Consider the following 102536-nt stretch of genomic DNA (forward strand, 5'->3'; position numbering starts at 1 on the left):
GATCGCGGCTCAGGTCAGCAAACCTGATGACGATTTCGTCAAAGTCTTTGCCTCCCGGGTTTACGACGGTGTGATTACACAAAAAGTCCGGGAGCAGTTTCAGGAACTGACGAGAAAGGCCGTCGTGCAGTTTCTCAACGACCAGATCAATGATCGTCTCAAATCAGCCATGAGCGGGGCCGTCCAGCCCAGTCTGTCCTCACTGCCGGCGACAGGTACAAATACCTCTGAACCGAGTGAGCGTAATGATTCGGATGACAAGGTGTTGACCACGCTCGAAGAGCTGGAGGGTTATCACATTGTCCGTGCGGTGGTGCGTTCGGTCGTCGATGCAAAGCGCATCGTACAGCGGGACACGCAGAGCTATTTCGGTATCTTGCTTGATGATAACAACCGCAAACCGATCTGCCGTCTGCATTTCAATCGGTCACAGAAATACATCGGTATCTTCGACGAAGAGAAGAACGAAACCCGCCATCCGATCAATTCGGTCGATGATATTTACGAATATTCGGATCGGTTGAAAAAGACCGTTGGGTATTACGACTGATCGCAGCAGGCAAAACTGAAAACCGGCTATTGAAGCCGGTTTTTTGTTCAGCTCGACAGCTTCACCCCAACCGTCCAGCTGAAATACCCCAGCGCCTCACAACTGCTGTTCACCAGCATGAAACTCAGCTCGCACTGCTCGACACCGGCGCTCAGTTGCTGGCAGTGCCAGTAGTGGTCATCGGCTTTCACTGCGAGCGGTTCGGTGGGGGTTTCGGGGTTGGGGGCGGGCAAGGTCTGGCCGTTGTGCACCACCAGTTGCGGTTTTGATAACACACCGGCGTTGCTCACGGACAGGGCATAAAACACCACACTGTGTTCGGCCTGCAGGCCGACGGTTCGGCCACGCAAGTGGAAGGTTTTTGCGGAGTTCGCGGCCAGTTCAATGCAGGTGCCCTTGGCCTCTGGCGTTGTCCCTTGGGTTATGCCAAAGGTAAAAATGAAACCGTCTTCGATCACGGTCGGGTTCTGGGGATCGAGGCTCGGTTTTGGGTAGCGAGTGAGCAGGGATTCGGCGTCGACAATAAGCAACACATTAGTTGCCTGCTCAGTGGTGGGTGACGGGCTTGCACTGGTATCTGTGGACATCACGGCTTCCTTTCATGATGTGGGTGGATCGCGGCGCACCGCTGCGGCTTACGCAAGACATCCAGTTCCAGTCGGGGCGCGAGACAGGGGGAGAAAGCCCCTTGTCGCCAAGGGGCCGTCCAGATCAGTTACGGATGGTGATGAACGGATCCCACGAGCAGCAACCTACAATCTGGCAGTCCCGGTTCACAATCAGGAAGTTGAAGTGATAGGTCACGCTGCCGGTAGAAAGGGTTTCCGAAGACCAGTAATGGTTATCGACTTTCTGGCAGCTAGGCACTGACGGGTTGCTGGTGTTTGGCACGGCAACACACGCGGTGGCCTTGCGCGGAGTCGGTGTCGAGATCAGCTCATTACCAGCATTGCCGATGAACTTGTAGAAAATCACTGCCGTTTCGAAGCTCTGCGACAGGCTGGTTTCGCGCCAGCGAATCAAGTCACCGACCGAGGCTTTCAAATTCAGTTCGCCACCGGCCTGGCCATTGATCACGTTGTCCCGGTTGGTGACCATGTACACATGACTGACATCGATAAGCGTTGGCGCGTTAGGGTTTTTGCTGATGTTCGGGTAGTTTTTCAGAATGGATTCGGTGTCGATCGAAACAAGCACATCCGTGACTCGAGACATAGTAAAGCTCCTTGATCATAGTGAGCGCCTGGCATCTACCAGACGCAACAACGCTTGATTGCCTTGCGGCTGTTGTAAGCGCGCTACTACGGGGAACCCACCGATCACAGGGTACGAGCTGGCCTGGCTCCTTGCCTATAAAAGTGACCGGCCAGGGTTCCTTCCAACGGGCCGCGTCTGCACTATAGATGCCGATATGAGGCTGTCAAAACAGAGGGCGCTTCACTCGACGAGCGGTCGTTTTGCTTCTAACTTCCGATGATTTGGCGATAAGGAAACAGCAATCCAGAACGTTTCCCAGGTGTTGATTTCCCTCTAAATCGTGTGCCATTGAGCAACGATTACCGACCCCGGCAGCTTCACTTCCAGGGTGTCGTCGAATTGACCGTCGATGGCTTTGAGCAGGCCTTGCGCAGGTGTACGACCCAAGCTGATGGCCTTGAGTCCGGAGCTTGCAACCATCAGCGCCTTGAGGTCTTTCAAAGGGCCTTTGATGGCTTTGGCACTGGACAGATCCTTGGTGTGCAGCAAATCGGGCGAGGCGAAAAACTCCGCATTCTCCAGTCCCGCCGCCGTCATCTGCTCCAGGTTGTCCGGGTCAATCTCCGCGTAATGTGTTGCGCCCCCGAGGAACTTTCGGTTCGCTACCTCGCCGTCGATCGCCAACAGAAAGAAGGTAAACGCCGTGTTGCCCAAGCGCACCCAATCATCCTGATTGGTGTTGCTGCCCTGGGTTCTTTGCAGGGTTTTGATCTTGCGGTGCACCAATTCAAAGTTTGATGAAATGGTGTTGAACGGCGGGGGGCCTTCCTTTGACGTGGTGTAGTGCCGGAGGGTGAATTTCTTGTCCGCGACTTTGGCGAGCTCAGCGTCGGTCGCTTTCTTGTTGCTGAATTTCAGACTGTCGTCCGTGACCGATTGCATGATCTCGAACGGCTGAGTCCGGTTCTGTGGCTGGTAGTTCGTCTGGTGCTGTTCATACATGTCCAGCGCTGAAGCCGGCTTTTGCGAAGAAGTCGAGGCAGCGCTGGGTGGTTGAGTCAGGCAGGGGCCTTGGTGATTGGATTTGCACACGGCACATAGCTTGGGGACTAAAAACGCTGTGGGTTTGGGGGCGATGGCGGGCGCTGCTCGAGGGGGTGGTGCGGATGCGTTTGATGAAGAGGCCTGGGGACTTTCGACTCGGGGAAAGACGCTGCTGCTCCTGGGCTTTTGACCCGCAGGCGGCGTGTTTGGCGTTGCCGGAGACGGCACGATGGGCATGGGGCCCTTGCCCGCATTCGATCCAGAGGTTCTCGGCACAGTAGTCACTCTCTTGTTGTAGTAGACGGAGCTCCATTACAGCTTGAAGCGATCGCCCACGTTTATAACCGAGGTCTGTGTGAGGGTTGCCGGGGGAATTGTTAGATGAAATTTCCTACGTGGGGTGATGCATGTTTCTTACGCTGATCACAGCAACTGCAATGCATCCGGACGCGCTCCTGGAAATACGTTCTGCAACTGCGAAGCGGACAAGCCCCATGTCCTGCCAAGCAAACCACCGAGCAGGTTCCGGTAATTGTTGAGCACCGGGTAATCGCGGTTTTGCAGCAGGCTTTGCGGATTGACCACCACCTGTTCGCCAACGATGCGCCCGCCGCGAACATTGCCGCCGAGTACCCAATAGACCGTGCCATGCCCGTGGTCGGTGCCCCTGGCGCCGTTTTCACGAAAGGTGCGGCCGAACTCCGAAACCACTACCACGGTGGTGTTGTTCCATTCATCACCCAGAGCCTGGGCATAGGCGACCAGACCTTCACCGAGGTTCGCCAGGTTATTGGCCAATTGGCCGCTGGTGCTGCCCTGGTTGACGTGGGTATCCCAGCCGCCGACATCGACGAAACCCAGTCGGTACTGGTCGCGCATCAGTGTTGCCATGCGCCGGGTCTGGGCAGCAAAGTTCTGCGCATTCGGCGCACCACGATTGGCCTTGATCATCTCGTCCTGCAGATCCCTTGACACCTGCTGGCGCAGTTCAAGGCCATCGGCTGCGGAGGCGGCGTAGGGTGTGTTTTTGTACATCGACGAGAGAATCGCCGATTGCCGAGCATCGAAGGCCGGTTTCGAGGCACCGCGCAACGAGATGTTGGGGATGGCGTTGCCGCCCTGAAAACTCAGGGGCAAGGCATCGGTGAAGGCAATGGGCGCACTGTTCGGCAGCTGACGCGACAAGCGTGCGAGAAAGCCCGAGTCGTAACGGTTGCGCTGTTGGGTCGGTTCGCCAGACTCGATGTTGTCCTGCGTTTCGAAGTGGCTGCGGGACAGATCATCGGTCCCGGCGAACGGCACGAAGGCGATCTGTTTGCGTTGCCACAACGGGTAGATCGAATCACGTAAAACCGGGTTCAGGCCCCAGTGGCTGTCCAGTGCAATGGCGCTGTTGGGGTTATGTGAGTCCGGCCGGGCAATGGCGAGAGTCGGACGCGACTCGTAGTAAAAATCGCTGGAACAGGGCACCAGCAGGTTGTTGCAGTCGTAGCCGCCGCGAAGAAAAACGATCAGAAAACGTGGCGCCGAAACGGGGGCGGCGAACAGCTTTGCACTAAACGACAAGGACGGCAGAGTCGCGGCTGCCGCAGCGGCAATCAGCAGTTCTCGACGATTCATGGCAGCACCTCATTACGCTACTTAGCGGTTATTGAAGTCAGGTGAGGCGAGCAAAAAGGTGTTCCACTCCTGAGGCGACACGGCCTTGTTCAGCGCACCAAGGGTCGCTGCTGAAAGGTGTGGAGAGATGACCTCGTAGAACAACGGTGTGGTAATCAGCGGAAATCCGGGGCCGGGCAGGTTGCTACCTTCCGGAGTAAACAATCGGTTATCCCCACGCCCGATTGCCCGGGCGATTTCGAAGCGTTTGGACATCTGCCCCGAGCTCGACCAACCGCTGGATGCAAGCGGCCAACCATCCGGTGTCACGCGACCGAACACCGGTTGCCCCAACTGATTGAGCCAATTGATCATCGGCCTGGCGTTGGCCAGCGGTTTACCGTCATAGGCCAGCCGCACCGCCGACACCACAAACTGCATTGGGTCCTTGAACTTGGTGCCGGCACTTTGCAGTAATTCCCTGGACTCGAACAACGTGCGCATCACTTGGGCGATATCGCCGTCGCTGTCCTGGAAGGTCTTGGTCATCCGGTCCACCAGCGCCGGCGGCGGCTGATCGGCCACGAAGTATTCAGCCAGCTGTTGCGAGACAAAATGCGCACAGGCTTTCTGCCGGGTGATCAGCTCTACGGCCTGACGAATCTCGTCAAAGCCGCTGCCTCTGATCGGTTGGCCGAGTAGCACCTTGTCGCTGAAATCGTGACGACGCGGATTGAATTCGAATACCCCTTCGCGCACCACCAAGGCCTGTAACCGAGGCGCAAACTTCTGCGTACGGCCATCGAGCGGCATCAGCCCGGCGCCGGTCAGAATCAACGCCAGTTGCTGGACGTCTTGCTGGGTATAGCCGGAGCCGACGCCCAAGGTGTGCAGTTCCATCAGTTCGCGGGCGTAGTTTTCGTTGAGTTTGCCCCGAGCGTTTTGCGCGTTGTCGAGGTACTCAAGCATCGCCGGACTCTTGAGGGTGGCCATCACCAGATCCTTGAACTTGCCCAAGGTATGTGGACGGATCGTGTGTTCGGCGTAGTCCGCCGTCAGCACCCGTACCCGAGCTTTGCCCTGAAATACGCTGAAGTGGTTGAGCCAGAAACCCACCAGCTGCTCCTTGAGCTGATTGGGCCCATACACCGCACGCAACAGCACGGCTTCACGCGCTTGCTCTGCGAGTTCGTTGGCTTGTTGTTGCAGGTCTTTTTTCGTGGCGTTTTTGGCGTCGCCTTCGGGCATGGCCTTGAGCTGTTCCTGCTGGCTCTTGAACGCCAGCAACAAGGATTCGGGCGGCGTGCTCAATACCGGATAGCTGTGCAGCAGCGCGTTGATCGCGGGTGGCAGCGGGTCGTTGATACGGTCGGCCAATTGGGCTTGAAGCAGCCCCTCGCGGCCCATGCTGCGCAAACGCGCCAGGTTGGCGGCATCCAGATCGAAGCCATCGCGGCGTAGCCAGGCAATATCGCTCGGGTTGAGCGCGGCGGGTGTACCGGCCGAGGCCAGTGTGGGAAACAACAAGCAGGCCGACAGGCTCAACGGGCGCAAAACGGTAGATGGCACGTGCATGTAGGAGGTTCCCGAGTATCAAGAGAGACGTCGACAGCAGCCAGTGTAGTTTCCACTCGTGTAGCTGACGCGATGCTGAAGAACGTGCATTTAAAACGGCTGGCAACCGGCGCGTTCCGCGATCGTGCGAAGGCTCTACGCTGCTGGTCGGTCAACTTTTCTTTACATACTTCCTATGGGTGGGTTCAGGTATTAGACAGATATCTGCTGGTACAAATATTCATACGCCAAGCAGGAGCGCGGCGGTGAAGGGGGCATGGTTTTACGGGGTTACTCTATTGGCCGATGAGCCTCAGGAGGCAGCATCATGTTGTTACGTTACGCGGCATTGGTAGCAGTGGTCATCGCGGCGTCCGGTTGCGTACAGGAGCGGGTGGTTCATGACCGGCGCCCACCGCCACGAGAGTACGTCGAAGTGATCGCACCGCAGCCGCCACCGGCGCGGGTCATTGAGGTGGAGCCAGAGGGTCGGCCGGGTTATGTCTGGTCGCGCGGTTACTGGCGCTGGGAAGGGGGACGTTATGTCGCCGTTCGCGGGCACTGGGAGCCGGAACACCGAGGCTATCGTTACGTGCACCCGCATTGGGAACAGCGCAACGATGGCTGGCATTGGCAAGGCGGCGGCTGGGTCCACTAGATCCAGCGTTTTGCCGATTCAATAAGAGCGACCTGTGCAGGTTAATGCCTGTCAGTTAAGGCACAAACCTGTGGGAGCGAGCTTGCTCGCGATAGCGGTGGGTCAGTCAACATTGATGTTGAATGTAATGCCGTCATCGCGAGCAAGCTCGCTCCCACATGGATTGCGCTTAACTGACAGGCATTGCCTGCACCGGTCGCTCTTTTTTTGTGCCGGTCTTTTGATATGAACCTGCGGGCTTGTCTTTCGATCGCGCTTGCCCGACATCGGCGTAAGCACCTTCACCACATCATCCACCCGAGTCTTGACGAACTTGGCAGTGCCGTCGCTTACTGGCGCCCCACGAGCGAAACGCAGAGTCTAGCGCGTCGCTCACATCCTGACCCGTCACAGGAGTACGCGATGAGCTGGTCTGCCAAACAGTATGTAGCTTTCGAAGATGAGCGCACGCGGCCGGCGCGCGACTTGCTGGCTGCGATCCCCAACGCCGATGCGCGTTCGGTGATCGATGTCGGTTGCGGTCCCGGTAACTCCACCGAATTGCTGGTGCAGCGCTTTGCCAACGCCACGGTGCGTGGGCTCGACAGCTCGGTCGACATGATCGACGCTGCCCGCAAACGCTTGCCGGACGTACGTTTCGACACCGCCGATATTGCCACCTGGAGCGAGCCTGGCCCGTTCGATGTGATCTTTGCCAACGCGGTGTTCCAGTGGCTACCCGACCACGCCACGCTGTTGCCGTCGCTGGTAGCCAAACTCGCGCCGGGTGGCAGCCTGGCAATTCAAATGCCCGACAACCTCGATCAACCGTCGCATCGGATGATGCGTGAAGTCGCCAACAGTGGTCCTTGGGCCAGCAAGCTTGCGGACGTCGCCGGGCAACGGACGACCCTGGACGATGCCAACGGTTACTACCAGATACTGCGCGCCTGCTGCTCGCGGGTCGATGTGTGGCGCACTACCTACCACCACCCGCTGGCAGGTGGTCCTGCGGCCGTGGTCGAGTGGTTCAAGGGCAGCGGCTTGCGGCCGTTTCTTGAACCGCTCGACGAGGCGGAAAAAGCGCAGTACCTCGCGCACTATCTGGAAGCACTTGAACCGTTCTTCCCGGTACTGGCCGATGGTTCGGTGCTGCTGCCGTTCCCGCGTTTATTCATTGTCGCGACTCGCTAAGCGCCGCTAACCTCAGCCCTGTTGCAACACTTTCAACGCCGCCGAGGCCAGAAAGCCGGAGCGGCTTTTCTCTTCCGGGTGGTGCAGCACGTATTCGTCAATCCGTGTCAGCAAATAGCCGGGTAGGGTGATGTTGAGTTTCTGTGCCTTGCCCAGGTACTTGGTGACGTCGATGTCCACCAATGCCCAGGTGACGCCGGCGTACTGCGGATTGGCCGCGTGCACGGTGACTTTGTTGGCGGGCGGAATCGCCGAGCCGTCTTCGGCGAGTATCTCGAAGTGGCCTTCGATGGCTTCGCGCGCCATGGCGATTGCATCGTCCAGGTCATCGCCAGCCGAGAAGCAACCCGGAATGTCCGGCACTTCCACGCCCCAGGCGTGTTCGTTATTGCCCATTGAAATCGCAATTGGGTAAAGCATGTTCGTTGTCCTCTGGGTGCTGTGCGCCGATTCAATACAGCAGGGCTTGTTGCAAGATGCTGACGGCAGTCTTCGTCAGTAAATCCTTTTTCGGATGTGGGACAGTGACCAGGCCGGGCTTCGTGGGATGCTTGAAGTGGTGGTGACTGCCCCTGACCCGTACCAGATACCAGCCGTCTGCGACGATTTGGGTTATCAAATATCGGCTATTCACATCACTTCCCTGTGCTGTGTAGGTGGTTACTATACCTACTGAAATTTAGTTATCAACACTATAACCACCACTGTCGGCGGCAGAGCGGATGAATGGTAGGGAACAGTGTAGGAACCACAGCAAGGCGTGGCGTTCGGGAGCAGTACTGGAGTGTTTCTGATTCCTTCAACGCCAGCGCAACGCGTGTTTTTGCTGAACGGCGGGCATAAAAAAACCGGTCACTGAGGACCGGTTTTTCTTGTCTCTGCATCCCCCACAGAGAAAAACCGATGCCGAGAATCACGTAGTCGCTACTCAAGCAGCTGATCAATCAACACCGCATTGGTGTAGATCAAGCTTCCATCGCTCGCTCGATGCCCGACCAGATGGAACTGACCGCGCGAGTGTTGCAGATAGACGCGCATTTGGCAGTCGGACAAAGGGCCGTATCCCTCTGGAATGACCAAATCCATTGAACTCATGTCCACATCGACCATGGCTTCAGGTTCATGGGTCGTCTGCAGGCGTTCTTCAGCTTCCTCCAGGCGCAGATGGAGGGGGCCGTCGACGTCAAAATGGATCTCCCCCACCGGTATGGACTTTTGGTTGCCGCTGATTTTGCACCAGCCTTCGATCGTCAAGGCGCTCATGACGAAACCTCCGTAGTGGACTGCTGGACTCTGTAGCTCGGGCCGCTTCTGGTCGATCTCTACCGTCCGTAATCAGAAATTAAGTATAGCTGGCAACCGGGACTCGCTTGGGGGAGGTCGGGCTCGACCCTAATCATTTTGACTGATTGGAAACAAGTCGCTACGCCTGATTTAGTCCCGGGAGACGTTAGGCTGAATACCGACAGTCATAGATAGCGAACAGGTTTAAACAATTAACTTGATGTTGAAGTTGGAATATCCGGGTGTCAGGTTCTTCAGGAAAAGCGCTCGTTCCGTTCCTGAACTATACTTCTTGCTGACTTTGCCATCGGGAGTGGTGGTACTTGTCGATCCTGCTGGAACGTCAGATTGATATTAATTTGACGATGCTGTTGAGTGGCGATGCTTATGCGTAACCAGCGAGTAACAGGAACAGGATGAAGAGAAAATGGCAACAGCAATTATCTTGATTCTAATCGTTGTTGCATCAGTGTTGTTCAATATACTGGCGCCTTGGCATGCGACCCCGGCAGCTTCCAACTGGGGGTCAATAGACACCACCCAGTTCATCACCCTGATCATGAGTGGAATATTTTTCATCGCCGTCACGGTATTCATGGCGGTAGCCGTGATGCGTTATCGTCACAAGGAGGGTGCCAAGGCGGCCTACCAGCCGGGAAATAAAAAGTTGGAAGTATGGTTAATTATCGTTACGTCGGTTGGTATTGCCTTGATGTTGGCGCCAGGCCTGGTTGTTTACAGTGATTTCGTCCGGGTGCCGAAAAAAGCTTATGAACTTGAAGTGGTCGCCCAGCAGTGGCAGTGGGCTTTTCGTTTTCCCGGCCAGGACGGGAAACTGGGCAGATCGGATATCAAGTTTGTTGATTCCACCAACCCCTTCGGTCTTGATCCCAAGGACCCTGCCGGGCAGGACGATGTGCTTGTACTAAATAGTGAAGTTCACCTTCCACTCAATCAACCGGTAAAAGTTTTACTGCGTTCTAAAGATGTACTGCACGATTTCGATGTACCGCAAATGCGCGGCAAGATGGACATGGTGCCAGGGATGGTGTCGTACTTTTGGTTTACGCCAACTAAAACCGGGACATATGAAATTATCTGTGCTGAATATTGTGGCGTGGGGCATTACAACATGCGCGGCCATATGATCGTGGACGAACAGGAGGCTTTCGATCAGTGGCTGAGCAGCCAACCGACTTTTGCGCAGACATTAGCGACAGCTGCCAAGCCCAGTCGGGACAGCGTGCTGGAAAAAGGCCGCCTGTTGGTCGAAAAGCTCGGCTGCGGTGCCTGCCATAGCCAGGATGGCAGTCCCAGTCTCGGCCCGGGATGGAAGGGGCTGTACGGCCGCACCGAACAGCTTGCCGATGGCTCCAGTGTGCTGGTCGATGAGGCCTACCTGAAAGCGGCGATCCTCGATCCGAAGGCCCGACGGGTGCAGGGCTACCCGCCAGTCATGGTGGCCTATACTCTCAATGAAGATGAACTGGGTGCTCTCGTCGCCCTGATCAAATCGCTGGGTACTGCGCGCCAAGGCGATGAACTTTCTACCGGCGAAGCGTCGGGCTCAGGTGACGACCTGGTAGCGCAGGGACAGCGGCTGGCCAAGTCGTTCGGCTGTCTGGCCTGCCACAGTGTCGATGGCAGTAAGGGCGTCGGTCCCAGCTGGCAGGGCCTGTATGGCAAGACAGAAACCTTTGCCGACGGTACGACGATAAAGGTCGATGAGGGCTATATCAAAGAAACGGTTCTTAAGCCCAATACCAGAATCATCAAGGGCTATGCACCCGTCATGCCGACCTTTGCGCCGAGTGATCAGGAGTTGAACGCACTGATCGCTTTTATCAAATCCAAAGCGAATGCCGGCGCTGATGCAAGCAAGGCGGAGCCAGGGAAGTAGCCGTAAAGAAGCCAGTAATACACCGAAACTTCAGTTGGAGGATGACGTGATGGCCTATGCGGAGCAAGCCGAAACAGAAGCACTGCACGAACCCAAAAGTTTCCTGACCAAATATATCTGGAGTCAGGACCACAAGGTCATCGCCATTCAGTATTCCCTGACGGCTATATTCGTGGGCATCATCGCCGTGGTGTTGTCCGATTTGATGCGCTTGCAGATAGGCTTCCCCGGTAGTTTGGGGTTCATGGACGCCAGTACGTACTATCAGGCGATGACCATGCACGGCATGATCATGGTCATTTACTTGCTGACGGCCTTGTTTCTGGGTGGCTTCGGCAACTATCTGATCCCACTGATGGTGGGGGCCCGCGACATGGTCTTCCCCTATGTCAACATGCTGAGTTACTGGACCTACCTGCTAGCGGTACTGGTGTTGCTCGCCGCTTTCTTTGTCCCTGGCGGCCCCACGGGGGCGGGCTGGACGCTCTATCCACCGCAGTCCATTACCAAGGGGACACCGGGGACCGAGTGGGGCATCGTGCTGATGCTCGTCTCACTGGCGATTTTTATTGTCGCAACCACCATGGGCGGGTTGAACTACGTCACCACGGTGTTGCAGGCGCGCACGCACGGCATGACGTTGTTTCGCATGCCGCTCTCCGTATGGGGAATCTTCATGGCCTCGATCATGGCCTTGCTGGCTTTCCCGGCGTTGTTTGTCAGTGCGATCATGACGCTGTTCGACAAACTGTTGGGCACCAGCTTCTTTATGCCGGCGATCATCTCGCTGGGGCAGCAGCTCGATCACCAGGGTGGCAGCCCAATATTATTCCAGCATCTGTTCTGGTTCTTCGGCCACCCGGAAGTCTATATCGTTGCTCTCCCCGCGTTTGGTCTGGTCTCCGACTTGATCAGCACACATGCGCGTAAAAGTATCTTCGGCTACCGAATGATGGTGTGGGCCATTATTGCAATTGGCGTACTCAGCTTTGTGGTCTGGGCACACCATATGTATGTCAGCGGAATGAACCCCTACTTTGGCTTTTTCTTCGCCACCACCACCTTGATCATCGCGGTGCCGACCGCACTGAAAGTCTACAACTGGGTGCTGACCCTGTGGCGGGGCGACATCCATCTGACCGTGCCGATGCTGTTTGCCCTGGCCTTTATCGTCACCTTCTTGGTCGGTGGTCTGACCGGGTTGTTTCTCGGCAATGTGATCGTGGATATTCCGCTCTCGGACACCTATTTCGTCGTCGCCCATTTTCACATGGTCATGGGGGTCGCACCGGTACTGGTGGTGTTCGGCGGCATTTATCATTGGTTCCCGAAAGTAACCGGGCGGATGACGAACGACACCCTGGGCAAGCTGCATTTCTGGATTACCTTTCTGGGCACCTACGCCATCTTCTTTCCCATGCACTACCTGGGTTTTCAGGGCATGCCACGCCGCTATTACGCCTATGACAACTACGCGTTCATCCCGCAGTCGGCGCAAGAATTGAATGCCTTCATTACGGTGGTCGCATTGACCGTCGGCGTTTCCCAACTGCTGTTCCTGTTCAACCTGGCCTGGAGCGTATTTAAAGGCAAGCCCGCAGGCAGTAATCCCTGGGGCGCGGCCAGTCTGGAATGGCAAACGCCGGACACCCCGCCGATACACGGTAACTGGGGAGCGAAGCTGCCGGTCGTGCATCGCTGGGCCTATGACTACAGCGTGCCGGGGATAGAACAGGATTTCGTTCCGCAAACGGTCTCCGACGAGGAGCTGGAGCAGATGCGGCAACTCAGTGCCGGAACCAAAATAGCGGACGTTAAAACATGAACAGACTGCTATTGAGAAACGCCGACAGCGCTGAACCCGGCGGCAGTTGGAGTGGCGATCCTGAGGGTATTCAGGCCGCCGAGGGTGCCGATAGAGTCCAAAATGCAAGAATAGGCCTGCGCTTGTTTCTGGCCGTGGTGAGCTCGTTATTCTTTCTCTTCCTGGTCGCCTTTATCGAGCGCTCACAGATGGCCGACTGGCTACCCCTGACAGAGCCCTTGGCGCCGTTAGCCAATCTATGGCAGCTATGGCTGAATTCGGCTTTTCTGGTACTCAGTTGCATCGCATTGCAGTGGTCGCGTATGGCCGCCCGACAGGCTCGACTGGACGCAACTGTCATTGGCTTTGCAGTGGGGGGCGTATTTGCAGTTGCCTTTCTGACGGGACAACTCTGGGTCTGGCAGCAGTTTGTCGCCTGGGGCTACTTTGTCGCCAGCAATCCGGCCAACAGTTTCTTCTACCTGTTGACCGGCCTGCATGGGTTCCACCTGCTGGGCGGGCTGATCGCCTGGAGCAGAACCGTCGCTAAATTCCTGCACCACGTGCCGTTGCCGCAACTCAGCGCCAGCGTAGAGCTCTGTGCCATCTATTGGCATTACCTACTGGGTCTTTGGTTCGTGCTATTCGCTCTGTTGACCAGCACGCCGGCAACCTATGAAGCCATCGCCAGATTCTGCGGCCTGAGGTGAAAAGCCATGGCATCGCACCCACCAGCCCCAGTCGAGTCCGGTTCATCCAATCCACCCAGCTCGCCGCCTGCACCGGGATGGCAGGGCATCGCCAGCGACTGGTCCTCGGATAAGGAGGCTTTCAGGCAGGTCCCCTGGGGCAAGGCGATGATGTGGATATTCCTGCTCAGCGATACGTTTGTATTTACCTGCTTTTTAACCGGCTACATGTCGGTACGCATGACCATCACCAGCGCCTGGCCGAACCCCAGTGAAGTGTTCGCATTGACGATCGGTGGTAGAGAAATCCCACTTATTCTGATCGCCATCATGACCTTTGTGCTGATCAGTAGCAGCGGCACCATGGCCATGGCAGTCAATTACGCCTATCGCCGTGATCGCGCGAAAACTACAGCCCTGATGCTGGCGACCGCAGCCTTTGGTGTGACCTTCGTCAGCATGCAGGCATTTGAATGGAGCAAGCTCATCGCAGAAGGGGTGCGTCCCTGGGGGAACCCTATGGGGGCGGCACAATTTGGTGCCAGCTTTTTCATGATTACCGGTTTTCACGGACTGCATGTGTCAGTCGGCGTCATCTACCTCAGTATTGTGGCGCTGAAAGTATTGCGCGGAGATTATGAGCGCTCCGGAAACTATCAGATCGTCGAGATAGCCGGGCTTTACTGGCACTTCGTGGACTTGGTGTGGGTGTTTATTTTTGCTTTCTTCTATTTATGGTAGATCGTGAACAGGTTCTGAAGAGGAGCACTGATGATGGCGCATGCTCAGGGTCAGCAACATCCAATCAGTTTGTACCTTAAAATCTGGGGACTGTTATTCGTCCTTAGCACGCTGTCGTATCTTGTCGACTATTTTCACTTTCAGGGCTACGTCAGGTGGTCCCTGATTATCACGCTCATGTTGTTGAAGGCAGGTTTAATTGTCTCCATCTTCATGCATATGGCCTGGGAACGGTTGGCCATGGTCTACGCCATATTAGTGCCACCTTTGTGTTTACTGGTGCTCGTCGGACTGATGGCCACCGAGGCGGACTATGTTTTCCTCAGCCGGGTCATTTTCTTCGGCCAATAAGCGACTTCCGGATAGCCTTAAGCGTCTAGGGGCTAACCCGATATTACTCGCTTGAACTGATGCCATTTGTGCTGCCAGGCTACTGTCCAGTGAGGGGCTGCCGTTCCCGTGCCAGCAGTCTTCAGCCTTGGATGATGTTTGATTACCCGGTCCAATACCGATTCCTGATCCGGCTCAACATCCACGAAGAAGATATGTTTGCCCTCATCTACCACTTGTTTAAAATTGCGGAAGTGAGTGTTTGGCACCTGGATACCAAAAAAACCGCCTTCCCAGATGCAGAAGCCCACTATAACAATGGCAAGGAAGATAAAAGGCATCCAGCCTGCGACGGAGTTGGTCCAGCCCATCCAATAGGCGCCGCCAAGGACCAGCGCCGCGAGTGGCACGCCGACCACCGCACCAATCTCGCCAGAGTGAACAGTATCTTGTTTCATTAACGAGTTAACTTCATGGAGGTGATGTTCTTCAACATCAGCAACTTTTTCACTGAGCACATGAATTTGTTCGGTATTGATGCCGTTGGCTTCCAATTCATTTTCAACGGTTTCAAGATCGTCGAGATTATCACTGATGTAATAGTGGCGATTCATACCACACCTCCCATCTCGTGTTTGCTGTAGACATCCTCTGTTCAGCAGCCGTTAACTGAGATTTGCAGTCGGTATCTGTACCCGTGGGGGACGTTGCAGACGTCATGCAATTCGAAAGAAGTATAGCACTCGCTAGCATGCGTGATTTTCGGTGTCAAGATCTAGAGGTGGTGTTGGGGCCTGGAGCGCGCCGACGAATTCTGCATTGCGGCGGCGGCAGCAGGTTCGCCCAGCGAGGCCGAAAACAGGTCCTGAAATCGGCCAAACTCCAGTTTAGAACTGTCGGAAAACCGGGAGGGCTCAGCACGCGGCATGACATCGGCTTGAACACAAGGGGCGCCGAAACAGCGCCCCCTTGTGACGTCAGGACGGTTCTGCATCCATACGTCGCGCAATGACATCCAGCACATCGCAACCGTCGCGCAAAGGTATGCAGCAGAGCAATGCGAAGTCGCTGAGAATGACCGAGTCGGTGGTGATGTCACCCCGCATCGCGAGGTTTTCAAGAATCTGCGTCACGGCTCGGATTCTGTAGCTGGCCGTGCTGAGCAGTGAATGCAGCGGTTGAGTGGTGTTGACGAACAGGGAGGGTAGGTCGTCGGCGTTGCTGGTTAAGGCCATGTATTCATTCATGAGTGATCACCATGTAGTTGGAAGACCCCACCACTCAATGTCGCCAAACAAAAGGTGGCAGCTGTACGCGGGTTGGCGAACCGGACATGGTATAACCGGCAGATCCGAAGATCTCCCACGCACAGCTACCAAAAAACAGGTAGCCAAGTGCGTTCAAAAGCGCTCCGAACCTACTCGAAAGCTTCTGTACCATGTCGCCGAGTCGCCAAACCCGACACGCCATTTGGGCGTCGGCCGACTATAAGCCTCGTGACAAAAGCACAGCAATGCGCAAGTGTACGGACAATTCCCGGAGTAGTGTAGGACATTGCTTTTTTGAAAATAGGCCTCGTTCGTGAACCCAGAGAATGGGCAATCCGCACTTGATTTGACAAGCGTTGACTGGCTATTCATGGAGGAAGAATCAGCGTTTCACCAAATCCCGCCACAAAAAAAACGGCCACTTGGACCGGTTTTTTCTGTCTCTACATCCCCCGTCAAAACCACCTTAACGTGAGACCAAATTCGATTGGAGCGGGTGAAGGGAATCGAACCGTTATAGGACAGGAAATCCCAAAACTGTGTATGTGTGTAGGCGCGCGCCCGAGGCAGATACTGTGAAAGCGTGCAGGTGTATATCCTGAGGTAGCTGATTTTGCTGGGGCTCATCTCCGGGGCTTGGAGATGCACCACTAATTCCCGACTCACTCACATGTGAGCGAGGGTGTGAAATCCGGACACCTCTGTTTTCTACCCAACTCCCCAGCCCCGGCGTCCCTGATCCCCGCGATATCAGCCATCGCTTACCCCTTCGCCAGCCTCATCGGGACGCGGGTCATAGCGGCGAACAGCGGGGCTAAAAAAACCGCTGGCGTAGGAGGTCAGAGCACACTATGCCTCCCCGGTATCACACCTCTGCGTAAAGAGATATTATCGTGCCATCACTCAAGGACGCTCGGGTGCCCAGTTAACATCCCGGTAGGGAGAAGGGCCCTGGCTGGAGCTCAGCATGGATCGGCTGCACCAACTCGCAATTGTTAATACAAACATCGAACATATCCCGAGGTTTTCAAATCGGGCTTTTTTGTCGTGCCTGAAAATTAATAAATAACACTCTAATTGCATCCAGGGGGGGGCATATAAATGAATGAACCTGACCAAAGCTATATATTCAATCCTGCAGATCTCGTCGAATATGCGATGGATAAGCCGATTGGCGCTGCACGGGCAGCATTGGCACTGGCCTTGGAAAAGGCTGATGTTCATGTTGATATCGTTATCGAAGAGCTTTCAGAAAACATGGAGTTGAATCAAGGTTTTCTAAAAGAGCTTTCTGGCGCTTTGCGGAAAAACCCTAGTAAGGTACTCGGTGATATGCCAAACCGCATCAAGGGCCGCCAGTTTGAGCGCGATATCGGACTATGATTAATCTTGATCTGTTTCTGACGCATAAGGCACTTACGTGGAGCAGGGTAGCCAATGTCTATCGGTGAGAATGCCATAAAAGCCCCTCCAGCCCCGGAGCTTATGCTCACGGCACTTGATGTGCAAAAAGGAGAGCCGGTTCATCCCTTGGATCGCCTGATGATAATGTCGGCTGATGAGTGGGAAATATTTACCCTAGAACTGGTTTTTTACTTTGATAAGCATTACGAGAAGGTCACGCGTTGTGCGGGTGCTGGAGACAAAGGGCGCGACGTCATCGCTCGGTTCTCATCGGGGTGGGATAACTACCAGTGTAAGCACTATGGTAGGAAATTAAATGTTGCAGATGTTGTGGCTGAACTCGGTAAGCTGGTTTTCTACACGTGGAGAGGGGACTATACCCTTCCGCGAGATTATCGTTTCGTTACGCCAAAAGGTTGTAGCTCTGATTGCATTGACATGCTGGTCAAAAAATCTCGCATCAAAACGGAGATCATAGCTCGATGGGATGTCGAGTGTCGTGACAAAATCACGAAGACAGAGTCAATCCTGCTTGAAGGTGAATTGTTGGATTACTTGAACTCTATTGATTTTTCATTCGTTGACGAAATGTCGTCTCTGGAACTCGTAGACAAACATCAGCAGACCCCGTACCACTCATCGCGTTTTGGTAGTTATCATCTAAAACGCCCGCAGTTGAAGAAAGATGTCCCTGTGTCTGTCGGGGATAATGAGAAGATTTATATCGAAGCTCTTTTGCATGCATTTTCCGATGTTGATGGAAAAGAGTATTCGCATGCAGACGCTTTGACGGGTGACTATGCAGAGGATCTTGAACGGGCCAGGATCAACTTCTTCAGTGCCGAATCTTTAGAGGTGTTTTCGCGGGACGCATTTCCCGAAGGTTGTTATCGGGAGCTTAAAGAGGATTGCTATGAAGGTTTGCACAGCGTCGTGCGCCAGGCGCACAAAAATGGATACGAGCGATTTCTGAAAGTAAGCACCCAGGCAGTTAATGTTCCATATGACTCCCACCCACTTGTTCACTATATCCGGCCTTCTGATCGAAAAGGGCTGTGTCATCAACTGGTGAATGATAAAAAAATTAGGTGGGTAAGGAGATAGGCCATGAGTTCCAGGGATGTGTTTAATAGCTCTGTAGAAGTCGGAGCGAGGATCGTTCTTTTGCTCGCTGGACTTGGTCGGAAACTTGATTTGGATGAGCTTGTATTTTTTGACTATGCATCGACTTATAGCGGCGATTTTCAGGGTGAGCCAAGCCTGCATCCAGTATTGCTGAATCGTCTTGCTGAGCTTGTTCGAAGGCGTGAAATTTTCCCGGCTGCCATAAAGCTCTTCACTTCAAAAGGGCTTGTTAGCTCCCAAGTGGATGATCTTGGTGTTCGATATTATACAACCAGGGAAGGTGTTGAGTTTGCTGGGAAACTCTCTTCTGAATATCACGCCGATTTTTGGCGTCGGGTTTCGTGGGGCAAGGTGAACTTTGACCATCTCACGGCTCAGCGCAGCACCATTTATAAAATTGACAGGGTGGTCTGATGTTTATTGAAAGTGTTGTTGTCAGTGGCCCTGATCTCCCGGATGTCTCTGTGTACTTTACGAAGGGTGCTAACGTCGTTCAGGGTGGATCCGATACGGGCAAATCTTATATTGTTTCCTGCATCAAGTTTGCATTGGGTGCGACGGAACCTCCCAAGCCAATTTCTCTTTCAAGGGGCTACACCTCTGTCAGGATCAAATTTGAAAACGACGATGGAAGCTTCTTCACCTTAGAGCGGCCATTTGTATTAAACGCGAAAGCAACTCTAATCGATGAGAAAGGGGTAGTTTCGACCCTTGGCGCAAAACATAGTGCGAAAAGAACAGATACTATATCCAGCCATTTTTTGCAGAGGATGGGACTCGATGGGAAGTTACTGCTCTCAGGCGCCGAATCACTGAATAGCAGCTCTTTTTCATTTCGGGACTTTGAAAAGACCCTGCTGATTGATGAGTCTAGGATCGTTGCTGAGTATTCACCCGTGGGTACTGGCCAGAACTCGGAGAAAACCAAAGAGAAGTCGATATTGAAACTTCTGCTCACAGGGCAGGACGATTCTGCGGTCAAAGGCGCGAAAAAAGATTTGGCGTCAAAAGCTTTGTTAAAACACAAGGTAGATGCCGTTGAAGAAGTTGTAACTAAGTTCTATCCATATGATGACGGAGCTCAGCTTCAGGAGCTTCAAAGGCTAAACTCGTTCAAAACCCAAGTGACGGTTCGACTGGGCTTGGCTGAAGCGGAATTGAAAAGTGCTTTCGAATCCAGTGATGGTCTTTTTGAACAGAAAGCACGCCATATCTCCGAGCTAGAGGTGGCCGAGGTCAAAGTATCTGAGGATAGGGCGCTCCTAAGCCGATTTACCATGCTTGGCCAAAAATATGAGTCAGACCGTCAGCGACTTGTTGGAATTGAGCAAGCGGCAACTCTGCTTGATGCTGCCGATACGGTGCTTTGCCCCACCTGTGGGAACAATTTCGACTCTGACACCTGTACATCCGATGTAGATGATATCCGGAAGGGTGTTTCCTTCGAACTCGATCGCATCTCCAAGAATATCCTTGAGCTTTCGGAGGCCCAGGGCTCTCTTTCTGCGGCGATTGAACGAAACACCTCCAGCGCGCAGTCCTCGAAAGCCGCTATTGCTGCATTGGAGAAGCAGATAGCCTCAGAGCTCCAGGAATCAGTGCAGGCCGTGAGTGACCTCAAAGAGCTTTCCTCATGCATCAGGCATGATTTGGCTGCTCTGGATGAACGAGTGGCCGCTAAGGCCAAATTAACCGAAGAGTTGAAACGGCTGGGCCTTCTCCTGCTTGAGGAGCAAGACGGATACACCGCTGATAGCTTCGAGGACGCCGTGAAACCGCTGGTTTCTGAGATTCAGTCGATCCTTGGCCGCTGGGGATTCCCGAATTACCTTCCAGTGGAGTTCGATTTCAAAACAAGGGACATCACCATCGGTGGCAGTGCCAGAGGCCATTTTGGTAAGGGGTATCGTGCTGTTGCGTTCTCCGCATTTGTCCTGGGATTGATGAACCTGTTGAAGCTCTCTGGTCGACATCCTGGCTTCGTTGTACTGGACTCGCCACTGACTACTTACAAGGAGGGGGACGAATTGCCAGATGACGAGCGCGACGAAGTCTCCAGTGACCTCATCTACGCCTTCTATCGAGATATTGCGGACAGCTTTAAAGACTCTCAAATCATAATTTTCGAGAACCAAGAGCCTAGTATGTCCGTAATCCCCGCGCTGAATTATCAGCATTTCACGAAAAACCGGGGCCATGGCCGATATGGCTTCTTCCCCTTGAGAGACTAGCTTTCCTGTGTCCCCCGTATCGATCGCCCGCTCTGGGGCGTGGTGATCGATACGGTCGCAAGTTGAAGCCGGTTCTTGATCAATTATTACTGCGGCAGCGCGAAGGTCATACGCTCAAGAGTTGTGAGCGACGGTTAGACCGCCTGTTCTTCCTCCGACTAAGCCTGGAACACCTCAATCAGCTTTTGGTTGTAATCGTCCAAGTAGGTCTGCAAGCCCTCACGGTCAACCAGTCGCTCACCCGCAGTAGTGGCTACTTAAAAAGGTGACGGATTTATTTATCAGTGAATAGCCAGGTCGATCATGACTCGACCAAATCCCAGGCATAAATAAAAAGCCATCAAGGCGGTTTTTTCCCAATCCCCCTGCGCCTTATCCTGATCCACCGAAAATCACTCTTCGCCGTCCCCCATCTCACGATCCTCAAACGCAGAACGCACGGCCTCCACTACGCGTTCTGCCATGCGCTCATCTTCAAGCTGCGGGTACCCTTTCTTTAGCTTGCCGGACACCACCCAGCCGTTCTCTTTGATGGAGCGGATGATGCGGTTCGCATCCTGGTCTGGCATCTCCAGTACTTCTTTCAGCCGGTCCTGAGCTCGCTGAAAGATCACCAGTACTCTGGCTTCATCCGCCATTTCCTTTCGAATCGTGTGCTCGACGACACGTGCGGTGTACAGGACGTGTTCGGTCAGATCGAGATAGCGCCAGGCAAAGCACGCGTCCTCGTATTCATCGAAGATGAAGTTGCTGCGAGTCCCGTCCTCATAGGTCACGAGTTCGCCGAACCGATAGGCCGCTGCGTAACGTCGCATGAACGGTCGCGAGAACACTTCGAGCGTACGGTCGTAGCCGGCCCTGAAGTCGATCGAACTTGTGATTGTGGCTGACACCGGCAGTATCACGCCGTCGGGCACGGCCTTATCCCGAATAAGGGTGTCGTTGATCAGGAAGCGATGAATCCGGCCATTGCCATCGCGCATGGGATGGATGTACACAAAGCCAAATGCCAACACAGCGGCACGTGCCACAGACTCCGCACCTCGAGTTGCGACTTCAAACTCCTTGAGTCCTGCCAATAGCTGAGCGAGATCCGCGAAATGTGGGGCAATGTAATGCACGATGTCCTCGTGCATCGTGGCTTGTCCCACAAACACAGGAGAGCGCCGCAAGCCCAGTCCGATAGCATCCCGCCCCAGAATGCCAGCTTGCAGGGACTGCAGGCTGTCGTTGCTCAACGGGTCTTCGATATGACCGCAGTACTGGCCAATGACATGGGCAAACCGCCGGATGCGATCGGCCTGGTCGGCTTCCTTTTCGATGAGAAAGCTCGCGCGTGATTCCTTGAACGTCAGCCAACTTGCCGTACGCATCAGGATGTCGGCACCAAAGGCCTGATCCAACTCATCCAATGCCTTGCGTAGATCGAATCGCAGAGCGTCCTGCACTGCTGCTGTACGACGAACCAAGGGGCAGAACTCAGCCGTCCCCGGCAGATTGTTATTGACTCGCCAACGCCGTGTTCGCAGTGCCTTGTGACGAGTCAGGTAATCTTGTGGCGAAAGTGCATCAACATAACCGCCATTGGTCACGTCTGGCACATCCAGACGTTGCCCTGTCAGCCATTCGTAGAGGAATCCCGTGCGGCGGGCATACTGGCCGAATGGCTCCCGTCGACACCAGTCTTCGATAGGCTGCGGACCTATGGCGGCAAACAGGCGGGCGAAGAACTCGAGATGGATCTCTTCGTACTTGAGGCCGAATTCGAAATGTCCTGCGAAATCGTCTGCGGGCCGATAGCTTGCCGGATACCGGTTCTCCACATTTCCGTCACTTTCGCGACTGACACGTACAGTGCCGATCATCGAGTCGACTCGTAGGGGCTGTGCCAGTGCGATGTCGTAACGGTTTGCGAGGGTCTTGAAACCGACTTGCATTGACGAAATCCTTTACTGGGGCAATAAAAACGCTAACAGAACATCGATCATATGCGAAAACGCTAATTTTCGCGGATATGAAAATGTTAACGCTTGATGAAATTTGATAATAAATCCGTGTTTTTAGAAAAAAACGCTAACAGACTTCAGGGTAGTCGCTAACGCCCGAGAGCACTTACTCATCGATCAGCGGACAACGGACGAAAGTGTGGGGATGCCTCAGAGCCCGATTCCACCAAACCCCAGACATAAAAAAACCGGCCATCAAGGCCGGTTTTTTCTTTACCTGCATCCCCCGTCTAAAAATGACGTGAGACTGAAATCTGATTGGAGCGGGTGAAGGGAATCGAACCCTCGTTATCAGCTTGGGAAGCTGGAGTAATGCCATTATACGACACCCGCTCAGAGCGGCTGACTTTGTACCAGATGTGGCCGGAGATTTGAAGTTTTTCTTTGGCGGATCTGTGTTTACGTGGGTTTTTTCAGGTTCGGACGGGCAGGGGCATGCCTCGTCGGTAGCTGGGTTCAGCGCTGGCGATGGCGGCGGTACACAGGGTTTGAAACCGTGTTGCGGTCTGTCGCGGGCAAGCCTCGTTCCTGCAGGTAATGCGTGTAGTCAGGCAGACGAGGTTGCTCGCGAGGACGCAGTTTCAAATGGCCAATGCATGGTGGTCCTGGGTGAAGTGGGAACGCGTTCGGCCTTCATGGTGGGCCGGTTTCAGGAACCCCATCAGCGCATGGCGGCTGTCTCGGCAGGCGGCTTTGTGCTCCATGTCGAGAAAGTGCCCGGTGGCCCGGATGGTGCTGAACGTGCTGTGTTGCACATGACTGGCGAACAGGTGGGCATCGCTGGCGGCGGTGTATTCGTCCCATTCACCGTTCATGAACAGCACCGGCACGTCGATTTGCTTGGCGGCCTTGAGGTAGCACAGGCGGTCGCTGTTGAGCACGCTGCTGATGTGAAAGTGCATTTGCCCGTATTCGTGTTCGGCCAAGGTGCTGACGTGGCGATAGTTGAAGCGTTTGAACAACGATGGCAGGTGTTTGCCGATGGTGTTGTTGACCAGGTGGCCGACGCGGTCGCCATCGAGCTTGCCGAGGTAGTCGACACCGCGCTCCAGATAATCGCGCATGTGCTCGTTGACTACCGGCGAGAACGAGCTGATCACAGCTTTCTCGATCCGGCGCGGGCGCTGCGCCAGAGCGATCATCGTGGCTGCGCCACCCCACGAGAATGACATCACGTGTTCCGCGGCGAAATGGTCGATCAGCTCAAGGAGGATCTGCCCTTCGACTTCCTTGGTGAGCATTTTCTCGTGCCGATTGTGGGCTTTTGACTTGCCCGCGTAGGGCTGGTCGTACAGCACAACGTTGAATTGCGGGTGCAGGTTTTTCACGGTTTGTGCAAACGATGCAGTGGTGGCCATCGAGCCGTTGACCAGAATAATGGTCTTCTCTGCGGCGTCTGCGCGATAGAACTCCGTGTAAACCCGGTACTGACCTTGTATATCCAGCACAGCGATTTCTGGCCTCATGTCATAAGACTCCTGGCAAGCGGGTATGCGCGCAATGAGATTGCACGAGCTTTGTGACAGGTAGGCATACGCCTGGAATTTTTTGAGCCCATGTCGATCCGGTGAAGGCTGGTCGACGGGTATTGTTATTGGCGGGCAGTCTGTCGGGAGAGGTGAAATCTGCGAGGCTCTCTGCCGACAAAAAGTTTCTTAGAAGTATGTTATGACTTGCCGGTCACATTTGGGCCGACGTCCTGATTCAAGCAGGGGAGGGGCGATCGCGCAAGTGCTGTTAGTAAATTGTTCGACAACTTCTGCTCAGCGGTCGCTTGCTTCAGATCAGCTGGATTTCTTTGTCGCTGAGTGGGCGGTATTCGCCCGGTCTCAATGCTTCATCGAGTTCCAGTGACCCCATTCGCTCACGGTGCAGGCGCAAGACCTTGTTATCGAAGTGGCCGAACATCCGTTTCACTTGATGATAACGGCCCTCGATGATGCTCAACCGCGCACATTTTTCGCCCAGCACAACCAGTTCGGCGGGCTGGGTAGTGAGGTCTTCAAAGGCGAAGTACAGGCCTTGGGCGAAGGTCTGTGCGTATTCATCGGTGATGGGTTGTTCGGTTTCGACGTAGTAGACCTTCGGCAGTTTGGTCTGCGGTTGGGTCAGGCGCCGCGACCAGGAACCATCGTTGGTGATCAGCATCAGCCCGGTGGTGTTGAAGTCCAGTCGCCCGGCGATGTGCAGGTCGTCCTTGTCGGGTTCAAGGATCAGGTCGAGGACGGTCGGGTGCTCCGGGTCGCGAGTGGCGCTGACGCAGCCTGGTGGTTTGTGCAGCATGAAGTAGCGCGGTGGTTTGCCGGCTTGCAGCACTTCATCGTCGCACTCGACACGGCTGAACTCGCGCACTTCGAAGTGCGGGTCACTGACGATCTGCCCGTCGACCTTGATCCGCCGTTCGACCAACAGCAGACGCACCTGTTTACGGTTGTAGCGGGGCAGGTTGCTGAGGAAACGGTCAACGCGCATGACGGTCGGCAGAGTGGGAAAGGGCGCGCATCTTACTCGATAGGCTAGCAGGCTGCTTGCAGCTGCGACTCGACCTGAGCACAGCGCGGGCACAGGCACGACTGGTCGCGCAGTTCGGCGGGCAGCGCCAGAAGCACCGCCGGGTCGATGCTTACGCCATAGCACCAGCAGGCCTGGTCGGCGGTTCGCGGGTCGGCCAGGCTGCAATCGTTGCGGGTGCCGCAGGCCGGGCAGAGGTCAGGTTTATTCATGGCTGGAGTGAGGCATTTCTGTGCAGGTCCGGTGACGGTCGGTTTGTTTGGCACGGTACATCACATGGTCGGCGCGCGACAGCAGGTTTGGGCAGCTACGAGTGCGGTATGCGTTTAATCAGTGGTTTTTCAGATATTCCCGCCACCCGCCTAAATCACTGATATCCGTTGCCCCCTCCAACCCATACGGCTCGCAGATAAACCCGCTCTCCCAACGTCCGTCCGCCAGTTGCACCTTGCCCAGACCCAATGGGGCAGGTATCCCGGTCAGGAACGAGCCCAGCTCGCTGCTCGGCAACTCCCAGACTTCCACCGCAATCGCCACGCCGCCTTCGCTCACCCGCAGCATGCCGGGGCGAAACGGTGGGCCACCGGCCAGCGCGTAGAGTCGGTAATCCGCCGAACTGTGGGTGGTTTCAATCAGCCGTCCACCGCGCTGCTTGAGTTGCCCGTTCAACGCCAGACCATCCAGGTGCGCGCCACATACCACCAGCCGCGCCCGATCATTTCGCGCCGGGTTGATCGGGGCTGTCGAGGTCGAACCCTGTTGCCGTTGCAACCCATCCGCCAGACTCAGCAGATATTGATCGGTGAATACCCGGCCGAACAACGTCACGCCCCACGGCAAACCATTGCCCATGAAGCCGCTGGGCACCGCGACTGCCGCGTAATCGAGCAGGTTCATGAAGTTGGTGTAGTAGCCGAGTTCGGAGTTGCGCAGCACGGGTTCAGCGTACAGTTCAGCGAGGGTCATCGGACGGCCGATGGTCGGTGTGAGCACGCAATCGACGTCGGCCATGGCTTTGTCGCAAAGTGCTTTCAAGGTTTGCAGGCGGTAGTGCGCGCGGAAGGTTTGCACCCCATCCACCGCGGGTGCTTTGGCCAGCACCGCACGAATCACCGGCAACACGGCTTCGGGATGTTGCTCCATCAATTCACCGGCGACGCTGTAGCGCTCGGCGACCCACGGCCCTTCGTAGAGCAAGCGCGCCGCGTCGAGGAATGGCGATAGATCGAACTCCACCGCTTCGCCGCCCAACGCCATGAGCTGATCGATGGCGTCGCCGAACAGCAGCGGACCTTCGGCACAGCCAAAAAACTCCAGGTCCCGAGCGCGTGGTACGCCGAAGCGAAACGGCCGCACAGCACCGAACGCGGAGCCGTCGTTCCACAATGGATTACTACGGCTGTACTCGTCACGCGGATCGAGTTTTGCAGTCAGCGCCAGTAGTTGGCTGGCTTCACCGGCGGTGGCGGTGAAAGTCGTGACGCAGTCCAGCGTGCGACAGGCCGGAACCACACCTGCCGTGGAAATAAGGCCTTTGCTGGCCTTCAAGCCGACCAGGTTGTTCAACGCAGCCGGTACGCGCCCGGAACCGGCGGTGTCGGTGCCCAGAGCAAAGCTCGCTACACCCAATGCCACGGCCAGGGACGAGCCTGCGCTGGAACCACCTGACGGGTACTTCGGCAACACGCTGTTGGGGCAAGCGCCATAGGGCGAGCGACTGCCGTTGAGGCCGGTGGCGAATTGGTCGAGGTTGGTCTTGCCCAATGGAATGGCGCCGAGGGCCAGCAACTGCTCGACGATGGTCGCCGAACGCCCGGGCACATAGGCAAACGCCGGGCACGCCGCCGTGGTGGGAATGCCCGCCAGGTCGATGTTGTCCTTGATCGCGAACGGCACGCCGTACAGCGGCAGGCTGTCGATGTCGCGGCCGTCCAGTGCGGCGAGGTAGGGTTCCAGTTCCGCGACGCTGAGCAGATGAATGAACAGGTGATAGTCGGGGTTCAGCGCGGCGGCTTTTTCCCGCAGGCCCAGCAGCAGTTGCCGAGGTGTGGTGCTGCCGGCACGGTAAGTGGCGCGCAGAGCGTCGAGTTGCAGAGTGATGTTCATGGCTCAAATCCTTGTTTGAATGAATTCAGTCGAGTTCCAGCACCACGACCCGCTGCCCGGCGCGCACCGCCGAACCGGGTTGCACACGGATTTCCCGGACCACACCGGCGATGGGCGCGAGCAGCGGAATTTCCATCTTCATCGACTCCAGAATCACCAGCACATCACCGGCGGCGACACGGCTGCCGGTCTGCACCTGAACCTGCCAGAGGTTGCCGGCGATGTGGCTGTCGACGCTCTGTTGGCCGTCTTCCAGGAACGCGTTTTCGGCCGGTTCAGAAACGACTTCTTCGCTGTCGAAGTGTGCCTGGCCGCTGGCGATCCAGCGTTCGCGTTCGGCGTTGAAAGCGCCTTGTTGCTGTTTGCGGAATGCCGTGATGTTCTCGGCTTCTTGAGCAAGGAAGGCCTGGTAGTCGGCGAGGTTCAGTTGGCTGTGTTCGATGTTCAGTTCGAAGCGACCCAGCGGGAAGTCGCGGCGAATGCGCAGCAACTCATCGGCGCTGACCGGGTAGAAACGGATCTGGTCGAAGAAGCGCAACAGCCAGGGTTTGCCGTCGAACGCCGCGATGTCGCGATAGCGGTTCCACATCTGCAACGTGCGCCCGACGAACTGGTAACCGCCAGGGCCTTCCATGCCGTACACGCACAGGTAGGCGCCACCGATGCCCACCGAGTTTTCGGCGGTCCAGGTCCGCGCCGGGTTGTACTTGGTGGTCACCAGGCGATGTCGTGGGTCGAGCGGGGTGGCGACCGGCGCACCGAGGTAAACGTCACCCAGCCCCATCACCAGATAGCTGGCATCGAACACTGTGCGCTGCACTTGATCGAGGTTGGGCAGGTCGTTGATGCGCCGGATGAACTCCAGATTGCTCGGGCACCATGGTGCATCCTTGCGCACGGTGGTCATGTATTTTTCAATCGCCAACTGGCACGCCGGGTCGTCCCAGGACAGCGGCAAGTGGACGATGCGCGAGGGCACTTGCAGGTCTTTGGTGGCGCACACGGCGTCCCATTCTCCGGCGACGATACCCAGCAGATCGGCCAGCGGCAGTTGCTCGGGCTGGTAATGCACTTGCAAGGAACGGATGCCCGGCGTCAGGTCGATCACCCCGTGCAAGGCTTTGGCTTCGAGCGCTTGCATCAAGGCGTGGGCGCGAAAGCGCAGCACCAGATCCAACTCAGGGGCGCCGATTTCCAGCAGCAAATGTGTGTCGCCAGACAGTCTCGCGACTAGCCGAGTGTCGTCCTGACCAATATCCAACACCACTGGCGACACACCCCCCTGTGGGAGCGGGCTTGCCTGCGATGAAGTTGATGCGGTGCCTGATCTGGCCTCATCGCGAGCAAGCTCGCTCCCACATTGATCCCATTTCAAGGCCAGCAAGCGAGCGGTGCTCAGGTCGACCGGGCTGAACTGCACCTTGTCGCCAGCCTTGAGCTGACCGAGTTGCCACAGGTCGGCTTCGATCACCGTCACCGGGCAGACGAAGCCACCCAGGCTTGGACCGTCAGGGCCGAGGATCACCGGCATGTCGCCGGTAAAGTCCACCGCGCCAATGGCATAAGGGTTGTCGTGAATGTTCGATGGGTGCAAACCCGCCTCACCGCCGTCTGCTCGAACCCACTCTGGTTTCGGGCCGATCAGCCGCACACCGGTCCGGCTGGAATTGAAGTGGACCTCCCATTGAGTGGCGAAGAAGGTCTCGATGTAGCGTTCGGTGAAATATTCCGGTGCGCCATGAGGGCCGTAGATCACCCGAATCTGCCGCACGTTCGGCAACTGCAACACCTGCTCGGCGGGCAGAGTTTGCCCGGCGCTGTCGTCCCTCAACGGGGCCAGGTGCAACACGTCGCCGGCACGCAAGGCGCGACCGCCATGACCACCAAACTGGCCGAGGGTGAAGGTGCTTTTGCTGCCCAGATAGTCCGGCACTTGCAGACCGCCGCGCAGGCATAAGTAGCTGCGCGCACCGACGCCGGCTATCGTGCCGAGGCTCAGGGTTGCACCGGCCGGGATCAACAACGCGGTGTTCATCGGCACCGATTGACCGTTCAACGTCAATGGAATCACCGCTCCGGTTACCGCCACCACCGCCGCGCAATTGAATCGCAGCAGCGGCCCGCTCATGGTGATCTCCAGCGCCGCTGCACCTTGGTTATTGCCCAGCAGGCGATTGCCCAAACGCAACGCACGACTGTCCATCGGCCCCGACGGTGGCACACCGACCGCCCAGTAACCGAGGCGGCCAGGGTAATCCTGAACACTGGTTTGTGTGCCGGCACTGAGCACTTCAAAGGTGTTGGTTTGATAGACCAATCCTTCCAGGCAACGGGTCCACGGCTGGCCGCTGGCGAAGGGTGCATCGAGTAAAATTTGCCGCAGGTAATCGCGGTTGGTTTCGACGCCATACAGCAGACTGTTGCCGAGTGCTTGATGCAGATCGGTGCAGGCCTCTTCGCGGCCAGGCGCCCAACTGATGAGCTTGGCGATCATTGGGTCGAAGTACGGCGGGATCTCGCAACCGGCCTCGACCCAGGTGTCGATGCGCAGCTGTTTACCGTCGGCGGCGGGGAAGTTCACCGCAGTCAAAAGCCCGGGGCTCGGCTGAAAGTCCCGACCCGGATCCTCAGCATACAACCGTGCCTGAATCGCGTGACCGCAAGGTTTCAGACCTTGAATCAACTCGCTCAAGGGCGGTAGATCACCGGCCGCCAGTTGTACCATCCAGCGCACCAGATCGACGCCCCAGACTTGCTCGGTAACACCGTGCTCCACTTGCAAACGGGTGTTCACTTCAAGGAAGTAGAAGCGCTGGGCTTCGCTGTCGAAGACGAATTCCACGGTGCCGGCGCTGCGGTAATTCACCGCTTTCGCCAGTTTGATCGCCGCCACGCACAGCTCATCGGCCATGCCGTCGGGCAGATTCGGTGCGGGGGTTTCTTCGAGGACTTTCTGATTGCGCCGCTGCACCGAGCAGTCGCGTACACCGAGGGCGATCACCTCGCCCTGGCCATCGCCGAACACCTGCACTTCGAGGTGGCGAGCGCGCTGGATATACTTCTCGATGAACACCCCGGCGTCGCTGAAGTTGTTCTGCCCCAGGCGTTTTACCGCCTCGAAGGATTCGCTCAACTCATCGGCGCTGCGGCATACGCGCATGCCGATACCGCCCCCGCCGGCGGTACTTTTGAGCATCACCGGGTAGCCGACCTGTTCACCGGCGACGAGCGCAGCGTCGAGGCTGTCGAGCAGTCCGGTGCCTTCGAGCATCGGCACGCCGTGCTGTTTGGCCAGGGCTCGGGCGGTGTGTTTGAGGCCGAACACTCGCAGCTGCTCGGGTGTCGGGCCGACGAAAGCAATCCCGGCGGCTTCGCAGGCTTCGGCGAACGCAGCGTTCTCCGAGAGAAACCCGTAGCCAGGATGGATCGCCGTGGCGCCGCTGGTTTTGGCGATAGCGAGGATTTTTTCCACGGCCAGATACGTGCCGGATGCCGCACCTTCGCCCAGGCTATGGGCCTCATCAGCATGCAGAATATGCAAGCTTGCGGCGTCGGCTTCGGAGTACACGGCAACGCCCTTGACCTGCAATTCGCGCAGGGTCCGCAGAATGCGACAGGCAATGGCGCCACGGTTGGCGATCAAGAGTTTTTCGAACATGGCATAACCCCTGCGGGCCGAGCTCGCTCAGCCCCGACCTGGGATGCGGGCCGTCCCGCAGTTTTTCGAAATGCACCAGGGCCGTCCCGGGTGACAGAAGTTGATGCTGCCCCCGTAGAAGCTGGCGCAGCCTGCGATCTCTTGATCTTGCTCTTGAGGGCTTAGTGCCCCCCTAAAAGATCGCAGCCTTCGGCAGCTCCTACGGACGGTGTTTCAGGCACTGGCTCGATCGGCTCTGGCACAGGACAAACAACCAGCGGCGCAGGCGAGCGAGTTTCAGTTCCATATCAGAAGCTCCGCAGGGGTCGGGTTGTAGGCGTTGCACGGGTTGTTCAGTTGGGGGCAGTTGGAGATCAGCACGATCACATCCATCTCCGCGCGCAGGTCGACGTACTTGCCGGGCGCCGAGATACCGTCTTCGAAGGTCAGGCCGCCGTCGGCGGTAACCGGCACGTTCATGAAGAAGTTGATGTTCGGTCCGATGTCGCCCTTGCCCAACCGTCCGTCGTGAGCGCAGGCGCGCAGGTAGTTGTCACGGCAGCTGTGCATGTAGCGCTTTTCCAACGCGTAACGCACGGTGTTGCTCTCTTGGGCGCAGGCGCCGCCGAGGGTGTCGTGGCGTCTGCAGGTGTCGGCGATGATGGTCAACATTGGCTGGCCCAGGTTGGAATAGAGCACGCTGCCGGTGCTCAGGTAGACGCTGTTTTGCCGGCGCAGAGTGCGCTGCACGTCGTAGCGTTCCTTGGGGTTTTTCAGGCTGTAGAACAAAGTGTCGACTGCCTGATTGCCTTCAAGATCGAGGATGCGCAGGGTCTGGCCGGCCTTGACCTCCATCAGCCAGGGTTCACCGGACGGGATGGTGGCGCGGTAGACCGCTGTTTCAGGCAGTTGTTGAGCGGTAGCGATGGCGAGTGACATGGCAGGAGTCCTCAGGCGAACAAACGGTCGGTGTTGATGAAGCCGCGCTCGTTCTCCGGGCGCGAGGTACGGCAGTGTTCGGCGACACTGGCGTCGGCGTTCATCCAGCTGAGCTTGAGCGGTTTGGGCGCGTACTCGGGCGATGGGTCCATCGGGTGTTGCAGGGCAGTGAGCACTACCAGTGTGTCCATCGGCGCATAGAGTTCGATGTAGTCGCCGGCCTTGGAGTTGCCTTCGATAAAGTACAAACGCCCGGCGTCATCGACGTTGACCCGACTGAACAGGTTGAGGGTCATCAACAAGTCGCAGATCCCCAATCCCCATTTGCCCAGTTCCACCAGCAGGTTATCGGTGCCGTTACGGTAGAAGCCGTTGCGCAATTCCTGAAAACGTCCTTGGCCGTATTTTTCTGCCACCTCCGCAGCGCAGAGCACACCGCCGATGCTGTCGCTCCAGCCACAGGTGTCGGCGGTGATTGCCGCAAGCACCCGGCCCATATCCGAGTACAGGCAATGGCCGGCGGTGAGCTTGGCGGTGTGTTGGCATTTGAGGCTGTCGGGCAGGTTCAGGCGCTCAGTTCTTTCATTGGCGTTGAGCAGCGTAAGGCTGACGTTGGCACCGCCGCGCAGGTCGGTCAGGCGCAGCAATTGGCCGCGTTTCAGAACGAATGACCTATGGCCGCCTCCGGGGAGCATTTCTTCGGCGAAGGGCGGGAACAGTTGGGTCGAATCTGTCATGTGCAAAATCCTCTAAGCGATACGAAGCGTGCCCGCCAGCGCTGCCGGCAGGGCGTCGACGGCGGCACGAGTGGCGCGGCGGTCGCTGTTCAAAGGGATGTCGTAAGTGATGCGCGCGCCATAGGCGCCGGGGGCGTGCGGGTCGTGGCGGACCTTGTCGAACACCAGCAGGCGCGTGCCGAGGCTGAAACCTTCGGACAGGTCGTGGGTGACCATGAACACCGTCAGTTGCGTTTCGCGCCACAGTTCCAGCAGCAGGCTGTGCATGTCCTTGCGAATGCCTGGGTCGAGGGCGCCGAACGGTTCGTCGAGCAGCAATACTCGGGGCTTCATGATCAGTGCCTGGGCGATGGCCAACCGTTGCTGCATGCCGCCGGAAAGCTGCGCCGGGTACTTGTCCAGCGCGTGGCCGAGGCCGACTTTTTTCAGCAGCACCGAGGCCTGTTCGCGAGCCTCGCGCCTGGCACCGCCGAACAACCGTCCGAGCAGCGGCGAGCGCGGCAGTTCGAGACCGAGGACGACGTTGTCCAACACTGTCAGGTGCGGGAATACCGAGTAGCGTTGGAACACCACGCCACGGCTGGCATCCGGTTCGCTGGCCAGCGGCTGGCCGTCGAGCAGGATCTCGCCACGACTGGCTTTTTCCTGGCCCAGCAGCAGCCGCAAAAAGGTCGATTTGCCGCAACCCGAGGCGCCCACCAGCGTGCAGAACTCACCCTCGTTGACGTGCAGGTTGAGCCCTTCGAGCACCACCTGATCGGCATATTGCTGCCAGACGTTTTTCACCGTGATAAAGCTCATGCCCGCGCCCCCTCATACCAAGGGAAAGCCCGGTGGGTGAGACGCTTGAGACCCCAGTCCATCAGCCAGGCCAGCAGGGTGATCCAGACCACGTAAGGCAGGATCACGTCCATCGCCAGGTAGCGGCGCACCAGGAAGATCCGGTAACCCAGGCCGTCGGTGGAGGCGATGGCTTCGGCGGCGATCAGAAACAGCCACGCCGAACCGAGCATCAGCCGCAGGGAAATCAACAGGCGCGGCAGCAATTGCGGCAGTACCACCCGCAGGATTACGGTCCAGGTCGAGGCACCGAGGGTCTGCGCCTTGATCAGCAACTCGACGGGAATTTCCCGAGCGCGCTGTTCCAGATCACGAGCCAGAGCCGGTGTGATGCCGATCACGATCAGCATCACCTTGGACAATTCGCCCAAGCCAAAAACGATGAACAGAATCGGCAGGATCGCCAGCGGTGGCACCATCGACAACACCGTCAGCAGCGGTGACAACGGCGTACCGAACAATGGCAGCGAGCCGGCGGCAATCCCCAGGCAGAGCCCGGCCAGTGCGCTGATGCCGAGGCCGATGGCCAGCCGCTGAAGACTGGCACTGGTGTCCTGCCAGAGCAGGTATTCGCCGGTGCGTGGGTCGGCGGTGAACGCCAGGCGCTTGACCGCGTCGCTCATTTGCACGGCGCTGGGCAGCAGCTTGTCGTTGGGGTTGTCCGTCAGTCGTTCGGCCGAGCCCATGAAGTAGGCAAACAGCACCAACGCGAAGGGCAGGAGCACCAGCAACAGGCGACTCGGGCGATCAGGGTGGCGATTGATCAGGCGCATGGCCGTGTCCTCTTACAGCTTGGCGTCGGCGGCCATCTGCACGTAGCTCGGGTCGAAGTGCAGCTTGAGGTTGGCCTTGTCGCCGCTGGTCACGCCATTGGCGAAGGCCATGCCGACGGCGCTGGTGTCCTTGGCACCTTCACCGAGCAGCCCGTGCTGGAAGGAGAACTCCGCGACCTTGCGCATGGTTTTCGGCAGTTGCTCGCTGGTGGCGAATGCCAGTGCTTCCTTGGGCGTGGCGAACAATTTGGTGGTGTCCAGTTGCGACTGAAAACCCGCCAGATCGGTGCCCGAGGTTTTGGCCATGTGTTCCAGCGCAGCGGTGCTGGCGGCGGACTTGGCGTTCATCAACGCCACTACTTCGAACCAGGCGCCGGTCAACGCCTTGCCCAGTGCCGGGTTGTCTTTGAGCGTCTGGGTGTTGACCACCATCATGTCCATGATTTCGCCGGGGACCTTGCTGGAGTCGAACACCTGGGTCACGCCGGGTTTGGCCTTGATGTCCGAGAGCATCGGGTTCCAGGTGGTCACGGCTTTGACGACGTCAGTGTTGAAGGCGGCCGAGATGTCGGCGTCGGAAGTGTTGACCACTTTCAGGTCTTTCTCGGTGAGGTCCGCCGTGTCCAGCGCGCGTGCCAGCAGGTAGTGGGACACCGAGAGCTCCACCAGATTGACGTTCATGCCTTTGAGGTCAGCGACGGTTTTGCCTTCGCCCTTGATGACGATGCCGTCGTTGCCATTGGAAAAGTCGCTGACGATGAGTGCGGTGCTGTCGACGCCGCCCGCTGCCGGAATGGTCAGCGCATCCATGTTGGTCATGGTGCAGCCGTCGAATTGGCCGGCGGTGTACTGGTTGATCGATTCGACGTAGTCGTTGAGCTGTACCACATCAATGCTGATGCCGTACTTCTTCGCCCATTTGTCGATGATGCCCTGGCTGCCTGCGTACTCCCAAGGCATCCAGCCGGCGTAGATGGTCCAGCAGACGTGGAAGTGGTCTTTTTGTGCGGCCTGGGTCGAGAAGCTGACGAGTGCTGCGAACGCAGCGGCGAGCAGAGCAGGGATGCGAAGCTGGGACATGGGTGGTTCTCCAGTTGAACAAGGGGGCGGACAGGAGCAACGCGGCACCGCGAACGGTGGCTTGTCTCCCGGGCTTTTGTCCCGCCGTGTAACCTCAACTGGAGGTCGCCAACTCTCGGACCAGTCACTCGCTTTCGCGAGCCGGAACCCTAGTCAGCCATTGCAAATTGTGGTGCCGCGAACCTGTGATGACTCCTGCACAGGCTTGCTAAAGCGAGAGCCGTGCCAAGTCTGGTCAAGGGCTCTGCCTCGGGCATTCTGGAAAATTGTTGGGTGGCTGAGCGCAGGTTTTGCCTTGTCATGGTGCGTAAGTGCACCGCGTTGGGACGTGTTTTTTTGAGCGTCGGGCGTACCGGCCACTGATCTGAAGTAGTGCGCGGCGAGGCACTTGGCGGTTGTTTCAGAGTCTTAATAGGTGTCAGCCACTCAGTGTTCCGACTGACGCCGACCAGCGTTGCTGGTCTGTGCTGCCTGCGGTCCAGGAGGCCGCCATGTATCGTCGAATCTTGCTTGGTGCGTTGCTGGGTTTGAGTCTTTCTGCCTGTTACTACTACGTGGAACCTGGCTATTACGGTTCTGCGGTGTACACCGCGCCAGCACCTTATTACTACGGTGGTTACTACTCGCCTTATTACTACGGCGGTTATTACTACTACGGCCCTCGCTTTTATGGCGGCTTCTGGCCTTATTACTACGGCGGCTACTACCCCTATTACTACGGTGGTCATGGGGGGCGTTATCACGGTGGCTACTATCACGGGCACCATTAAAGCGTGGTGAGACGAACCGGATTGATCGCTTTTCAGTTTCTCCGTTGGCGGCGCTTTCTGATGAAGGACGCGCCGTTTTTTATGCTGGCTGATCGGTGGTCGAGAAGCGTTATCTGTTACTTGTTTCAATGTGTTTCAAAATCGCACCAGATTCCGATTTTGCTGTCAGATGTTTCGTCAGTCAGATGAATTGGCTGCCGCCGACCAGCGTCGCTGGTATGGCTCATTCGCGGTCCAGGAGGCCGCCATGTATCGTCGACTTCTTCTCATCGCTTCATTGGGTTTGACGCTTTCTGCCTGTGTACCCTATTACGACGAAGGTCCCGGTAATTACCGCTCTGAGGTCTATACCTCGCCGGCGCCAGCTTATTACTACGGAGGTGGACCTTATTACTCCCCGCCTGCGCGTTACTATTCGTCGCCGCGCTACTACGAGCCAGCGCCGCGTTATTACCAAGCCCAGCCGCGTTATTACCAGGCAGCACCGCGAGTCGAGTACCGCGTTTACCAGAACCGTGGCTGGGATGACCGCGACCGCCATGGCTGGGGGCATCGCGAAGAGGTTGGCCATGGCCGTCGGGAATGGGATGATCGGGGGCATCGTGACGGGCGTGATCACGACAGACATGGTGACCGTGATGGTCGCGATGGCCGCCGCAGTTGGGACGGCCACCGTTAAGCCCTGCAACGAACAAGCGGCGCATTCAGCGCCGCTTTTTTTACGCCTGACATGTCAGTAACCCGACAAATCCGCCAGTGGATGTCGACCTTCCCAGACCTTATGAAAATGCGCCTGGATCACCGCCTCAGGGATCGTATTGATGTCCGGCCAATGCCAGCGCGGCTTGTTGTCCTTGTCGATCAAGCGGGCACGAACACCTTCGCTGAATTCCGGGTGACGGCAGCAGTTCAGGCTCATGGTGTATTCCATCTGGAATACCTCGGCCAATGACAGGTGCCGAGCACGCTGGATCTGCTCCCAGACCAGATGGGCGGTCAGCGGGCAGCCTTCGTGCAGGGTTTTCGCCGCGCGGGCCAGCAGCAAGTCATGGTGATCGCGCAACAGACTGATGGCTCGCCAGGCACAGAGCACATCGCTGACATCCAGCCACTCATCAATCTGCTGGCGTCGCGGCAACCATTGGGCCTCGGGCATTTGCCCGACGGCCTCTTGCTGCAAGGCCTTGAGCAGGCTGTTGAGCTGCATCGGCGTTTGTTCTTGCCAGTTCAGTTGCAGCAGACCTTCGATGAGTTCTTCCTGCTGTTCATCGAGCAAGAAGCGGTCAGCCAGGTCCAGATCAATGGCGTCGCGTGCGTTCATCTGCGCGCCGGTCAAACCGAGAAACAAACCAAGCTTGCCGGGCAATCGCGAGAGAAACCAACTGGCGCCAACATCCGGGTACAGGCCGATACTGATTTCGGGCATGGCCAGGCGGCTGCTCGGAGTGACGATGCGGATGCTCGCGCCTTGCAGCAACCCCAGGCCGCCACCGAGGACGTAACCGTGGCCCCAGCAGATCAGCGGTTTAGGGTAGGTGTGCAAGCGAAAATCAAGGTGATATTCCGCCGAGAAAAATTGCGCAGCCAAGGGCGGCACTTCACCGGGATGGGCTCGACAGGCGTCTACCAGGCTGCGCACCTCACCACCGGCACAAAATGCCTTGGCGCCGTTACCGCGCAACAGCACGCAGACAATCTGCGGCTCTTTGGCCCAGGCTTCCAGTTGATCGCTCAAGGCTCTGATCATTGGCAGCGAGAGGGCGTTCAGGGATTTTTCGGCATCCAGGCTGGCGATGCCGATGCGTGCGCCGTCCGTGCCGGTGAGTTCTTCGAAGTGCAGATTCATTTTGACCTCGATGACTGAATTGAACGTTCAGTATGATCGCTGTATGAGAAAGTGCTGGATCTGTGTCAGATCAATTGACAAGCGCGGTGGGCTTTCCTAGGGTTCGCCCCATTGAAATCTCGGGTGTAACCATGACTGCTGAAGACCGTATCAAACTCGAACCGAGCTGGAAGGAAGCACTGCGTGCCGAATTCGACCAGCCTTACATGGCTGAGTTACGCGAGTTTCTGCGGCAGGAAAACGCTGCCGGCAAGGAAATCTATCCGCCGGGGCCGATGATCTTCAACGCCCTCAACTCGACGCCGCTGGACAAGGTCAAAGTGGTGATTCTCGGCCAGGACCCCTACCACGGCCCGGGTCAGGCCCATGGCTTGTGCTTCTCGGTGCAACCGGGTGTACCGGCGCCACCGTCGCTGGTGAACATCTATAAAGAGTTGAAGCGCGACCTGAACATCGACATCCCGAACCACGGTTACCTGCAAAGCTGGGCCGACCAGGGCGTGTTGATGCTCAACACCACCATGACCGTGGAGCGGGCCAATGCCAACGCCCATGCGGGCAAGGGCTGGCAGTATTTTACCGATCGGATTATCGAGGTGGTCAGCGAACATCAGCCCCATCTGGTGTTTTTGCTGTGGGGCGCTCATGCGCAGAGCAAACAGAAACTGATTGACGCCACCAAGCACCTGGTGCTGACCTCGGTGCACCCATCGCCGCTGTCCGCCTATCGCGGATTTCTCGGTTGCGGGCACTTCAGCCGCGCCAACAAGTTTCTTGAACAGAATGGCGAGACGCCGATCGAGTGGCGGTTACCGCCAGTCTGAAAAGCATCGCGAGCAAGCTCGCTCCCACATTTGATCTTCAGTGTTCACAAAATCATTGTGGGAGCGAGCCTGCTCGCGATTGAGGGCCACTCGGTCTATCAGGTCGACTCCGGCAACCGGTTCCAATACCTGAACAACGGCTCCGCCAGAAACAGCACAAACAGCAACCGCATCACCTGCATCGCTGTGACCAAAGGCACCGACAGTTGCAAGGTTTCAGCGGTCAGGCTCATTTCCGCGATGCCGCCGGGCATCATGCCCAGGGTCAGTGAACGCAGGTCCAGTTGGGTCAGCGCACTCAACCCCAGCGCCGCCAGCGTAGCGATCAGCATGGTCAGCGCCGTGCCGATCAGAGTCCGGCCCATGAACGACGGTGCGCGACGAAAGAACTGCCGATTGAAGTGGCAGCCCAGGCCGCTACCGATCAACCATTGACCGATCTGACTGCCGCCATGGGGCAGGCCGATATGCAAATCCCAGCCAATGCTCACCGCAGCACTCACCAGCAAAGGGCCGAACAGCCAAGGGTTGGGTTGCCGCAAACGTTGCCAGATCCAGGCGAGCAGGGCGCCCGCCGGGAACAGCAGCGCCAGCCAACGCCAATCGACGCTCGCAGGATGCTGTAAAGGAACACCTTCGCCGAGAAGGTATTTGAACGCTGCCGGCACACACAGCACTACCGCCAGCACCCGAAGACTTTGCCCTGCCGCGACGCGACTGAGCACGGCGCCATTGCGTGCGCCAAGGTTGACCATTTCACCGGAACCGCCCGGCATGCTGGAGAAAAATGCGGTGGCGCGATCTTCGCCGGTGCGCCGCAGCAACCAGACTCCGACCACCGCCGACAGGCTGGTGACCAGCGCCCCGAAGAAGATCAGGCCAAAGTGGCTCATGACCTGCTCGATCACCACTGGGGTGAAGTGCAGGCCGATGCCGATTCCGACAATCCACTGGCCGCATTTACGCCCGCCAGGGATTTCCGCCAATTGCCAGGGTGTCAGGCAGCGCACCAGGATGATCGCCAGCAACGAGCCGACCATCCATGGCAGCGGCCAGCCGATCTGGCTGGCGAGATACCCGCCAAGCAGCCCGACCAGCGGTGTTCCCCACCAGCTTTTGAAGGGCCGATCAGACATCGGCGATAGCACGCCGCGCCGCGGAGCGTTTGCGCCAGATGCGCAGGATCGGCATCAGCAACATGATTGCAGTCAGTACCCAGCAACCGAAGGTGATGGGGCTCGACCAGAGGATCTCCAGTGCGCCATTGGAAATCGACAGTGCGCGACGCAGGTTCTGTTCCATCAAGCCGCCGAGGATGAAACCCAGCAGGACCGGTGACAACGGGAAGTCCAGCTTGCGCAGGATGTAGCCGAAGATACCGATGCCGATCATCAGGAACAGGTCGAAGGTCGTCGCGTGTACGGCGTAAACACCGATCCCGGTAATGATCGCGATCACCGGCACCAGTGCCCAGTTCGGCACCGCGAGAATGCGGGTGAAGATGCGGATCATCGGGATATTGAGGATCACCAGCATGACGTTGGCGACGAACAACGAAGCGATCAGGCCCCAGACGATGTCCGGTTGTTGCTGGAACAACAGTGGCCCTGGGGTGATGTTGTACAGCGACAGTGCGCCGATCATCACCGCGGTGGTACCCGAACCCGGTACGCCGAGGGTCAGCATAGGTACCAATGCGCCGCAAGCTGCACCGCCGATGGCGGTTTCCGGTGCCGCGAGGCCGCGTTTATCGCCCTGGCCGAAGGTGCCGCTGGCGCCAGCAATACGCTTTTCGGTCATGTAGGCAACGGCACTGGCCAGCGTCGCGCCGGCACCCGGCAACACGCCCATGATGAACCCCAGAACGCCGCAACGGATGTTCACCACGAACACCGAGGCGGCTTCCTTGAAGTTGAACATCATCCGCCCGGTGGCTTTCACGGCTTCCTGGCCATGATGGGTTTTTTCCAGCAGCAACAGGATTTCGCTGATGGAGAACAGACCCAGCACCAACACCACGAACTGAATACCGTCAGTGAGGTGGATGTTGTCTCCGGTGAAACGGTAGACACCGCTGTTGGCATCGATCCCGACGCACGACAGAAACAGCCCGATCAGCGCGGCAATAAAGGTTTTCAACGGTCGATCACCGGCCATGCCACCCAGGCAGACAATGGCGAAGACCATCAGCACGAAGTATTCCGCCGGGCCGAAGGCGATGGCCCATTTCGCCAGCAGCGGGGCGAACAGCACCATGCCGCAGGTGGCGATGAAGGCGCCGATGAACGAACTCCAGGCCGACAACGACAGCGCCACCCCGGCCATGCCCTGACGCGCCATCGGGTAGCCGTCGAGGGTGGTCATGACGGTGGATGCTTCGCCCGGAATGTTCAGCAGAATCGAGCTGATCCGTCCGCCGTATTCGCAACCCAGGTAAACCGCCGCCAGCAGGATCAATGCAGACTCCGGTGGCAGGCCGAGAGCGAAAGCGATCGGGATCAACAACGCCACGCCGTTGATCGGCCCCAGGCCCGGCAACAAGCCGACCACGGTGCCGATCAGGGTGCCGCACAATGCGGTGACCAGGTTGTAAGGGGTCAGTGCGACGCCGAAACCCTGGCCGAGGTAGTTAAGGGTATCCATATCAGTTCTCCAGAACGTCGAGCAGACCCAACGGCAGTGGCACGTCCATCAATCGGTCGAACAGCATGTACAGGCCGACGCTCATCAAGCTGATGATCACCACGCTGGGCAGCCAGCGGCCACCATACAAACGGGCCATCGGTACGCCGATGAGGATGCTGGAAACAATGAACCCGAGTGGTTCGAAGGTTCCGGCGAACACCAGCAGCAGAACGACACAGATACCAATCTTGGTCAGGGTTTCACGGTCCAGTGGCGGCTCGTCTTCGCTGTGTTTGATCGGCGCAGGGCGAAATACCATGTACAGCAGCGCCGCGCCCATCAAACCGAGCATCAACAACGGGAAGGCTCTAGGGCCGACGGGTTCATAGGAAAAAGCCGCTTGATACGGCCAGGCCATCAGTGCCAGACCAATGCAGGCCAGCAACAGTGCGGAGGCAAAAATACGTTGTAAGAGCATGACAAACTCCTGGGCCCGCCCCTTGATGCGCAAGGGGTTGGCCGCGAGACAGAGGCGATTACTGAATCAGGCCGAACTCTTTGGCCAGCAGTTTGTAGTCCGCTACCTGCTTCTTCACGTAGGTGTCTAGCTCTGGCCCGGTCATGGCGAACGGGAACAGTTCACGCTGATCGCGCAGCTTGGCGAAGTCTTCCGAGGCCAGCAGTTTGTCGAAGGCGTTTTTCCACCAGGCGTATTCCGCATCGCTGACTTTTGGCCCGAGGTAGAAACCACGAACCACTGGCCAGACGATGTCGTAGCCTTGCTCTTTGGCGGTCGGAATGTCCTTCATTTCCGGCTCGTCCAGACGCTCGTTGGCGAACACGGCCAGCAGGCGCATGTCACCGCTCTGGATGTGCGGCATGGAGTCGGAGATGTCGGTGCTGCCGACCTGGATGTGACCACCGAGCAACGCCGTGGCAATTTCGCCGCCACCTTCGAGGGCGACGTAGCGCAGGTCGCGCGGGTTGATCCCGGCGGCCTTGGCGATCAGCGCGGTTTGCATCCAGTCCTGGCTGCCCACCGTGCCGCCGGAACCGATCACCACTTTGCTCGGGTCTTTCTTCAACGCCTGAACCAGATCGTCGAGGTTCTTGTAGGGCGAATCGCTTTTCACCGCGATGGCACCGTAGCTGGTGCCAACGGCGGCCAGCCAACGTACGGCGCTTTCATCGAAGCGACCGAACTTGCCTTGGGCCAGGTTCAGCAGCGAGCCGCTGGACCACGCCACCAGCGTGCCGGCATCGGCTGGGCGCTGGGCGACCACGGCGTTATAGGCCACCGCGCCGACACCGCCGGGCATGTAGGTCACGCGCATCGGTTTGGTCAGGATTTTCTCGTTCACCAGCGCGCTTTGCGCCAGCTTGCAGGTGAGGTCGAAGCCTCCACCAGGGGATGCCGGGGCGATGCATTCCGGACGCTTGGGTTCGCCGGCGACGTCGGCAAACAGTGGGCCGGCGAACAGCAGGCAGCTGGCGGCTAATGCAACTTTACGCAGTGATAAGTCCATTTTTCGTCTCCACAGGAGTTGTTGTTGTATGTAGGAGCTGCCGAAGGCTCGGGCCGCGTTCGGACGATCTTTTGATCATTGTGCTTGCCCCTGAAAAGGGGCAAGCAGAGCGGATCGCAGGCTTCGCTGACAATCAATTACCAAAGGGCAACGCTGTAGCTCACCAGCAAACGCACTTCATCAGCGTCACGGGCGGAATAGTTGGAGCGGTAGGTGGCATTGCGCAGACGTACGGCGACGTCCTTGAGGGCGCCACTTTGCACCACGTATTTGATCTCGGTGTTGCGTTCCCACTCTTCGCCGGTAGCGCCGTTTTTCAGCTTGATGTTGTCACCGCTGATGTAACGGGTCATGAAGCTCAGGCCCGGAATCCCGAGTTTGGCGAAGTCGTAATCGTAACGCGCCTGCCAGGAGCGCTCTTCGGCGCCGGCAAAGTCGTTGATCTGCACGAAGTTGACCAGATACGGGTCGGCACCGTCGACATACGGGAAGGCACTGTCACCGGACATGTGCTGATAGCCGGCGGTGAGTTTATGCCCGCTCAAGGCATAACTCACCAGTCCGTTGAGGGATTTGTTGTCGATCTTTCCGCCGCGCGCCTGGCCCTGGTCATTGCTGATGGCCAGCCGCAGGTCGGTGGCGAAAGTGCCCGGGCCGAACGGCTGCGAAGCGACCAGTCCGAGAAAATGCTGGTTGTAAACCTCGCCAAGCTGGGCGAAGTGGTAGCTGCCGGTGATCTTGTCGGTGAACTTGTAGTCGACACCGCCGAAGTCGAAATGCGTGCCGGGAACGGTACCCGCGAAACGGCTGTTTTTGTTGTTGAGGGCGATGTCCTCGAAATCGGTGCTGTCGCGGTCCTTGGCTTTATCCAGGCGTCCGCCGGTGAAGGTCAGGTTCTTGATTTCCTTTGAGGTCACCAGGCCGCCTTCAAAGGTCTGCGGCAGAATGCGCCCGTCGTTGGGCTTGAGGGTCGGCAGTTCGGGGATCAGGCTGCCGACTTTGAGCTCGGTGGCAGAGATCTTCATTTTGCCGGTCAGGCCGAGTTTGGAGTACTCATTGGCGGCACGCCCGTCATCGTGGGTCGGCAGCAGACCGGTGCCGGTACGATCGGGGCTGGAGTCGAGCTTGACCCCGAGCATGCCAAGCGCGTCGACACCAAAACCCACGGTGCCGTCGGTATAACCTGACTGCACGTTGAGCATGAAGCCCTGGGCCCATTCGTCACGTTTGGATTGCTGGGCGCTGGTGCCGCTGCGAAAGTCGCGGTTGAAGTACATGTTGCGGGTTTCGAGGGTCGCGCTACTGTCTTCGAAGAAGGCAGCCTGGCTGACGGGCGAAAAGCCGGCGAGGGCGGCGGCACTGGCGAGGGCGGTGGAGCCGAGACGGGAAAAACGCGCAGACAGGCAAGCCTGTGGCTGTGTAGACAGCATCGTGAAGTACTCCGTTATTGTTCTTATTTAGCGAAAACGCTTCGAGGCGTTTTTCGGTTACAACTCTTCATGGTCACGGCAGCCGAAACGGTCCGTGGCTGGACTCTAACGGGCTAACCTTTCTCCAACCTTTCAGCAGACTTTCACGGTTTTCGGGCTTCACAGCGGCGGATGCGGCTGTAAACTCCGCGCCAAAGAATGGCGTCGACCATCCCCAAATGAGGTAAAAAACCATGCGTGTTCTTCTCGTCGAAGACCATCTGCAGCTGGCCGAAAGTGTCGCCCAAGCGCTCAAGAGCACCGGTCTGACCGTCGATGTGCTGCACGATGGGGTGGCCGCCGACCTGGCCTTGAACAGCGAGGAGTACGCGGTGGCAATCCTCGATGTCGGACTGCCGCGCATGGACGGTTTCGAGGTGCTGGCGCGGTTGCGCAGTCGCGGCAAGAATTTGCCGGTGCTGATGCTGACCGCTCGCAGCGACGTCAAGGATCGGGTTCACGGGCTCAACCTTGGCGCTGACGACTACCTGGCCAAACCCTTTGAGCTGACCGAGCTGGAAGCACGGGTCAAGGCCCTGTTGCGCCGCAGCGTACTCGGCGGCGAACGCCAGCAACGCTGCGGCGTGTTGGTGTATGACCTGGACACTCGGCGCTTCACCCTTGGCGATGATTTGCTGACCCTGACCTCCCGCGAACAAGCGGTGCTTGAAGCGTTGATCGCACGCCCGGGGCGAGTGATGAGCAAGGAGCAACTCGCCTCCCAGGTGTTCGGCCTGGACGAAGAGGCCAGCCCGGACGCCATCGAAATCTATGTCCACCGCTTGCGCAAAAAACTCGACGGCCACGCGGTGGCGATCGTGACCTTCAGGGGGCTCGGTTACCTGCTGGAAGCCCGCGATGCATAAGCCCGGCAGTCTGCGCTGGCGGCTACTGTGGAACCTCGCGTTGTTGCTGGTGGTGTTGATGGTCGCCAGCGGTTTGAGTGCCTACTGGAACGGTCGCGAAGCGGCCGATACGGCGTATGACCGAACCTTGCTGGCCTCGGCGCGAACCATCGCCGCCGGCCTTTCCCAGCGAGATGGTAGCCTCAGCGCCGATGTGCCTTACGTGGCGCTGGACACGTTCGCCTACGACAGCGCGGGGCGGATTTACTACCAGGTCAACGACATCCACCAGCAGCTGATTTCCGGTTACGAAAATCTCCCCGGGCCACCGCCAGGCACACCGCGAACCGACGACTACCCAGCGCTGGCGCGGTTCTATAACGCCATTTACCAAGGGCAGAACGTGAGGGTCGTGAGCCTGCTCAAACCGGTGATCGAGCCGAATATGAACGGTATGGCGGAAATCCGTGTGGCGGAAACCGACGAGGCGCGCGTGCGCATGGCCCGTAGCCTGATGACCGATACCCTTCTGCGTCTGGGCATGCTGGCGGTGGGGGCGTTGCTGTTGGTGTGGTTTGCGGTGAGCGCGGCATTGCGCCCGCTGGAGCGTTTGCGCACGGTGGTGGAAGAGCGGCAATCGGATGACCTTCGGCCTCTGCCGTTGGTGGAAGTGCAGCGCGAATTGTGGCCGCTGGTGCGCGCCCTTAACCACTTTACCGAACGTTTGCGTGGGCAGTTCGAGCGTCAGGCGCAGTTCATCGCCGATGCGGCCCATGAGCTGCGAACGCCGTTGGCGGCACTCAAGGCAAGGCTGGAATTGGGGTTGCGGGCGAGCGAGCCAGAAACCTGGCGAAACACGTTGGAGAGCGCTGCTCAAGGCACTGATCGGCTGACTCATCTGGCTAATCAATTGCTGTCGCTCGCACGTGTCGAGAACGGTGCGCGGGCGATTGCCGAGGGTGGGGCGCAGCTGCTCGATCTGAGTCAATTGGCGCGCGAGTTGGGCATGGCCATGGCGCCGTTGGCCCACGCACGGGGCGTCGCTCTGGCGTTGGAGGCTGACGAGCCTGTGTGGCTGCGCGGCGAGCCAACGCTGTTGAATGAACTGTTGAGCAACCTGGTGGATAACGCTTTGGCCCATACGCCCCCCGGCGGCAACGTGATCTTGCGCGTCAGTGCGCCAGCCGTGCTTGAGGTCGAGGATGATGGGCCGGGAATTCCTCTTGAGGAGCGCGACCGGGTGTTCGAGCGCTTCTACCGGCGTAATCAGCAGGTGGCGGGTTCAGGTCTGGGCCTGGCGATTGTCGGTGAAATCTGTCGCGCCCATCTGGCCCAGATCAGCCTGCATGACGGTGCGCAGCGCGGGCTGAAGGTTCGGGTGAGTTTTATCGCAGGGTAATTTTGTCGTGCCTGTTCTGGCGCTATCGCGAGCAAGCTCGCTCCCACATTGGATCCCCTGTGTGTCGGAAATCCTGTGGGAGCGAGCCTGCTCGCGATGGGGGCGACGCGGTTTTTTGATCAATAAAACATCGATCGTGACTCTTCCAGGTCGCTGCACATCGCCGTGTTCTCTGGATCGATCCCCAGTTTTTTGAACGCCGGCACGCCGAGTACATCGATTCTGGACAGCGGATGATCGGTGTCCTTGTGGCAATACAGGCTGGCAATCTGCACCAGGTCAACATAGTCGACCTGCTCGGACTGACGCTTGAAGTCCAGATACAGCCCCGGCAGTTTCACCAGCATTTCCGGAAACTCCCAGACCTGCAGCAGCTTGTCGCCAAGCAATGGATGGATCTGCTCGATCACATGGTTGAGGCTGACCGGGTCTGACAGCAGCTCGTAGTGGTCTTCGGCGTAGGTCAGAATCGGCAGCACGCCGATCTGATGTACCAACCCGCCAAGGGCCGCCTGATCCGGTTTCAATTGGGTATGGCTGCGACACAGTGCATAGCTCACGCCAGCGATTTCCAGACTCTTGCGCCAGACCTCGCGCATCTTCTGTTCCACCACTTCGGAACGGGCATGGAAAATCTGTTCCATGACCAGGCCGATAGCCAGGTTGCTGCTGTAATTGATGCCCAGTCGAGTGATTGCCGTGTGCAGGTCGGTCACTTCCTGAGCGGCACGCAGCAACGGACTGTTGACCACCTTGATCAATCGCGCCGACAGCGCCGTGTCGCGGCCAATGACTTTGCTCAGGGTCGCGACGCTGATTTCCGGGTCTTCGGCGGCCTTGCGAATCTGCAGGGCCACTTCCGGTAACGTTGGCAGAACCAGGTCATCGTTATCGATGGCCTCAACCAAATCCTGTTGGACCTTATCCGCCAGCTCGCTCATTTAGTTTCTCTAGGGTATTGCAAAAAAATGCTGCAATTAACGCTGGATCTCGCGATCACGATCCAGTTGGTAAGGCAGGTCGAGCAGGTGCAGGGACGGGCCCTCAAGGCTGCCAAGGTGCACGTCGCCACTGTCCGCGGCTTCGGCCTGCAGCACCGCCAGCAGCTCGATGTTCTGCTCGGCGCGAGCGGCGATCACCACTTCACCAATGGAGCTGCCGTGGGTCGGGGAAAACAGTGCGGTGCCGGGCTCGGGCAGTTCGCTGGCATCGAGTTGCAGGCGATACTGCCGACGTTTGAGTTTGCCCAGGTACTGCATGCGCGCGACGATTTCCTGGCCGGTGTAGCAACCTTTCTTGAAGCTGACGCCGCCTACCGCTTGCAGATTGAGCATCTGCGGGATGAACAGCTCGCGGGTCTGCGGCATGACCTGGCCGATGCCGGCGCGGATCTGCCCGAGCAGCCACTGGTTCAGATCACCTTCAGGCAGCAGTGCGGCCAGCGTGTTGCGCAAGGTGTCGGCCTGACCGGCCGCCGCCCAGAGTTCGACGCGATCAGGTGAAACACGAATGGCAATCAGACCACCCGCGCGGGCAACTGCGCCGTCTTCCCGGGGAAGCGTCAGGCCCAGGCCGGACAGGACGGCTTCTGAGTGCTGCAGGCCAAAGCGAACCCAGGCGGCGCTTTCGTCGGTCAACCTGGACTTGGAGAACACCGCGTATTTTTTCAGGTCCGCCAGTTGTGGCTCCAGCAACTCGCTGGCCATCGCCAACAGAACCCCGTCACCTTCAAGCAGGATGCGAAAGCTCGACTGCATGCGGCCTTTTTGGGTGCAGCGCGCACCGAGGCTGGCCTGGGTGTCGCTCAGGTAATTGAGGTTGCAGGTCAATTGTCCCTGAAGGAACTTGCTGGCATCGGAGCCGCGGACGGCGAGCACGCCTTCATGGGACAAGGTGCAGAAAAAAGCAGAATCAGCCATGGGTCATCGCAGGGTAAAGAGTCTGGAGGACATCATAAGGGGGCGCCCTTGAAATGGGTAGTTCACAAAGGATTGATGGTGCCCGACCAAAGCCGACTGTTCGACAGGGATCGGGGCTGTATACTTGCGCTCTATTTGAGGAGCGCTCCATGGTCGAAGATGTTGAACTGAACCGCCTCTACTGGCACAGCCGTCGCGGCATGCTCGAGCTTGACGTGTTGCTCGTGCCGTTTGTCAAAGAGGTCTATCCGCACCTCAACGATGTCGATCGCGACTGCTACCGCAAGCTGCTTGAATGCGAAGATCAGGACATGTTCGGCTGGTTCATGGAACGCGCCGAATCGGAAGACCCTGAGCTGCAGCGCATGGTTCGCATGATTCTGGACCGTGTCCAACCCAAGTGAGACAGGACACCCAGTTTGAGTGCCGCTGGCATGCCTCACGGCAATTGCTGGCGGCCTATCTTCTCGCCCAGCTGTTCGCGCTGGGTTCGCTGTTTCTGCTCTCTATACCGGTATGGGCCAGTGTGCTCGGCGTTGCGCTGTGCGTGGCTCACGGTATCTGGATGCTGCCGCGACAGATTCTGCTGACACACCCGCAGGCATTCCGCGGCTTGCGTCGGGACGCCGATGGTTGGCAGTTGTGGAATCAGCTGTCGGGTTGGCAAACAGTGCAATTACGTCCGGACAGCCTGGCGCTACCGTTGGTCGTCGTGTTGCGTTTTCGTTTGCGCGGCGAGCGGCGGGTACGGGCAATCTGCGTGCCGCGCGATGCGCAGGCGGCGGAGGTTCACCGACGCCTGCGGGTCCGGCTCAAGTTCAGTCGGCGTAGGTGGGCGGCACCAGAATAGTGTCCAGCGCCTCTGGCAGCATGTTCGGGTAATCGAGTGTGTAATGCAGGCCGCGGCTTTCCTTGCGCTCCATGGCTGAGCGAATCATCAGCTCGGCCACCTGAGCCAGGTTACGCAGTTCGATCAAATCCCGGCTGACCTTGTAGTTGCTGTAGAACTCGTCGATCTCGTCCAGCAGCAGGCGCACACGATGCTGAGCGCGTTGCAGGCGCTTGTTGGTGCGCACGATGCCCACGTAGTCCCACATGAACCGCCGAAGTTCATCCCAGTTGTGCGCAATGATCACGTCTTCATCGGAATCGGTAACCTGGCTGGCGTCCCAGGCGGGCAGGGCGCTCGGAATCGCGACGTGCGGCAGTTGTTCAAGAATGTCTGCCGCCGCCGAGCGGGCATAGACGAAACACTCCAGCAGCGAGTTGCTGGCCATGCGGTTGGCACCATGCAGGCCGGTGAAACTGGTTTCGCCAATCGCATACAGGCCTGGCACATCGGTGCGACCGTGTTGGTCGACCATCACGCCACCGCAGGTGTAATGCGCGGCCGGAACCACCGGGATCGGCTGCTTGGTGATGTCGATGGAGAATTCCAGGCAGCGTTCGTACATCGTCGGGAAGTGCGACTTGATGAAGGCTGCAGGCTTGTGGCTGATGTCCAGGTACACGCAGTCGATACCCAGGCGCTTCATTTCATGGTCGATGGCCCGGGCGACGATGTCTCGTGGCGCCAGCTCGGCACGCGGGTCAAAGCGCTGCATGAAGCGTTCGCCGTTCGGCAGCTTCAAATGTGCGCCTTCACCGCGCAGGGCTTCGGTAATCAGGAAGCTTTTGGCTTGCGGGTGGTAGAGGCACGTAGGGTGGAACTGGTTGAACTCCAGATTCGCCACCCGGCAGCCCGAACGCCAGGCCATGGCAATGCCATCGCCGCAAGCGCCGTCGGGGTTGCTGGTGTAGAGATAAACTTTCGCGGCACCGCCGGAGGCGAGGATCACGAAGCGCGCGCCGTAGGTATCGACTTCGCCGGTGCCGCGATTGAGCACGTAGGCGCCAAGGCAGCGATCACCTTCCAGGCCCAGGCGCTTTTCGGTAATCAGATCAACGGCGACCCGTTGCTCCAGCAACTCGATGTTCGGCCGTTGCCGCGCTTGATCAAGCAAAGTATTGAAAATCGCAGCGCCGGTGGCATCAGCGGCATGAATAATGCGCCGATGGCTGTGACCGCCTTCGCGGGTCAGGTGAAACTCGAAGCCGCCGTCTTCAGTGCCGGACTGTTCGTCACGGGTGAACGGCACGCCCTGATCGATCAGCCATTGAATGGCTTCGCGGCTGTGCTCGACGGTAAAGCGCACGGCGTCTTCGTGGCACAGGCCACCACCAGCGTTGAGGGTGTCATCGACATGGGATTCAACGGTATCGGTGTCATCCAGCACGGCTGCGACACCGCCCTGAGCCCAGTAGGTCGAACCGTTGGCGAGATTGCCTTTGCTCAGTACGGCAATGCGCAAATGATCGGGCAGGGTCAGTGCCAGACTCAAACCGGCAGCGCCGCTGCCAATCACCAGAACATCGTGTTGAAACTGTTGGCTCATTTCAGGATTCCGCTCAAAGCGACCCGGGTCGGGGTTGGCGCAAGACACCTGAATCGGCGAGTCGAGACAGCCACACAGCGCACTAGTATATAGAGGGGTGGATCGGCACAATAGTCGGGCCTACGTGGCAATGTGAAACTACTGTGACGAAAAAGGTATGGGGCTATGTCGGACAATTTACCCATTGGGTCGACGATAAGGCAACCTGATCGCCGATGAAGCCCCGTTTTTCGCCGCGCGGTCATACATTATTCGTTTTGCACGGCTATAAAGATTGGGAACTTTGCCAAGCGCCAAGGCTCAATAGAAGGTTGCCTGGAACAAGGGACAGCGTCGGCTTCACGCAGGATTTGTGTTTTGGTCATTGCGGGTGGATTCGACGAAAAGATTATTCGCGTAGCCGGCCCAGCCCGTGCTGCGTCTTTCGTGTGTGCCAAATCAGAGCACGCAGGAAACTTGCTTGGAGGGGGAGAACTTTTGCGAAAAGCCCGAGTCTATGTTTGCAAGCCTGATCGATTAGTTATGCAAGCCTCCTCCGAGCTCATCGAGGAGTGTTCATGCTAACCCAGGAAGAGGATCAGCAACTGGTCGAGCGCGTTCAACGCGGCGACAAGCGTGCTTTCGATCTGCTAGTGCTGAAATACCAGCACAAAATTCTCGGGTTGATCGTGCGTTTTGTGCACGACACCCATGAAGCCCAGGATGTCGCACAAGAAGCCTTTATCAAGGCCTACCGTGCACTTGGAAATTTTCGCGGCGACAGCGCGTTTTATACGTGGCTTTACCGCATCGCCATTAATACGGCGAAAAACTATCTGGTTTCACGCGGCCGCCGGCCGCCGGATAGCGATGTGAGTTCTGAAGATGCGGAGTTCTATGATGGCGATCATGGCCTCAAGGATCTCGAGTCACCGGAGCGTGCATTGCTGCGTGATGAGATCGAAGGCACCGTCCATCGAACCATCCAGCAACTGCCAGAAGATTTGCGTACGGCTTTAACTTTACGTGAATTCGATGGTCTGAGTTACGAGGACATTGCGAGCGTCATGCAGTGTCCGGTGGGTACCGTGCGCTCCCGGATTTTCCGCGCTCGGGAAGCCATCGATAAAGCCCTGCAGCCGTTGTTGCAGGAAAGCTGAGACAGCGGCGACAGCCAAGAGAGGAACCGCCATGAGTCGTGAAGCCCTGCAGGAATCGCTGTCCGCAGTGATGGATAACGAAGCGGACGAACTGGAGTTGCGTCGGGTATTAAATGCCTTTGACGATGTTGAAACCCGCGAGACCTGGGCCCGTTACCAAGTCGCTCGGGCAGTCATGCACAAGGACCTGCTGATCCCGCGTCTGGATATTGCTTCGGCCGTTTCTGCCGCCCTGGCTGACGAAGCCGTACCGGCAAAGGCCACTCGTGGTCCATGGCGTAGCGTGGGTCGTCTGGCGGTGGCCGCATCGGTGACCCTTGCTGTTCTGGCTGGCGTGCGTCTGTACAACCAGGATGAGATCGCCGGTGTCGAATTGGCCCAGCATTCCACTCAACCGGGTCTGGCCGTTCCTCAAGTAAAAGGTCCAGCCGTTTTGGCAGGCTACAATGAGAGTTCGCAAGCCACTGGTCCTATGGCCAACGGCGTATTGCAAGGTCAGCCAGGCTGGCACGATCAGCGTTTGCCAGGCTACTTGCGCCAACATGCTCAACAAGCTGCACTGAAAGGCACTGAAAGCGCTCTGCCTTATGCTCGTGCGGCAAGCTTGGAAAACCGTTAAGGAGGATCATGCGCGCCATACCTCTACTTACGCTGCTGCTCACTGGCTGGTTTGTTGTACCAGCCTATGCCGATGAGGCTCAGGACTGGTTGATCCGTCTGAGTCAGGCCGAACAACAGCAAAGCTTCCAAGGTACTTTCGTCTACGAGCGTAACGGTAGTTTTTCTACCCACAACATCTGGCATCGCGTCCAGGATGGCAAAGTCCGCGAGCGTTTGCTTCAGCTCGACGGTTCTGCTCAGGAAGTCGTGCGCATTGATGGGCATACTCAATGCGTCAGCGGCAACCTGGTGGCGGGGCTGGGGGATACTCCCGACTCTTCTGCTCGTGCACTGGATCCACAAAAGCTCAAGAATTGGTACGACCTTGCCGTCATCGGCAAGTCGCGCGTGGCTGGACGCCCGGCGGTGATAGTTTCACTGACGCCGCGTGATCAGCATCGTTATGGTTTTGAATTGCACCTGGACCGCGAAACCGGTCTGCCGTTGAAGTCATTGCTGTTGAATGACAAGGGGCAGTTGCTGGAGCGCTTCCAGTTTACCCGGTTGGATACTGACGCACCGGCTGAGCGTGATCTGCAAGCGAGTTCCGAATGCAAGGCTGTGGCGCTCGACAGCGACAAGGCATCAGCGGTGAAAGCCGCTCAGGTATGGCATTCCGACTGGTTGCCACCGGGCTTTGAGCTCAGCAGCAGTGGTGCGCACAAGGATCCGAATACCAAAGTCCAGGTCAGCAGTCTGATGTATGACGATGGTCTGGCGCGTTTTTCGGTATTCCTGGAGCCGCTCAATGGCGCAGTGGTTACCGATACACGTACTCAGTTAGGCCCGACCGTCGCGGTCTCACGGCGTTTGACGACGCCGGATGGCGAGATGATGGTCACCGTAGTCGGTGAAATTCCGATTGGTACCGCTGAGCGGATTGCGCTCTCTATGCGTACCGATGCCACCGCGGCCAAACAGTGAGTTGATTCAGTGATGCTCATCGAGCGGCGAGTAGATTGTGAAAGAGGTCAGCAATTGCCCATCCCACAATTGAGATCTCGAAATGTTTGGTGAGCATTTCTATTTGCAAAATCCCCAAAAATTTTCTATAGGTCAGAGCCCCACGGCTCTGGCCTTGTTTGTTGTTCCCGGAACAAAAGTACCGGTGTATGTTCCCCGGTATTCCTTGCTCCATATCGCTTAACCATGCTCGTCGTAACGGGAGCCGTATGTCGATACCACGTTTGAAATCCTACCTCTCCATTTTTGCCGCTGTATTAGTGTTCGGTCAGGCGGCCAGTGTCCTGGCGGCCGATCTGCCTGACTTCACGCAACTGGTCGAGCAAGCCTCGCCTGCGGTAGTGAACATCAGTACCACGCAGAAATTGCCGGACCGCAAGGTCTCCAGTCAGGACATGCCGGACCTGGAAGGCTTGCCGCCGGCGTTGCGTGAGTTTCTCGAGCGTGGCATGCCACCACAGCAGCGAGCACCTCGTGGTCGCCAGCGTGAAGCGCAATCCCTGGGTTCAGGTTTCATCATCTCGCCTGATGGCTACATCCTGACCAACAACCATGTGATCGCCGATGCCGATGAAATCATCGTGCGTCTTGCTGATCGCAGTGAGCTGAAAGCCAAGTTGGTTGGCACTGACCCACGTTCCGATGTGGCGTTGCTGAAGGTCGAGGGCAAAGATCTGCCCGTGCTCAAACTGGGCAAATCCCAGGACCTGAAAGCCGGACAATGGGTTGTCGCCATCGGTTCGCCATTTGGTTTTGACCATACTGTGACCCAAGGCATTGTCAGCGCCATTGGTCGTAGCCTGCCGAACGAAAACTATGTGCCGTTCATCCAGACCGACGTGCCGATCAACCCGGGTAACTCCGGTGGTCCGCTGTTCAACCTGGCGGGTGAAGTGGTGGGGATCAACTCACAGATCTACACTCGTTCCGGTGGTTTCATGGGTGTGTCGTTCGCGATCCCGATCGATGTCGCCATGGATGTTTCCAATCAGCTGAAAAGCGGTGGCAAAGTCAGCCGTGGCTGGTTGGGCGTGGTCATTCAGGAAGTGAGCAAGGATCTGGCTGAGTCCTTCGGTCTGGAAAAACCGGCCGGTGCGCTGGTGGCTCAGATTCAGGACGGTGGCCCGGCCGCGAAAGGTGGTTTGCAGGTCGGTGACGTGATCCTGAACATGAACGGTCAACCGATCATCATGTCAGCGGATCTGCCGCATCTGGTTGGCGCGCTCAAGGCCGGTGCCAAGGCCAATCTTGAAGTGATTCGTGACGGCAAGCATAAAAACGTCGAGTTGACGGTTGGCGCGATTCCGGAAGAAGGCAAGGAGCTCGATACCCTGGCCAAGTCCGGTGTCGAGCGCAGCAGCAATCGGCTGGGTGTAGCCGTGGCCGAGCTGAGCGATGAGCAGAAGAAAGCCTTCGACCTCAAGGGTGGTGTGGTGATCAAGGAAGTGCAGGACGGTCCTGCTGCCCTGATCGGTCTGCAGCCAGGCGACGTGATTACTCACTTGAACAATCAAGCGATTGGTTCGACCAAGGAATTCACGGAAATCGCCAAGGCACTGCCGAAGAATCGCTCGGTGTCGATGCGGGTCTTGCGTCAAGGCCGTGCCAGCTTCATTACCTTCAAACTGGCCGAGTAAACCGGTTAGTCGCCGAATAAAAAAACGCCTCGAAAGAGGCGTTTTTTTATGGGGCAAAGAAATGTCAGCCCATCATGTCCTTGATCAAGCGCTCTTGCTCCATCAGCTCCCGTTGACGCGCGTCGATGCGTGACGACAGTGGGAAGTTGGTGCCGGCGCGGCGTTTGGCGAAGTCCAGCTGCTGGATCGCCTGACGATAGTCGCCGATCAGCGCGAAGTACTCGGCGCGGGCCTGATGCAGGCCAATGATGTTGCCGGACAGGCCGCGAGTCTCGGCCACCATGTACCAGACGTCCGGATCGTTCGGACGGCTCTTGAGCAAGGCTTCAAGGGCTTTCTCGGCGTCAGCCGGGCGGTTCTGCTTGATCAGCAAGTCGACCCGCACCTGATTCAGCGGATAGTTGCGCGGGTACTGCACGAGCATCCGGTCGACCCGCGTCTGTGCATCCGGCAGGCGATTGTTGGCGATGTCCAGATCGACTTGCGCCAGGTTGTAGATGATTTCGTCAGGCGACTTGGCCAGCAACGGCTTGAGGTTCTCGCGGGCGTCGTTGAACAGGCTGCCCTTGATCTGGGCGATTGCCAGACCATAACGAGCTACGTCGTTTTTCGGGTTTTCATCGAGTTGGATGCGAAAGCGCTTAGCGGCAAGACCTGGACTGTCTTCGTAGAACAACTGGACGCGCGCGCGAATCAATTGATACGTCAGGCTGTCTTCCTTGCCGCCCGGCTTGAACTGCTCGGCACGGTTGCGGGTGTCGGCGATCCGCGATTCGGTGACCGGGTGAGTCAGCAGGAATTCCGGCGGTTTGGAGGCGAAGCGGTACTGGCGCATCAGACGTTCGAACATGGTCGGCATCGAGCGCGGGTCGTAACCGGCTTTCTCGAGGTTGAGCATACCGATACGGTCGGCCTCCTGCTCCTTCTCCCGGGAGAATCGTAATTGCTCCTGAATGGCCGCTGCCTGGGTACTGGCGATGGCGGCGATACCGGCGTCTCCGGCGCCAGCCGCTGCCACGATGATCCCGCCGAGCAGAGCGGCCATCATCGGGATTTGCATGCGTTTCGAAGCTTCGATGCCGCGAGCAAAGTGGCGTTGCGACACGTGAGCCAGTTCGTGGGCGAGTACCGAGGCGTATTCGCCTTCGGTCTGGGCATTCAGAAACAGGCCGCCGTTGACCCCGACAATCCCGCCAGGTGCGGCGAAGGCGTTGAGTTGCGGGCTGTTGATCAGAATGAACTCCAGGCGCCGGTCGTTGAGCTGGCTGGTTTCCACCAGTTTGTAGACACTGGTTTCGACGTAATCCTTGAGCTGTGGGTCGTTGAGCTGTAACACCTGGCTGCGCAGCATCGCCAGCCATGCGCGACCCAACTGGTATTCCTGCTGTGGCGATACGATGGCAGAACTGGCATCGCCAAGTGACGGCAGGTCGTCGGCGAAGCCCGGTGAGGCTAGCAGGCAAGCAAGCGTCAGCAGGGTGGGGCGCAGAAAAGTCATGCACAAAGCCTTAGTCGACAAAGACCTTACTGTAGCCGGACACATGCGTTGCGACCAGATATTCTAGACCACTCAACCACCTATCCGGAGCGAAACAATGACCGACGCTGTAGAGCATGACGCCGAACTGGACGCCAGCGGGTTGAACTGTCCGTTGCCGTTGCTCAAGGCCAAGCTGGAACTCAATCGCCTGGCCAGCGGCGCGGTACTCAAGGTCATCGCCACTGATGCGGGTTCGCAGCGCGATTTCCGCACCTTTGCCCGTTTGGCCGGTCATACGCTGCTGCGTGAAGAAGACGAGGCTGGCGTTTATCGCTACTGGCTGAAAAAAGCCTGAATTTTGCGGCGTCCACTGTTAAGGAGTATTGATGTTCAAAGTGTTACGCGACTGGATTCAGCGCTACTTCTCCGATGAGGAGGCCGTGGTGCTGGCCGTCCTGCTCTTCCTGGCCTTCACCGCGGTCCTGACGCTGGGCGGAATGCTCGCGCCGGTGCTGGCGGGGATGGTGCTGGCGTATTTGATGCAGGGCCTGGTCATCACCCTGGAACGCCTGCACCTGCCGGGTGGTGCGGCGGTCGGACTGGTGTTCGCGTTGTTCATGGGCGTGTTGCTGGTGTTTTTGGTCGTGGTGCTGCCGTTGCTTTGGCATCAACTGATTACCTTGTTCAACGAACTGCCGGGCATGCTCGCCAAATGGCAGTCGTTGCTGTTGTTGCTGCCGGAGCGTTACCCGCATCTGGTGTCTGATGAGCAGGTGCTGCAAGCCATTGAAGTGGCGCGCGGCGAGATCGGCAAGTTTGGTCAATGGGCGTTGACGTTCTCGCTGTCCAGCCTGCCGCTGCTGGTGAACATCATGATCTATCTGGTGCTGGTGCCGATCCTGGTGTTCTTCTTCCTCAAGGACCGGGCGATGATCGGGCAGTGGGTCCGAGGGTATCTCCCGCGTGAGCGTGCACTGATCACCCGCGTTGCCGAAGAAATGAACCGGCAGATCGCCAATTACATTCGCGGCAAGGTCATGGAAATGGTCATTTGCGGTGGAGTGACCTACATCGGCTTCGTTGCCTTGGGGCTCAACTACGCCGCACTGCTGGCGTTGTTGGTCGGCGTTTCGGTGGTGGTGCCGTATGTCGGGGCGGTGGTGGTGACCGTGCCGGTGCTGCTGATCGCCTTGTTTCAATGGGGCTGGAGCGACCAATTCATCTACCTGATGACAGTCTACGGAATCATTCAGGTGCTGGATGGCAACGTACTGGTGCCACTGCTGTTTTCGGGGGCGGTCAATCTGCACCCGGTAGCGATCATCTGCGCAGTGTTGCTGTTTGGCGGGCTCTGGGGGTTCTGGGGCGTGTTTTTCGCGATTCCGTTGGCCACCCTGTTCAAGGCGGTGCTGGATGCCTGGCCGCGCAAGGAACCGATTGTCGCGCCACTGTTGTAGCGATCGAATTTTAGATGTGTGTTGGCGGACCGGCCTCATCGCGAGCAGGCTCGCTCCCACAGGATTTGCGCAAACTTTGTGGGAGCGAGCCTGCTCGCGATGAGGTCCGGACAGGCGCCGAAATAATCAGGCCTTGTTCAGCGTTTGGGCAGCAGCCAATACCGCATCAACGTGCCCTGGCACTTTCACACCACGCCATTCCTGACGCAGCACGCCATTCTTGTCGATCAGGAAGGTGCTGCGATCAACGCCCATGTATTCCTTGCCATAGAGTTTTTTCAGCTTGATCACGTCGAACAGCTGGCAGATGGCTTCGTCCTTGTCGCTGATCAGCTCGAACGGAAACTCTTGTTTGCACTTGAAGTTCTCGTGGGACTTCAGGCTGTCGCGCGACACGCCGAACACTTCGGTGTTGGCCGCCGTGAACTGCGCATATTGATCGCGAAAGCCCTGGCCTTCGGTGGTGCAACCCGGCGTGCTGTCCTTTGGATAGAAATAGATCACCACTTGCTTGCCCTTGAGGGCGGCGAGGCTGACGGTCTGCCCGCTGGTGGCAGGCGCTTCGAAGTCGGCGACAGGTTGGTCGATAGCAACGGCCATGGGAGTTTCCTTACATTGGGTTCTGTGGGCGCCACGGCTCGATCAGCGCATCCAGGTTCAGTGCATCGGCGAAATCCAGGAACTGATCGCGTAACCAGCTGATTTGCACGCCGGCCGGCAAGGTCACGGTAAAGGTGGCGTTGAGCATGGTGCCGCCGGTCTGTGGGGCCTGATAGGTGTCGCAGGTCAGGTTTTCCAGCTCAACGTTGTGGTCGATGAAGAACTGGCACAGCTCATTGACGATGTCAGAGCGGTAGGCCGAGCTGACGTAGGCCACATACGGCAAGGCTTGCGGACGGTTCTCCAGCGCGGCACTGCGTACCACATTGACCGTAAAAGCGTGCTTTTTGGCCAAGGTCGGCAAGCCCGCTTCCAGGCGCGCCAGGGCGTCCCAGGTACCGGAGATCTGCAGCACCAGCGCACTGCATTCGCCGTGGCGAGTCAGGCGGGAGGTGACCACGGCGCAGCGATTTTCATGGCTGGCGCGGCACAGGACGTTAGTCAGCTCCATGGGGTTGGCGCCGAGGGCACTGATGACAAGGAATTGTTCGCGAACTGTGGGGGTGGACATGCAGCATTCCTAAAGCGATGAGCGGTCGGTACTTACCAGGGGTCGATTCGTCGGGTTGGGCGTCCGGATGCGAAATCAAAAAGCCCGAGCCAGATGGTTGCAACGAGCTCCAGTGAGGCGAGATCGGGTAGGCGGCAACGCAGGATCAGGGCTTGTGAGGCCGAAAATGGAGGCTGGAACCCGGCGGACGAGCCTGTCGGTACTGATCAAAGTCTGAAGGGTAGCGAAAACCGGCGCCTAGGGGAATGGCGTGAGCGCAGTACTTCGCTTGTACAAGCATCTTGGCGCCAGTACCATTACCGCTCTCTTTTTCCGGCAGGAGCGGTTGCATGATTGCGGGCAGTATGGTGGCACTGGTCACTCCCATGGATGCACAGGGTCGTCTCGACTGGGACAGCCTGAGCAAACTGGTGGACTTTCACCTGCAAAACGGCACCCACGCCATTGTGGCGGTCGGCACCACAGGTGAGTCGGCCACCCTTGACGTGAACGAACACATCGAAGTGATTCGTCGCGTGGTCAAGCAGGTCAATGGTCGCATCCCGGTAATTGCCGGCACTGGCGCCAATTCGACGCGCGAAGCGATCGAACTGACCACCAACGCGAAGACTGCCGGCGCCGATGCGTGCCTGCTGGTAACGCCGTACTACAACAAGCCGACGCAAGAAGGCCTGTACCTGCACTTCAAGACCATCGCCGAAGCTGTCGACATCCCGCAGATCCTTTACAACGTGCCGGGTCGTACCGCTTGCGACATGCAGGCCGAGACGGTCATCCGCCTGTCGACCGTGAAGAACATCATCGGTATCAAGGAAGCCACGGGCGATCTTTCGCGCGCCAAGGCCATCCTCGACGGCGTGAGCAAGGACTTCCTGGTGATTTCCGGTGACGATGCCACCGCGGTCGAACTGATCCTGCTCGGCGGCAAAGGCAACATCTCGGTCACCGCCAACGTTGCGCCGCGTGACATGGCCGACCTGTGCATCGCCGCCCTGAATGGCGACGCGGTAAAAGCCCGGGCTATTCACGAAAAGCTGATGCCGCTCAATAAAACCCTGTTTATCGAATCCAACCCTATCCCCGTGAAATGGGCGCTGCATGAAATGGGCTTGATGCCGGACGGTATCCGTCTGCCGCTCACCTGGCTCAGCGAAGCCTGTCACGAACCGCTGCGGCAGGCCATGCGCCAGTCCGGCGTATTGGTTTAATTGAGGAAGTACAACGCATGAAGCGAATGGCCGGACTTTCCGCACTTGCCTTGATTATCTCCAGCACCAGTGGCTGTGGATGGATCTGGGGCCCGGAAGGTTACTTCCGTGACCGTGGTAGCGATTACCTGGAAGCGCAACAGACTGCACCGATGCAACTGCCGCCGGATGTTCATACCTCCAAGCGTCTGGACCCGCTGTTGCCGATTCCGCGCAACGTGGCCGATGACACGTTCAAGGGCGAATACATCGTTCCTCGTCCGCAGCCGTTGTCGGCGATTGCCGATGCCAGCGATTACAGCCTGCAAAAAAGCGGCGACTCGCGTTGGGTCATGGCCCAGCATCCACCGGCCGAAGTCTGGCCAGTGGCTGTGCAGTTCTTCCAGGACAACGGCTTCCGTCTGGATCAACAGCGCCCACAAACCGGCGAGTTCACCACGGGCTGGCAGCGTCCTGACCAGCTTTCCGCGGCGATGGCCAAACGCATGACCAGTGCCGGCATTGCGTCCGACAGCGAAACCCGCGTGCGGGTACGCATCGAGCCAGGCGTGCAGCGCAACACCAGTGAGATCTACGTGGTCAGCGCCGAGCGCGCAGCCGGCAGCACTGCTGATGTCGCGTTCACCAACCGTTCGGTCAACACTGGCCTGGACGCTGCACTGGTCGACGACATGCTCGCCAGCATGAGCCGTACGTCGGAGAAGGGCGGTTCGGTCTCGATGCTCGCTTCACGTGATTTCGATACGCCAAACCGTGTCAGCCTGACTGAAGACGGCAGCGGTAACCCGGTGCTCAACGTCGGTACCGACCTTGACCGCGCCTGGTCGAGCGTTGGGCGTGCGTTGGAGAAGGGCGAATGGCGTGTTGAAGACATCAACCGCAGCCTGGGCCTGTACTACATCAACCTCGCCGAAAAAGCCGAGAAGAAGGACGAGAAGCCAGGTTTCTTCAGCGGTCTGTTCGGCAGCAAGCCGGCCAAGGAAGAAATCGAAGCCCGCGCCGAGCGTTATCAGGTTCGCCTGAGCAAGGTGGGCGAGAACGTACAAGTGACCGTCGAGAAGAACATCAACACCGTTGCGCCGGCTGAAGTGGCGCGCAAAGTGTTGGGCGTGATTCAGGACAACCTGGGCTGATCAGATGCGTTTCGCCGTTCTCGGCAGTGGTAGCCAAGGGAATGGCACGCTGATAGCCAGTGATGACACGTACATCCTGGTCGATTGTGGTTTCTCCTTGCGCGAAACCGAAAAACGCCTGCTGCGCCTGGGTGTAAGCCCGACGCAGCTGAGCGCGATACTGGTGACCCACGAACATGCCGACCACGTGCATGGCGTGGGTTTGCTGTCTCGGCGCTACAATCTTCCTGTCTACCTGAGTCGTGGCACCCTGCGCGGGATGCGCAAACCGATTGAACCGGCAGGCTTTGTGGCCGGTGGTGATCAGTTGCAGATCGGCGGGCTGAGTATCGGCGTCATTGCCGTGGCCCACGATGCACAGGAGCCGACGCAGTACGTCTTCAGTGACGGTTCGCGGCGTTTCGGCCTGCTGACCGATCTCGGTTCGTACTGTGCCTCGGTGCTGGATGGTTATCGGGATCTCGATGCGTTGATGATCGAATCCAACCACTGCCGCGACCTGCTGGCCCGCGGTCACTACCCGTACTTTCTCAAGCAGCGGGTAGGCGGTGAGCTGGGACATTTGAACAACCATCAGGCCGCAAGCCTGGTGGCCGAGTTGGGCTGGCAGGACCTGCAACACCTGGTACTGGCCCATCTGAGCAGCAAGAACAACCTGCCGCAGCTGGCCCGGCAATGTTTTGTCGACACCCTCGGGTGCGACCCGGACTGGCTGCAATTGGCCGATCAAGATTCAGGGCTCGACTGGCGACATATCGCCTAGCCCATCTACTTAGCAAGCGGAGCCCATCATGGAAAAACGTGAAGAACTCTACCGCGGCAAAGCCAAATCGGTTTACAAGACCGACGACGCTGACCGCTTGATCCTGCTGTTTCGCAACGACACCTCGGCGTTCGACGGCAAGCGCATCGAGCAGCTCGACCGCAAAGGCATGGTGAACAACAAGTTCAACGCCTTCATCATGCAGAAACTCGAAGAAGCCGGCGTGCCGACCCAATTCGACAAACTGCTGGGCGACAACGAGTGCCTGGTGAAGAAGCTCGACATGATCCCGGTCGAATGCGTCGTGCGTAACTATGCCGCCGGCAGCCTGGTCAAGCGTCTGGGCGTCGAAGAGGGCATGAAGCTCAACCCTTACACCTTCGAACTGTTCCTGAAGGACGACGCCAAGGGCGACCCGTTCATCAACGAATCCCACGTCGTGGCATTCGGTTGGGGCACCGCCGAGCAACTGGTTCGCATGAAAGAACTGTCGCTCAAGGTCAACGAAGTCCTGAGCAAACTGTTCGACGACGCCGGCCTGCTGCTGGTCGACTTCAAACTTGAATTCGGCGTGTTCCACGACGGCACCATCGTCTTGGGCGACGAGTTCAGCCCGGACGGCTGCCGCCTGTGGGACAAGGCCACCGGCAAGAAAATGGACAAGGACCGCTTCCGTCAGGGCCTCGGTGACGTTATCGAAGCCTACGAAGAAGTCGCCAACCGCCTCGGCGTTCCGCTGTAATCGACGCAAGCATCTGATAGCACGGAAAAAAATTCACTTGGGGGGTTCGCTTCCGGTGAATGTGCTGTTATGATGCGCGCCGTTGGAGAGATGCCAGAGTGGCCGAATGGGACGGATTCGAAATCCGTTGTACCTTCACCGGTACCTAGGGTTCGAATCCCTATCTCTCCGCCATTACATAGAAAAAGCCCCCGTAGCTGAAAAGTTACGGGGGCTTTTTCGTTTCTGCGTTGTACGTAGGAGTTGTACGTAAAAGAAGGCCAAAAAGATCGCAGCCTTCGGCAGCTCCTACGCGGGTTCGGGTGGATCGAGGTGATCCAGTGCGCGATTCACCGCCAGTTCGGCTAAAGAAATCATCTGTTGAATCGCCAGTGCGGTATTGCGCTTGGGGCCTTCGAGGTCGAACGCCAGATCGCTGGCCATGACGTTGGCTGAGGCGAGGGTTTCGCAGGCGTGGGCTAGCAGGGTTTCGCTGTCGACGTCGGGGGCAATGACGAAAATGCAGCCGGGGCGTCGGTCGGCTAACAGTGCCTTGGTCTCGGGCAGCACCAGGTAATGATCGAGTGCACGGTGCGCGGCGGCGTGGAGTTCTTTTGAATCGAGGGAGGCGTAGGGGGAAACGGGGTCGGTTTCGGGGGGATTTGGAGTTGGTTTGAACATGGTGAAGCTCCTAGAGTTGTGGAGCTGCCACACATCGCTGCTAGACGAATTAGGGGTGGCGGCTGTACGCGGGTTAGCAGACCAGGACTCTAGAACCCGGCGCACCGAAGTGCCCCACGCAAAGCCGCCATAACATGAACTGCCAGGCATAAAAACACCTGCTCATGAACGGTGGACGCTGTACGTCTAGAGAATACCCGAGCTGCTAAACCCGATCGCTGATAATCAGCGACACGGAAACAATAGAGGCGAGGACCAAAGCGCACAAGCCGGCGGATTCTGGCGCAGGTGTAGGCCGTGACGCAAGGCGTTGTAGCCTCTGATGGGCACTGCGTGGGCAAGCTTAAACACCCGTAGCAGCTGCCGAGCCCGCGAGGCTGCGTTCGGCTGCGAAGCAGTCGTAAAATCATGCAACACGTTCTTTCAGGCGAACCGCGTGTGCAGGATTGGCGAGGACTTCGTCCTCGAACGCAGCCTCGCGGGCTCGGCAGCTGCTACGAGTGCGGGTGCGGCTCTCCAACGTATTTGACGGGGGGAGTTACGGCGTGTGTGCAAACGCCGTCAGCAAATCCTCTTCAAACGCCAATTGCGTATCGCCCGGCGCCTGGCCGCTAACGGCGCCTTGATTCAGGGCCACGACGTGACCCTGATCGCCGGCACGGTGGTGTCTGGTTTGTCACATACCCAACGCTACTTCAGCGTTCGCCCAGCGCCTCCTCCAACGGGGCAGTCTCTGTTTTGAACAGCAGCCAGACCAGGCAGAAGCTGATGCTGTAGATCGAGGTCATGATCATCATCGGGTAGACGCTGCCATCCGAGAGTTTGCCGGTGATGAAGCCGCACACCGCGGTCATGGCCATCTGGATAAAGAAAAACAGCCCGGACGCAGTGCCAGCAATGGCCGAGAAGGGTTGCAGTACCGCCAGCTGGCAGGCCGGGATGGCGATACCCACCGAGAGCATGATCAGCAGCATCGGGCAGACGATCGACAGCACCACCTCAGGCCAGAGCCGGGTGGCCATGATCAGTAGCGACGAACCCACCAGGTTCAGGGCGATGGCGTAGCCGATCAGGGTATCGGCGTCGTGTCTGACGGACAGGCGGCGGAACAGATTGGAGCCCAGCACATAACCGGCCACGGTGACGGCGAACACTTGGGCATATTCCATCGAGGACAGGTGCAGGGTGCGTTGCAGCAGGGTCGAGGACTCGGCGATAAACGGAAAATAGGTGCAGTACACGCAGCCTATGGCCAGGGAGTAGCGCAGGAAATAGCGGTCGCGCAGCAGCCGCGCGTAAATGCGCAGAGTGCCTTGCTGGCGCGTATCGGGCTGGGCGGGCGGACGGGTTTCCGGCAGCAGCAGGCTGATCAGGATCAGCGCCAGCGCGGCAATGACGGTCAGCACCACAAATACCCCACGCCAGCCGAAGGCGGTTTCGATAAGGCTGCCGATAATCGGGGCCACCATCGGCGAAATCGCCATGCCCATGGAGATCCGGCTGAGCAGGCGGGTCTGTTCATGGCGGTCGAAACGGTCGCGGACCATGACCCTGCCGATCACCGTGCCGCAGCAGCCACCGAGGGCCTGGAGCATCCGGGCGACGATCAACACCTCGACATCGCGGGCAAGCACGCACACCAGGGTCGCCACCAGGTACAGCGCCGTGCCGCCGATCAGTACTGGCCGCCGGCCAAAACGATCACAGAGCGGGCCGCCGATCAGCATCGAAAAGGCGTACCCGACCATGTACAGGGTGAGGGTCAGTTGCAGTTGGGCATCGCTGGCATGCAGGGCATCGGCCATCGCCGGCAACGAGGGCAGGTAGATGTCGATGGTGGCGCGTGGCAGGCAGACGACCACCAGCAACAGCGCCGACCAGATCCAGGGCGCCAGATTAGATTTTACAGGCATGGGTTACTCCGTAGGGGCGAGCGATGGCGAGGGGAGCGGCAGGCGCCGAGGGATGCAGGAACGCTACGCAGGCGCCACCGCCGCCAATGATCGTGAGGGTGAATTCGGGGTGTTGTGTTGTAGAAGCCATGTCGCTCTCGGGTATCCATTACAGGGCCGCGACGTTAGGCGCTTTGTGGTTTAATTCTGAGAGCCGTTAATTAGTATTTCGAATGGACCACTATGAGCCGAGGAAAGGTTTCCGTTCCCCTTGATCTGCCCCAGCCCTGCAGCCTGATCGATGGCAGTCGGGTGTTGACCAAACAGGAAAGCGCCTATGAGGCATTGCGCGGCGCGATCCTGGAAAAACTCCTGCCCGCCGGTAGCCAGTTGCCCTCTACGCGGACCCTGGCGCAGCGCTGGTCGCTGTCCCGGGGGACGGTGGAAACGGTCTTCGACCGCTTGCGCAGCGAAGGTTATGTGACCCGGGTGTCGGGTTCGGGGACCCGGGTCAGTGCGGTGGTGCCCGATCTCTTTATCCGCGCGCCGCAGGCCCGGGCGGCCATCCAGGCACGGGAGCAGCAGACGCCAGCAGCACCGCCGACGCTGGAGACCGCGGTCAGGGTGGGGCTGCCCTTTGTGGCGCGCCTGGCGGACCCGGCGCTGTTTCCCATTCGCGTGTGGTCGCGGGCGGTGGCCAAGGCCATGGCCGAAGCCTCGGCGCAGTTGCTCTGCTCGCCGGACCCGGGCGGTATGCTGGCCCTGCGCGAACAGATTGCCGATTACCTGGCCAAGTACCGTGGCATCCGTTGCAAGCCGGACGACCTGATCGTGACCACGGGGATTCGCCACTCCCTGGACCTGGTGGCCCGCAGCCTGGTGACGCAGGGCGACAAGGTGTGTGTCGAAGATCCGGGTTACCTGTCGGCGAAAAGGATCTTCTCCATGGCCGGAGCGCGGCTGGTGTATATCCCGGTCCTCGAAGATGGCATCGACGATGGGGCGCTGCGCCGGCACGGCGATGCCCGATTGGTCTATGTCACGCCCGCGCACCAGTCGCCGCTGGGGGTGACCCTCTCGGTGTCGCGGCGCCTGGCCCTGCTGGACTGGGCCAGCCGGACCGATGCCTGGGTGGTGGAGGACGACTACGACAGCGAATTCAACTACAACAGCGCGCCACTGGCGGCGCTCAAGGCCCTGGACCGCGATGACCGGGTGATCTACTGCGGCAGCTTCAACAAGACCTTGTTCGCCGGGCTGCGCGTCGGTTTCATGCTGGTTCCCGGGGCGTTGCGCAATCGCCTGCTGGCTACCCTGCAGACCACCGGCCGCTCAGTTGGGGTCACCGAGCAGGCGGCGCTGGCGGAATACATGAGGAGCGGGGCATTCGTGCGTTACCTGCGCTCGGCGCGCCAGGCCTATCAGGAACGCCGTGACGCGCTGCTGGCCTGCCTGGCGGAACAGGCGCCGGGAGGTTATTCGGTTTCCGGGCAACATGCCGGTCTGCACTTCGTTCTGGAGTTGCCTGCGGGCAGCGACGAGTCCGACGTCTGCCGCCGTGCCAGCGCCATCGGGCTGGTCTTGCAACCGGTCAGCGAATTCTGTCAGGAGGTGCGACGGCCGGCGGCGGTGATGATCGGGTTCACCGCCCTGAGTCTGTCGCAGATCCGGTTCAGTGGTCGCAAGCTCGGGCAACTGCTGGCCGGGCAGGCGGCACTTCTCGCATCAGGCTCGGGCGGCTAGCGTAGGGGCAAGAGGAGCAGGTAGAAGGCAATACCTGTTCGTTGATGACTATCTCTGCGCCATTAAATAGAAAAAGCCCCCGTAGCTGAAAAGTTACGGGGGCTTTTTCGTTTCTGCTGTGCTTATTCGGCACTTCTCTCATGATGGCTGGAGACGAATTGTCGAAAGCGTTCGGTGGGCAAGCCTTCGAACAGTTCCGTCGGCGTACCCTGCACATCGATCAGGCCGCCATGCATGAACACCACCCGATTTGACACGTGTCGGGCAAAGCCCATTTCGTGTGTAACCACCAGCATGGTGCGGCCTTCTTCAGCCAGAGAGCGCATTACGCGCAAAACCTCGCCAACGAGTTCAGGGTCAAGTGCCGAGGTCGGTTCGTCGAACAACATGACTTGTGGATTCATCGCCAGTGCGCGGGCTATCGCTACACGCTGTTGCTGACCACCGGACAGGTGCGCGGGGTAATAGTCGCGGCGATCGTACAGGCCGACCTTGTGCAACAAGGCTTCTGCTTCCTCGATACATTCGGCACGCGAGCGTTTGAGAACCCGCATCGGGCCTTCAATGATGTTTTGCAGCACCGTCATGTGCGACCAGAGGTTGAAGCTCTGGAACACCATTCCCAGGCAACTGCGCATACGCTCGACCTGACGGCTGTTGCCCGGTGTCTGGCGGCCGTCGGGATGCTGTTTCATTTCGATCACTTCACCATTGACGCTGATGATGCCTTGATCGGGCGTTTCCAGGAGGTTGATGCAACGCAGGAAGGTACTTTTACCTGATCCACTGGCACCAAGGATCGAGATCACGTCGCCCTTGTGGGCTTCCAGGGAAATCCCCTTGAGGACATGTGCGCTGCCGAAGGACTTCTGGATATTGGTTACCGACAAGGCTGAAGCGGGCTGAGTGCTCATGGCATGCTCCGTATCAAATCAGGAATGGGTAGTCAGCGGAGGGCTGGCTTTTTTGATGGCGTCAACTGGCCGCTCACGCAAGTGCGGCGAGAGGCGATACTCGAGCCAGGCGACTGCACGGACGACCAGGAAATTCAGCACCAGATAGATCAAGGCCGCGCAAATGAACACTTCCATCGTGCGATAGGTACGCTGGATGATCTGTTGCGCGACGCCAGTGACGTCCCAAACAGTCACCAGGCTAGCCAGGGCCGTGGACTTGACCAGCAAAATGGCTTCGGTGGAGTAGGCCGGCAGGGCCTGGCGCAGGGTGACCGGAGCAATGATTCGGCATAGCAGTTCCCAGGGCGACATGCCTACGGCCTTGCCCGCTTCGATCTGCCCCTGTGGCACGCTCAGCAGCCCGCCGCGAATAATTTCGGCGGTGTAACCGGCGGTACACAAGGCCAGTGAAATCACCGCGCAGCCATAGGGCGATTTGAGCAGTACCCAGGCGAAGCTATCGCGAATGGCCGGGAACTGGCCCAACCCGTAGTAAATCAGGAACATTTGAATCAACAGCGGCGTACCGCGAAACAACATGATGTAGAACCGCGCCGGATAGCTGAAAAACCACCAGCGGCTGACCCGCAGGCTGACAATGCCGACAGACAGGGTAAGGCCGATCACCAATGAGCTGAAAAATAGCGTCAGCGTGGTGGGCAGCGCTGCCAAAAGCTTGAGCATGGTGTCAGCGAGGAACGGAAAATTGATCATAAGTAGCGCTCCCGACTCGAACTAGACTGGACTGCGCTGCCGCGTGCGACGCACGCGAGCCTCAGCCATGTGGAAAAGCCGACCGGACAGGCCAGTGAGAATGAGGTACACGATGCCCCCGATAATGTAGAACGTGAAATATTGACGAGTGGAACCGGCCGCGACCTGGCTGGCACGCATCAATTCCACCAGGCCGATGACCGAAATCAGCGCTGAGTCTTTCAGACTCATTTGCCAGACATTTCCGAGTCCAGGCAGCGCAAATCGCAGTACCTGGGGGACCAGAATACGTTTGAAACGCATCGCACGGGTCATACCGATCGCCAGTCCTGCTTCCAGTTCGCCCCGCGAAACCGCGAGAAAAGCGCCACGGTAGACTTCAGCCTGATAGGAGCCAGAAATCAGCCCGACTGCCAACGCGCCGACCAGAAAAGGCGGCACGTCGATATAGCCTTCACCACCGAACCAGTGGCCAACCGCGGTCACCACACTGGCACCGCCGAAGTAGAACAGGTAGATCACCAGCAACTCGGGGATCCCCCTGAACAGTATCGAATACAGATCCCCCAGCCAGCGCAAGCTGCGTCGACGGGATAGCTTGGCAGCAGCGACCAGGCTGCCAAATACCGCACCCACCAGCAGGGCTGCCAGGGTCAATATCACGGTCATGCCCGCTGCCTTGAGCAGCGCCATTCCCCAGCCTGAGTCACCGAAACTGAGTAGCTGCAAGAGGTTCATAGAGGGTCCCACTTATGAAAAGGTTTAAGCAGCCCGGCAACCTTCACGGTGTCGGGCCATTCAGAATCAATGCTGAGGGGTGAGGTCTGCCTTGAACCACTTCTCGCTCAGCTTCTTGATCGTGCCGTCAGCCATGGCTTCCTTGAGGGCTGCGTCGAACTGGGCTTTGAGTTCCGGATCTTTCTGACGGAAACCCAGCGCTTCACCTTCACCCCAGATCGGGCCTTTGATGACCGGGCCGGTAAAGACCAGCGGTTTGTTCTCCGGCTTATCCATTACCGAATTGAAAAAGGTCACGTCATCGAAAGCGACGTCAATCCGGCCGGCCAGCAGATCGAGAATGGCTTCGGCTGAGCTGCCGTACTCACGAATGGTCGCCACATCCTTGAAGTTCTGATCAATGAATGACGTGTAAATGGTGCCGGAGGCGATGCCAATGGTCTTGCCCTTGAGTGCCTTGCGCAGCTCTTCAACGCCGGCACGTACTTCCTTGGTATCACTACCCAGAGTGATGGCGGCGTCAGCACCGGTTTTACCCGGCAACAGATCAGCTTTCAGCGCGACGAAACTGGCCGGTGTCTGGGCGTAAGGCGTCGAGAAGGCCATGACCTTCTGGCGTTCCTCGTTGATGACGATGGCGTCCATCAATACGTCGAATTTACCAGCATTGAGGCTGGCGATCATCCCGTCCCAGTTCTGTACGACGATGTTGCACTTGAGCTTCATACGCGGACAGATGACATCCATCAGCTCCGGTTCGAAGCCGCCGATTTTTCCACCCGGGAGTGTCAGGTTCCAGGGCTCATAGGCACCCTCGGTTGCAATATTCACCGAGGTCCACTCTTTGGCCTGCAGTGCCGGAGCACAGGCCAGAACCATTGCACTGAGCGCTACAGAACCCAACCAGCTTGATTTCTTCGACATCTTGATACTTCCTGCCTAATCAATGGAGTGTTGCGAACTGATCCGGCTCAGGCCGAATCTCCAATGCCTGTCGGCACAACGCTCGTGTGCGGACAAGACAAAACCATAAACGCCAACCTGCCAGTTCAGCCGGTTAATTCGCACCCATAATGGTCTCAGCCTGGACAGCTGGACCATCTCCATGTGCTCCTGACCTACAGATCAACCGGTGATTAGTGGAAGGCGCGAAGAAATTCTCGTAACTCTTACGCACACATACTTACTTGTACATACAAGAGTATGCAATCAAGCGGCCAACTTGCTGGATGGGCATTCAATAAAGTCTTGAATCTGGCTGAAAAGCCTCTGGGACAAGGTTTTGGTGGGAGGTGATTCTTTTTGGAGAGATTTTGCGAAGGTGTGACGACTGTTACTCGAGCGTGGAATTGCGCCATGCCGGGGCGCTAGGTAACAAATTGAGAGATGTTGGTGCGCGATGGGGAACGATTGGGTGAGTGCTTTTGTGGCGAGGGGGACTTGCAGCGTGAAACTCAAGCGGAAAATCGAAGGCATTGAATCGAGCATCAATCGTTATCCGCCGCAGCCTCTTTTGAAAGGCTGCGGCTTGGTACGCTGCTCGGGAATCGATTTTAGTGCAGGCCCGGTAACGCGGTTTGCAGCAATGTCGGGTCTTTCAAAATGCTGGCTGCGCTGGCGATATCCGGCGCCAGCCAGCGGTCCTGGTCATAGGCGGGAACGCGCTCGCGTAACAGTCGCCAAGCGACGTCCGTGCCTGCACCGAAGCATGGCCCCTTGAGAAAGTCGGCCTTGAGAAATTCGAAGGCCTGGGCCGCCAGCAAATATTCAATAGCGAGGATCTGTGTGCAGTTTTCCAGCGCCCGATGCAGTTTCAGTGCAGCGTTGGTGCCCATGCTCAGGTGGTCTTCCTGCAGGCCCGAGGTGACATAGTTATCGAGCACAGCCGGTTGCGCCAGCTGACGATTTTCCGCACACAGGGAAGCGGCAACGTACTGGACGATCATCATTCCGGAGTTAACCCCAGGATTACTCACCAGAAATGCCGGCAATCCACTGACATGCGGGTTGATCAAACGGTCCAGGCGACGCTCGGCAATCGAGCCGATTTCCGCCATGGCGATCGCCAGCAAGTCGGCAGCCAAGGCCACCGACTGGCCGTGCGGGTTGGCCTGAGACATCACCCGGTAGTTATCCGGTGTCCCCAGAAGCAGCGGGTTGTCGGTGGCGGAGTTGAGTTCGGTTTCGATCTGCCGGGTCGCGTGGTCAAGTTGATCACGGGCCGCACCATGCACTTGCGGGATCGAACGGATGCTCAGGGCATCCTGAGTACGAATGCCTTTACTGCTGGCAATCACTTCACTGCCATCAAGCAGGCCGCGTAGGTTGATGCCGACCTGCTGCATTCCCGGATGTGGCTTGAGGGCGATGATTTCAGCGTCGAACGCGTCGATCTGACCGCGCTGGGCTTCGAAGCTCATGGCGCCGATCACATCGGCCCACTGGAGCAAGCGGGTTGCATCGGCGAGGGCGAGGCAGCTCAGGCCGGTCATGCACGGCGTACCGTTGACCAGGCACAGCCCGTCTTTCGCGCCCAACTGAACCGGCTTCAAGCCTTCTTCAGCCAAAGCTTGCTGCGCAGAGACGATCTGCCCGCGATAACTGACCTGGCCGACCCCCAGCAGACTGATGCCGATATGCGCCATGTGAGTCAGGTAACCGACCGAACCCTGGGACGGTACCTGTGGGGTAATCCCGCGATTGAGCAAGTCCAGCAGCGCTTCGACCACTTGCCGATGCAGACCGGATTTGCCGTGGCTGTAGTTTATGATCGCCGCGCACATGATCGACCGTGTCTGCTCGTCGGTCAGCGGTGCACCGACGCCGCAAGCGTGACTCAGCAATGTATTGCGCGACAGCTGGCTCAGTTGTTCGTCTTGCAGCGAGACATTGCAGAGCGCACCCAAACCGGTATTGACGCCATAAGCGCGCTCGCCGCTGACGACGATACGCTGGACGATGGCCTGGGCATTGTCGATCCGCGCCCAGGTTTGAGCCGACAATTCAAGCACAGCACCTTGCCGGGCAACTGCGACCACATCCTGCCAACGCAGAGGTGCATCGGCGATAACGATTTTTTTAGCCTGTGGCATGTGAAGCCTCACACAATGGTTGATGTCGGGTTACACCTGTGACCAAGGGGCTTTACCCCTCACTGTGACTCTTGTGCACACATATTTACTTGTACATACAAGAGTATGCAATCAAGCGGCCAACTTGCTGGATCGCTGTTCAATTAATCTTGGGATTTGGCTGGAGCGCTTTTGGGACAAGGGTTTGGCGGGAGTCGATATTTTCGAGAGTTTTTTTGAAGGCGTGACGGCGGTTACTTGAGTGTGGAATTACGTCACGCCGGGACGTTCGGTAACAATTGGGTGTGCTTGGGAAACGGCTGCCTATCCGCCCGGTATGGATCCAGGCTTGGCCCCAAGGCAGCCCTTCAGTCGTCGAGATGCAGCGAAACGCATCCCCTTGACAGCCAAAGGACAGCCTTGGAGTACAACACATTTATTTCAGGTTTTTCAGTACCGTGGCCAGTACCTCACCGCTACGTACCTGTTCGGTGACACTCATCATGTCCGAATAGAATGCACGATCGTTGTCGGCGACGGGTACCCGGCTACGCACCAGATCATATACCGCCTTGGTGACGCTGGAGGCCTTGTGCACATCGTGGAAGTCCAGAGCCTGACAACCCACCAGCAGCTCAATGGCCAGCACCGATTCCAGCTTTTCGGAAACCTTGTAGGCCTTGATGGCGGCGTTATAAGCCAGGCTCACCAAATCCTCCTGGTTAGCGCAGGTCGAGAAACTGTCGACAGAGGAGGGGAATGACAGCGCCTTCATTTCCGCATACAGGCCAGCCGCGGTGTATTGAAGGATCATGTACCCACTGTTAAGGCCCGGGTTGCGCACCAGGAACGCCGGCATTTCACTGAAGTGTGAATTGACCATACGGTCGATACGGCGCTCGGAAATCTTCGCTAGGTTGGCCAGCGCCACGCACAACGAATCCGCTGACATGCCGATGTAGCTGCCGTCGAAGTTGGCGCCTGAGATGGCAATGCCGTCACCGTCCTCAAGCGGGTAGATGATCGGGTTATCGCCCGAGGAGTGAATTTCGTTCTCGATATTTTCCCGGGCGTGATCGATGAATCTTTTCGAAGCACCATGCACCTGGGGAATGGCGCGCAGGCTGTAGGCGTCCTGAAGCCGGTAGTCGATGTTTTCGGCGATCAGTTGGCTGTCATGCAGCATCGCCTTTATATCCCTGGCGGTTTGTGCCTGCTCCTTGTGTGCCTTGATCGAGTGATAACGCGGGTCGAAGGCCCGAATCGTGCCCTTCAGCGCTTCAAGGGAGAGGGCCGCGGCGACGTCGGCCAGCGAGGCGGTCTGCATGGCGTTATAGAGGGCCAGAATGGCGATGGCGGTCACCGACATGGTGCCATTGAGCATGGCCAGGCCTTCTTTGCACTGCAGGTCCGTCGGTTGCAGGCCGACCTGTTCCAGCGCGGTGGCGCCATCCACCCATTCGCCGCCATTGACCCTGGCTTTGCCTTCGCCCAGCAGGACCAAGGCCAGGTGCCCCTCGACGGCCAGATAACCCACCGAACCCTCGCCAGGCGCAAACGGCACGACTTCGTTGTTGAGCAGAGCGGCAATCAGCTCCAGCAACTCCAGGCGCACCCCCGAAAAACCTTTGCCAAGGCTGATCAGAACCATCAACTGGATCGCACGAACCTGCTCTCGCTTGAGCGGCTCGCCCACGGCGACGGCATGGGAGCGCACGATATTGACCTGGAGCTCCTTGGCATTTTGCGGAGAAATCACATGCCGAACGTTATCGCCGAACCCGGTGGTCACCCCATAGACCAGGCGATTTTCATCGAGGAAACTCTCCACCAGGCCACGGGACTTTTTCACGCGGTTCTTGTAGGTCTCGGAAAACGACACCTTGGCCGAATAACGGGCTACCGCGACAAACTCTTCGATGGAGGGCTCTCTATCGCCGAGGACTACCTGAGTGATCTGTTGAGGATGAGCTTTCATTGCGAACTCCCGAGAAACGAAATGATTGAGGGGGGGCTGGACCGGCCAGGCCGTCGCTCGATTGAGCGTGGGAGAAGGCTAAAGCGATTTTGATATGAAGAAAATATGGTAATTTCTGTCAGTTTTATTAGAATTTCTAAACTTAAAACGCTTTCGAGGCCTTCGCATCGCCATGAGTCGCTTACCGCCCTTACGAGCCCTCCAGATATTCGAAACCGTTGGTCACTGTGGCGGTATATCCCAAGCCGCAAAGCGTTTGAACATCTCCGTGGGCGCGGTGAGTCAGCAGATGAAGTTGCTTGATGAAGCGCTGGGCATGAGCTTGACGGTCAAGGAGGGACAGCGCTTGCGGCTGAACGCCATTGGCCAGCGTTTTCATGCGCGGTGTTCTATAGCATTTGAAGAGTTGAGAGCCGCCGTTTCCGAAGTAGAGCGCTCGAAAAACCCCAACAATTTGTATGTCAGTGGCCTGCCTTCTCTCATGACCAAGTGGCTGGCGCCCCTCACCTACGAATGGCAGCATGAGAATGGTGATCTCGACATCTATCTGGATAGCACGCTGGCGGATACGTCGGAGGAGGAAAACGCCGATTTTCGTATCGGTTATGGCGAGCCCGTCCACTATGCTGGGCATAGCGTTGTACTGTTCCGCGATTGTGTAGTGCCGGCATGTTCACCGACGCTTTTAGGCCATCCAGGCCATCCAGGCCATCCAGGCCATCCAGGCCATGTGGAGCATGCCGCTGACCTGCTTCAATACCCACTCATCCGTATCGATTCGCGGCCGAAATTTGATTCACCCCCCTCATGGGCCGAATGGTTTGAGCTGGAAGGCGTCGCCGTCGAGCAGGCGATAGCCATACGTCGCAGTTTTTCTTCGTCCAGCATGGCTATTCAAGCCGCCATCGATCACCACGGCATAGTACTGGCGCAGTTTTCGATGATTGCCCGTGACATCGATGAAGGGCGCTTGATCATTCCCTGGCAGCGAGCCATGCCTCTTCCCTCGCCGTATTACCTGAGTTGGCACCCTAATACGTTGCAGAAAGCGCAATGTCGGGCATTTCAACGCTGGCTGATTGGCCGAGGGCGAGCACAAGAGGACATTACGGATTCCTTGATCCGACGCGGTGTTATTCACGCCGGGGTGTCGTCGAGTTAACAGACCTTCCAGCCAGCGCTCTGCTCAAAGACGTAGACCGCGCGAAAAATGTTTACCCATCAGCCCCCATTCGTGAACAGCGCGTTTATGACGCCTTGTGCTCGTTCGGGGGCTGAAGGCTCTGCATCCAGGCGTCGTGCAATCACAACTTCCTGGTCCCATTTTTTTTCGATAATAGCCTTGAGCCATCATTCCTGCTCCTTTATGCTCCCTCACGTTTTCAGGGGCCGCCACCGACAATCCGGTCTTCATGCGCAGCACCCTGATGCGACGATTACGGTTACTCCCCCCTCCTGGCTATCAAGGATCGACCATGCTCCGTTTGCTTTCTGTCTCCCTGTTTGCGCTCTTCCTCACCGGCTGTGCTTCATCAGCCAAGATTGAGAATATGCAGGTCAATCCCGCGCAAGCACAGACCTATGACGTTGCGCTTCGCGACAACATGAAGGTCGACAGTGTCGGCGGCGGCAGCACAACCAACCCGCTGTGGACTTCGCAGATCGAAAGCGCGGACTTCCGTTCGGCGCTCGAACAATCGCTGAGCAACGCTGGCCTGCTGGGTCAGAACAGCAAGGCAAACTACGCCCTGCGCGCCAATCTGGTAAGTCTCGACCAGCCGCTGTTCGGCCTGAACTTCACCGTCACTTCGATGGTTGAATACAGCCTGGTAGAGAATGCCACTGGCCGGGTGATCTGGACCGACAAGGTCAAGGCACCCTTTACCGCCGGCGTCGGCGACTCCTTCTTCGGCGTGAAACGCCTGCGACTGGCGAACGAAGGCTCGGCGCGGGAGAACATCAATGAACTGCTCAAGCGCCTGGCTGGGCTGAAGCTCGGCGCTGGTCAGGTGTCGCTGGCCCAGTAAGAAAGTGTTTGTCGCCTTTATTTTGGGTTCGAATCCCTATCTCTGCGCCATTACATAGAAAAGCCCCCGTAGCTGAAAAGTTACGGGGGCTTTTTCGTTTCTGGGGTTATGGCTTGGCGCGTTCACTTGCGGGCGAAGGCTCCGCATCCAGACGTCGCGCAATCACATCGAGCAAGTCGCAGCCATCGCGCAGAGGAATGCAGCAAAGCTGCGCGAAGTCGCTGAGGATCACAGAGTCGGTGGTGATGTCGCCGCGCATCGCGAGGTTTTCAAGAATCTGCGTAACGGCCCGGATTCGATAGCCGGCCGTGTCGAGCAGTGCGTGCGAAAGATGTAGGGGATTGCCTAATGCCAGGCAGTCAATAGAAATGCACAGCACCTCGACATAAACGGGAGACTTTCGGTGCGTGGAGGATCGTCAGGCTGCGATCTTTTGCAAGAAAAGGGGACCCCCATTAGCCGGTTCAAGCCGTAGCAAGTCCCGGCCGAATCCGCGCCGAACGAACCGCAGTCACCAACGCCAGGATCGGCGCAATGGTAAACAGCGCAAACAACCAGCGTGCGGCGTTTGCAGTGCCTTCAGCGTTGGTCGGGTCGTTGAGCCCGGCCATGTTGGCGATCATCCCGGCCAGTGCTGCGCCGAGTGCGGTGGCGAACAGCTGCACGGTGGTGATGGACGACGCGGCTGAGTCCTGGTCTTCGGCCGAGGCCACTTGCAAGACCCGGGTCAGCAGGTGTGGCCAGCCGAGGCCGATGCCGAATCCCACCAGGGTCAGGGCGATGCAGATCGGCGTGAGCAGCGCCCAGTCGCCGCCGCTGTTGAACGGTGTGGCGACGGCCAGGATGATCAGCCCGACCAGCACGAACACCGGGCCGCTGATGATTGCACGGCGCACGCCACGTTCGCGCCAGCCGGAGCTCATCACTTCAGACAGCGTCCAGCCTGCCGCCATGAGCGCTGCCAGATAACCAGAAATCAGCGGCGTCTGCCCGTGCAGGGTTTGCAGGAAGTAGGGCACGAAGATCTCGCTGGTCATGCCGATCACCAACAGACCCATGGTCGCGTACAGCGCGCAGAGCGGGGTATTGAGCCGCAAGGCATCCTTGGGCAGCAGGCGCGTCAGGGTGCTGGATTCATGACGCACCAGGAAGAACACCAGCACCAGGCAGAGGCCGATGCCCAGCAGGTTCCAGGTTGGAAGCGATGAGGCGCTGCCGGCGCAAACCGATAGCACTGCTGCGGCCAGCAGGACCAGTTGCAGCACGGGCAAGCGGCCAGCGGGTGGTTGAGATTTATCACGCTTGGGTAGCACGCGGCTGGTCAGCAGGATGTACGCCAGCGTCACGGGTGCCAGCGCCCCAAAGGCTAATCGCCAGGCATCCATTTCAGCGAAGATGCCGCCGATGGCCGGGCCGATCAGCGTCGCGACACCCCACATGCCCGAGACCAGAGCCATGGCCCGAGGCCAGAGACGCTCTTCGAACACCAACTGAATCATCGAGTAGCACAGGGCGAACATCAAGCCGCCGCCTAGGCCTTGAACCGAGCGACCGACCAACATCACCGGCATACTTGGCGCCAGTGCGCAGATGAGGCTGCCGGCGAGGAAAAATAACGAGGCTATCGCATAGGAAACGCGTGGCCCTGTGCGTTGCAGGACTTTGGCCGTGAGGGCGGAGCCGAGGATCGACGCGACGACGAAGAGTGTGGTGTTCCAGGCGTACAGGTCGAGCCCGCCGATTTCCTTGACCACCGATGGCAGGATAGTCGTGGCGATGTAAATATTGATCGCGTGCAGCGCAACGCCTCCTGACAGTGCGATGGATCGCGCGGCGTTTTCTCCGGAGAGTAAATCGCTCCAGCTGCTTCCTTGCGTAGACATACAACCTCCTGCTGTGACTCGCGACCCGATGGATTGCGAGCGTCAATTGCCTGTTTTCAAGGCCTGGGTTAGATTTACCAAGTAAATTCTTTAAATATTGAAGCGGTGAGGGTTGTTGTTTGTCAAGTAAACACTTGGAAAACCAGAGTGACGTGTCGATGTCGGCTGCCGACCGACTGCTTCACATGCTCAAGACCCGTGGCCCGCAGCTGGCGGCCGATGCCGGGCGCGCGCTGGGCACCACGGGGGAAGCGGCGCGCCAGCAGTTCGTCAAACTGGCCGCCAGCGGCCTGGTGCAAGCCCGCTCCGAGGCCCGTGGCGTGGGGCGCCCGTCGCAGGTCTGGCACCTGACGGCGGCCGGCCATGCGCGGTTTCCCGATACCCATTCAGAGCTGACCGTGCAGCTCTTGCAGACCGTGCGCGAGACTTTCGGGCCCGAGGCCATCGACCGTCTGATCGATGTTCGCGAACAGCAGAGTCGCACCTTGTACCTGCAAGAACTGGCCGACGCCGCAACCCTTCGGGAGCGGGTCAAACGCCTCGCCGCCCTGCGTGTCCGCGAAGGCTATATGGCCGAGTGGAGCGAGCAACCTGACGGAGCCTTTGTCCTTGTCGAGAACCATTGTCCGATCTGCGCGGCGGCGGCCGTGTGTCAGGGTTTCTGCCGCGCGGAACTGAATGTGTTCGAGCAGGTTCTGCAAGCCCGGGTCGAGCGCGTGGAGCACATTCTGATGAATGCACGCCGTTGTGCTTATCGCATTACCCCCGGTCTGAAGAGCCCCTGATACATTCAGTCCACCTTGGCCGCAGACTTGATCTACAGGCCGAACCCGCCGCTGCGGTCAATCAATTGATGGTATTGGCTGTCGAGGAAACTCTCGTACAGGCCTTCGACGGCCCAGGTCCGACCTGAGTGATTCGTCATGGTGACCATTACCGGTAGCTCAGCGCATTGAAGATGCGACGCTGTTCATCGATGATCGCTTGTCGGCCGTGCATGACTCTACGGTTGTCGATCATCACCAGGTCCAGGTCCTGCCAGCCCACGGTGTGAGTATTGCGTTCGGTGACCTGGGTGATTTCCGCCAGCAGGTCGGCGGGAATCTCCTCGCCGTTCTCGAAGTCGATCACCGGTTTCTCGTAGTTGAAGGACGGCCCGAGAATGCTGTTGGCGAAAGCCGGGTGCTCGCAGAAACTGGAGGTCTGGCACGCCGGGACGCTGTAGGCATAGGCTACGCAGTCGGTGTCCGGATTGTATTCCATCCGGGTGTTGGGGTCCTGGCCGATGATCTCGCTCAGGTGCTCGAAACTGGCGTCTTCCAGCTGCTGGATTTGCGGTTTGTAGTAGCAGACGATCTTGCGCCACTTTTCGCCCGGCACCGTGCGGCGGTAGCGGATACGGGTGCTCTCGAAGCGCTGACGGGCCTCTTCGCTGAGCTCCTGGTAGACCTTCACCCCATCGCATAAAGTGGTTTGCGAACCCTTGGTGGGGGCGATTTCGCAGAAGAACCATGTCAGGTCTGGCCAGATCGGCGCGTTGCCATTTTCACAGTGCAGGCCTACGGCATCGGTGCCGGCGTCCACCAATTGTGCGACGCCTTTGGCGATCACGCGGCCCGGGTCCAGGCTCAGGCGCGAGCTGTGTTTTTTCACGAAGGCACCGAACTCGTCCAGGGACCGGATGCAGTTGCGGAAGATAATCACGCCGGCGCTCGAGAGCTCTTCGAAAACCGCCGCAGTGTTGGCGTTCAAGGCATGCTCGCGGTCGGTGATGACCCGGGCCTGATAAATGGATTGAGTCATGTCGCTAGTCCTTTAGTGAGTACATGTCTGACGATGCAGGTCGCTGGCTTGAGCTCTACGGGCCGGGCCGTTGAGGGCATAGAGGCTTTGCAACTGCGGAGCGTCTGGCGTCAATGGCCAGATGACCTGAGGCACCTCGACTTCCGAGAAGCGCTGTTGCGCCCAGTCCTGGGTGTGCGGGTGGTTGAACGAAGGCCCGACGCTGAGCACGATCGCCAGTTGACCGTCTGCGGTCATGAACATCAGCGCATCGTTCACGCCGGTTTGCTCTTTGAACTCCAGCTCGATTTGCTCCGGAGAAACATTGCGACCGTTGGGCAGGCAGATGATGTTTTTCTCGCGGCCAGTGATGTAGAGGAAACCCTCGTCATCGAATTCGCCGATATCGCCCGTGCGCAGCCAGCCATCTTCAGTGAAGGAGCAGGCACTAGGATCGACCCAGGAGTAACCCTGGAACATTGAGGTGCTTTTGATTTCTACCCGTTGCTGATCCGTTACCCGGACCTGAACGTGAGGCAAGGGTTTGCCCACGCTGCCCAGCTTGCCGTCGGTGGGGGTGTTGACACTGACCACCGAACCGTTCTCGCTCAGCCCGTAACCCTGATGAACCTGAATACCCTGCGCACTCAGGCGTTGCAGTTTTTCGTTGCTGATCGGAGCGCCACCGGCGGTGATGTACAACTCGTTGCGCAGCAACGACAGCAGCTGTGGGTCGGTGTTTTGCTCGGCAACTTCAAGGAACACGTCGAGCATCATCGGCGGTACGGTGACTGCGCTCGCCCGGGTTCTGAGCAGTTGCGCAAGAATCGCCGAGGTGCTGTAGCCAGTCTCGCCGATCAGAGGCGTGTGCTCGTCCAGGAAGTACACCGTGCCGCCGGACAGCAGCGGCAGGTAGACCGCCGTGATCTGTTCGATCAACAGGCTCAACGGCACCACCGACAGGTAGCGTTTCTGCAAGTCAGCCGGGACCACGCCGAGTAGCGATTGCAGCACGGCGCTCAGTCCGCCGAGACTTTGCTTCACACCTTTGGGCTTGCTGGTGGTGCCGGAGGTGTGGATGACTTTGCAGATCCATTCAGCATCGGCGCTGTCGATGAAGCTTGGGCCTGCCGGTAGCAGAAGTTCGGTCTGAAGTGCGCTGGGTACATGCACCAGACGGCTGGCGTTCAGGTCGATTTCCCAGCGCTTTTCCAGAGTCTCCTGGCCTTTGTCATCGACCAGGAAGCCCGAGCATTCGAAGGCCAGGTGTTCGGCCTGGTACTTGCTGAAGCCCAAAGGCAGCGGCAAGGAGGTGAAGCCGAAGAGCAGGCAGGCGAAGTCGGCAATGACCCAGTCGCTGCTGTTGCGCATGACGATGCCGATGGTGCGCTTTTCGTCGGTGAACTGACGGTTCATGTGTTGCCCAAGCTGCCGGGCATGCTCCAGCACCTGGGCGTAGGTCAGACGGCGCTCGCCCGTGCCGTCCGCCGAAGGAATATCGACGACGCAGACGGCATCCGGTGTGCGTTGTGCCTGGGCCAGCAAGTGTTTGACGAAATGCGTCATGCTGCTTGCTCGCTCTGCACGTCGAGTCGGAAAACGGTCTTGAGGACGGTCTCGTGATAGTGATGCTTCATCTCGCCCAGCTTGATGTAGCCGGTGATGGGCGTCTGCTCGTAGTAGGAGCCCCATTCGACTTCCGCTTGGGAGGTCATGCGTTGCGGGTCGGCATCGCAGATCTTGTTGACCTTGACGTTGCAGTAGCCCATCGATTTGATCAATTGGGGCGTGCAGGTGCACAGCACGTAGCGTGCGCCCATGCACCAGGTCACCATTGAGAGCATGTTGAACAGGGTCTGGCCGGCAACCGAATTGATCGACGCGGTATTGCCGATTTCGACGATGCAGTCGCGTTCGATCCGGGTGTTGGTGATTCTCGACAGCGTCTCCTCGGACGGTGAGTCCAGATAACATTCGGACAATAGAGGGCCTGACTTGGCGAAACTGAAACCGGCACACGACTGAATGGAATCATTGTTATCGAATACGATTAAAAAGTACTCGGGGGATGGCTCGATGATGGCGTTAAAGGATTTCATGTACCGACGTTTTACAAAGTCAACGGCGGACTTCCAGAGCAGGGTGTTGCGTTTGGCTACTTGAGTACGCATGCAAGTTTTCCTTTCTTTTCTGCGTGGATCTATAGATGGGTTGTTTTGGTACAGAAGTACTAAAGTCTCTGGTTGTTACGGCAACAGGGGGCTTATCCATGCCCTATGTAATGGCGTGGCTTAATCAACTGATTGGCTTGATTTTTATAGTGTTTTTATTCAGTACTGACGATTTTTCAGGCTGCCACACGCGTCCGCAGAAAAGCCACAGGGTATGTGCGGGTTTTCTGAGCGGAAGATACGGGCGTAGTTGGGCGTGTCAGTGAGTAGCGAATCCTTCCGATGGATTAATTAGATAGCGTCCTGCTTGGCGTGGTTTTTATCATGAGCGGCTTGATTATTTTAAATGAATTAATTAGTCGGTATTCATTCAGAATCTTCATGTAAGGCATGAGGCCGATCGAGGTATCGATGGCGTAGGGCGAAAGGACTTTTTGTGGTAAAACGCCGAGCCGCAGTCGCTGTAATTTTTACCCGATACGAACAGGGAGGTTCGAATGTTTTCCAGGATCAGTCTCGACCAGTGGCAGGCTTTTGTTTCTACGGTTGAGTGTGGCGGTTTCCAGCAGGCCGGCGAGTATATGTTCAAGTCGCAGTCGGCCGTCAGCCATTCGGTCAACCGCATGGAAACCCTGCTGGGTCAGGAACTGTTCCTGATCGAGGGGCGCAAGGCCGTATTGACACCTCTGGGCCAGGCCCTGTTGCCTCAGGCCAAGCACCTGCTGGGCTCGGCGAAAAAACTTGAGCGACTGGCCATTCAATACCAGCCGGGGTTGTTTACCGAACACTCGCTGGCGGTCGATATGTTGTTTCCCGCCTACGTGCTGGAGCAGGCGCTGTTGCGCTTTTCTTCGGTCTTGCAAGGGTACCGTATCCGGCTTTATGAAACGGACTTGTCCGGCGCATGCGAATTGCTGGAAGACGGCAAGGTCGAGTTGGCCATCGCCAGTAGTCTGCCGGCGGGTTATATGCAGGAATTCTTGCTCAACGTTTCGTTGCTGTGCGTCGTGGCGTCTGATCACTCACTGGCCCATTTCAATGGCGAGCTGAACCTGACTGACATGAAAGACTACCGGCAAATAGTGGTTTGCGATTTGGGCACGCGCAACTCGCAGAACAGCAGTTGGCCTGGCACGTCCCAGTGCTGGACCGTGAGCAACCTGAGCACCGCGCTGACGTTTGTCGAACGCGGTCTGGGCTTTGCGTGGCTGCCTGAGCACATGGTCAGCGAAAAGCTGGCGAGCGGTCAGTTGTGCCCGGTGCCGCTGTGTCATCAACGCGAATGCAAAGTGCCGATGTATATGGGTTTCCTGGAAGAGTACAAGCTCAACCCTGAAGTCCGGCTGATGACCGACATCATTCGCGAGCTGTGCCAAGGCATCAAGAGCAACAAGTCCGAGCCCCTGGCCTTGGTGCTTTGAAATCGTAAACAGCGCTGAACAGGCGTGCCCACTGACACGGCGAGCTTGTCCGCCTTGGCGCTGGTCAGCAGCGTGGTACCGTCGCTGAGCCAATCAGTCATTTTTTCTAATTGTCCTCGGCGCTCGGCAGGCATTGGCCGGGCGCGATTACGGATCGATCTTGATTACGCGGGGTTTTTGGTGAGCTGAACGGAATGAATGTGGCATAGGCGCTGTATGAAAAATAAGTACGGCTTCCTGAAAAGTGACCGGGTTCAGTCACTCTTTTTACGTGCCTCAATGCCTGTTGGCTTTCGTCGAGGCTGGGCATTTTTTTGGAAATATTTCCTGACCTTTGAGCGCCGTTAAATCTTGAATCATTCGTCTACTCTGCCTGCACAGACCAGGAGTCTGTGGTTATCAGCAGTCGCAAGGAGCGAACAATGTACTTTGAGATTTACAGGCAATCACGAGGCACCCCGCTTACCGGGAAGGGCCAATGGCGCTGGCGATTGAGGGCAGCCAATCATGAGACGGTTGCCAGCGGCGAGTCGTACATCAACAAGGCGGATTGTTTGCACGTGATCGGGTTGATCAAAAGCGTCCATAACGAAACGTCGGTGAAGGAAATCTAGGCAATATGTAGTGGTGCGTTGAAGCGCAGCTGCTCAGTTGGATAGAGCAGCTTCGCGTCACAGCTCTTAAGGCTGTATATACCCCGGCTTCTGGTGAATCCGGTCATCCAGCTGGTAGCGAAAGGGGGGGCAAATGAATGGCCAAAACCGCCGCAGTTTCGCCCTTGCATCGGCTTCTGTGCTCCTGCTTAATACGACTCGGCTCATGGCGCTGGACATCAACCGGCGACCTCGGATTGTAGAAAAATCACTATAAAAAAGAGCAATCAATTGACTCATCAGCATGGAACGCATTTTGCCGGGCATGTGGCGCTATCGCTCGTCATTCCGGTTTTCAATGAAGCGACCACCATCGATTTGTTCATCGCGCGGATTACTGATGTCTTCGAGGATGAGGCGCTGCTCGGTCTGGAGATGGTGTTCGTCAATGACGGCAGTACCGACACAACGCTGGACCTGCTTCTGGAGCGCCAGAAGTCTGATCCGCGTATTCGTATCGTCGATCTGAGCCGCAATTTCGGCAAGGAAGCGGCGTTGACCGCAGGCTTGCAGACCGCCACCGGCCAGGTGGTGGTGCCCATCGATGTCGATCTGCAGGATCCGCCGCACGTCATCCTCGAAATGATTGCCCGTTGGCGTGAAGGTTATGAAGTTGTCCTGGGCCATCGTGTGAGTCGTAAAAACGACTCCTGGGCCAAGCAAACTTCGGCCAACTGGTTTTATCACCTGCACAACAAAATCTCTGACCAGCCGCTGCCCAAAGATGTCGGTGATTTTCGGCTTATGGACCGCTGCGTGATCGATGCCTTGCAGACCTTGCCGGAATCCCGGCGCTTCATGAAAGGTTTGTTCGCCTGGGTCGGGTTTCGGACCACCCATGTCGATTACGAGCGGCCGGAGCGGGTGGCGGGGGATTCCAAGTTCAACGGCTGGCGCTTGTGGAATTTCGCGCTGGAAGGCATTACCAGTTTCAGTACCGACCCACTCAAGATCTGGACCTACCTGGGGATGTTCGTTTCTGTGGTTTCGTTCCTGTTCGCCACGTTCATTGTGTTGCGCACGTTGTTTACCGGGGTCGACGTACCGGGCTACGCCTCGCTGATGGTGGCCGTCACTTTTCTAGGTGGCCTGCAACTGATCGGCATCGGGGTGCTGGGTGAATACCTGGGTCGAACCTACATCGAATCAAAACGCCGCCCGGTTTATCTGGTGCGTCGTGTCTATGACACCAGGGACTGAACCATGGATCTCAAGGAAACCGACATCCTCGGTTCAAGCATCGACCAGCACTGGTATTACTGTTCAAAAGCGGCGGCGACGATTCGTCTGCTGGGCAATGCCCCTGTAAAAAAAATTCTCGACGTAGGCGCGGGTTCGGGATTCTTTTCCCATCATCTGTTGACCCGCACAGCCGCCACCGAAGCCTGGTGCGTGGACATCAGTTACGACGCGGACTCGGACGTCACAACCGCCGGTAAACCGCTGCACTACCGTCGTACGATCGATTCGGTAGACGCCGATCTGGTGCTGCTGATGGACGTGCTGGAGCATGTCGATGACGACGTCGGATTGCTCAAGGGCTACGTCGATAAAGTCCCGTCCGGTAGCCGGTTCCTGATGACGGTGCCGGCGTTCCAGTTTCTCTGGAGCGGGCACGATGACTTTCTCGAGCACAAACGTCGTTACACCCTCGCGCGACTGGAAGCGGTGGCCAGGGACGCCGGTTTGACGGTCAAGCAAGGCGCTTACTACTTTGGCATGGTGTTCCCGATTGCAGCAGCCCTGCGGTTGCTGCCCAAAGGCGCACAACCTTCGCCGCCACGCTCGCAACTCAAGCAGCATCATCCACTGGTCAATACGCTGCTCAAGACCTTGTGCAGCATTGAACTTCCCTTCATGGGTATTAACCGTCTGGCAGGTCTGACGGTGTTTGTCCTGGCTCAGAAGCCGTGACGTCAGGCGAAAAATCAGCCCTGATCAAGCGTGGCCTGCGTTTTGCTGTGACTGGTCTGTTTGTCACGGCGCTTCACGCGGTCATTGCCGTGCTGTTCATCAACTATATGCTGCCGATGCCGCCCTTGGCTAATGGCGCGGCATTCGCTGTGGCGACTGTAGTTTCTTACGTGATCAACACGACCTGGAGCTTTTCCAGCCGACTGCACGGCCGAACACTGATGCGTTTCATGGCGGTCTCGGGCGCCGGTTTATTGCTGGCGATGGTAGTGGCCTGGGCCGCGCAAATGGCCGGGCTTCATTATTTGCTGGGGATCGGGGCAGTGGCACTGACCATTCCGGCCTTCACCTTTGTGCTGCATAACTTCTGGACGTATAGATGAAGCTTTCCGGAAAGCGCCTGATAATCTCGATGTTGCCTGTTCTTATGGGAATTCTGGCATTTTTTATCGTTGTCGGTCCTCGGGCATTGAACCCTATGAACATCGCCTGGCTGGATGGTGGGGATCCGGCGACCCATTACCTTGGTTGGGTCTTTTTCAGGTACTCACCCTGGTCCTTTCCGCTGGGGCTCAATCCGTCCTATGGGTTGGAGTTGAGTAACGCGGTCATATTCTCGGATTCAAATCCGCTGTTTGCGTTGATCTTCAAACCCTTTGCCGCGCTGCTTCCCGAGCCTTTCCAGTATTTCGGTCTCTGGTTCCTGACGTGTTTCATTCTCCAGAGCTGGTTTGCCTGGAAGCTGATGGGGCTGGCCACCGCCAATGTGACATTGCGCCTGCTGGGCGCGGGGCTGTTTCTTTTCACGCCGGCGATGATTATGCGAATGGGTGTACACCTGTCTCTGGCAGGGCACTTCCTGATCCTGGCCGCCGTATATCTGGCCTTGCGTCCTTATACCGACAGGCGTCGCCTGGCCTGGGGTGGACTGTTGGCTGCTACGGCGATGGTACATGCCTACCTGTTGGTAATGGTCGCGCTGATCTGGATTGCCGATCTCGTGGCTAAAACCTTACAACGTCATCTGACGCTGCCCAAAGCGTCGATCGAGCTGGTTAGCTTGTTTCTTTTGGTCAGCTTGTGCTGCTGGCAAGTAGGCTATTTCAGTGTCGAAAGCGGTGGGTTGGGTTCCTTGGGGTTTGGATTATTTCGTGCGAATGCGCTGACTTTTTTCAACGCTGCTGGGTGGTCCTACGTACTGAGCGATATACCTGGCGTTCCGGGCGATATTGATGGCTTGGCGTTCCCAGGGCTGGGGGTGATGTTTTTGACCGTTTGTGCGTTGCCGGTCATGCTGTCGGGCAACGGCAATGTTATGGCCGCAATGCGCAAGCGAGCGGTGCTGCTGCTTGCGCTCTTCGGATTGGTGGTATTCGCGCTCTCCAACAAGGTCGGTATAGGAGCATTCGAGTTCGACTATTGGTTGCCTGAGTCCGTCATTTCTATGGCAAGTGTTTTCCGCGCATCGGGGAGGATGATCTGGCCCGTCATGTACGCGGCGATCTTAGCTGTCGTCTACTTGATTTTCAGAGGGCATACGCCGCGTACGGCGATCATGCTATTGACGATAGCGCTGGTGATTCAGGTGGCGGATACCCGGGCGGGCTGGGTGGGTACGCGGAAATTCTTGATGGTTTCGCCGGCACCGAAATGGAAGACCCCGCTGGTCGACTCGTTTTGGCAGAGTGCGGCGTCGCACTATCAGAAGGTACGCTGGGTTCGTCCGCAAAACTATTCGGAACAGTGGATGACGCTGGCAGATTACGCGGGCACTTACCGTCTGGCGACGGATGCGGTCTATCTGGGACGGGTGAGTACCGTGGCCGTAGAGGCGGCACAACGCAAGGCGGACCTGGCCGTCACCTCCAGAAAGTATGACACCGACTCCTTGTATGTACTGGACGGGAGGGCGCTGCTTCAGGCGGCAGTCTCCCTCGACAGCAACACCGATGTTCTGGCCAGAATCGACGGTTTGAACGTACTGGCTCCAGGATGGAAACAATGTGCCGATTGTCCCGCAGTCAATGCCGTCAATCCGCTGGAGTTGATTCCATTGCTCAAGCAGGGTGAACGGATGCTGTTCAATGAGGGGAGTCCGGCGAACGCCTATCTGGCCAAAGGCTGGTCTGCCAACGAACCGTGGGGGACCTGGTCAGAAGGCTCCGATGCGGAAATCATCCTGCGGCCCACGGCTGACGTGCATTCACTGCTGCTCGAAACCACTGCCTTACTGGCCCCGACACACCTGCGTCAGTCGCTGGAAGTTCGTGTCAATGAGGTTCGGGTCCTCGACACCAACCTGATCAAGCCGGAAGCGAACAGGATTGAAATCGCCCTGCCAGCCGAGGTGAAAAAGCTCATCGCGCAGCAGGGTATGTTGCGGATCCAGCTTCACTTTGCCAATGCAATCAGCCCTGGCGAACTCGGCATGGGCGAGGATTCGCGCAAGTTGGCAATGGGGTTACAAGCGTTGACCGTGCATTGAACCGTGCTGCCGGCTCTGCACTGCGCTCGGTCGACAATGTCGTTCAACTGCACGGGTGCGTAGACGCCAGCTCTCAAGCTTTTCTACACTGCTCCCAGTCTTTGGGACTGGGGGCAGCAGATGAATCGCAATGAACTGCGCAAGGCCGACATCAATTTGATGGTGGTGTTCGAGACGCTGATGCTTGAGCGCAACGTGACGCGAGTGGCGGAGAAGCTGTTCCTCGGGCAACCGACCATCAGTTCGGCACTCAACCGTTTGCGCGTGATGTTCAACGACCCGCTGTTTATCCGGGTCGGCCACCGCATGGAGCCGACGGCACGGGCCGAGGAGCTTATTCAGCATCTCTCGCCGGCGCTGGATGCGTTGTCCTCCGCGTTGAGCCTGACCCGCGACTTCGATCCTGCCAGCAGCACCATGACCTTTCGCATCGGTTTGTCCGATGACGTCGAGTTCGGTTTGCTGCCGCCACTGTTGCGCGCCTTGCGTCAGGAAGCACCGCAAGTAGTGTTCGTGGTTCAGCATGTCGATTACTGGCGAATTCCGGACTTGCTGGCGTCCGGGGACATCACCGTCGGTATCAGCCAGACCCGCGGTCTGCCGGCCAATGCCAAGCGCAAACTGCTGCGGCACATTCAGCCCTGCTTACTGCGCGCCGATGTCTCTGATACACCACTGACCCTCGACGAATACTGTTCGCGACCCCATGTGCTGGTCTCGCACACGGCCAATGTCAGCGGTTTTGCCGATGAGTGGCTGGCCGAGATCGGTCGCAAGCGTCAGGTGGTGCTCTCGGTGCCGCAATACAGTGCCTTGCCGGCTTTGCTCGCGGGGACCGACCTGGTTGCCAGCCTGCCGGACTACGCGGCAGCGGCGATGGCCGCCTCGGGCCAGTTGTTCATGGAACCGTTCCCGTTCAAAACGCCGACCCTGGACCTGTCCATGGTCTGGCTGAGTCACGTGGATACCGATCCCGCCGAACGCTGGCTGCGGGCGCGGCTCGAGGCCTTCATGAGCGAGCGCGGTTTATCCGAAACTCAGGGCCTCAAACCGCTCTGACGGCCAGTGCCGACGCCTTGTTTGTGGGGGTATTGGACTGCTTTGCTCCACGCGTATTCCCGATGACTGACCGGAGATCCATCCCATGAGCAGTTCCCGTTCTCTGTTGCGTGGGCGCGGCAGCCAAGACAGTGGCAAGGTCGGCATGGTCGAGCTGTTTTTCGATCTGGTGTTCGTGTTCGCCGTCACCCAGCTTTCCCACTCCTTGCTCGCGCACCTGACAATCGCCGGCGCGGTGCAGGTCGCGTTGATGATGGTGGCGGTGTGGTGGGTGTGGATCTTCACCTCCTGGGTGACCAACTGGCTCGACCCGGAAAAGTTGCCGATCCGCCTTGGTCTGTTTGGATTGATGGTTGCCGGCCTGTTGCTGTCGTCGTCGATACCAAAGGCCTTTACCGACCGTGGATTAATGTTCGCCGCAGCCTTTGTCTTCATGCAGGTCGGCCGTACGCTGTTCGCGATCTGGGCGGTGCGCGGCGAGCCCCTGAACATGACTCGCAACTTCCAGCGGATTCTGGCGTGGATGATGCTGTCCGGGGTGTTCTGGATCAGCGGTGCGCTGCTTGAAGGCGATCAGCGGCTGACCTGCTGGGCACTGGCGTTGCTGATCGAGCTGATCTCGCCGTCGTTGTACTTCTGGGTGCCGGGGCTCGGCTGTTCAACGCTGGCCGACTGGAACGTCGAGGGCAATCACATGGCCGAGCGTTGTGGTTTGTTCGTGATCATTGCCTTGGGCGAGTCGCTGCTGGTGACCGGCGCAACCTTCGCTGATCTGCTGCTGAACGGGCAGGCGCTGACCGGGTTTCTGATTGCCGTGCTGGGCAGCGTGGCCATGTGGTGGGTGTATTTTGACAGCGGCGCCGAGCGCGCTCACCACCGTATTGCGCACTCCAGCGACCCCGGGCGCCAGGCGCGGATTGCCTATACCTACCTGCATGTCTTGATCGTTGCCGGGATCATCGTCAGTGCGGTGGCCGATGAACTGGTGCTGGTGCACCCGGAACATGCGAGCGATGCCGGAATTATCGTGATCGTCGCCGGGCCCTGGCTGTTCTTGCTGGGGTGTGCGTTGTTCAAGTGGGTAATGGCCGATCGGATTTTGCCGCCGTTGTCTCATCTGGTGGGGCTGGCGTTGCTGCTCGCGCTGTTGCCGGCCGCGCTGAATCAGCTGTTTTCAGCGTTGCTGCTGGGCGTGCTGACGACCGCAGTGATGATTCTGGTGGCGGCTTGGGAAACGCTGGCACTGCGCGAGTCGCTCCCGGCGCAGGAGCATTGATCGACGCGGTATTTTTGTGGGCAAGAGCAGGATTGTTCTGTGGTATAGGTACGACCCTTCATTCAATCCTTAGGAAGCATCGCAATGCCTCACCTGCACATGGAATACACCGCCAACCTGCCGGACCTCAATGCCGACGTGGCGCTGTTGCGCTTGAACAATGCATTGGTGGCGTCCGGGCAGTTTTCCGCGGAGTTCGATATCAAGAGCCGTGCGGTGCAGGTCGGCGCATTCCGGGTCGGTACCGGGTTGGGTGAGCGTGGTTTTGTGCATGTGAAGCTGGCCTTGCTGAGCGGGCGCTCGCCAGCGGTCAAGAAGCAATTGTCCGAAAGCCTGCTGGCGGTGTTGCAGGAGCTCTGCGAATGGCCCACCAGTGTCGAAGTGCAGCTGTGCGTCGAGATTCTGGATATTGATCGCGATTCCTACGCCAAGACTGCCGTCAGCCACTGACACACTGTGCGCTGACCCTCAGAGAAATCCCTGTTCCGCACAGGCCTTGACTACTTGCTCGCGGAGCCAGGTGTTGGCGCTGTCCAGCTCGCTGGTTTGACTCCACTGCATGTCGAGGGTGAATCCCGGTACGCCGTTGGGTGCTTCGCAATGGCTGAAGACCGAGTCTTTGGCCAGCAGGTGCTGGATACGCCGGGGCATGGTCAGAATGAAGTCAGTGCCGGTGATCAACTTGAGCGCAGCGCTATAGCTGTTGGCGCGCGCGACGATCTGGCGTTTCTGCGCCTGTTGGGCGAGCCAGCCGTCGACCATGTTGGTGGTGGAGGTCCATGGCGTGGGGAACACGTGTCGGCGTTCGACGTAGGCTTTCAGGCCGATGCGAGGTTCCAGTGGCGTCGCCCGCTTATCGAAAACGCACACCAGATCGTCCTCAAGCAACACCTGGGATCTGAAGTCGCTGTGGCTGCGATGAAAGTTCGGGCCGAAGCAAATCACCAGATCGAGGCTGCCATCGCGCAGCTCGTCGGCGGGAATGTCGGTTTCGAGTTTGTGCACATTGACGATCACCGGCAGGTCGGCGAAATCGAAATTCTTCAATAGCCGCGGCAGGATCAGCTGTTCGAAGTATTCCGGTGCACAGATGTTGAAGGTCACGGCTTGCCGCGTCGGGTCGAACGCTTGAACCCCGGCATGGCACAGATTGATGCTTTCGAGAATCTTCTGCACATGTGCGTACATGGTGCTGGCTTTGTAGGTCGGACGCATACCCGTGCGGGTATTGATAAACAACTCGTCCTCGAAACTGGTGCGCAGCTTCTTCAGGCAGTAACTCACCGTGGACTGGCTGACAAACAGCGCTTCGGACACACCGGTGACGCTGCTTTGCTCATACACGGCGATGAACACCATGAGGTCCTGCATGTCGAGCTTTCTAAGCAAGTTACTGTTCAGCATCCGTACTGTCTCACTCGGGGCTCGTTGCACAAGTTGTGCGCAAACGTGTGCGAGTGATGCTAACGGAACGATCGTCCTAGGAGAATGGCCCGTAGGATTATTCACGGACAAGTGTGGGACAGAAACTGTAATGAACACGACGTCTGTCCCACAGGAGCCCGGGGTGACTGAACACCTTCAACCGTGTGTGGCAATGTTTACGCCGTGACAGGAAGCGCACGGCGGCTGGAGATCACCAGCGCGGACATCCCGATGGCCACCAGCAAGGCACCCACGACTTCCAGCATCTGCGGTTGCTGCGCCAGCCAGAACCAATGGAACAAGGTGATGAACAGCGTGCTGAGGTAGATGTAGGAAATTACCGTGGACGGCGCGATCACCCCGATTGCCCGATGCAGCAACCAGAAGGTTGCCAGGGTCGCGAACAGCGCCAGGTAGACCAGCCAGAACAGGTCGTGGGCAGACAGCAGCGCGCCGGTTCGCCAGCTGCCACTGAGCAGGCAGAACGCGAACAGAAACAGCGAGCCGAACAGCATGTTCCAGAATGTCATCACCACTGGACCGCGGTCTTTGAGGCTATGCGCTTTGAAGCGCTGACTCAACGGTGAGTAAAGCGCCATCGCCAGGCAGCCAGCCCCATACACCGCCACCGCGTAGAGAGAGGGGAATTCACCGGGTCCTGCGCCCTTGAGAATCAGCAACAGTGCGCCGGCCGCCGCAATCAGCATCGGCAGCAGACGGTTCTTCGAGCTATTGCCAGGCGTCAGGAAGGCTTCGAAGAACAGCGTCATTAACGGCACCAGAGTAAACAGGGTTCCGGTGTTGACCGCCGAGGTATAGCGCAGCGCTTCAAACAATGAGCCGAAATACACGGCCAGCAGCAACCCAAGCCAGGCATGGCTGACAAGGCCTTTGGCGGTGATCGCTGTGCTGCGGTTGAGCAGCAGCATCGGCAAAAACGCCAGCGCCGAAAACAGCAGGCGCAGACCGGTCAGCAGGATCGGGTCGATGGATTGGTTGACTTGGGCGGCGGCAAAAAACGACGCGGCAATCAACACAGCCCAAAGCAACATGCCCGCATTGGCGGAGGCGAAACGAGTGGGTTTCATCAATGTGTCCCCGATCAATCAATGTGTTTGGCGTAATGCCGTGGGTCAAAGCCCACAGGGTGTGGATTAAGCGATGCGGGGCGGGAATCGGCAAATCAGAAAGTGAAGTGCAGTATTTAAAAATTAAATACTGCACGAGCTGCACAAAAAATCGCAGCCCCCTCAGGCGCTGCGATTGTTGTTTCTATCAGAACGGTTTGGTCGGCAGGTATTTGCCATCCAGGGTGATCACTGCACGGGAACCGCCATCCGGATCTTCGACTTTCTTGATGTCCAGTTTGAAGTTGATGGCGCTGATGATGCCGTCGCCGAACTGTTCATGGACCAATGCCTTCAAGGTCGAACCGTACACTTGCAGCATTTCATAGAAGCGGTAGACCGTCGGATCAGTCGGAATGCCACCCTGAATGCTGCCGCGCAGGGGCACGCTTTGCAGCAGACGGCTGGCGTCCTGGTCCAGGTCGAGTTTGGCGCAGACCACTTCGGCCGCTTCAGCCGGCAGCGGGTGCTGGCCGAGCAGGGCGGCGGTGACGAACGCCAGGCTCAGGCCGGTGCCGTCGGTGAGGTCCTGCCACGAGAGGTTTTTACGTGCCTTGGCGTCGATGATGGTGTCGGCGAGGGCCAGGCGTGGGGCTTGAGCGAATTGAGATTGCAGCATGGTGATTTCCTCTTTCGTTACCTAAGAAATGTGGGTCAGGCGGCGTGTGGCTGTTTGCGGGTCAGCGCGCAGGTCGTCGGGTGTTCGGCGAGCGAAACGAAGCGTTGGGTAGTCTCGTCCAGAGCGGCGATCGAACCGCTTTCGATGTCGTAGACCCAGCCGTGCAGGTTCAGGCGACCCTGTTCCAGGGCGAGTGCAACTGAAGGGTGGGTCTTGAGGTTGGCCAGTTGGGCGACTACGTTTTCCCGGACCAGCGAGTCCAGGCGCGCTTGCGCCGAGGCGTGAATGCGGGCGGCGTTGACCACCTTGGCCGACTCGGCATGACGCAGCCAGTTGGCGACGGCCGGCAGGTGATCAAGGCATTTGCAAGTCGAGATGGCGGTCATTGCGCCGCAGTCGGAGTGTCCGCAGATCACGATGTCGCTGACGCCCAGCACGGCGACTGCATATTCAACCGTGGCCGACACACCGCCCGGCTCCGGGCCGTAGGACGGCACGATATTGCCGGCGTTGCGGATGACGAACATGTCACCGGGTTCCTGCTGGGTCAGCAGTTCCGGGACTACACGGCTGTCGGAACAGGTGACAAACAATGTGCCAGGGTTTTGGGTGGTGGCGAGTTGCTTGAACAGTTCGCTGCGTTCCGGGAACGCATCGCGTTGAAACTTCAGGAAGCCGTCGATGATGTGTTGCATGGCGTGTTCTCCTTGCGTCGTTGATGGGGCAAGGATGAAAGTTTTCAGCTATAGCGTCCAAGACCGGATTATTATAGTTTCCATAAGTCATGCCTATAGTTGGAGCACCATGCTGTTACGCCATATTCGCTACCTGCTCGCGGTCGCCGAACATTGCAACTTCACTCGGGCAGCCGAGGCGCTGCATGTCTCGCAGCCAACGCTGTCGCAGCAGATCAAGCAACTGGAGGACTCGCTTGGTGCGCCGCTGTTCGATCGCTCCGGGCGCACGGTGCGTTTGACCGATGCCGGCGAGGCGTATGTACGTTATGCGCGACTGGCGTTGCAAGACCTGGAGGCGGCCAAGCGGGCGATGCACGATGTGCAGGATTTGACACGCGGTTCGTTGCGGCTGGCCATGACCCCAACCTTCACCGCGTACCTGATCGGCCCGTTGCTGGCGCGTTTCAACAGTCTGTATCCGGGGATCAACCTGAGCGTCGAGGAAATGACCCAGGACCATATCGAGGCCGCGCTGGCCGAGGACCGGCTGGACATCGGCATCGCGTTCACCGGCAGTCACCTGGCGGACATCGACAGCCAGGCGTTGTTTGCCGAAACCTTGAGCCTGGTGGTGAGCGAGGCGCATCCAGGCTTTGCCCGACAGCAATCACTCGACGCACAGGCGCTGGGTGAGCAATCGCTGGTGTTACTCAGCGGCGATTTCGCGACCCGTCAGCACATCGACCTGTATTGCCGACAGCAGGGCATAGCGCCGCGCATCGCCATCGAAGCCAACTCCATCAGTGCGATTGTCGAGATCGTTCGGCGTGGATCATTGGCGACGATTCTCCCCGAGGCCATCACCCACGAGCTGCCAGGGTTGCGACCGTTGGCGCTGCATCCGGCGTTGCCACAACGTACGGTGGCGCTGCTCAGTCGCAAAGGGGCTTATCGCAGCGCGGCGAGTGAGGCATTCAGGGCGCTGGCCAGTGCTCAGTGACCGGGGACGGCCAACCACTGCGCGAGCACCGCATCGTAGGCACCCGTGGCTTTGCTCAGGTGCAGCCACTGATCCACATAGCTCTTCCAGGCCACATCATCGCGAGGGAGCAAGTAGGCTTTCTCGCTGTACTGCAAGTACTGCTCAGGATTGACCGCGCACAAACCGGGTTTTTGCTTCTGTTGATACCGTGCTTCGGAAGCGTCGGTGATCATCACGTCGGCCTTGTTTTCCAGCAGTTGCTCGAAAATCGTTACGTTGTCCGGGAACAGGGTCAGCGTGGCGTTGGGCAGGTGAGTGCGGGCAAATACTTCGTTGGTGCCTCCTGCGGGCTCGATCAGCCGCACCGAGGACTGGTTGATCTGTTCGACGGTTTGATAGCGCTGTTTATCTTCACAACGCACCAGTGGGATTTTTCCGTCGATGCCCAGCGTGTCGCTGAAAAAGGCTTTTTTCTGCCGCTCCAGTGATACCGAAATGCCGCCCATGCCGATATCGCAGCGGTTGGCCAGAAAATCCGTCATCAGGTTCTTCCAGGTGGTGGGGACCCATTGCACCTCGACGTTCAGACTTTTCGCCAGGGATTGGGCCATGGCGATATCGATCCCTTCGTACCCTCCCTCTGCACGCAGAAAGGTGTAAGGCTTGTAATCGCCAGTGGTACAGACATTCAGGTGACCGCGTGCAATTACCTGGTCCAGGTGCGAGGGCGCATTCTGGGCATAGGCCTGGACGCTGAATGTGAGCAAAGAGCAGAGCAGTAAACGAGCTTTCATCGGGTCGTCCTTGAGTGTGGCCAGAGGATGAAGGGAGGTCGGCATCAGTATTTGTAGTCAGGTGCGATGGCGCAAGAGTGCAACCATTGCACGGTGTATGTTTAGTCAATCAGCAACCAAGGTTCTTCAAGTCTGGATTTAACGACTTATCGCTGCGTGTGACGCTGCTCAGCCTCTGTGTTCTGCGGTTTACTTTATGGACGGTTGCTCAGTCGACACTCACCCCGAAGCTTTGCCTGGCGCTCATGCGTCATGTCGTCAGCATCGCCGTCGATTCACACCCGCTACCGCGCTGAACCTGTCTGCACTTCCTTCTGAACTGGCCTTTTGGGCGCTATGGCACTGTCGCCATGCGCGCCCACCGGATGCCTACATTTCCCGTTGAGTTTTCAGACAAATCCTCGCCAGCGGCGATGGATACAATCGGCAGCGCCTGCGCGTTTGCCTGACGCGGAAATACGAGAGTTCCCATGAGTTTTGCCACGACCCCCTTTGCCCCGAAGCAAGAAGCCCTGACCTTTCTTGAGCTCAACCCGGATATCGAGATGTTCGAGTTGTTCATCCTCGACAACAACGGCGTGCCACGGGGCAAATTGCTCCATCGCGATGAACTGCTGGCGGTCTATGAAAGTGGCCGGCCACTGCCGAGCACCATCCTCGGGCTGACGATCAATGGCGAGGACGTGGAAAACTCCGGGTTGGTCTGGGAGGTCGGCGACATCGATTGCCGCGCCTATCCGGTTAGCGGCAGTTTGCAGCGCATGCCGTGGCGGCAGATTCCGATGGCGGCGGTGCAAGTCAGCATGCACCCGGAGGAGGGCATGCCGGCGACCGTGGCCGATCCGCGGCATTTGCTGGCCAAGGTCATCGACGGGCTGAAGGCTGACGGTTATTACCCGGTGATGGCGGCGGAGCTGGAGTTTTACCTGCTCGACCAGCAACGCGACAGTAATGGTCGACCACAACCGGCGAGGGATGTCGACGGAGGCCGGCCACGAGCGACCCAGGTCTACGGTTTACGTGAGCTGGAACAGATCGAACCGTTTCTCGCCGACCTCTATGCGGCCTGCAAACTCCAGGGTATTCCGGCACGCACGGCGATTTCCGAGTATGCCCCGGGTCAGGTGGAAATCACTCTTGAACACCGCAGCGACGCCTTGCAAGCAATGGACGAAGCGGTGCGTTACAAGCGTCTGGTCAAAGGCGTGGCGCACAAGCACGGGATGGTCGCGTGTTTTATGGCCAAGCCCTTTGATGACCTGGCGGGCACCGGTATGCACATGCATGTCAGCCTGGCGGACAAGGACGGCAACAACCTGTTTGCCAGCGAAGCACCGGACGGTACGCCACTGCTCAAACACGCGGTTGGCGGCATGCTCAGCACCTTGCTCGATTCCTTGCTGATGTTCTGCCCGAATGCCAACTCCTATCGGCGTTTCCAGACCAACAGCTACGCGCCGCTGGCCGCGACCTGGGGCGTGGACAACCGCACCGTTAGCCTGCGAGTGCCGGGTGGACCGGCGTTTTCCCGGCACATCGAGCACCGCATCTGTGGCGCTGACGCCAACCCTTACCTGGCGGCCGCAGCGATTCTGGCCGGTATCCATCGCGGCATTCGCGAACAGCGCGATCCCGGCGCACCGGTCGAAGGCAATGGTTACGCCCAGGCCAGCGAGTTGCTGCCGACCGACTGGCTGACCACCTTGCGCGCGCTGGAAGGCTCGGCCTGGGCGCGGGATGCATTCGGCGGGAAATTCCTCGGGGTTTACCTGGCGGTGAAACGTGCCGAGTACCGTCAGTTCATGGGCGAGGTCGGGGAGCAGGACTGGCGCTGGTACTTGCATCAGGCGTGATGCTGAAAGCGGCAGACTAGAGCCTGTGTCGTTATTAAACCTTTTTTTCACGCGCCGCTTGATAACCTGTCGCCCGTAAGTCGTTCCCTTTATCAAGAGTCGCCAGTTATGTCTGCGCAACCACCTTCCTCAGTCGAGCACGAATTTGCCCGACGCTACGATCAGGAGCACGCTCGAGTCTGCCTCCAGCCGCATCCCCGTGGGCTGGTGCAGCGGTTTTTGCAGTGGCGTGGCAAACGGCTGGTGCGGCGCGCACTCAAGGTAGCCGGCGAGCCGGGGCTGATTCTCGATGTGGCCTGCGGGGCAGGGGGCAACTGGCCGGTACTGGCCGAGCACAGCAACCGGGTGATTCTCGCCACCGATCCGTCCCAGGAAATGCTCAACCACGCCCAGACGCACCATCCGGCCGAGCTGCTCAAGCGCGTTAAAACCTTTCAGAGTTCGGCATTCACCATTGGTTTGCCGGAAAACGCCGTGGACTGCATTTTTTGCATGCGGTTGTTTCAGCACATCGAACACAGTGAACACCGCTTGGCGATGCTGCGTGAGTTCCATCGCGTCAGTCGTGACACGCTGATCGTGTCAGCACAGCTCGACGGATATTTCATGCTGCGTGCGCGGTTTGGCGAGGACCCGGAGCCGCGTCAGCTGGCCACCCGGGCCGAACTTGAGGCAGAGTTCCGGCAAGCGGGTTTCAAGATTCTCAAATACCTGGACACTCTGCCCGGTAGCGACTTGCCGCGGGTCTACGTGCTGCATAAAGCCGACTAGCTTCTATTATTGGCGTGCTGCGGGTGTTTTCGCTCAAGCTCTTGCTCAGTCAGTGCGCGGAAATCGCCGGGGGCGATATATACTGCGCGCCATTCTTCAAGGGAGAGCCGTGTGGCCATCGATATTCACTGGATTCGCGACAACGATAGCCTCGGTCAGTTTTGCGCCCAATGGCAGCAGTTGCCGTTCGTCGCCCTCGACACCGAATTCATGCGGGTCGACACCTTTTACCCGATCGCCGGCCTGTTGCAGATTGGCGATGGCGAGCGCGCTTTCCTGATTGATCCTTTGACGATCGACAACTGGCAGCCGCTGGCCCAATTGCTGGAAAACCCGGCAGTGGTCAAAGTGGTGCACGCCTGTAGCGAAGACCTCGAAGTCCTGTTGCGTTTGACCGGCAGCCTGCCAGCGCCGTTGTTCGATACACAGCTTGGAGCTGCTTATTTGAACCTCGGTTTCTCCATGGGGTACTCGCGTCTGGTGTCGGAGGTGCTCGGCATCGACTTGCCCAAGGGCGAAACCCGTTCCGACTGGTTGCAACGTCCGCTCTCGGACACCCAGATCAGCTACGCCGCCGAAGATGCGTTGCATCTGGCAGAGGTTTTCGTTCGTCTGCGGCCGAAACTGTCAGACGACAAGTACGCCTGGGTTCTGGAAGATGGCGCCGAACTGGTGGCCAACCTGCGCCGCGACGTCGACCCTTACGAGGTTTACCGTGAGGCCAAGCTGGCCTGGAAACTCTCCCGCGCGCAACTCGCCGTGCTGCGTGAACTCTGCGCCTGGCGCGAGCGCGAAGCGCGTGCCCGCGATCTGCCGCGCAATCGTATCGTGCGCGAGCATTCGTTGTGGCCGCTGGCACGCACCCAGCCGGACAATCTCGGGGCATTGGCGAAAATCGAAGACATGCACCCGCGCACCGTGCGTCAGGACGGTGAGTTTCTGCTGGGTTTGATCAAGCAGGCGGGCAGTGTTTCGCCGGACCAATGGCCGCCAGCGGTGCCGGAACCATTGCCGGTGGAGGCCACGGCGCTGGTCAAGCGTCTGCGGGCGCTGGGTCAGGCCGAAGCTGAACGCTTGAACATTGCCCCGGAACTGATGCTGCGCAAGAAAACCCTCGAAGCCTTGCTCAAAAGCGGTTTCCCCGAGGGTCCTTACCAATTGCCTGATTCGCTGCGTGGCTGGCGCCGCGAATTGATGGGCCAGGCCTTGCTCGACAGCCTGGCCACTGCCGGAGAACAGCCTTGAAACGTATTTGCTCTATCTACCGAAGCCTGAAGAAAAACGAGATGTACCTCTACGTGCTCAAAAGCGATGCACTGGAGCGCGTCCCGGAAAACCTGCTGTTGGCGTTCGGCAAACCGCATCACGCCTTCGACCTGGTGTTGACCCCTGAGCGCAAGCTCTCGCGCGAAGACATCACGCTGGTGCTGGAAAACCTCGACAAGCAGGGCTATCACCTGCAAATGCCGCCTGCCGAAGACGAGTACATCGAGCACTTGCCTGAAGAGTTGCTGCGACGCAATGATCCGATTTGATGGATATCTGTAGGGGCTCTGTCCAGAGTCCCTTGAAATAATGGAATTGATAATTTTGGCGAGGGCCGCGAGCGAGGGAGAAACACTCCTTCGGCGGTCTTGTGCACTGTTTTTGAAGGTTTGAACCATGCGCGTTCTGATTGCCGAACACGACCACGCTGTGTATGCCCAACTGTTGCGTCAGGCCGCGCCTGAACTGCAAGTACTGACCAGCGGCGACTCTGCTGAACTGGCCAGCCTGGCCGCCGACTGTCCGGTCTGGCTCGGTCAGCCGGACCTGTTGGCGACGCTGCTGCGTCAAGGTCACGAGCCTCAGTGGCTGCAATCGACCTGGGCCGGTATTACGCCGTTGCTCGCCGACGGCTTGCCACGTCACTACCGGCTGACCCGTGCAGTGGGGATTTTTGGTCAGGTGATGGCTGAATACGTGCTGACCTACATGCTGGGCCATGAGCGCGAAGTGCTGGCGCGGCTGGTCAGCCAGGTCGAGCGCAAGTGGGACAATCGCCTGGGCCAGAGCCTGGCGGGGCGCAAGGTGCTGATCGTCGGTGCCGGTGATATTGGCCAGAGCGTGGCGCAATTCCTGGTGCCTTTCGGCGTCAAGCTGTACGGGATCGCCAGCGAACCGCGCGAGCAGGCGCCGTTCATTGAAGTCGCGGGGCTGGAAGACCTGGGTCGTCTGGTCGGTGAAGTCGATTACGTGGTCAACCTGTTGCCGAACACGCCGAACACTCACGATCTGTACAACGCTGCGCTGTTCAAACAGTTCAAGTCGACCGGCTTGTTCATCAACGTCGGGCGCGGTGTCGCCGTGGTCGATGCGGATCTGGTGGAGGCGTTGAAGGAAGGGCATCTGGCGGGTGCGGTGATCGACGTCTGCCGTCAGGAGCCGTTGCCGCAGCGTCATCCGTTCTGGACCGCCTGGGGCTTGCTGCTGACCGGCCACAGCTCGGCACCCACCTCACCGTCGATGATGGTGCAGTTGTTTCTCGAAAATCTGCGGGCGTATCAGACGGGCGAAACGTTGCGCGGAGAAGTGGATTTCACACGCGGGTATTGATACCACACAGAACAACTGTGGGAGCGGGCTTGCTCGCGAAAGCGGTGTGACAGTCAACATCATCGTTGAATGTGAAACC

Annotated in this window: 99 protein-coding genes, 2 tRNA genes and 1 riboswitch (1 of these 102 cut by a window edge); of the genes, 49 read left to right on the forward strand and 52 right to left on the reverse strand. The window is 58.2% G+C overall.

What is annotated here, in order from left to right; all coding sequences use genetic code 11:
* Positions 1 to 550, forward strand: partial view of a type I restriction endonuclease gene (locus tag AC1RKH_RS24770; protein ID WP_493063430.1) — the 3' portion only. The gene continues 536 nt to the left of window position 1, outside the view; the window shows 550 of its 1086 coding nt (coding positions 537-1086); its start codon lies beyond the left edge, outside the window; the stop codon is at positions 548 to 550.
* 47 nt (positions 551 to 597) lie between these two features.
* Here AC1RKH_RS24770 and AC1RKH_RS24775 read toward each other — a convergent pair whose 3' ends face one another.
* From AC1RKH_RS24775 to AC1RKH_RS24795, 5 genes are all read right to left on the reverse strand, one after another.
* Positions 598 to 1137 carry an AidA/PixA family protein gene (locus tag AC1RKH_RS24775; protein ID WP_493063431.1) on the reverse strand — a complete coding sequence of 180 codons (540 nt, stop codon included), beginning with the start codon at positions 1135 to 1137 and terminating at the stop codon, positions 598 to 600.
* A 124-nt stretch (positions 1138 to 1261) separates the two neighbouring features.
* Positions 1262 to 1765 (reverse strand): inclusion body family protein, encoded by a 504-nt coding sequence (locus AC1RKH_RS24780; protein ID WP_493063432.1) that lies wholly within the window; start codon positions 1763 to 1765, stop codon positions 1262 to 1264.
* A 315-nt stretch (positions 1766 to 2080) separates the two neighbouring features.
* Positions 2081 to 3028: a hypothetical protein gene (locus AC1RKH_RS24785; protein WP_493063433.1), complete on the reverse strand. Its 948-nt coding sequence runs from the start codon at positions 3026 to 3028 to the stop codon at positions 2081 to 2083.
* A gap of 186 nt (positions 3029 to 3214) precedes the next feature.
* Positions 3215 to 4411: a DUF1501 domain-containing protein gene (locus tag AC1RKH_RS24790; protein ID WP_493063434.1), complete on the reverse strand. Its 1197-nt coding sequence runs from the start codon at positions 4409 to 4411 to the stop codon at positions 3215 to 3217.
* A 21-nt stretch (positions 4412 to 4432) separates the two neighbouring features.
* Positions 4433 to 5965 carry a DUF1800 domain-containing protein gene (locus AC1RKH_RS24795; protein ID WP_493063435.1) on the reverse strand — a complete coding sequence of 511 codons (1533 nt, stop codon included), beginning with the start codon at positions 5963 to 5965 and terminating at the stop codon, positions 4433 to 4435.
* A 307-nt stretch (positions 5966 to 6272) separates the two neighbouring features.
* Here AC1RKH_RS24795 and AC1RKH_RS24800 point away from each other — a divergent pair, with 307 nt between their 5' ends.
* A complete protein-coding gene (locus AC1RKH_RS24800) occupies positions 6273 to 6602 on the forward strand; it encodes a YXWGXW repeat-containing protein (RefSeq protein ID WP_493063436.1) in 330 nt (109 codons plus the stop codon).
* Positions 6603 to 7004: 402 nt separating this feature from the next.
* Positions 7005 to 7775, forward strand: coding sequence for a trans-aconitate 2-methyltransferase (gene tam, locus AC1RKH_RS24805; protein WP_493063437.1), 771 nt, complete (start codon positions 7005 to 7007; stop codon positions 7773 to 7775).
* A gap of 12 nt (positions 7776 to 7787) precedes the next feature.
* On the opposite strand, the gene AC1RKH_RS24810 is transcribed toward tam, so the two are convergent.
* The 3 genes from AC1RKH_RS24810 to AC1RKH_RS24820 form a co-directional block, all read right to left on the reverse strand.
* On the reverse strand, positions 7788 to 8195 hold the full coding sequence (locus AC1RKH_RS24810) for a type II toxin-antitoxin system HicB family antitoxin (RefSeq protein ID WP_123428150.1): 408 nt from the start codon (positions 8193 to 8195) through the stop codon (positions 7788 to 7790).
* 31 nt (positions 8196 to 8226) lie between these two features.
* Positions 8227 to 8409: a type II toxin-antitoxin system HicA family toxin gene (locus AC1RKH_RS24815; RefSeq protein WP_095082823.1), complete on the reverse strand. Its 183-nt coding sequence runs from the start codon at positions 8407 to 8409 to the stop codon at positions 8227 to 8229.
* 290 nt (positions 8410 to 8699) lie between these two features.
* Positions 8700 to 9038: a hypothetical protein gene (locus AC1RKH_RS24820; protein WP_123428148.1), complete on the reverse strand. Its 339-nt coding sequence runs from the start codon at positions 9036 to 9038 to the stop codon at positions 8700 to 8702.
* 448 nt (positions 9039 to 9486) lie between these two features.
* On the opposite strand from AC1RKH_RS24820, the gene AC1RKH_RS24825 reads away from it, so the two are divergent.
* The 5 genes from AC1RKH_RS24825 to AC1RKH_RS24845 are packed head-to-tail and all read left to right on the forward strand — an operon-like array spanning position 9487 to position 14544.
* The gene (locus AC1RKH_RS24825) at positions 9487 to 10959 is read left to right on the forward strand and encodes a c-type cytochrome (protein ID WP_493063438.1); all 1473 of its coding nucleotides are present in this window, start codon (positions 9487 to 9489) and stop codon (positions 10957 to 10959) included.
* Between the two features lie 49 nt (positions 10960 to 11008).
* Positions 11009 to 12784 carry a cytochrome c oxidase subunit I gene (gene ctaD, locus AC1RKH_RS24830; RefSeq protein ID WP_493063505.1) on the forward strand — a complete coding sequence of 592 codons (1776 nt, stop codon included), beginning with the start codon at positions 11009 to 11011 and terminating at the stop codon, positions 12782 to 12784.
* On the forward strand, positions 12781 to 13473 hold the full coding sequence (locus AC1RKH_RS24835; protein ID WP_493063439.1) for a cytochrome c oxidase subunit 3: 693 nt from the start codon (positions 12781 to 12783) through the stop codon (positions 13471 to 13473). Before ctaD ends, AC1RKH_RS24835 begins: the two co-directional genes overlap by 4 nt.
* A gap of 6 nt (positions 13474 to 13479) precedes the next feature.
* Positions 13480 to 14193, forward strand: a complete 714-nt coding sequence (locus AC1RKH_RS24840; protein WP_493063440.1) for a heme-copper oxidase subunit III family protein — start codon at positions 13480 to 13482, stop codon at positions 14191 to 14193.
* Between the two features lie 33 nt (positions 14194 to 14226).
* Positions 14227 to 14544, forward strand: a complete 318-nt coding sequence (locus AC1RKH_RS24845; protein ID WP_493063506.1) for a cytochrome C oxidase subunit IV family protein — start codon at positions 14227 to 14229, stop codon at positions 14542 to 14544.
* A 32-nt stretch (positions 14545 to 14576) separates the two neighbouring features.
* On the opposite strand, the gene AC1RKH_RS24850 is transcribed toward AC1RKH_RS24845, so the two are convergent.
* Complete coding sequence (locus AC1RKH_RS24850; RefSeq protein ID WP_493063441.1) at positions 14577 to 15137, reverse strand: magnesium transporter; 561 nt, start codon at positions 15135 to 15137, stop codon at positions 14577 to 14579.
* A gap of 363 nt (positions 15138 to 15500) precedes the next feature.
* A complete protein-coding gene (locus AC1RKH_RS24855) occupies positions 15501 to 15770 on the reverse strand; it encodes a hypothetical protein (RefSeq protein WP_054596089.1) in 270 nt (89 codons plus the stop codon).
* A gap of 1122 nt (positions 15771 to 16892) precedes the next feature.
* Here AC1RKH_RS24855 and AC1RKH_RS24860 point away from each other — a divergent pair.
* From AC1RKH_RS24860 to AC1RKH_RS24875, 4 genes are read left to right on the forward strand one after another with little or no spacing between them, the layout of a single operon-like run.
* Complete coding sequence (locus AC1RKH_RS24860) at positions 16893 to 17174, forward strand: hypothetical protein (RefSeq protein ID WP_493063442.1); 282 nt, start codon at positions 16893 to 16895, stop codon at positions 17172 to 17174.
* 54 nt (positions 17175 to 17228) lie between these two features.
* Positions 17229 to 18299 carry an ABC-three component system protein gene (locus tag AC1RKH_RS24865; RefSeq protein ID WP_493063443.1) on the forward strand — a complete coding sequence of 357 codons (1071 nt, stop codon included), beginning with the start codon at positions 17229 to 17231 and terminating at the stop codon, positions 18297 to 18299.
* 3 nt (positions 18300 to 18302) lie between these two features.
* A complete protein-coding gene (locus AC1RKH_RS24870) occupies positions 18303 to 18734 on the forward strand; it encodes an ABC-three component system middle component 2 (protein WP_493063444.1) in 432 nt (143 codons plus the stop codon).
* On the forward strand, positions 18734 to 20551 hold the full coding sequence (locus AC1RKH_RS24875; RefSeq protein WP_493063445.1) for an ATP-binding protein: 1818 nt from the start codon (positions 18734 to 18736) through the stop codon (positions 20549 to 20551). Before AC1RKH_RS24870 ends, AC1RKH_RS24875 begins: the two co-directional genes overlap by 1 nt.
* Positions 20552 to 20943: 392 nt before the next feature.
* On the opposite strand, the gene AC1RKH_RS24880 is transcribed toward AC1RKH_RS24875, so the two are convergent.
* The 12 genes from AC1RKH_RS24880 to AC1RKH_RS24935 all read right to left on the reverse strand — a co-directional run bounded on the left by AC1RKH_RS24880 (position 20944) and on the right by AC1RKH_RS24935 (position 35180).
* On the reverse strand, positions 20944 to 22488 hold the full coding sequence (locus AC1RKH_RS24880; RefSeq protein WP_493063446.1) for a Fic family protein: 1545 nt from the start codon (positions 22486 to 22488) through the stop codon (positions 20944 to 20946).
* A 328-nt stretch (positions 22489 to 22816) separates the two neighbouring features.
* Positions 22817 to 22890, reverse strand: a tRNA-Gly gene (locus AC1RKH_RS24885).
* A 248-nt stretch (positions 22891 to 23138) separates the two neighbouring features.
* Complete coding sequence (locus tag AC1RKH_RS24890; protein ID WP_123428133.1) at positions 23139 to 24023, reverse strand: alpha/beta fold hydrolase; 885 nt, start codon at positions 24021 to 24023, stop codon at positions 23139 to 23141.
* Positions 24024 to 24336: 313 nt separating this feature from the next.
* Entirely contained in the window at positions 24337 to 25029 is a 693-nt protein-coding gene (locus AC1RKH_RS24895) for a pseudouridine synthase (protein WP_493063447.1), read from the reverse strand.
* 44 nt (positions 25030 to 25073) lie between these two features.
* Complete coding sequence (locus AC1RKH_RS24900) at positions 25074 to 25280, reverse strand: cysteine-rich CWC family protein (protein WP_401117788.1); 207 nt, start codon at positions 25278 to 25280, stop codon at positions 25074 to 25076.
* Between the two features lie 118 nt (positions 25281 to 25398).
* Positions 25399 to 27174: an allophanate hydrolase gene (gene atzF / locus AC1RKH_RS24905; protein ID WP_493063448.1), complete on the reverse strand. Its 1776-nt coding sequence runs from the start codon at positions 27172 to 27174 to the stop codon at positions 25399 to 25401.
* Positions 27175 to 27199: 25 nt separating this feature from the next.
* Positions 27200 to 30832, reverse strand: a complete 3633-nt coding sequence (gene uca, locus AC1RKH_RS24910; RefSeq protein ID WP_493063449.1) for an urea carboxylase — start codon at positions 30830 to 30832, stop codon at positions 27200 to 27202.
* 276 nt (positions 30833 to 31108) lie between these two features.
* Complete coding sequence (locus tag AC1RKH_RS24915; protein WP_493063450.1) at positions 31109 to 31750, reverse strand: urea amidolyase associated protein UAAP2; 642 nt, start codon at positions 31748 to 31750, stop codon at positions 31109 to 31111.
* An 11-nt stretch (positions 31751 to 31761) separates the two neighbouring features.
* The gene (locus AC1RKH_RS24920) at positions 31762 to 32487 is read right to left on the reverse strand and encodes an urea amidolyase associated protein UAAP1 (protein WP_401117780.1); all 726 of its coding nucleotides are present in this window, start codon (positions 32485 to 32487) and stop codon (positions 31762 to 31764) included.
* A 12-nt stretch (positions 32488 to 32499) separates the two neighbouring features.
* The gene (locus AC1RKH_RS24925; protein WP_493063451.1) at positions 32500 to 33288 is read right to left on the reverse strand and encodes an ABC transporter ATP-binding protein; all 789 of its coding nucleotides are present in this window, start codon (positions 33286 to 33288) and stop codon (positions 32500 to 32502) included.
* Entirely contained in the window at positions 33285 to 34100 is an 816-nt protein-coding gene (locus tag AC1RKH_RS24930) for an ABC transporter permease (RefSeq protein ID WP_493063452.1), read from the reverse strand. The genes AC1RKH_RS24925 and AC1RKH_RS24930 overlap by 4 nt, the downstream gene beginning before the upstream one ends.
* 12 nt (positions 34101 to 34112) lie before the next feature.
* Positions 34113 to 35180, reverse strand: a complete 1068-nt coding sequence (locus AC1RKH_RS24935) for a putative urea ABC transporter substrate-binding protein (RefSeq protein ID WP_493063453.1) — start codon at positions 35178 to 35180, stop codon at positions 34113 to 34115.
* Between the two features lie 63 nt (positions 35181 to 35243).
* A riboswitch (guanidine-I (ykkC/yxkD leader) is annotated at positions 35244 to 35344 on the reverse strand.
* 327 nt (positions 35345 to 35671) lie between these two features.
* Between AC1RKH_RS24935 and AC1RKH_RS24940 the strand changes: the two genes are divergently transcribed.
* Positions 35672 to 35950 carry a hypothetical protein gene (locus tag AC1RKH_RS24940; protein ID WP_493063454.1) on the forward strand — a complete coding sequence of 93 codons (279 nt, stop codon included), beginning with the start codon at positions 35672 to 35674 and terminating at the stop codon, positions 35948 to 35950.
* Between the two features lie 247 nt (positions 35951 to 36197).
* Complete coding sequence (locus AC1RKH_RS24945; RefSeq protein WP_493063455.1) at positions 36198 to 36629, forward strand: hypothetical protein; 432 nt, start codon at positions 36198 to 36200, stop codon at positions 36627 to 36629.
* Positions 36630 to 36683: 54 nt separating this feature from the next.
* Here the strand turns inward: AC1RKH_RS24945 and dspII are convergent, their stop codons facing one another.
* The gene (dspII, locus tag AC1RKH_RS24950) at positions 36684 to 37796 is read right to left on the reverse strand and encodes an enoyl-CoA hydratase/isomerase DspII (RefSeq protein ID WP_493063456.1); all 1113 of its coding nucleotides are present in this window, start codon (positions 37794 to 37796) and stop codon (positions 36684 to 36686) included.
* Positions 37797 to 37927: 131 nt separating this feature from the next.
* Here dspII and ung point away from each other — a divergent pair, with 131 nt between their 5' ends.
* Entirely contained in the window at positions 37928 to 38620 is a 693-nt protein-coding gene (gene ung, locus AC1RKH_RS24955; protein WP_123428115.1) for a uracil-DNA glycosylase, read from the forward strand.
* Between the two features lie 98 nt (positions 38621 to 38718).
* Here ung and AC1RKH_RS24960 read toward each other — a convergent pair whose 3' ends face one another.
* From AC1RKH_RS24960 to AC1RKH_RS24980, 5 genes are all read right to left on the reverse strand, one after another.
* Complete coding sequence (locus AC1RKH_RS24960; RefSeq protein WP_493063457.1) at positions 38719 to 39756, reverse strand: AbrB family transcriptional regulator; 1038 nt, start codon at positions 39754 to 39756, stop codon at positions 38719 to 38721.
* Positions 39749 to 41263, reverse strand: a complete 1515-nt coding sequence (locus AC1RKH_RS24965) for a tripartite tricarboxylate transporter permease (RefSeq protein WP_493063458.1) — start codon at positions 41261 to 41263, stop codon at positions 39749 to 39751. The genes AC1RKH_RS24960 and AC1RKH_RS24965 overlap by 8 nt, the downstream gene beginning before the upstream one ends.
* A gap of 1 nt (position 41264) precedes the next feature.
* On the reverse strand, positions 41265 to 41723 hold the full coding sequence (locus AC1RKH_RS24970; protein WP_123428108.1) for a tripartite tricarboxylate transporter TctB family protein: 459 nt from the start codon (positions 41721 to 41723) through the stop codon (positions 41265 to 41267).
* A 58-nt stretch (positions 41724 to 41781) separates the two neighbouring features.
* Positions 41782 to 42771, reverse strand: a complete 990-nt coding sequence (locus tag AC1RKH_RS24975) for a Bug family tripartite tricarboxylate transporter substrate binding protein (RefSeq protein WP_427536727.1) — start codon at positions 42769 to 42771, stop codon at positions 41782 to 41784.
* A gap of 137 nt (positions 42772 to 42908) precedes the next feature.
* Positions 42909 to 44201: an OprD family porin gene (locus AC1RKH_RS24980; protein WP_493063459.1), complete on the reverse strand. Its 1293-nt coding sequence runs from the start codon at positions 44199 to 44201 to the stop codon at positions 42909 to 42911.
* A 233-nt stretch (positions 44202 to 44434) separates the two neighbouring features.
* Here AC1RKH_RS24980 and AC1RKH_RS24985 point away from each other — a divergent pair, with 233 nt between their 5' ends.
* Together AC1RKH_RS24985 and AC1RKH_RS24990 are read left to right on the forward strand one after the other, a co-directional pair.
* The gene (locus AC1RKH_RS24985; protein ID WP_123428102.1) at positions 44435 to 45106 is read left to right on the forward strand and encodes a response regulator; all 672 of its coding nucleotides are present in this window, start codon (positions 44435 to 44437) and stop codon (positions 45104 to 45106) included.
* Positions 45099 to 46484 carry a sensor histidine kinase gene (locus tag AC1RKH_RS24990; protein ID WP_123428100.1) on the forward strand — a complete coding sequence of 462 codons (1386 nt, stop codon included), beginning with the start codon at positions 45099 to 45101 and terminating at the stop codon, positions 46482 to 46484. The genes AC1RKH_RS24985 and AC1RKH_RS24990 overlap by 8 nt, the downstream gene beginning before the upstream one ends.
* 119 nt (positions 46485 to 46603) lie before the next feature.
* Here AC1RKH_RS24990 and AC1RKH_RS24995 read toward each other — a convergent pair whose 3' ends face one another.
* On the reverse strand, positions 46604 to 47425 hold the full coding sequence (locus AC1RKH_RS24995) for an HDOD domain-containing protein (protein WP_493063460.1): 822 nt from the start codon (positions 47423 to 47425) through the stop codon (positions 46604 to 46606).
* A gap of 36 nt (positions 47426 to 47461) precedes the next feature.
* On the reverse strand, positions 47462 to 48403 hold the full coding sequence (ygfZ, locus tag AC1RKH_RS25000; RefSeq protein WP_493063461.1) for a CAF17-like 4Fe-4S cluster assembly/insertion protein YgfZ: 942 nt from the start codon (positions 48401 to 48403) through the stop codon (positions 47462 to 47464).
* A 149-nt stretch (positions 48404 to 48552) separates the two neighbouring features.
* On the opposite strand from ygfZ, the gene AC1RKH_RS25005 reads away from it, so the two are divergent.
* Together AC1RKH_RS25005 and AC1RKH_RS25010 are read left to right on the forward strand one after the other, a co-directional pair.
* Positions 48553 to 48807 carry an FAD assembly factor SdhE gene (locus AC1RKH_RS25005; RefSeq protein WP_007944081.1) on the forward strand — a complete coding sequence of 85 codons (255 nt, stop codon included), beginning with the start codon at positions 48553 to 48555 and terminating at the stop codon, positions 48805 to 48807.
* Positions 48804 to 49253 carry a protein YgfX gene (locus AC1RKH_RS25010; protein ID WP_493063462.1) on the forward strand — a complete coding sequence of 150 codons (450 nt, stop codon included), beginning with the start codon at positions 48804 to 48806 and terminating at the stop codon, positions 49251 to 49253. Before AC1RKH_RS25005 ends, AC1RKH_RS25010 begins: the two co-directional genes overlap by 4 nt.
* On the opposite strand, the gene nadB is transcribed toward AC1RKH_RS25010, so the two are convergent.
* Positions 49222 to 50838 carry an L-aspartate oxidase gene (gene nadB, locus AC1RKH_RS25015; RefSeq protein ID WP_123428092.1) on the reverse strand — a complete coding sequence of 539 codons (1617 nt, stop codon included), beginning with the start codon at positions 50836 to 50838 and terminating at the stop codon, positions 49222 to 49224. The genes AC1RKH_RS25010 and nadB overlap by 32 nt on opposite strands.
* Positions 50839 to 51395: 557 nt before the next feature.
* On the opposite strand from nadB, the gene rpoE reads away from it, so the two are divergent.
* The 4 genes from rpoE to AC1RKH_RS25035 all read left to right on the forward strand — a co-directional run bounded on the left by rpoE (position 51396) and on the right by AC1RKH_RS25035 (position 55237).
* Positions 51396 to 51977: an RNA polymerase sigma factor RpoE/AlgU gene (gene rpoE, locus AC1RKH_RS25020; RefSeq protein ID WP_019692537.1), complete on the forward strand. Its 582-nt coding sequence runs from the start codon at positions 51396 to 51398 to the stop codon at positions 51975 to 51977.
* 31 nt (positions 51978 to 52008) lie between these two features.
* Positions 52009 to 52596, forward strand: a complete 588-nt coding sequence (locus AC1RKH_RS25025; protein ID WP_493063463.1) for a sigma-E factor negative regulatory protein — start codon at positions 52009 to 52011, stop codon at positions 52594 to 52596.
* Between the two features lie 8 nt (positions 52597 to 52604).
* Positions 52605 to 53561, forward strand: coding sequence for a MucB/RseB C-terminal domain-containing protein (locus AC1RKH_RS25030; protein WP_493063464.1), 957 nt, complete (start codon positions 52605 to 52607; stop codon positions 53559 to 53561).
* A 248-nt stretch (positions 53562 to 53809) separates the two neighbouring features.
* Positions 53810 to 55237 carry a DegQ family serine endoprotease gene (locus AC1RKH_RS25035; RefSeq protein ID WP_493063465.1) on the forward strand — a complete coding sequence of 476 codons (1428 nt, stop codon included), beginning with the start codon at positions 53810 to 53812 and terminating at the stop codon, positions 55235 to 55237.
* Positions 55238 to 55301: 64 nt separating this feature from the next.
* Here the strand turns inward: AC1RKH_RS25035 and AC1RKH_RS25040 are convergent, their stop codons facing one another.
* Positions 55302 to 56735: a M48 family metalloprotease gene (locus tag AC1RKH_RS25040; protein ID WP_493063466.1), complete on the reverse strand. Its 1434-nt coding sequence runs from the start codon at positions 56733 to 56735 to the stop codon at positions 55302 to 55304.
* A 97-nt stretch (positions 56736 to 56832) separates the two neighbouring features.
* Here AC1RKH_RS25040 and AC1RKH_RS25045 point away from each other — a divergent pair, with 97 nt between their 5' ends.
* Positions 56833 to 57072, forward strand: coding sequence for a sulfurtransferase TusA family protein (locus AC1RKH_RS25045; RefSeq protein WP_071551439.1), 240 nt, complete (start codon positions 56833 to 56835; stop codon positions 57070 to 57072).
* A gap of 31 nt (positions 57073 to 57103) precedes the next feature.
* Entirely contained in the window at positions 57104 to 58174 is a 1071-nt protein-coding gene (locus AC1RKH_RS25050) for an AI-2E family transporter (RefSeq protein ID WP_493063467.1), read from the forward strand.
* A gap of 126 nt (positions 58175 to 58300) precedes the next feature.
* Here AC1RKH_RS25050 and AC1RKH_RS25055 read toward each other — a convergent pair whose 3' ends face one another.
* Together AC1RKH_RS25055 and AC1RKH_RS25060 are read right to left on the reverse strand one after the other, a co-directional pair.
* Positions 58301 to 58774 (reverse strand): peroxiredoxin, encoded by a 474-nt coding sequence (locus AC1RKH_RS25055; RefSeq protein WP_401117735.1) that lies wholly within the window; start codon positions 58772 to 58774, stop codon positions 58301 to 58303.
* A 10-nt stretch (positions 58775 to 58784) separates the two neighbouring features.
* Positions 58785 to 59345 (reverse strand): glycine cleavage system transcriptional repressor, encoded by a 561-nt coding sequence (locus tag AC1RKH_RS25060; RefSeq protein WP_123428076.1) that lies wholly within the window; start codon positions 59343 to 59345, stop codon positions 58785 to 58787.
* A 329-nt stretch (positions 59346 to 59674) separates the two neighbouring features.
* Here AC1RKH_RS25060 and dapA point away from each other — a divergent pair, with 329 nt between their 5' ends.
* The 5 genes from dapA (at position 59675) to AC1RKH_RS25085 (ending at position 63365) form a co-directional block, all read left to right on the forward strand.
* Positions 59675 to 60553 carry a 4-hydroxy-tetrahydrodipicolinate synthase gene (dapA, locus tag AC1RKH_RS25065; RefSeq protein ID WP_123428074.1) on the forward strand — a complete coding sequence of 293 codons (879 nt, stop codon included), beginning with the start codon at positions 59675 to 59677 and terminating at the stop codon, positions 60551 to 60553.
* Positions 60554 to 60570: 17 nt separating this feature from the next.
* Positions 60571 to 61686 carry an NlpB/DapX family lipoprotein gene (bamC, locus tag AC1RKH_RS25070; protein WP_493063468.1) on the forward strand — a complete coding sequence of 372 codons (1116 nt, stop codon included), beginning with the start codon at positions 60571 to 60573 and terminating at the stop codon, positions 61684 to 61686.
* Positions 61687 to 61690: 4 nt separating this feature from the next.
* Complete coding sequence (locus AC1RKH_RS25075; RefSeq protein ID WP_493063469.1) at positions 61691 to 62449, forward strand: MBL fold metallo-hydrolase; 759 nt, start codon at positions 61691 to 61693, stop codon at positions 62447 to 62449.
* Positions 62450 to 62477: 28 nt separating this feature from the next.
* Entirely contained in the window at positions 62478 to 63191 is a 714-nt protein-coding gene (gene purC, locus AC1RKH_RS25080) for a phosphoribosylaminoimidazolesuccinocarboxamide synthase (protein ID WP_123428068.1), read from the forward strand.
* 84 nt (positions 63192 to 63275) lie between these two features.
* Positions 63276 to 63365 (forward strand) — tRNA-Ser (locus tag AC1RKH_RS25085).
* Between the two features lie 114 nt (positions 63366 to 63479).
* Here AC1RKH_RS25085 and AC1RKH_RS25090 read toward each other — a convergent pair.
* A complete protein-coding gene (locus tag AC1RKH_RS25090) occupies positions 63480 to 63851 on the reverse strand; it encodes a DUF6124 family protein (RefSeq protein WP_493063470.1) in 372 nt (123 codons plus the stop codon).
* A 695-nt stretch (positions 63852 to 64546) separates the two neighbouring features.
* On the reverse strand, positions 64547 to 65764 hold the full coding sequence (locus tag AC1RKH_RS25095) for a multidrug effflux MFS transporter (RefSeq protein ID WP_493063471.1): 1218 nt from the start codon (positions 65762 to 65764) through the stop codon (positions 64547 to 64549).
* A gap of 222 nt (positions 65765 to 65986) precedes the next feature.
* Here AC1RKH_RS25095 and pdxR point away from each other — a divergent pair, with 222 nt between their 5' ends.
* Positions 65987 to 67486 (forward strand): MocR-like pyridoxine biosynthesis transcription factor PdxR, encoded by a 1500-nt coding sequence (gene pdxR / locus AC1RKH_RS25100; protein WP_493063472.1) that lies wholly within the window; start codon positions 65987 to 65989, stop codon positions 67484 to 67486.
* A 122-nt stretch (positions 67487 to 67608) separates the two neighbouring features.
* Here pdxR and AC1RKH_RS25105 read toward each other — a convergent pair whose 3' ends face one another.
* From AC1RKH_RS25105 to AC1RKH_RS25130, 6 genes are all read right to left on the reverse strand, one after another.
* Complete coding sequence (locus AC1RKH_RS25105; RefSeq protein WP_123428056.1) at positions 67609 to 68400, reverse strand: ABC transporter ATP-binding protein; 792 nt, start codon at positions 68398 to 68400, stop codon at positions 67609 to 67611.
* A gap of 18 nt (positions 68401 to 68418) precedes the next feature.
* The gene (locus tag AC1RKH_RS25110) at positions 68419 to 69156 is read right to left on the reverse strand and encodes an ABC transporter permease (RefSeq protein ID WP_493063473.1); all 738 of its coding nucleotides are present in this window, start codon (positions 69154 to 69156) and stop codon (positions 68419 to 68421) included.
* Between the two features lie 21 nt (positions 69157 to 69177).
* The gene (locus tag AC1RKH_RS25115) at positions 69178 to 69894 is read right to left on the reverse strand and encodes an ABC transporter permease (protein WP_493063474.1); all 717 of its coding nucleotides are present in this window, start codon (positions 69892 to 69894) and stop codon (positions 69178 to 69180) included.
* Between the two features lie 66 nt (positions 69895 to 69960).
* Positions 69961 to 70725 (reverse strand): transporter substrate-binding domain-containing protein, encoded by a 765-nt coding sequence (locus tag AC1RKH_RS25120; RefSeq protein WP_493063507.1) that lies wholly within the window; start codon positions 70723 to 70725, stop codon positions 69961 to 69963.
* A 722-nt stretch (positions 70726 to 71447) separates the two neighbouring features.
* Positions 71448 to 72986, reverse strand: coding sequence for a histidine ammonia-lyase (hutH, locus tag AC1RKH_RS25125; RefSeq protein WP_493063475.1), 1539 nt, complete (start codon positions 72984 to 72986; stop codon positions 71448 to 71450).
* Between the two features lie 415 nt (positions 72987 to 73401).
* Positions 73402 to 74943, reverse strand: a complete 1542-nt coding sequence (locus AC1RKH_RS25130; RefSeq protein ID WP_493063476.1) for an HAL/PAL/TAL family ammonia-lyase — start codon at positions 74941 to 74943, stop codon at positions 73402 to 73404.
* A 172-nt stretch (positions 74944 to 75115) separates the two neighbouring features.
* On the opposite strand from AC1RKH_RS25130, the gene AC1RKH_RS25135 reads away from it, so the two are divergent.
* Together AC1RKH_RS25135 and AC1RKH_RS25140 are read left to right on the forward strand one after the other, a co-directional pair.
* On the forward strand, positions 75116 to 76105 hold the full coding sequence (locus tag AC1RKH_RS25135; RefSeq protein WP_493063477.1) for a LysR substrate-binding domain-containing protein: 990 nt from the start codon (positions 75116 to 75118) through the stop codon (positions 76103 to 76105).
* Positions 76106 to 76418: 313 nt separating this feature from the next.
* Complete coding sequence (locus tag AC1RKH_RS25140; RefSeq protein WP_493063478.1) at positions 76419 to 76970, forward strand: hypothetical protein; 552 nt, start codon at positions 76419 to 76421, stop codon at positions 76968 to 76970.
* A 106-nt stretch (positions 76971 to 77076) separates the two neighbouring features.
* Here the strand turns inward: AC1RKH_RS25140 and AC1RKH_RS25145 are convergent, their stop codons facing one another.
* A complete protein-coding gene (locus AC1RKH_RS25145) occupies positions 77077 to 77349 on the reverse strand; it encodes a short-chain dehydrogenase (RefSeq protein ID WP_493063479.1) in 273 nt (90 codons plus the stop codon).
* Between the two features lie 85 nt (positions 77350 to 77434).
* The gene (locus AC1RKH_RS25150) at positions 77435 to 78853 is read right to left on the reverse strand and encodes an MFS transporter (protein WP_493063480.1); all 1419 of its coding nucleotides are present in this window, start codon (positions 78851 to 78853) and stop codon (positions 77435 to 77437) included.
* Positions 78854 to 78987: 134 nt separating this feature from the next.
* Between AC1RKH_RS25150 and AC1RKH_RS25155 the strand changes: the two genes are divergently transcribed.
* On the forward strand, positions 78988 to 79638 hold the full coding sequence (locus AC1RKH_RS25155; RefSeq protein ID WP_493063481.1) for a helix-turn-helix transcriptional regulator: 651 nt from the start codon (positions 78988 to 78990) through the stop codon (positions 79636 to 79638).
* Positions 79639 to 79786: 148 nt separating this feature from the next.
* Here AC1RKH_RS25155 and AC1RKH_RS25160 read toward each other — a convergent pair whose 3' ends face one another.
* Genes AC1RKH_RS25160 through AC1RKH_RS25170 form a run of 3 tightly spaced genes read right to left on the reverse strand, consistent with a single transcriptional unit; the run spans position 79787 to position 82806 of the window.
* Positions 79787 to 80656, reverse strand: coding sequence for a TauD/TfdA family dioxygenase (locus tag AC1RKH_RS25160; RefSeq protein ID WP_493063482.1), 870 nt, complete (start codon positions 80654 to 80656; stop codon positions 79787 to 79789).
* Positions 80657 to 80668: 12 nt separating this feature from the next.
* Positions 80669 to 82201, reverse strand: coding sequence for an AMP-binding protein (locus AC1RKH_RS25165; RefSeq protein ID WP_493063483.1), 1533 nt, complete (start codon positions 82199 to 82201; stop codon positions 80669 to 80671).
* The gene (locus AC1RKH_RS25170; RefSeq protein ID WP_493063484.1) at positions 82198 to 82806 is read right to left on the reverse strand and encodes a thermostable hemolysin; all 609 of its coding nucleotides are present in this window, start codon (positions 82804 to 82806) and stop codon (positions 82198 to 82200) included. The genes AC1RKH_RS25165 and AC1RKH_RS25170 overlap by 4 nt, the downstream gene beginning before the upstream one ends.
* A gap of 497 nt (positions 82807 to 83303) precedes the next feature.
* Here AC1RKH_RS25170 and AC1RKH_RS25175 point away from each other — a divergent pair, with 497 nt between their 5' ends.
* From AC1RKH_RS25175 to AC1RKH_RS25215, 9 genes are all read left to right on the forward strand, one after another.
* The gene (locus tag AC1RKH_RS25175) at positions 83304 to 84227 is read left to right on the forward strand and encodes a LysR family transcriptional regulator (RefSeq protein WP_493063485.1); all 924 of its coding nucleotides are present in this window, start codon (positions 83304 to 83306) and stop codon (positions 84225 to 84227) included.
* A gap of 422 nt (positions 84228 to 84649) precedes the next feature.
* Complete coding sequence (locus AC1RKH_RS25180; protein WP_019692507.1) at positions 84650 to 84841, forward strand: YegP family protein; 192 nt, start codon at positions 84650 to 84652, stop codon at positions 84839 to 84841.
* Positions 84842 to 85111: 270 nt separating this feature from the next.
* A complete protein-coding gene (locus AC1RKH_RS25185) occupies positions 85112 to 86080 on the forward strand; it encodes a glycosyltransferase family 2 protein (RefSeq protein WP_493063486.1) in 969 nt (322 codons plus the stop codon).
* A gap of 3 nt (positions 86081 to 86083) precedes the next feature.
* On the forward strand, positions 86084 to 86794 hold the full coding sequence (locus AC1RKH_RS25190) for a class I SAM-dependent methyltransferase (protein ID WP_493063487.1): 711 nt from the start codon (positions 86084 to 86086) through the stop codon (positions 86792 to 86794).
* On the forward strand, positions 86791 to 87177 hold the full coding sequence (locus AC1RKH_RS25195; RefSeq protein WP_493063488.1) for a GtrA family protein: 387 nt from the start codon (positions 86791 to 86793) through the stop codon (positions 87175 to 87177). The genes AC1RKH_RS25190 and AC1RKH_RS25195 overlap by 4 nt, the downstream gene beginning before the upstream one ends.
* The gene (locus tag AC1RKH_RS25200; protein ID WP_493063489.1) at positions 87174 to 89279 is read left to right on the forward strand and encodes a DUF6311 domain-containing protein; all 2106 of its coding nucleotides are present in this window, start codon (positions 87174 to 87176) and stop codon (positions 89277 to 89279) included. Before AC1RKH_RS25195 ends, AC1RKH_RS25200 begins: the two co-directional genes overlap by 4 nt.
* 120 nt (positions 89280 to 89399) lie before the next feature.
* A complete protein-coding gene (locus AC1RKH_RS25205; RefSeq protein WP_493063490.1) occupies positions 89400 to 90338 on the forward strand; it encodes a LysR substrate-binding domain-containing protein in 939 nt (312 codons plus the stop codon).
* 85 nt (positions 90339 to 90423) lie between these two features.
* Complete coding sequence (locus AC1RKH_RS25210) at positions 90424 to 91614, forward strand: low temperature requirement protein A (RefSeq protein WP_493063491.1); 1191 nt, start codon at positions 90424 to 90426, stop codon at positions 91612 to 91614.
* Between the two features lie 84 nt (positions 91615 to 91698).
* On the forward strand, positions 91699 to 92064 hold the full coding sequence (locus AC1RKH_RS25215; protein ID WP_493063492.1) for a 5-carboxymethyl-2-hydroxymuconate Delta-isomerase: 366 nt from the start codon (positions 91699 to 91701) through the stop codon (positions 92062 to 92064).
* Positions 92065 to 92082: 18 nt separating this feature from the next.
* Here the strand turns inward: AC1RKH_RS25215 and AC1RKH_RS25220 are convergent, their stop codons facing one another.
* The 4 genes from AC1RKH_RS25220 to AC1RKH_RS25235 all read right to left on the reverse strand — a co-directional run bounded on the left by AC1RKH_RS25220 (position 92083) and on the right by AC1RKH_RS25235 (position 95480).
* Positions 92083 to 93018, reverse strand: a complete 936-nt coding sequence (locus tag AC1RKH_RS25220; RefSeq protein ID WP_493063493.1) for a LysR family transcriptional regulator — start codon at positions 93016 to 93018, stop codon at positions 92083 to 92085.
* Positions 93019 to 93215: 197 nt separating this feature from the next.
* The gene (locus AC1RKH_RS25225; RefSeq protein ID WP_493063494.1) at positions 93216 to 94127 is read right to left on the reverse strand and encodes a DMT family transporter; all 912 of its coding nucleotides are present in this window, start codon (positions 94125 to 94127) and stop codon (positions 93216 to 93218) included.
* Between the two features lie 187 nt (positions 94128 to 94314).
* On the reverse strand, positions 94315 to 94785 hold the full coding sequence (cynS, locus tag AC1RKH_RS25230; protein ID WP_123428013.1) for a cyanase: 471 nt from the start codon (positions 94783 to 94785) through the stop codon (positions 94315 to 94317).
* 35 nt (positions 94786 to 94820) lie between these two features.
* Positions 94821 to 95480 carry a carbonic anhydrase gene (locus tag AC1RKH_RS25235; RefSeq protein WP_493063495.1) on the reverse strand — a complete coding sequence of 220 codons (660 nt, stop codon included), beginning with the start codon at positions 95478 to 95480 and terminating at the stop codon, positions 94821 to 94823.
* A gap of 109 nt (positions 95481 to 95589) precedes the next feature.
* Between AC1RKH_RS25235 and cynR the strand changes: the two genes are divergently transcribed.
* The gene (gene cynR / locus AC1RKH_RS25240; RefSeq protein WP_493063496.1) at positions 95590 to 96462 is read left to right on the forward strand and encodes a transcriptional regulator CynR; all 873 of its coding nucleotides are present in this window, start codon (positions 95590 to 95592) and stop codon (positions 96460 to 96462) included.
* Here cynR and AC1RKH_RS25245 read toward each other — a convergent pair.
* On the reverse strand, positions 96456 to 97238 hold the full coding sequence (locus AC1RKH_RS25245) for a transporter substrate-binding domain-containing protein (RefSeq protein WP_493063497.1): 783 nt from the start codon (positions 97236 to 97238) through the stop codon (positions 96456 to 96458). The two genes, cynR and AC1RKH_RS25245, sit on opposite strands and share 7 nt — an antisense overlap.
* A 470-nt stretch (positions 97239 to 97708) precedes the next feature.
* Between AC1RKH_RS25245 and AC1RKH_RS25250 the strand changes: the two genes are divergently transcribed.
* The 5 genes from AC1RKH_RS25250 (at position 97709) to AC1RKH_RS25270 (ending at position 102457) form a co-directional block, all read left to right on the forward strand.
* Positions 97709 to 99091, forward strand: coding sequence for a glutamine synthetase family protein (locus tag AC1RKH_RS25250; protein WP_493063498.1), 1383 nt, complete (start codon positions 97709 to 97711; stop codon positions 99089 to 99091).
* 108 nt (positions 99092 to 99199) lie between these two features.
* The gene (locus AC1RKH_RS25255; protein ID WP_493063499.1) at positions 99200 to 99862 is read left to right on the forward strand and encodes a class I SAM-dependent methyltransferase; all 663 of its coding nucleotides are present in this window, start codon (positions 99200 to 99202) and stop codon (positions 99860 to 99862) included.
* Between the two features lie 111 nt (positions 99863 to 99973).
* Positions 99974 to 101107 (forward strand): ribonuclease D, encoded by a 1134-nt coding sequence (gene rnd, locus AC1RKH_RS25260; protein ID WP_123427997.1) that lies wholly within the window; start codon positions 99974 to 99976, stop codon positions 101105 to 101107.
* On the forward strand, positions 101104 to 101397 hold the full coding sequence (locus AC1RKH_RS25265; protein ID WP_123427995.1) for a YcgL domain-containing protein: 294 nt from the start codon (positions 101104 to 101106) through the stop codon (positions 101395 to 101397). The genes rnd and AC1RKH_RS25265 overlap by 4 nt, the downstream gene beginning before the upstream one ends.
* 127 nt (positions 101398 to 101524) lie before the next feature.
* Positions 101525 to 102457, forward strand: coding sequence for a D-2-hydroxyacid dehydrogenase (locus tag AC1RKH_RS25270; protein WP_493063500.1), 933 nt, complete (start codon positions 101525 to 101527; stop codon positions 102455 to 102457).
* Positions 102458 to 102536: the final 79 nt, after the last annotated feature.

The sequence above is a fragment of the Pseudomonas sp. GW822-FHT06B12 genome, assembly GCF_058799675.1.

Bases quoted from the DNA above. Each gene is read 5' to 3' on its own strand.
- AC1RKH_RS25040 (WP_493063466.1), bottom strand. From the start codon at position 56,735: ATGACTTTTCTGCGCCCCACCCTGCTGACGCTTGCTTGCCTGCTAGCC.
- ung (WP_123428115.1), top strand. From the start codon at position 37,928: ATGACTGCTGAAGACCGTATCAAACTCGAACCGAGCTGGAAGGAAGCA.
- AC1RKH_RS24870 (WP_493063444.1), top strand. From the start codon at position 18,303: ATGAGTTCCAGGGATGTGTTTAATAGCTCTGTAGAAGTCGGAGCGAGG.
- tam (WP_493063437.1), top strand. From the start codon at position 7,005: ATGAGCTGGTCTGCCAAACAGTATGTAGCTTTCGAAGATGAGCGCACG.
- AC1RKH_RS24780 (WP_493063432.1), bottom strand. From the start codon at position 1,765: ATGTCTCGAGTCACGGATGTGCTTGTTTCGATCGACACCGAATCCATT.
- AC1RKH_RS25165 (WP_493063483.1), bottom strand. From the start codon at position 82,201: ATGACGCATTTCGTCAAACACTTGCTGGCCCAGGCACAACGCACACCG.
- AC1RKH_RS25255 (WP_493063499.1), top strand. From the start codon at position 99,200: ATGTCTGCGCAACCACCTTCCTCAGTCGAGCACGAATTTGCCCGACGC.
- AC1RKH_RS24810 (WP_123428150.1), bottom strand. From the start codon at position 8,195: ATGCTTTACCCAATTGCGATTTCAATGGGCAATAACGAACACGCCTGG.
- AC1RKH_RS24865 (WP_493063443.1), top strand. From the start codon at position 17,229: ATGTCTATCGGTGAGAATGCCATAAAAGCCCCTCCAGCCCCGGAGCTT.
- AC1RKH_RS25095 (WP_493063471.1), bottom strand. From the start codon at position 65,764: ATGCCTGTAAAATCTAATCTGGCGCCCTGGATCTGGTCGGCGCTGTTG.
- AC1RKH_RS24855 (WP_054596089.1), bottom strand. From the start codon at position 15,770: ATGAATGAATACATGGCCTTAACCAGCAACGCCGACGACCTACCCTCC.
- AC1RKH_RS24850 (WP_493063441.1), bottom strand. From the start codon at position 15,137: ATGAATCGCCACTATTACATCAGTGATAATCTCGACGATCTTGAAACC.
- AC1RKH_RS25090 (WP_493063470.1), bottom strand. From the start codon at position 63,851: ATGTTCAAACCAACTCCAAATCCCCCCGAAACCGACCCCGTTTCCCCC.
- AC1RKH_RS25045 (WP_071551439.1), top strand. From the start codon at position 56,833: ATGACCGACGCTGTAGAGCATGACGCCGAACTGGACGCCAGCGGGTTG.
- AC1RKH_RS25025 (WP_493063463.1), top strand. From the start codon at position 52,009: ATGAGTCGTGAAGCCCTGCAGGAATCGCTGTCCGCAGTGATGGATAAC.
- AC1RKH_RS24995 (WP_493063460.1), bottom strand. From the start codon at position 47,425: ATGAGCGAGCTGGCGGATAAGGTCCAACAGGATTTGGTTGAGGCCATC.
- AC1RKH_RS25130 (WP_493063476.1), bottom strand. From the start codon at position 74,943: ATGAAAGCTCATCCTCAACAGATCACTCAGGTAGTCCTCGGCGATAGA.
- AC1RKH_RS25175 (WP_493063485.1), top strand. From the start codon at position 83,304: ATGTTTTCCAGGATCAGTCTCGACCAGTGGCAGGCTTTTGTTTCTACG.
- AC1RKH_RS25250 (WP_493063498.1), top strand. From the start codon at position 97,709: ATGAGTTTTGCCACGACCCCCTTTGCCCCGAAGCAAGAAGCCCTGACC.
- AC1RKH_RS24790 (WP_493063434.1), bottom strand. From the start codon at position 4,411: ATGAATCGTCGAGAACTGCTGATTGCCGCTGCGGCAGCCGCGACTCTG.
- hutH (WP_493063475.1), bottom strand. From the start codon at position 72,986: ATGCCACAGGCTAAAAAAATCGTTATCGCCGATGCACCTCTGCGTTGG.
- AC1RKH_RS24845 (WP_493063506.1), top strand. From the start codon at position 14,227: ATGGCGCATGCTCAGGGTCAGCAACATCCAATCAGTTTGTACCTTAAA.
- AC1RKH_RS24975 (WP_427536727.1), bottom strand. From the start codon at position 42,771: ATGGACTTATCACTGCGTAAAGTTGCATTAGCCGCCAGCTGCCTGCTG.
- AC1RKH_RS24795 (WP_493063435.1), bottom strand. From the start codon at position 5,965: ATGCACGTGCCATCTACCGTTTTGCGCCCGTTGAGCCTGTCGGCCTGC.
- AC1RKH_RS25030 (WP_493063464.1), top strand. From the start codon at position 52,605: ATGCGCGCCATACCTCTACTTACGCTGCTGCTCACTGGCTGGTTTGTT.
- AC1RKH_RS24900 (WP_401117788.1), bottom strand. From the start codon at position 25,280: ATGAATAAACCTGACCTCTGCCCGGCCTGCGGCACCCGCAACGATTGC.
- AC1RKH_RS25190 (WP_493063487.1), top strand. From the start codon at position 86,084: ATGGATCTCAAGGAAACCGACATCCTCGGTTCAAGCATCGACCAGCAC.
- AC1RKH_RS25205 (WP_493063490.1), top strand. From the start codon at position 89,400: ATGAATCGCAATGAACTGCGCAAGGCCGACATCAATTTGATGGTGGTG.
- AC1RKH_RS24860 (WP_493063442.1), top strand. From the start codon at position 16,893: ATGAATGAACCTGACCAAAGCTATATATTCAATCCTGCAGATCTCGTC.
- AC1RKH_RS25215 (WP_493063492.1), top strand. From the start codon at position 91,699: ATGCCTCACCTGCACATGGAATACACCGCCAACCTGCCGGACCTCAAT.
- AC1RKH_RS24835 (WP_493063439.1), top strand. From the start codon at position 12,781: ATGAACAGACTGCTATTGAGAAACGCCGACAGCGCTGAACCCGGCGGC.
- AC1RKH_RS25225 (WP_493063494.1), bottom strand. From the start codon at position 94,127: ATGAAACCCACTCGTTTCGCCTCCGCCAATGCGGGCATGTTGCTTTGG.
- AC1RKH_RS25160 (WP_493063482.1), bottom strand. From the start codon at position 80,656: ATGACTCAATCCATTTATCAGGCCCGGGTCATCACCGACCGCGAGCAT.
- pdxR (WP_493063472.1), top strand. From the start codon at position 65,987: ATGAGCCGAGGAAAGGTTTCCGTTCCCCTTGATCTGCCCCAGCCCTGC.
- AC1RKH_RS25220 (WP_493063493.1), bottom strand. From the start codon at position 93,018: ATGCTGAACAGTAACTTGCTTAGAAAGCTCGACATGCAGGACCTCATG.
- AC1RKH_RS24960 (WP_493063457.1), bottom strand. From the start codon at position 39,756: ATGTCTGATCGGCCCTTCAAAAGCTGGTGGGGAACACCGCTGGTCGGG.
- AC1RKH_RS24920 (WP_401117780.1), bottom strand. From the start codon at position 32,487: ATGACAGATTCGACCCAACTGTTCCCGCCCTTCGCCGAAGAAATGCTC.
- ctaD (WP_493063505.1), top strand. From the start codon at position 11,009: ATGGCCTATGCGGAGCAAGCCGAAACAGAAGCACTGCACGAACCCAAA.
- AC1RKH_RS25105 (WP_123428056.1), bottom strand. From the start codon at position 68,400: ATGAGCACTCAGCCCGCTTCAGCCTTGTCGGTAACCAATATCCAGAAG.
- AC1RKH_RS24930 (WP_493063452.1), bottom strand. From the start codon at position 34,100: ATGCGCCTGATCAATCGCCACCCTGATCGCCCGAGTCGCCTGTTGCTG.
- AC1RKH_RS24915 (WP_493063450.1), bottom strand. From the start codon at position 31,750: ATGTCACTCGCCATCGCTACCGCTCAACAACTGCCTGAAACAGCGGTC.
- dapA (WP_123428074.1), top strand. From the start codon at position 59,675: ATGATTGCGGGCAGTATGGTGGCACTGGTCACTCCCATGGATGCACAG.
- AC1RKH_RS25170 (WP_493063484.1), bottom strand. From the start codon at position 82,806: ATGCGTACTCAAGTAGCCAAACGCAACACCCTGCTCTGGAAGTCCGCC.
- nadB (WP_123428092.1), bottom strand. From the start codon at position 50,838: ATGAGCCAACAGTTTCAACACGATGTTCTGGTGATTGGCAGCGGCGCT.
- AC1RKH_RS24985 (WP_123428102.1), top strand. From the start codon at position 44,435: ATGCGTGTTCTTCTCGTCGAAGACCATCTGCAGCTGGCCGAAAGTGTC.
- AC1RKH_RS24800 (WP_493063436.1), top strand. From the start codon at position 6,273: ATGTTGTTACGTTACGCGGCATTGGTAGCAGTGGTCATCGCGGCGTCC.
- AC1RKH_RS25050 (WP_493063467.1), top strand. From the start codon at position 57,104: ATGTTCAAAGTGTTACGCGACTGGATTCAGCGCTACTTCTCCGATGAG.
- AC1RKH_RS25235 (WP_493063495.1), bottom strand. From the start codon at position 95,480: ATGCAACACATCATCGACGGCTTCCTGAAGTTTCAACGCGATGCGTTC.
- AC1RKH_RS25210 (WP_493063491.1), top strand. From the start codon at position 90,424: ATGAGCAGTTCCCGTTCTCTGTTGCGTGGGCGCGGCAGCCAAGACAGT.
- cynR (WP_493063496.1), top strand. From the start codon at position 95,590: ATGCTGTTACGCCATATTCGCTACCTGCTCGCGGTCGCCGAACATTGC.
- AC1RKH_RS25245 (WP_493063497.1), bottom strand. From the start codon at position 97,238: ATGAAAGCTCGTTTACTGCTCTGCTCTTTGCTCACATTCAGCGTCCAG.
- bamC (WP_493063468.1), top strand. From the start codon at position 60,571: ATGAAGCGAATGGCCGGACTTTCCGCACTTGCCTTGATTATCTCCAGC.
- AC1RKH_RS24990 (WP_123428100.1), top strand. From the start codon at position 45,099: ATGCATAAGCCCGGCAGTCTGCGCTGGCGGCTACTGTGGAACCTCGCG.
- AC1RKH_RS24935 (WP_493063453.1), bottom strand. From the start codon at position 35,180: ATGTCCCAGCTTCGCATCCCTGCTCTGCTCGCCGCTGCGTTCGCAGCA.
- AC1RKH_RS25110 (WP_493063473.1), bottom strand. From the start codon at position 69,156: ATGATCAATTTTCCGTTCCTCGCTGACACCATGCTCAAGCTTTTGGCA.
- AC1RKH_RS24965 (WP_493063458.1), bottom strand. From the start codon at position 41,263: ATGGATACCCTTAACTACCTCGGCCAGGGTTTCGGCGTCGCACTGACC.
- AC1RKH_RS25270 (WP_493063500.1), top strand. From the start codon at position 101,525: ATGCGCGTTCTGATTGCCGAACACGACCACGCTGTGTATGCCCAACTG.
- AC1RKH_RS24785 (WP_493063433.1), bottom strand. From the start codon at position 3,028: ATGCCCATCGTGCCGTCTCCGGCAACGCCAAACACGCCGCCTGCGGGT.
- AC1RKH_RS24880 (WP_493063446.1), bottom strand. From the start codon at position 22,488: ATGCAAGTCGGTTTCAAGACCCTCGCAAACCGTTACGACATCGCACTG.
- AC1RKH_RS24825 (WP_493063438.1), top strand. From the start codon at position 9,487: ATGGCAACAGCAATTATCTTGATTCTAATCGTTGTTGCATCAGTGTTG.
- AC1RKH_RS24895 (WP_493063447.1), bottom strand. From the start codon at position 25,029: ATGCGCGTTGACCGTTTCCTCAGCAACCTGCCCCGCTACAACCGTAAA.
- purC (WP_123428068.1), top strand. From the start codon at position 62,478: ATGGAAAAACGTGAAGAACTCTACCGCGGCAAAGCCAAATCGGTTTAC.
- AC1RKH_RS24890 (WP_123428133.1), bottom strand. From the start codon at position 24,023: ATGAGGCCAGAAATCGCTGTGCTGGATATACAAGGTCAGTACCGGGTT.
- AC1RKH_RS25035 (WP_493063465.1), top strand. From the start codon at position 53,810: ATGTCGATACCACGTTTGAAATCCTACCTCTCCATTTTTGCCGCTGTA.
- AC1RKH_RS24820 (WP_123428148.1), bottom strand. From the start codon at position 9,038: ATGAGCGCCTTGACGATCGAAGGCTGGTGCAAAATCAGCGGCAACCAA.
- AC1RKH_RS25140 (WP_493063478.1), top strand. From the start codon at position 76,419: ATGCTCCGTTTGCTTTCTGTCTCCCTGTTTGCGCTCTTCCTCACCGGC.
- AC1RKH_RS25115 (WP_493063474.1), bottom strand. From the start codon at position 69,894: ATGAACCTCTTGCAGCTACTCAGTTTCGGTGACTCAGGCTGGGGAATG.
- uca (WP_493063449.1), bottom strand. From the start codon at position 30,832: ATGTTCGAAAAACTCTTGATCGCCAACCGTGGCGCCATTGCCTGTCGC.
- AC1RKH_RS24875 (WP_493063445.1), top strand. From the start codon at position 18,734: ATGTTTATTGAAAGTGTTGTTGTCAGTGGCCCTGATCTCCCGGATGTC.
- atzF (WP_493063448.1), bottom strand. From the start codon at position 27,174: ATGAACATCACTCTGCAACTCGACGCTCTGCGCGCCACTTACCGTGCC.
- AC1RKH_RS25055 (WP_401117735.1), bottom strand. From the start codon at position 58,774: ATGGCCGTTGCTATCGACCAACCTGTCGCCGACTTCGAAGCGCCTGCC.
- AC1RKH_RS24970 (WP_123428108.1), bottom strand. From the start codon at position 41,723: ATGCTCTTACAACGTATTTTTGCCTCCGCACTGTTGCTGGCCTGCATT.
- AC1RKH_RS24945 (WP_493063455.1), top strand. From the start codon at position 36,198: ATGTATCGTCGACTTCTTCTCATCGCTTCATTGGGTTTGACGCTTTCT.
- AC1RKH_RS25135 (WP_493063477.1), top strand. From the start codon at position 75,116: ATGAGTCGCTTACCGCCCTTACGAGCCCTCCAGATATTCGAAACCGTT.
- AC1RKH_RS24925 (WP_493063451.1), bottom strand. From the start codon at position 33,288: ATGAGCTTTATCACGGTGAAAAACGTCTGGCAGCAATATGCCGATCAG.
- AC1RKH_RS25075 (WP_493063469.1), top strand. From the start codon at position 61,691: ATGCGTTTCGCCGTTCTCGGCAGTGGTAGCCAAGGGAATGGCACGCTG.
- AC1RKH_RS25150 (WP_493063480.1), bottom strand. From the start codon at position 78,853: ATGTCTACGCAAGGAAGCAGCTGGAGCGATTTACTCTCCGGAGAAAAC.
- ygfZ (WP_493063461.1), bottom strand. From the start codon at position 48,403: ATGGCTGATTCTGCTTTTTTCTGCACCTTGTCCCATGAAGGCGTGCTC.
- rpoE (WP_019692537.1), top strand. From the start codon at position 51,396: ATGCTAACCCAGGAAGAGGATCAGCAACTGGTCGAGCGCGTTCAACGC.
- AC1RKH_RS24980 (WP_493063459.1), bottom strand. From the start codon at position 44,201: ATGCTGTCTACACAGCCACAGGCTTGCCTGTCTGCGCGTTTTTCCCGT.
- AC1RKH_RS24840 (WP_493063440.1), top strand. From the start codon at position 13,480: ATGGCATCGCACCCACCAGCCCCAGTCGAGTCCGGTTCATCCAATCCA.
- dspII (WP_493063456.1), bottom strand. From the start codon at position 37,796: ATGAATCTGCACTTCGAAGAACTCACCGGCACGGACGGCGCACGCATC.
- AC1RKH_RS25005 (WP_007944081.1), top strand. From the start codon at position 48,553: ATGGTCGAAGATGTTGAACTGAACCGCCTCTACTGGCACAGCCGTCGC.
- AC1RKH_RS24775 (WP_493063431.1), bottom strand. From the start codon at position 1,137: ATGTCCACAGATACCAGTGCAAGCCCGTCACCCACCACTGAGCAGGCA.
- AC1RKH_RS25200 (WP_493063489.1), top strand. From the start codon at position 87,174: ATGAAGCTTTCCGGAAAGCGCCTGATAATCTCGATGTTGCCTGTTCTT.
- AC1RKH_RS25060 (WP_123428076.1), bottom strand. From the start codon at position 59,345: ATGTCCACCCCCACAGTTCGCGAACAATTCCTTGTCATCAGTGCCCTC.
- AC1RKH_RS24940 (WP_493063454.1), top strand. From the start codon at position 35,672: ATGTATCGTCGAATCTTGCTTGGTGCGTTGCTGGGTTTGAGTCTTTCT.
- AC1RKH_RS25180 (WP_019692507.1), top strand. From the start codon at position 84,650: ATGTACTTTGAGATTTACAGGCAATCACGAGGCACCCCGCTTACCGGG.
- cynS (WP_123428013.1), bottom strand. From the start codon at position 94,785: ATGCTGCAATCTCAATTCGCTCAAGCCCCACGCCTGGCCCTCGCCGAC.